Genomic DNA, 115343 nt, shown 5'->3' with positions numbered 1-115343 from the left:
TCCCCGTCCTCGTCGTACCGTGCGTCTCCGGACGACCGGACGCCCCGGACGCACCCCCGGCGGCGGCGTACTACGGCTCGATCTTCCCCGCGATCTGGAGCTTCCAGCTCGCACTGCGGTCCCGTCGGATGGGCTCGGTGCTCACGACGCCGTTCGTCGGCGGGCTGGAGGCGCGGTACGCCGAGATCCTCCGGCTCCCGTCGACCGTCACGCCGATCGCGCTGCTGCCGGTCGCCTACACGGTCGGCGACCGGTTCAAGTCCGCCGCCCGCAAGCCGGTCGAGACCGTCACGCACTGGAACGGCTGGGCGGTCTGAGCCCTTCGGCCGCCACCGCTCCGGCTGCTGATCCGGCCCTGGTTCAATGAGCCGATGCTGCACTCCTTCCACCTCGCGGAGCTCCCTGCGACGGTGACGGCGCGTGCGTTGCTGCGGCCCCCGGACGACGTCCCGGGGCTGCGGCACGCCGAGTGCCTGGCGATGATGCGGCTCGGGTCCCCGATCGTGTCGCCCCAACGGCTCCAGCTGCGGCGCCTCGCCGTGTTCGCGGCCTGGGACGACGCCGCCGCCCTCGACCGCTATCTCGGCACCGACGCGCTCGGGCGCCGACTCGCCGCCGGCTGGCATGTCCGGCTCCAGTACCTCCGGCGGTACGGCGAGGTGGCCGCCCTCGCCCCACTGCCCCGTCGCGCCGGCGACTGGGACCAGGACGAGCCGGTCGTCGCCGTGACCCTCGCCCGCCTCCGGCTGCCCGAGCTGCCCCGCTTCCTGCACTGGGGCCGGCCGGTCGAGCGACTCGTCGCCGGACACCCCGCCGCGGTGTTCTCCACCGCCGCGATGCGCCCGCCGCGCACCTTCTCGACGTTCTCGATCTGGACGAGCGTCCGGGAGATGACCTCGATGGTCCACGGCCGTCGCGACGACGTCGCCGAGGCCCCGTCGCACACCGTGGCCATGGCCGAGCAGCGGCGGCGGGAGTTCCACCACGAGTCGGCGTTCATGCGGTTCCGCCCGCTGTCCGAGCACGGCACCTGGCAGGGCCGCACCCTGCTGCCGTGAGGAGGCCCGAGCGCTCACCCCTCGGCGATCGCCCGGAAGGCGTCGATGGTCTCCTGCTCGTCCTGCTCGGTGCCGTAGTCGCTGAGCTTCACGACCACGGTGCCGGTCCGTGGGCTGACGTAGATGTACTGCCCGTAGATACCGATCGCGGACAGGTCGCTGCCGTCTCCGCCCGTCGGATGCCACCACTGGGCCGCGTAGCCCCAGTCGTCGACGGGGAGCGGCGCGGGGGTGGAGATGCGGGTGATCCACTCCTGCGGGACCACCTGCCGGTCACCGACCCGGCCGCCGTCGAGGACCAGCTGGCCGATGCGGGCGTAGTCGCGGGCGGTGGCGTTGATGCAGCAGAAGGCCTTCTCCCTGCCGTCCTCGCGGTCGAGGCTCCAGGTCGCGTCGGCCGCGGCGCCGATCGGCTGCCAGAGGTCGGTCTCCAGCAGGTCGGCCAGGTGCCTGCCCGTCACCTGCTCGAGGATCAGTCCCAGCAGCTCGGTGTCCACGCTGCGGTAGACGCCCTCGGTGCCCGGCCGGCTGTCGACCTCGCGGTGGTCGGCGACGAACTCCGGGAGGTCGCGGGTGATGTACATCCGCGCGGTGCCGGTGAAGGGCCAGTACGCGTTGTAGTCCTCGGGGACGTCGATGCCCGCCGTCATGTCGAGCAGGTCGCGCACCGTCACCTCGTCGTACGCCGTGCCGGCCTCGAGCTCCGGGAGCAGCTCGACCAGCCGGTCGTCCTCGGCGAGCTCACCGCGCCCGATCGCCTGCCCGACGAGCAGCGACACGAACGACTTGGCCACCGACCACGACGACAGCCGGGTGCCGGGGTCCACGTCGTCGGCGTACCACTCCTGCGTGACCTGGCCGTCGCGGACGACGACGAACGCCACCGTGTCCGTGGAGGTCAGGAACTCCCGGACCGGGACCGTCCTCCCCTTCCACGGCACCTCCCCGGCCGGCGGCGCGGCCGCTGGCGCCGTCCGGTCACCCGGCGCGGCCTCGACCGTGCGCGCGGGGAACAGGTCGCCCCATCGCGACGGCTCCGTGGTCTGGATCCGCAGCAGCGTGTGCGGCGGCACCACGCCCAGCAGGGCAGTGCCCGCATAGGCGCCGCCCACCACCACGACGACAGCCACCAGGAGGCCGATCAGGATTCGTCTGGCCATCAGGGTCTCCCCGCTCGTCGGATCCGTGCGGGCACATCATGGCAAGGGTGCCGCCGTGGTCGAGCCACCGTCGCGATCTGGAGATTCTTCGTCCTAGGCCGACGGTGCGCGGAGCGCCCGACCGAGCCGGATCAACCCGGCGGCGAAGGCGAGCGCGAGACCGCACCCCAGCCAGGCGAACTCCGCCGTCGTGCGTTCGGCCACGACGGCGAAGAGGAGCGGACCGACGGCCGCGCCGCCGAACAGCCCCACCTGCGTCTGCCCGGTCGCCTGCAGGGCCCGCTCCCGGAAGGACGTGGCGACGCCGTGGTGGAACAGGCCGTTCCACGACCAGGCGGAGAGTCCCATCAGCACGGCGAGCACCACGAACCCGGCCGGGGCCGCGCGCGCCACCAGCAGCGCCGCGACGCATGCGCCGCCCGCGAGCATCAGCACCTCGACGAGGCGCAGGGAGTCGATGCGCCGGCGGTCGACGACGATCCCCGCACCGATGCGCCCGACGACCGACGCCGCGCTGACCAGGGTGAGCAGGAGGCCGGCCGAGGCCAGGCTCGCCCCGGCCGAGACGGCGAGGCTCACCACAGAGGTCGCGGTGGAGACGAAGGCGGCGCTGCCGAGGCCGGCCGCGCCGGTCCACATCAGCAACCGTGGCCAGCTCCCGCGCGGCCAGCCGCGCGGATCGCTCCCCCGCTGCTCACGACGCGGGCGGACCGGCCGGCCGCCATGACCCGATCGGGCCGAGGCGGCGAGGCCGAGCGCGCAGGTCACGGCCAGGGCGCCGAAGCAGGCGCGCCAGCCGAGCAGCGCCGAGGCCGCCGGGAGCGAGAGACCCGCCAGCAGACCGGCGGCAGGGGTCGCGGCCTGCTTGAGGCCGAAGGCGAGCCCGTGCCGGTGCGGGGCGACCCGGGCCATCAGGATGCTGTTGGCCAGCGGCTGCGACATCGCCAGGCTCAGCCCGAAGAGTGTCGCCACCCCGAGCAGGCCGGCGCGACCCGGTACGCCGAGGGCGAGCGCCGTCCCGCCCAGTGCGGAGAGCCCCACCAGGGCGCGGATCCCCCAGGTCGTACCGACGCGGGCGAGCAGGCCGCCCATCGTCGGCGAGGCCACCGCGGCCGCCCCGTTCATCACCAGGATCGCGGTCGCGACCGCGATCAGGTCGAGGTGCCCCTCCGCCGTGATCAGCGGGCTGAGCGCACCGAGGAGGAACTGCGGCACCGCGCCCAGCACCGCGACCGCGAAGGCCACCAGCACCGGGGCCCAGGCCCGGTCGGCCGGGTCCGCGGCCGTCACGACCCGCCCCCCGGGCAGGGGAGGCGGCGTCGCCCGGGCTCAGCCCTTCGGGTCCAGGCAGTCGTGGGCGTCGGTCCAGACGGCCTCGGCCGCCTCGACATCCCGATCCCGGATCGCCTCCAGCAGGGCGCCGTGGTTGCTGCTGACGCCCTTGAGCACGGGGGCCAGGTCGGAGGGCGCGCGCTTCTTGACGTTGTCGCGCACCACCTCGCGCAGACCGCGGTAGAGGAAGGTGTAGAGGTCGTGCTTCGCCGCCGCGCAGATGGCCATGTGGAACTGGAAGTCGGCCTCGGCGACCTTCGCCGCGTCACCGGAGGCGGCCTGTTCGCGGCAGGCCTCGAAGGCGCTCTCGATCGCCTTGAGCTCCTTGGCGGTACGCCGGGTCGCGGCGAAGCGCGCGATCTGCGCCTCCAGCGTCCGGCGCAGGTCGTCGAGCTGGCCGTCCTCCGCGCGGCGCAGGTGGGAGGACCAGGACTCGGTCGAGTCGGGGTGCGCGATCAGGAAGGTGCCCCGGCCGGGCGTGACCTCGAGCAGCCCGGCGTACGCGAGCGACTTGACCGCCTCGCGGATGGTCGAGCGGCCGACCTGGAACTCCTCCATCAGCACCGGCATCGTCGGCAGCTGGCCACCGACGGGCACATGCCCCTCGCGCAGCCACTGGACGAGGTCGTCCGCGACCGCACCGACCAGGGATCGGTGATCGACCGAACGCGCGATCGATCTGTTCATCGTGCCTCCCACCACCAACGGCATAACAACAGATGAGCATACCTACACCGAAGTCAGCTCCGGCACGAGGTCCTCCGCGAAGTGGCAGGCGACGAGACGGCCGGACGCCGTCTCCCGCAGCGCGGGGGTCTCGTCGTGGCAGCGCTCCGGGCGCGCCCAGGGGCAGCGCTGGGCGAAGGCGCAGCCGGCACGGGTGTCGCGCGGGCTGGGTGGGTCGCCCCGGAGGATGATCCGCTCGCGGGTCCGCTCCTGGGTCGGGTCGGGGACCGGCACCGCGGACAGCAGCGCTGCCGTGTAGGGGTGGGCCGGCGTCGTGAACAGCTCGCTCGCCGCGCCGATCTCGACGATCCGGCCGAGGTACATCACCGCGATGCGGTGCGACACGTGCTTCACGACGGCCAGATCGTGGCCCACGAAGAGCATGGAGATCCCGGTGCGCTGCTGCAGGTCCCGCAGCAGCTTCATCACCTGGGCCTGGATGGACACGTCCAGCGCCGAGACCGGCTCGTCTGCGACGAGGAGCTGCGGCTCGACGGCGAGGGCGCGCGCGATCCCGACCCGCTGGAGCTGCCCGCCGGAGAACTGGTGCGGGTACTTGCCCTGGGCCGAGTCCGGTAGCCCTACCAGCTCCAGGAGTTCGGCGACCCGCCGGCGGGTGTCGGCGACGGTGCTGGTGATCCGGTGGAAGCGCAGCGGCTCGGCGACCGCCGCGCCGACGCTCATCCGCGGGTCGAGCGTGGAGAACGGGTCCTGGAAGATCATCTGAGCCAACCGGGGGATCCTCCGGTTCCGGCGGCCGTTCGCGGTACGCACGACCTCACCGCCGATGGCGACGTCGCCCGACGCCCCCGGCACCAGCCCCAGCACCGCGCGACCGGTCGTGGTCTTGCCACAGCCGCTCTCGCCGACCAGCCCCAGCGTCTCCCCGGCCGCGACGTCGAAGCCGACGCCGTCGACGGCGCGGAGCGCAGGAGTCCTGCGGCGGAAGGACCCGCCACCGCCGAACTCGACCCGGAGGTCCCGCACGCTCAACACGGTCATGAGAGGGCTCCTTCCAGAGGGACCGGTACCGGCCCGGGATGCACGCACCGCACGCCGTCGACCGGGCGCGGTGCGATGAGGCGCTCGACCTCGCCGACGCAGGCCGTGTCGCGCCGGGCGCACCGGGGCGCGAAGGCGCATCCGGCCCGCCAGTCCGGTGCGTACACCGGGGAGCCCGCGATCGGCTCCACGGCCTCCGCCCCGTCGATCCGCGGCACCGCCCGCAGCAGCGCCTGGGTGTAGGGGTGCCGGGGGTCGGCGAAGAGCCCGTGCGCGCTGTTCGACTCGACGATGCGGCCGCCGTACATGACCATCATCTCGTCGCAGACGCCCGCCGCGACGCCGAGATCGTGGGTGATCATCAGCAGCGTGGTGCCGTGGTCGGCCACCAGCCGCTGCAGCAGCTCGAGGATCTGCGCCTGCACGGTGACGTCCAGGGCGGTCGTCGGCTCGTCGGCGATCAGCAGGCTCGGCCGGTTGGCGATCGCCATCGCGATCATCACCCGCTGCCGCATGCCCCCGGAGATCTCGTGCGGGTACTCGCCGAGACGCCGGGCCGGGTCGGCCAGCCCGACCTCGTCGAGGAGGCCGGCCGCGCGGTCCCGTCGTTCGCGCCGACCGCCGATGCCCGGGTCGAACCTCAAGATCTCCTCGACCTGGCTGCCCAGGGTCATCGTCGGGTTCAGCGACGTCATGGGGTCCTGGAAGACGACGCCGATCCGAGTACGCCGCAGCTCGCGCAGGGCCCGGGCCCGCAGGCCGGTGATCTCCTGTCCGTCGAACGTGACGCTCCCGGTGACCCGGGCCGACCGCGGCAGCAGCCCGAGGATCGCCATCGCGGTCATGCTCTTGCCCGAGCCGGACTCCCCGACCAGGCCGTAGGTCCGGCCCGGCTCGATCGCCAGCTCGACCGCGTCGACGGCCCGTACGCCGCCCGCTGCTCCCCCTCGCCCGAACTCGATGGACAGGTCGTTGACGGTCACCAGACTCATGAGCGGTCCTTCAGACGAGGGTCGAGGCGCTCCTGGAGAGCCTCCCCGACGAGATAGAACCCGAGGACCGAGAGGGTGATCACCGCTCCCGGGAACATGGCCAGGTGCGGGGCGTGCGAGAGATAGCTCTGCGTCTCGGCGAGCATCTTGCCCCACTCGGGGATGGCCGGGTCGGGGGACGACAGTCCCAGGAAGGCCAGTCCGGCCGCGTCCACGATCGCCGTCGCGAGCGCGAGCGTCGCGGCCACGGTCAGCGGCCCCAGCGAGTTCGGCAGCACGTGCCGCCACACGATCCGCAGCTCCGAGAGACCCATCGCGCGGCAGGCCTCGACGTACGGCGAGCTGCGCTCGCTGAGGATCGAGCTGCGCAGGAGGCGGGCGAAGATGGGGATGTTCACGATCCCCAGCGCCAGGATCACCGAGCGCAGGCTGGGCCCGAGCATCGCGGCCACCGCGATGGCGAACAGCAGGCCCGGCACCGAGAGCATGACGTCGACGATCCTCATGGTGACGACGTCCACCCAGCCGCCGAGCGCGCCGGCGAGCCCGCCGAGGGTGACGCCGCCGACCAGCCCGACGGCCACGGCGGCGACCGCGATCACCAGGGAGGTGCGGGTGCCGTAGATCAGCCGCGACAGCAGGTCCCGCCCGAGCGGGTCCACCCCGAGCCAGTGCTCGGCGCTCGGCCCGGGCAGCGATCCGGCCCTGATGCCGTCGAGGTCGATCTCCGTCGGCGAGTACGGCGCGAGCAGCGGCGCCGCGATCGCGACCACCACCAGGGTCCCGACCAGGAGGACGCCGACGGCGGTGACCGGCGAGCCGACGCGGGCCAGCCGGCGCAGGCCCCGCCGCCGGACCCGGGATGGTGCCCCGGCGACGATCCGTCCGGGATCAACGAGTGCCATCTCTACTCCGCTCGCTTGAGTCGGGGGTCGATCACCAGGTACGTCAGATCGACCAGCATGTTGACCAGCACGAAGATCAGGGCCAGGAAGAGGATCCCGGCCTGCATGGCCGGGAAGTCCCGGTACTGGATGGACGTCAGCATCCAGCTGCCCATGCCTCCCCAGCTGAAGACCGTCTCGGTCAGCACCGCGCCGGACAGGAGGATCCCGCCCTGCAGGCCGACGATCGTGATGACGGGCAGCAGCCCGTTGCGCAGCAGGTGGTGCACGTTGAAGCGCAGCGGGCCCAGGCCCTTCGCGGTCGCCGTGCGGATGTAGCTCTCCGTCTGCACCTGGAGCAGTGAGGCCCGGGTGACCCTCGAGATGATCGCCAGCGGGACCGAGGCGAGGGCGAGGGCCGGCAGCAGCAGGTGCCGCAGCGCGTCGACGACCGCCGCGCCGTCCCGGGTCAGGATGCCGTCGAGCACGTAGAACCCGGTCGGATGCGCCGCCTGGCTGGTCGGCTCGAGCCGACCCGACGCCGGCAGCCAGCCCAGCTCGACCGCGAACACGTACTTCAGCAGCAGTGCCAGGAAGAAGACCGGGATGGAGATCCCCAGCAGGGAGCCCACGACCGAGAGCCGGTCGGGCCACCGGCCGTGGTACTTCGCGGCGAGGGTGCCGAGCGGCACCCCCACCACCACCGCGATCAGCAGGCCCGCGACGGTCAGCTCGACGGTGGCCGGGAACCGGGAGGCGATCTCGTCCATCACCGGCTGCCGGGTGCGGATCGACGAGCCGAGGTCCAGCTGGACGAGCTTGACCACGAACCTCCAGTACTGGGTCCAGATCGGCTCGTCCAGCGCATAGGCGGCGTTGACCTCGGCGATCGCCTCCGGCGACGCGTGCTCCCCGAGGAGCGCGTTGGCCGGACCGCCGGGCAGTGCCCGGACCCAGGCGAAGACCGCCAGGGACAGGGCGAACAGGATCGGGGCGGTCTGGGCCAGTCGCTGGCCCACCAGCCTCAGCATGGCGCTCCCCTCTCCCTCAGCAGATGTCGACGGCGGTGCACGATCGCGCTCCCGTCACTTCGTCCGGACGAGGCTGAACGGCTCGACGTAGACCGGGCTGGGCACGTAGCCCTCGAAGTCCGGGCTCATCGCGAGGAAGGTGCCGACGTGCGCGATCGGTACCGCCGGGACCATCTCCATCACCTGGCGGCTCGCCTCCTGGTAGAGCCGGTCGCGCTCGTCGAGGTCGACCTCACCCTCGGCGCGGGCCAGCAGGTCGAACAGCTCCTGGTCCTCGAAGCCGAACTCCTCGTTGAACTTGCCGAAGTACTGGTTGAGGAAGTTGGCGGGGTCGGCGAAGTCGCCGTTGCGACCGAGGAGGTACATGCCACCGGTGCCGCCCGAGAAGGCCGCGGCCACATAGTCCGGCGAGAACGGGAGCTGGTTGGGCTCGACCTTGAAGCCGACGGCCTCGAGGTCTCGACGGAACGCCTCGAAGGCGGCCTGGGGCACGGGGGTGTGCGCCCGCGAGGCATCGGAGAAGTAGGCGAAGGTGATGGTCAGGTCGGCGCCGCTTAGGCCAGACTCCGCGATCAGCTGCTCGGCCCGCTCAGGGTCGTAGGGGTACTGCGGGACGTCGTCGGCGTGCGCCGAGAGGCTGGGCGGGATGAACTGGTCGGCAAGCTCCGCTCCCGGCGGGTACTTCGCCCCGACCAGCTCCTCCCGGTTGAGCGCGTAGGCGACCGCCTGGCGGATCTTCTCGTTGTCGAACGGCGGGACCCGCTGGTCCATCGCCAGCCAGCCCACGTTGAAGCCGGGCCGCTCCAGCAGCTGGAAGCCCTGGGAGCGCAGCACGTCGACGTCCTCGGGGTCGACGAGGTCGTACATGTCGATGTCACCGGCCTCCAGCGCCTGCCGCCGCGCCGCGGCATTGGCGATCGGGACGAAGACCAGCCGTTCGATCGCGGGCGGGTCACCCCAGTAGTCCTCGTTGGCGACCAACTGGAGGCGGGAGTTGCGCTCCCACGAGTCGAACACGAACGGCCCGGTGCCGACGGGGTGCTCGGTGGCGAAGGTGCCGTTGAAGACCGGTGCCTCCTCGCTGCCGCCCACGTCGTCGGCGCCGTACTTCTCCAGCGCCGTCGGGCTCGCGATGCCGAAGCCGGACACGGCGAGCGCGGCGAGGAAGGACACGCTCGGCCGCGTGAGGTGGAAGGTCACCTCGTGGTCGCCGACGACCTCGCAGGACTCGTACAACGAGGGGCTCCTGCCGTCGGCGAAGCCGCCCATGACCGCGTTCCAGAAGAGTGCCAGGCCCTCGGACTGCTGGATCCCCTCGAAGTGGTACCAGCGGTCGAAGTTGAAGCACACGGCCTCGGCGTCGAAGGTCGTACCGTCGTGGAACTCGACGTCGTCGCGCAGCTCGAAGGTCCACTCGTCCGCCGCCTCGGACGCGGTCCACGACGTGGCGAGGTTCGCGACGACCTCGCCCGTGCCGGGCTTCATCGTCACCAGCGACTCGAAGATCTGGGTGGCGACCCGGTTCGACTCCTGGTCGAGAACCTGCGCCGGGTCGAGGGCCACCGGGTCGCTCACGGTGCCGACGACCAGGTTGGCGCCGTCGGCGCTGCCGTCGTCGTCGGTGGCGCAGCCCGCCGCGAGCAGGCCGGATATCAGGGCAATAGCGAGCAATGCGTTCGGCCTCACGGGCCACCTCCGGTTGTGTGTGGCTGATCTTGTGGTCTCCCGGCGCCGCGGCGTCACGGGAAGAAGTACCGAGAGGGCGCGGACGTCTCCGTCCGGCCGGCGAGTGGGGACGGGACGCTCGGACCCACGACCCGAGCGGCGATGTCGGCGCCGACCTCCACGGTCGCCCCCGACGGACCGCCGGCCCGGGCGAGCAGGTGGTCGTCGACCGCGTCCGAGATGCCCTGGGCAGCGTCCTTCTCCCCGAGGAAGTCGAGCAGGAGCGCGAGGCTGAGGATCGCTCCGACCGGGTCGGCGACGCCCCGGCCGGCGATGTCCGGCGCCGAGCCGTGGATCGGCTCGAACAGCGAGGGTGCGCACCGGGTGGGATCGAGGTTCGCCGACGCGCTGAGCCCGATGCCGCCCTGGATGCCGGCACCGAGGTCGGAGAAGATGTCGCCGAAGAGGTTGTCGGTGACGACCACGTCGTACCTACCCGGGTCGGTCACGAGGTAGAGACAGGCGGCGTCGACGTGGACGTACGCCGTCGCGATGTCGGGGTACTCGGCCGCGATCGCATCGAAGCGCCGCTGCCAGAGGCCACCGGCGTACTCCAGGACGTTCACCTTGTGGACGAGGGTCACGTGCCGCCGACGCTCTAGGGCGGCCTCGAAGGCGAAGCGCAGCACCCGGTCGACGGCATGCCTCGAGTTGATCGACTCCTGGGTGGCGATCTCCGCCGTGCCGCCGACGTGGACCGCGCCGCCCGCGTTGCAGTACAGCGACTCGGTGTTCTCCCGGACGACCAGCAGGTCGCACTCGGCCGGGGTGACCGACCGCAGCGGCGAGAGGACCCCGGGACGCAGCCGGACCGGGCGCAGGTTGGCGTACAGGTCGAACTCGCGGCGCAGCCGGAGCAGGAGCTCGCGCTCCAGCACGCCGGCGGGCAGGCGGGGGTCGCCGATGGCGCCAAGCAGGACGGCGTCGGTCTCGGCGAGTCGGTCCACCTCCTGCTGCTCCACGCCGCCGTGCTCCAGGTACGCCGTGGTGCCCAGCGGACTCCACGAGCGGCGGGTCCGGAAGTACCAGCGCGACTCCGCGGCGTCGAGCACCTGGACGGCGGCCGCGACGACCTCGGGGCCGATCCCGTCGCCGGGCAGGACGCCGACGTGGTGGGTCGCGCCGGTCTCGGCATCTCGACAGTCGGTCATGGCTCTCACTCCTGGGTGGCGTCGGGTGCGACTCGCCGGCACAGCTCGGCGAGCGGGAGGTCGGGCCACGCGCGCAGCGCGGCCAGCAGATCGGTGGTCTCGTCGGGGCCGAGCACCGGCGCGACGAGCGCGACGAACTTCGCCTCGAGCTGGTCGAGGGCGGGACCGGTCCGCGCTCCGGCCGCCGGCCCGGCCCCGGAGTGGTACGTCGCGAGGCCGGTGCCGTCGTGGACGCGCACCTCGGCCCGGGCGAGGTCGAACTCGGGGCGCGGCACGATGACGACGCGCTGCATCGATCCGTGGGCGTCCACGACCCGGGCGTCCTCGAACTGCGCCGGGCCGACCAGGCCGTCGGTCCAGGCGACCACGGCGCAGTACTGCGCTGAGAACTTGGCGTCGAGGCCGTTGACCGGCTCCGGCCGGTCGAGGTACGTCGCGGCCTCGACGGGCAGGTGCAGCTCCAGGCGCCGCGGCAGGGCGGTCGGGGCGGGTCCGGCGGCCCGCGCGGCGAGGACGACGTCGATCATCGGGTGGCCCAGGGCGCAGGAGGCGTGCAGCTTGTGGGTGTTCTCGAGCACGGCCGGCCCATCGGGACCGAGGTGGGTGGCGTCCGGATCGACGGCGTCCGGGTCGGCGCCGAACGCGGCCCAGATGCCGCTCGGTCCGCCGACGATGTCTCGGGCACTTCCGAAGCCCTCGCGGGCCAGCCGGGCGGCCCGGACCCCGCCCCCGGCGGAGTGGCCGGCGAAGTACGCCTTCGACATGGTGCCGCGCACCTCGGTCAGCCCGCCCGCCTGGCCGCCGGCGATCCCCCAGGCCGCGACCAGCTGCTCCTCGCCCAGCCCGTACAGCCGCGCGGCGGCGGTCGCCGCCCCGAAGTACCCGAGGAAGCCGGTCGGATGGACGTGCCGCTCGCTGATCATCCGCTGCCCGACCGGCCGGCCGATGCGGGCCATCGCCTCGTAGCCGGCGAGCAGGGCGAGCCCGACCTCGTCGGCGGGCGCGCCCACCTCCTCGCCGACCGCCAGGGCGGCGGCCAGGACCGGCGCGGACGCGTGGGACAGCGACGGGAGGTGCACATCGTCCAGCTCCAGCACGTGGCTGGCGAACCCGTTGTGGGTGGCTGCGAGCTCCACCGAGCCCCGGCGGCGGCCGCCCACGAGCGTGGACGTCCGCCGACCGGAGTCGGCGAGCTCGGCGCGGCGGAGCGCAGCCGGACCGGGCTGGCCGGCCCCGGCGACGGCACAGGCGACCCAGTCGATCACGCAGGCCCGCAGGCGTTCGGCGACCGGTCCGGACAGATCGGCGGCGCCGAGGCTCGCCACCCGCCGGGCCAGTCGCCCGGTGACCGTGTCGTGTGTCGTGCCGGTTGCGGTGGTCATGTCAGCCCGCGTGCCCCGTCGCCGCGTGCCAGCCGGCGGCGCGACCGGTCAGGGCGCCGCACATCAGTCCGCTGCCGGCCGGGTACTGGTAGAAGAAGAACCCGCCGGTCGTCTCCCCCGCGGCGTACAGACCGCGGATCGGGCGGTCCGACATGTCGAGCACCTGGGCATCGCGGTTGACCTTCACGCCACCGAAGGTGAACGTGATCCCGGTGACCACCTCGTAGGCCGTGAACGGCCCGTGCTCGATCGGGCTGGCCCAGTTGCTCTTCGGCGGCTGGATCCCCCGGGTCGCCCGGCCGTCGAGCGCGGTGGAGTCGAACTCGGGCGCGTCGTGGGCGACCGAGGCGTTGAACTCGGCCACCGTGGCGAGCAGCCCGGCGCGGTCGATGCCGAGCCGGTCGGCCAGCTCCTCGATGCTCTCGGTGACGACCGCGGCACCCGGCTCGTACCGCTGGTCGACGAGGTGCGCGGTCTTGGCGTCGAAGATCTGGAAGGCACGGCCGAACGGCTGGGCCGCGACGGCCTTGCCCATCGAGACGTACATCTTGGTGTTCCAGTCGGCACCCTCGTCGATGAAGCGCTCACCGTGGACGTTGACGGAGATGCCGTAGCTGAACGAGAGCTTGTTGGTCTCGTCGCTGCTCTCCAGGGTCCCCATCTCCGGGGAGTCGGGGTCGATCGGCGAGCAGTGCGCCCCGGCCCAGTGGCCGTAGGGCAGCGCACCGAGTCGAACCGCCGCGTCGAGCATCTCGCCGGTGTTGAACCGCACACCGCGGACCTTCACGACGTTCCAGTCCGGTCCGAGATAGCGCGACCTCATCTCCGGGTTGGCCTCGAAGCCGCCGGAGGCCAGCACGACCGCGCCCTCCTCGGTGTAGGTCTTCCCGTCGGGACCCTTGACGGTCACGCCGACGACGGCGCCCTCGTCGTCGGTCACCAGGCCGGTCGCGGCGCTCTCGTAGCGGATGTCGACGCCGAGGCGCCGGGCCTCCGCCGTCTCCATCCGGACCAGGCCGGGACCGCCGTCGTCGGCCTCGAGGACGATGCCGTCGGCGAATCCGGTCTCCCGCGCGTTCGGGATGTAGGTCAGCGTGCGCCACCGGACGTTGTGGCTCTGCAGCCACTCCATGACGCTGTAGCTCTCGGTGACGATCCAGTCGGTGAGGTCGGGGTCGGCCTTGCCCTGCGACTTGACCATGAGGTCGGAGTGGAACCGCTCGTTGTCGTAGGTGTTGATGCGCAGTGACTGCCACTCGTCCTCGGGCATGTCGGGCAGGAACTGCCGGACCTCGCCCTTGTCGTTGAAGCCGAAGCGGATGAGCCCTGCGGTGAACCGGCTGTTGCCGCCGTCCTCGGCCTCGGTCGCCTTCTCGAGCAGCACGGTGCGCGCTCCGCGCTCGGCCGCCGCGATCGCCGCGGCCAGGCCGGCGTTGCCGCCGCCGACGACCACCACCCGTCGTTCCTGATTCATGACTGTCCTTTCATTGGGCTGAACATCTGATGTTTATATCTATGCTGCTCGGCCCGCGTCAAGGGGTGGAGGACGATTCTGCGCCACCCTGACTCCTCAGACAAGTAGAGGAGTAGGATGAGTTCCGTGCCGCCCATCCGCCGTCACTCGCTGGCCGACCAGACCGCCGAGGCCCTGCTCGAGCGCATCCGTTCGGGCGAGTGGGCGTTGGGCGCCAAGCTCCCGGCCGAGACCACGCTGGGTCCGCAGCTCGGCGTCGGTCGGTCGACAGTGCGCGAGGCCATCCGTCAACTGGCGGGACTGGGCGTCCTGCAGACGCGGCAGGGTGCCGGCGTCTTCGTGATCTCGCTGGACGTCGACGAGGACTGGGACCTGGTGCTGCGCCGGGCCGACATCACCACGGTCCTGGAGGCCCGGATCTCCATCGAGGCCGAGGCCGCGGCCCTCGCCGCCGAGCGACGCACCCCCTCCGACATCCGGCGGATGCGCCGCGCCCTGCAGCACCGCGAGGAGTCGCGGTCGTCGATCGAGGAGCTCGTCGACGCCGACCTGGCGTTCCACCGCAGCATCCTCAGTGCCTCGCACAACGAGATCCTGCTCGGGCTGTTCGACGACTTCACGCCCCGCCAGCGCCAGGCCATGGTGGAGATGCTGCGCCTCCAGCACGAGTTCGGCGGCAACGAGGACCACGGCGCGCATGCGCAGGTGCTGGAGGCGATCGTCGCCCGCGAGCCCGAGCTCGCCCGCACCCTGAGTCGCGACCACCTGCAGTCGCTGAGGCTCAGCCTGTCCTGACCACCTCGGTGACGCCGACGATGCGGCCGAGCCGCCGTTCGAGCAGTCCGGCCGACGGATCGGCCGGCGTGCCCCCGAGCTCCATCCGGACCCGGGTCGACCCGTCCGGCCGGGCGTCGAGGACGAAGCGGCGCACGTCGTAGTGGGCGACGAGGGAGGCGATCCGCAGCAGCAGCGCCTCCTCGCCGCCCGCCGTCACCCGCAGCACCGTGGGGCGCGCGAGCCGACCGGGGCCGCCGGCGTCGGTCATCACGGCCACCGACCGCTACAGCAGCGCCCGAGCGGGATCGCTCAGGATGTCGGCGACGCAGCGCAGCACGCTCGCCCCCAGCTCGCCGTCGACCAGCCGGTGGTCGATCGAGATCGACAGGGTCATCACCTCGCGTACGCCGAGCTCGCCGTCGACCACCCAGGGCCGCTGCTCGATCGCGCCGAGCGCCAAGATGGCCGCCTCGGGCGGGTTGAGGATCGGTGTCGCCCCTTCGACCCCGAAAGACCCGACATTGGTCAGCGTGAGCGTGCCGCCCGCCATGTCCGCCGGCGCCAGCTTCCCGGCACGCGCCCGGGCGACCAGGTCGTCGATCGCGTCGGCCAGCTCGCGCAGCGAGAGCGACCCGGCGTCCTTGACGTGGGGCACCATGAGCCCGCGCGGGGTCGCCGCCGCGATGCCGAGGTTGAGAGTGCCGTGGAGCACGATCTCCTGCGCCGCGTCGTCCCACGAGGCGTTGATCTCCGGGTGGCGCGCGACGGCGATCGCGGTGGCGCGGGCGACGATCAGCAACGGGCTCACCCGCACGTCGCGCCAGCCGCGGTCCGCGCGCAGCTGGCGCACCAGCCGCATCGACGGGCTCACGTCGAGAGTGGTCCACATCGTCGCGTGCGGCGCGGTGAACGCCGAGCGCACCATCGCCTCGGCCGTCGCCCGGCGCACCCCCTTGACCGGGATCCGCCGGTCGGCGGACGCCGGTACGGCGCTCGCGGCCGGTGCGCGCTCGAAGGCCGGCTCCTCCGGCCGACACAGGTGCACGCGCCGGGCTACCGCCGCCCGCGGCCCGGTGCCCACGAGCACCGCCGGCGCGGCCGGCTCCGCCTCGGGCTCGGGCTCCGGCTCCGGCTCCGGCGCACGCTCCGGCTCCGGCGCACGCTCGGGCTCCGGCGCACGCTCCGGCTCCGGCTCGGGCTCCGGCGCACGCTCCGGCCCCGGCGGCGCCGCAGTCGCGGCGCTCCCGATCGCGATCAGCGGGGCGCCCACGGGCAGCTCCTGGCCCGGCTCGGCGTACAGCTCGAGCACGGTGCCGGCGTACGGCGAGGGCAGCTCGACGACCGACTTCGCGGTCTCCACGTCCACCAGGACGTCGTTGACCGCCACCTCGTCGCCCACCCGGACGTGCCAGGCGACGACCTCGGCCTCGGTGAGGCCCTCGCCGACGTCGGGGAGGTGGAACACCTGCGGCTCAGACATGCGCGGCCGTCCTTCCGAAGCTCAGGGACCGGTCGATCCCCAGGAGCACGCGGTCGACGTCGGGGAGGAAGGCGTCCTCGACGTGGGCGGGCGGGTAGGGGAGCTGGTAGGCGCCGACCCGCTGGACGGGGGCCTTCAGCTCGCGGAAGCAGCCCTCGGTGACGACGGCGGCGATCTCGGCGCCGATCCCGAGGAAGGTCGACGCCTCGTGCACGACGACCGCGCGGCCGGTCTCCGCCACGCAGCGCTGCAGGGTCTCGACATCGAGCGGGGAGATCGAGCGCAGGTCGACCACGCCCACGGAGACGCCGTCCTCCTCCGCCGCCTCGGCCGCGGCGAGCGCCACCTTCACGCTCGGCCCGTGGGCGATCAGGGTGCAGTCGCGTCCCTTGCGGAGCACCAGGGCGCGGTCCAGCGACGCCGGGCTCGCCTCGAGGTCGACCTCGCCCTTGTCCCAGTACGCGCGCTTCGGCTCGAAGAAGACGACCGGGTCGTCGCTCCGGATGGCGGCGCGCAGGAGTCGGTAGCCGTCCTGCGGGTTGGAGCACGAGACCACCCGCAGCCCGGCCGTGTGCGCGAAGTACGCCTCGTTGGACTCGCTGTGGTGCTCGACCGCGCCGATGCCGCCGCCGGCCGGGATCCGGATCACGACGGGCAGCCGGACCCGGCCGCGCGAGCGCGCCCGCATCTTGGCGAGCTGGCTGACGATCTGGTCGAAGGCGGGATAGACGAAGCCGTCGAACTGGATCTCGCACACGGGCCGGAAGCCGCGCAGGGCCAGGCCGATCGCGGTGCCGACGATGCCGGACTCGGCGAGCGGGGTGTCGATGACGCGATCGGGACCGAACTCCGCGGCGAGGCCGTCGGTGACCCGGAAGACCCCGCCGAGGGTGCCGATGTCCTCGCCGAGGACGACGACGCGGTCGTCCTCGGCGAGGGAGCGCCGCATCGCGAGGTTGAGTGCCTTGCCGAGCGGGAGGACCGCCATCACCGACCACGTCCCGTCAGCTCGAGATGGGCCTCGTACGACGCGCGCTCGCGCTCGACGGGGTGCGGGTCGGCGTACACCTCGGCGAAGAGGTCGCGGAGGTCTGGCCCGGCAAGGGCCTGGCACTCGGCGCGGGTGCGCGCGGCGAGCTCCCGTCCGTCGGCGTCGACGGTGTCGAACCACGCCGCCTCGACGCCGAGGTCCGTCAACGCGGTGCGCAGCCGGGCCAGGGGATCGCGGCGCCGCCACGCGTCGAGCTCCTCGTCGGTGCGGTAGCGCTTGGGGTCGTCGGACGTGCTGTGCCCGCCGATCCGGTAGGTCTCGGCCTCGACCAGGGCCGGTCCCTGGCCGCGGCGGACGCTCTCGACCGCCTCCGTGGTGACGGCGTGCACCGCCAGCGCGTCGTTGCCGTCGACCCACCACGACCGCAGGCCGAACCCGGCCGCACGGTCGTGCAGGCTGGTGCCGAACTGCTTGCTGGTCGGCGTCGAGATCGCCCACTGGTTGTTCTGGCAGACGAAGAGGACGGGCAGCGCCATCGTCGCGGCCCAGTTGAACGCCTCGTTGACGTCGCCCTGGCTGGCGGCGCCGTCGCCGAAGTAGACGACCGTGACGGAGTCGTCGCCGTCCAGGCGGCACCCGAGCGCGTACCCGACGGCGTGCAGGGTCTGGGTGCCCAGCACCAGCGAGTTGAAGTGCAGGTGGTGCTCGGCCGGGTCCCAGCCCGCGTGGGCGATCCCGCGCCACTGGGCGAGCAGCTCGGCCGGGGTCAGTCCGCGGACCAGCCCCACCGCGTGCTCGCGGTAGCTCGGGAAGATGTGGTCGCGGTCGGCGAGGGCGTGGACCGAGCCGACCTGCGCCGCCTCCTGGCCCTCGCACTGCAGCCACAGGCTGAGCTCGCCCTGGCGCTGCAGGGCGACCGCCTCCCGGTCCAGCGCCCGCGCCAGCACCATGTCGCGGTACAGGCGCCGGGCGAGGTCGACGTCGACGCCCCGGAGGTGCCCGGCCTCGGTGAGCCGGCCGTCGGGACCGACCAGCTGCAGCGGGACCCGGGCAGCCAGCGCCGACGGATCGGTCCGGGTCGCCGGCGGGGCCGGGGTCTGGTTCAGGGCGGGGTGGGACATGGCGTGCTCCTCCACGGGACGGGTCGCGGGCAGTGCGCGGGTGCGCGCCGACGGGTGGCGTCGGCGGGTGCGGACGGACGGGCGGACGGGGTGGGCGTCAGCGATTCAGGCGGGCGCGGGCCTGCTCGTCGGCCACTCGACCGGTCGGCAGCAGGGTGGCCGCGGCGGTGGTGAGGATCCCGCGGACGGTCAGGCCGACGTCGTGGATCCGGTGCTCGACCTCGGCGGCCGACCAGCCGAGCAGCTCGCCGCCGACCTGGATCAGGCCGCCGCTGTTGGCGGCGTAGTCCGGCACCCACACGATGCCGCGCGCGGCGAGGAGCTCGTCGACCTCGGCCGACGCCAGCTGGTTGTTGGCCGCGCCGCAGACGACACGCGCCCGGAGCCGGCCGACACTGCCGGCGTCGAGGGTCGCGCCCAGGGCGCACGGCGCGTAGACGTCGACGTCCGCGTCGATGACCGAGGGCAGCACCGCCACGGCGGCGCCCTGGTCGGCGCGCAGCCGCGCCAGGGCGGCGGGCGAGGCGTCGGCCACGGCGACCCGGGCCCCCGCGGCCAGGAGCAGGTCGACCAGGTGCCGGCCGACCTTCCCCACGCCCTCGACGCCGACCCGGCGACCGCGCAGGCCGTCGTCGCCCCACACCAGCTCGGCGGCGGCGCGCATGGCCTCGAAGACCCCGGTGGCGGTGGACCGGCCGCTGTCGCCCGACCCGCCTCCCGCCCGGGTGCGGCCGGTGACGTGGCGGGTCCGGGTCCCGACGATGTCGAGATCCGCGTCCGTCGTACCGATGTCGGCGGCGGTGACGTAGTGCCCGGCGAGCCGGTCGACGAAGCCGCCGTACGCCGCCAGCAGCTCGGGCGTCTTCAGCGTGTCGGGGTCGCCGATGATGACGGCCTTGCCGCCACCGAGCGGCATGCCGGCCAGGGCGGCCTTGAAGGTCATGCCCTGCGAGAGCCGCAGGACGTCCACGAGGGCTGCCGACTCGTGCGGGTAGGCCTTGAACCGGGTGCCGCCGAGGGCCGGTCCGAGGAGGGTGGAGTGGATCGCGATGATCGCACGCAGTCCGCTCCGGTCGTCGCGACAGAAGACGACCTGCTCGTGGCCGGCCGTGGCGAGATCGTCGCTGCGGTCGAAGACGGCGAGGGGTTCGACGGGGGTGGTCGTCGGCATGAGGAGCGCGCTCCTTGGTCTCACCTCGTCGCCGCCCGGCTTGTGGCCTACGGTCCCGAGGAGTGGGTGTTCGGGATACGACGATCGTGGATTTGGTTGTCACATCAGTCAAGCGGATGCCGCACAACTATGCTTTCTTGAAATCTCCACCTTGATCGACGTACCGGGAGCTGAGCACCGTGGCAACCATCGACCGACTCGACGCCGAGATCCTCGGACGCGTCGCGGCCACCGCGCGGCCCGGCGTCGCCGAGATCGCGGCCTCCCTCGGCGTCAGCCGGGTCACCGTCCAGCAGCGCCTCAAGCACCTCGAGGAGACCGGCATCCTGCTCGGCTACCAGCCGATCATCGACCTCGACGCGGTCGGCCTCGCCGTGCAAGCGCTGGTCACCCTGGAGATCGACCAGCGCCTCATGGCGCCGATCGTGGACGGCCTGGCCGCGCTGCCCGAGGTCCTCGAGGTGCGGATCCAGGCCGGCCGCGAGGACCTCCTCGTCCGCGTCGCCATCGAGTCCCTCGAGGCCCTGCAGACCCTGACCGCCGCGATCGTCGGCATCGAGGGCGTCCGCAAGACGACCTCCACCTTCACCGTCTCGACCCCCGTCCCTTACCGCGCCCAGCCGGCCCTCGCGAAGCTCACCGCCGACGCGGGCTGGGGGCGGTCGACGCCGTCGCCGGACGTGCACTGAGGGCGAGCATCACAGGACGTGGGTGTCGCCCGTCCCCCATGCGGGCACCTAGCCTGCGGCCCTCGCCAGGACCGACTCGGCGGACTCCCGAGCCTCGGCGACGACCTGGTCGACGTCGATGTGGACGAGGGTGCCCGCCCGCTTGAGCACACGGCCGTCCACGATGACGGTGTCGACGTTGGCCGGAGAAGCGAACCGGATGAGTGCTCCGACCGGGGCGCCCATGGGGGCGAGGTTCAGGTCGGTCGCACGTACGAGCACGATGTCCGCCCGCTTCCCTACGACGATCGACCCGGTGACGTCGGAGAGCCCCAGCGCGGCGGCGCCGTTGAGGGTGGCCATGGCGAAGACATCGTCGAAGGACAGGTCGGGACATGCCTCGGTCGCCGTGCCCGACCACGGGATCCCGAGATGGAACACCACGTTCATCACCTCGAAGAGGTTGGTCGGCCCGAGGGCTGTCGAGAGCGACACGTTGACCCCGGCGGCGCGGGCCTGCATCAACGCACTGTGGGCCGCGCCGGTCCGGCCCAGACGCAGTTCGGAGAGCACCGCGAACGCCAAGGACGCGTTCTCACCGGCCATCGCCGCCCAGTCCTGCGGTGTGGCTGACAGGAAGTGGGCGACGAGCATCGACGGCCCGAACAGTCCGCGTCGCGCGAGCTCGGCCGCACGAACGGTGGTGGAGGTCTGTCCGGCGTGGATGGAGACCGGCAGTCCTCGTGACCTCGCCTCGACCATCTCGGCGGCGAACACCTCCTCGTCGCTGCCGTCGGGTCCGCGCAGGTTGACGCCCAGGGTCATCAGCCCCTCGAAGGCGTCGTCGGCGTCGAGCCACGTCTCGCGGATCCGGTCGACGTCCCCGAAGCCGAACACCTCGTCGCGAGCCAGCCCGTCCCGGTGGCCGTAGGAGTACCGTGCGCGAAGTCCCGTGTGGAGGTGCGCCCTGAGCTCCGCCTCGGCGTGCTCCGGAGACCGCGTGTTGTGGGACCAGTTGTGCACGGTCGTGATCCCCGCGTCGATGCACTGGGTCAGGCCGAGCTTCACACTGCGGTAGAAGTCGTCCGGCGAGTAGTGCTCCGCGGTCCTGCCCTTCGCCGCGTAGAAGTCACTCGCGGAGTTCACGAAGTTGCGCCCGAGCGAGCTCCACAGGTGCAGATGGGAGTCCACCATCCCCGGCATGACGAGCATGTCGGTCGCATCGATCACCTCCGCCCCGGGAGAGGTGATCGCTCCTCCGACCTCGGCGATCGAGCCGTCGTCGACGAGGAGGTCTCCGCGGACGGGGCGGACAGCGCGCCCCTCGAAGGTCAGGATGGTCCCCCCTCGGATGACGAGGGGCCTCCTGGTCGCTGCACCGGGTCGGCGGGCCTCCATGTCTGAGTCCTCCTGATGGGCTCGCGTGGACAAGTCGGATCCTTGCCCGTCCGATGAGGCACGGCAAGGGAGCCAAGCCCCGACTCCCTGGGTGTGAGCATCAGGGTTCCTGATGCCCCGATCGGGCTGCTGGCGGTGGTGCTGGAGCTGGGTACCCGCAGGGCGGACGAAGGCCCGGAGAGGTCGGCAACAGAGGCCGTGTGCACCAGGCCTGTACCGATCAGGGAGGGACCACGCGGCTAGGAACGTGGACTTCCCCCGTGCCTAGCGCGCGAAGGCGACCGACCACAAGGGTGTTAGAAGCCCGGTTTCAGCGAGTGGCGTGCCTGCTCTAACGTCGGGGGAGTGAGCTTGGTCGAGACCTACTTCGAGCTGCCGCACACTGTTGGCGTCGAGTTCGTCATGCTGGGGACCGACTTCGTGGTCGACCTGGACGGGCTGCAGCTCACGATCCGGTTCCCGCGGTCTGAGAAGACCCGAAACTGGCCACTGCTGGTGCCACCGGCGCTCGTGAACGTTTTCGACGACGACGGGCTCTCCTCACTGTTGACAAAGGTCGAGTGGGGCATGGAGAACGGCCTTGAGCGTGATGGCCCTGAGTCCAGGACGGCGTGGGTCTCAGCTCTCGGGTTGGCGGTTGAAGCTCCGGATGGGTCTGAGCAGGAGGCGGCAAACCGGCTCCTAGAGACCATGGACGACTTCTGGCCAGTGGTCTGCGACTGGATCGAGGTCCTGAACCGTCAGGTGCATTCGGGACAAGGCAAGGCGCTGCTTCTCGGTCCGCATCACCCCGTGTGGGTCAAAGACGGTGACGCTGTGAAGCGGATCTACCGCCGCAGCGAGGTCCCCATCGAGGTTCCCCAGGCTCCCGGCGCCGACGCGCCCTTCGCGGTCGCCAAGGACACATTCCAGGCGATGCTCGGGCATGCGAAGTCCGGCCCGCCGCCGCTGGAGTGGTTGCTGATCCGGGACGCGCGCCTTGCGCACCACGCCGGCTCCCGGCGGCTGGCAGTCATCGACGCCGGCACCGCCGCAGAGCTCGCGATCGTAAAGATGGCCCGGGACGAAGTCGCTGGAATACCCGACAAGTTCGTCGACCTCCTCTTCAACAAGTATCAGGCCCTGAACGGGACCTCGCAGCTGCTGAAGAAGCTCGGGGGCGCCGCCCTGCCGGAGGACCTCGGCAATCGCCTCATGAAGCCGCGCAACGGTGCCGCTCACCGTGGGGCCATCCCCACGGCCGAGGAGTCTCGGGCCGCTTTGGAGGCGGCCATGGAGATCGTCGATTCCGCCTACCCCCTGACTGCGTACCAAGGCCCGACGTGTTGAGGCCACGCTGACTTCTTTCGCAGGAAGGATGGGCCGGTGCGAAACGCTGAGACTCATCCCGTGGAGTTGATGGACCGGATCTGGAAGGGTCCAAATCAGGACCGGTTGGCACCAGCTCAGATCCACCTTCGCCCCACGGTCAGATGGTTCCGACTCCGTCGGCGGTACCGCGTTACCGACCGAAGTGTCGGGCACCGGAGATAACGTCACACCGTGGGTGAGCAACTGGCGAGATCGGGTCTGAGTCACTCCGGCGACAACGGACAGAAGTCCCCAGGCAATGGCTATGTCGTGCTGCGCGAGGGAATCGACGTCAATGTGCCGTTCGCGGTCGGCGACCCGGTGACCACATACGAGATCGCTGGGCAGTGGCCCTACGCCGCTCTCCCGCCGCACAGCGGACGTCATGTCGAAGACGATCGATATCGGGAGGCGGTCGTTCAGTTCGCCAACTCCAAGGAGGACTGGCGAATCCAAGAGCAGCTCCTGTGCGACTGCCGCGACCGGCGCACGATTGCCCAGCTGTTGGTGCACATCCCAACGAGCAGGGTCTGGGTAACGCACAAGCCCGAGCGGGTTCCATTGGAGCACCGCGGTGTGCTCGAACTCCGGAGCAACGGCTACCCGCTCCATGGTGTGCGGGACGAAGCTCCGCATGTCCATGGGGTTGCGTCATGCTCGGGCTGTCGGAAGCGGTGGCTGGTGGTGTCCTTCGTCGATCACGCCGAGCTGATCCATGTCCTCCGAGCAACACACGGCGCCCGAATCGCTCCCTAGGGCCTACGCGCCTGTATCGTGAGTTTCATCGCCTAGCGGATTGCGCTGCACCCTCCCTCGAGCAATGGGCCGCCGTGGGAACAACCTCGTTCACGAGGAGTTCTCGCCATGCCTTGCAGTCACCCGCCCCAGATCGCGGCGGCCGTCGCGCCCCCACGCACGCCTGCCTTCCACCAACAGAAGGTGAGCCGTTGGGAGATGGCCAACCTCCTGATTGGTCTGTTGAGCGTCGTCATCGCTCTCGTTGCCTATCTCTTCCCTCGCTCCAACATGGAGCCCCCTCACCCGTCGTGTCCCTCAGGACCTCAACTCGCTCCGCACGTAAGCGAGGCGTGGGCCGACGACGGCAGGGCCGCATCCAGCTGACACGCCGAGCGAAAATTTGGGACGAACTCAACTACCGAGCGTCTCGGGCAGCAACGCAAAGTGGCCTCCAGCCGCCGGCCTCAGCGACGGGAAGTGTCGCCGGTCGAAGGTCGCGATCTCTCGGATGCCAAGCCGCTCGGCCACCGCGACGACGGAAGCGTCGGTGCCGCCCAGCGGAAACGACGAGTAGGTCCGGACCAACTGGGCCATCCGCTCGACGTCGGCCGGTGTCAACTCGACCAGCGTGAAGGTTCCGTCGGCGACCGCGTCGAGGAAGGCAGCCTCAACAGACGGTCCACCGTGCTCGTTGAGCCAGTAGCAGACCTCTGCCAGCACGGTCGGCGGCAACGCGATCTGCTCGCCGGTCATGTGAAGTGCTCGAAACAGGTCGTTGGCGACCTCGTAGTAGCGGTCCTTGACGTTGGACAGTGCCACGAAGGGCCCGGTGTCGCAGACGATCACCGGCGTTCGCTTCCGAAGCCGCGGGCGAGGACGGTGTTGACGTACTCCGGCGTTGAGCCGTTGTCCGGTCCGTCCTTGATCATGCCTGCGAACTTCGGAGGCCACGTGCCCTTGGGCTTCGACGAGCTGAGCCGGCGGGCGTCCGCGAGCAGCGCGTCAACCTGATCATCGGGCATGCCTTCGATCAGGTGGATGAGCTCGTCGCGGTTCGCGGTCACGACATCCACTGTAGGTGAGCGATAGGGCGAGGCACAGGAAGAACAGGCGACGTGGGTGTGCCGCAGGTCGCGGAACCGGAAGCATCCGATTCCCTCCGCCTCGAGGGCGCTCGTCAGCTTGCGCCAGTCGTGGGTCGCGAAGTCGGCGTTGTGCAGCGCGCGGCCCGCGTCGATACGAAGACGAAGTCGTCGGCCGTAAGCAGGTCGGCCCGGGTCCGGCCGAGGATCGGACTCCAGGTGCGGGACCAGCGTCGGGTGTACCCGAGTCGGGTGCCTTCCTCGATGCCGGTCAGGAGCCGAATGTGGTCGGCGGCGGTGCCGAGCGCGTCGAGCCACTTCGCGAAGCGCTCAGCCTCGGCCTTGGTGTGAAGGCCTCAAAGGTCTGCAGCGGCCTGCAGGTGGTCGGGCTGGTGGCGGTGGTGCTGGGAACTGGGTACCCGCAGGGCGGACGAAGGTCCGGAGAGGTCGGCAGCAGAGGCCGTGTGTACGTGGAGTGTATATGCCGAAAAACACGAGTGACCCCTTCCTGCTGTTCCAGCAGGTCAGGGGCCACATCGCTACACGTGCGCGAGGGGGGAGTTGAACCGGAGGAATTCAGCGCTCTGACCCGCGAAAACACACTGCTGAGCGTGAAAGCAGACCTCTGTTACCTCCGGTTGGCTCCCGATCTTCCCAGGGGTGTGCACCCCGGGGGCGCACCAGCCAGTGTTCAATTGAACGGGCGCAGGACCGTCAACGACACCGTACTTCAACGACGCCTGGGCGGCCCTCGTGAACGCTCGGGCAAGGCCTCGGGGACGCAGACTGGCTGTCATCAATCCGTGCAGCAGGCCCCTTGCCCGGGTGTCACGCCTACCGGACAAAGGTCACCTGTTGGTCGACCGGCTCCCTGTCCGTCTCGTTCGCAGCGATCGGGTGAGCCCGGTCCTCGTAGCCCAGCGAGATGCCGCACACGATCATCCGAGCGGCCGGAATGGCCAGGTGCTCCCGCACCGCCGGGTGGAAGTCCAGAAATGACGCCTGCGCACAGGTAGCAAGGCCACGGCTCTGAGCGCTCAGGAGGAGGGTCTGGATGTACGCACCGACATCGATGAGCGCACTTGCTCGGGGGTTGCGGGCCGTGGTCACGATCATCCCGACGGGAGCGGAGAAGAAGTCGTAGTTGCGGCGGTGGTAGCGCTCACGCTCCGTTGCGTCCTCCAGGCGCAGGCCAAGAGCGCGACCGTAGAGTCCCTCGCCGAACCTCTCCCTACGTTCTTTGAATGGCGACTCCCACGCTGCGGGATCCGGCTGGTAGTCGAACTCGCGCTTCGCCCGGCCAAGGGTGTCGTAGTAGCGCAGCACGTGCTCGGTGAGCGCTCGCCGCCTCGCGCCCGAGAGCACGTAGGTGTGCCAGGGCTGGACGTTGGAGTTGCTCGGCGCCCGGGCGGCGAGCTCCAGGATCTCGCGAACCAGCTGTGGGTGAACCGGATGGTCACGGTACGCCCGCACGCTGCGCCGGCCCCGGACGATCGCGTCGAACGTGTTCACCTCGTCGTCGTGGCACGACGAGCGCGCGTCACCCGGGTGCATCGAGATCATTCGACGGGGGGCACGATGTCGTAGGAGATGCGGCCCGCCGGAAGGTAGAACAGGGCGATGACTGCGCCGCCACGCACCTCCGGGTAGTGGTGGCTCCCCGGGTCCGGCGCCGTCCAGCCCCCGCCGCACCAGCCGCGCGGACCGGCGAGCTCGGCACCCTCGTCGAGCGCGACCACGAGGTTCAGCTCGCCGTACGGGTGCTGGTGGTACTGGCCACGGAACGGCTCGACGCTGTCCATGTAGACGGCCGTGATGCTGAAGTAGTTCAACTCGGCACTCGGCTCGGCGAGGCGACTGCGCCGGTAGTGCGGGCCGTCGATCTCGATGTTGGCCGCCCAGCCGTCCCGGACGCCCTCGGTCACCAGTCTCGCCACACAGTCGTAGAACTCCGAACCGGGGCCGTGGGTCTGGTTCAACCAGCGCTCGAGATCCTCCCCGGCGGTCCGGTTCTTCAACGCGTTCAGGAACGGGATGCTGGCATCGATCAGGTCCTGCGGTGTGCTCATGGTCGGTCTCCTCGTCTCGGCCGGTCGCCGCGCGACCCGGTTCGAATACAATACCGCATCGTAACGCAATAGGAAGAAGCGACTTGCGATACTGAGCCCATGACCTCCAGCGCACGCGCGACGACCGCTGCGGCCGCCGGTCCCGGCCGGCCTCGCGACGCCGACCTCGACACCGCGATCATCCAGGTGACTCGTGAGCGGCTGGCAGAGCAGGGATACTCGCAGATCAGCCTGAGCGAGATCGCGGCCGCGGCGGGCACGACCCGGCCCACGCTGTACCGCCGCTGGCCGACCAAGCTCGATCTGGTCATCGCCGCCCTGGAGTGGGGGTTCCAGGCGCAGACCGACTCCTACCCCACCGACGCCATCGCGGAGCTGGAACCGCGAGAGGCCTTCGTCGAAGCGGTACGGCGCCTCGACCCGGCGTACTTCAACGAGGACGCCATGCTGCTGATGGGCAACTTCATGGGTGAGGCCCGCCGTACGCCGGAGCTGCTCGCGATCGTGCGCGAGCGCGCCGTCAACCCACGCCTCGCCCAGCTCGAGGCCGTGCTCCAGGCACTACGGGACGCCGGCCGGATCCGACCGGATGTCGACGTGCGGGCGGTCGCCACCCTGTGCTTCGGCGCGTACTTCGCCACGTTCCTGCGCGAGGACACCGACCACCATGCCGTCGCGGAAAGCGTCTGCGACACCCTGTGGCCCTCACTCGCCCCCTGACGGCGCGGCCGAACGACAGCGGGGGATCCACCGGACCAGCGCGTCGAGCAGGTCCGCGAGCGCCTCGTCGTTCTCCGGGCTCGGAGAGAAGCGCCGTCCCGATGCCTGCTCCTCGATCCGAGCGCCGACCGACGGGACCACCACGGCCTCGCGCAGGGCGACAGCCCCGACCGACGACAGCACTGGGCGCAGGGCGGCCGCGGCCCGGGTCCCGCCGGAGATCCCCCCGTAGCTAACCAAGCCGACCGGCTTGTCCGACCACTCGTGGAAGAGATGGTCGACGGCGTTCTTCAAGGCCGCATTGAAGCTGTGGTTGTACTCCGGGAAGACGATGATGAACCCTTCGGCCCGCTCGATCAGTTGACCGAAGGCGCGTGTGTGCTCGTGCTCGTACTGGCGCAGCCGGGGGTGCATCGGCTCGTCGTAGAGCGGGAGGTCGACCTGGGCGAGGTCGACCCGCTCGACCGTGAGGTCATGTCGGCCTTCCGCTTGCTCTGCCACCCACGCGGCGACATGGTGTCCGACGCGTTGGCGCCGGGTGCTCCCCGTGATCACCTGGATCACGGGAGGATGCTCAGTCATCTCGACTCCTTGTCGTATCGTTACAATCTTGTATTGTAATATCATGCTTGTCGACCCGCCGCCGCGGGACTCCGTTCTGCGGCCCCCCTGGGCCAGGTCGGTCACCTTCGCGGTGTTCACCCCGCTGTTCGCCTTGATGGCGCTGCCCGTCGCGCGCGGGCCTTTCTCACTGTCGACGCTGGCCGCCCTCGTGCTGGTACCCCGACTGGTGGGCGGCATGGTCTTCGGGGCGCTCGGCGACCGGTACGGCGCCACCTGGGCCCTTCGGCACTGCCTCGGCTTCGGCGCCGGTACGTCGGCGACGACGGCGCTGCTCGCCGTGCTGCCCGGTTCGCTGGCGTCGAGCGTCGCGGTCCACGGCGCACTGCTGAGCGGTGCCGCGGTCGCGGCCGGAGGCGCCTGGCCGCTCAGTGCCGTCCTGTGCGCCGGGGGCGCGGAACCGAACCGCCGTGGCCGCGCCGGGCTGGCACCCCAGCTGGGTGTGCTCGCAGCCGTCGTCGCTGGCGCCGGAATCGCCGTCGGCTCTCGCCATGCCGGTGCCCTGCTCGGCGTGGACGCGTGGATCGCCGGTTCCCACGCCGTCGTGGCCGTGGGCCTGCTCCGGCTGTGCCGAGTCCTCCGCGCGCCCATGCGAGCCCCGCGACCGAGCTCCGCGGCGATCTCCCTGCGCAGCTGGCGCCGGATCCTGCTCGCCGCGGCCGCCCTCTCCACTACCTTCGCAGTGTTCACCATGGCGACCGCGCCCGTGGCCACCATGGGCGCCGAGAGCGCCGGCCCGCCCCTGCCGGTCGGTGCGGCCGGCATGGTCGTCGTCCTCGGCACCCTGGCCGGGGCCGGCAGCCTTGCTGCCGTCGTCTCGGACGCGTACTCCCGCCAGCACATCGTGCTGGCTGGCACCACCGCCGCCACCGGCGTGGCACTGACGGCCGTTCTCCTCGAGCCTGGGCCGATCCTGCTGACGTCGCTGCTCGCCGTACCCGCGGCCCTGCCGTTCGGCTGCGGCGCGGCGCTGCTGCCTGCGCTGTTCCCCGCCGACCACCGCACCATCTGCGTCGCGATGTCCTCGGCCTTGGGCGCGGTCGGCGGGGCCGCGACCTATGCCTGGGCGATCGTGGACGCCGACCCGGCCGTCGCGCCCGCGCCGGCCGCACCGGCCGTGCTGGCGGCTGTCGGCTGCCTGAGCGCGCTGTGCATCCGCGCCGTGATCCGCGACACCCGCCGCGACTGACCAGGCCCTTACCACCGCCGCGTTGCCGTCAGCCGGCCGCGAGGTGGACGGTCTGGACCCGCAGGTACCCGGCGAGTCCCTCCGGGCCGAGCTCTCGGCCCAGGCCGCTCGCCTTCCATCCCCCGAACGAGAACGCGGGGTCGGGGACGTAGCCGTTGACGCCGACTGCACCCGCGTGCAGCCGCCCGGCGACCCGAGCACCGAGCGCGAGGTCCTCGGTCCACACCGTGCCGCACAACCCGAACGGGGTTGCGTTCGCGAGGCTGACCGCCTCGGCGACGTCGTCGTACGGCGTGATGGTCAGGACCGGCCCGAAGATCTCGGTCTGCGCGAGCGTCGAGGTGGTGTCGACGTCGGCGACCACGGTCGGTTCCACAAACCAGCCCGGCCCGAAGCGCTCACCCGGACCGCCGCCGACCACGACCCGGCCACCCTCGGCGACACCAGTTGCGATCAGCGAGATGACCCGGTCCCGCTGGCGCTCCGACACGAGAGGGCCGACCTGGACCGTGGGATCCGAGGGGTCGCCGACGACGAGAGAGCCGACGAACGCGGCCACCGATCCGACCAGCTCCTCGTATCGTGAGCGAGGGACCAGGAGCCGGGTCGTCGCGTAGCAGGTCTGCCCGTTGTTGAGGAGCGCCGCGCCGAAGAGGTCACCCCAACGCTTGGTCAGGTCCACGTCCTCGAGCAGTACCGCGGCCGACTTGCCGCCTAGCTCGGTGCTCGCCGGTCGTAGCAGGCGCCCGCACTGCTCGGCGATCGATCTCCCGACCTCGGTTGAGCCGGTGAACGAGACCTTGTCGACCCCCGGGTGGGCGACCAGCGCCGCGCCGACCTCCGCGCCTCCCGGGAGGATGCCGACCACACCCGCCGGGAAGCCCGCCTCCTCGAGGGCGTCGGCGACGAGGAGGCTGTCGAGCGCGGTCTCGGGAGACGGCTTCAGCACGATGCCGCACCCGGCAGCCAGGGCGGGCGCGAGCTTGGTGAAGGCCAGGGTCTGGGGGAAGTTCCAGGGCACGATGCCGGCGACCACGCCGACCGGCTCCTCGCGGACCTGCGCGGTGCCTCCGTGCCGACCCGCGCGCAGCGGGGCGAAGTCTTTCTCGCGGATGAAGTCGGCGTAGTACCGCAGCGTCGCAGCGGGCATACCGGCCTCGAGCTGCGCCGCGAGCTGGATCGGCATGCCGTTCTGCGCGGAGACCACCTGGGCGATCCGCGGCCCGCGCGTCGCGAGGGCGTCGGCCAGCGCCTCCAGCCGGTCGGCGCGATCGGCTGCCGACCAGGACGACCAGCCGTCCGGTTCGTCGAGGGCGCGCCGAACGCCGCGCACGGCGGCGTCGACGTCCTCGGGCGTCGCGGCACTCGTCGAGCCGACGGTCTCGAGCGTCGCGGCGTTGCGCGTCACGATGGTGGCGTCCGTCGCCGGGCGCTGCCAGCCACCCGCGTAGTACAGGCCTCGCGGCTCCAAAGTTTCCATGGTCGACCTTCCTCACCTGTTGTATTACAGATATGATTCGTAACGTAAATGGCGGACGCCAGGCTGTCACCAGCCCCATCGAGCTCAGATCAGCTGCGGTTGCCGCTGGGCGACCTCGTCGAGCAGGGCGCCGAGCACCTCGCCACGCATCCGGTCCGGCGAGATCTCCTCCTTGGTCGCCCCGACGTGGAGCGCGGCCACGATCCGGCCGTCCCAGCGGGCCACCGGAACGGCGATCGAGTGCTTGCCGGCCTCGATGTCGTCGGCCACATAGCTGTAGCCGTCGCTGCGCACCTCGGCGAGCTCGGCCTCGGTCAGGCCACTCGCGCCGCCGAGGTAGGCGGCGGCCTGATCCTCGGGCAGGCTCGCGACCAGGACCCGGCCCAGGGACGAGACCCGCGCCGGGGTACGGAAGCCGATCCCGGTCCCAATCGCGATCAGGTGGTCGGGCACGAAGCGGGCGACGATCAGGGCGTCGTCCCGGTCGAGCACGGCGACAGAGCAGGGCGCGTTGAAGCGGGCGCCGATCCGGTCGCACGACGGCTGGAGCACGGAGCTCACCGGGTTAGAACCCAGGTAGCGGCCGGACAGGGCCATCACCTGGGATGTGAGTTCGTAGGAGCGGCCGTCGCTGCGGAGGTAGCCGAGGAACTCCAAGGTCAGGATCGCGCGCCGCACGGTCGCCCTCGAGACGCCGACCAGCTTGGCGGCCTCCGCCTGGGTCAGTCGGTCTCGGTCGGTGCCGAACGCCTCGAGGACGGCCAGGCCGCGCGCCAGGGCCTCGGAGAAGTCGGCGGGGTTGACCCCGTCGGGGAGCGTGCGGGCGCGCCGGGCCTGCTCGTCCTCAGGTGCTAGTCGACCCATCGGCTGGCCCTCTCCTTCCGAGAGTCTCGAGACAGCGTGCAGCGCATCAGTATGGCGGGGGCCGGCATCACGGCAGTCGAGGGCCTCGGTACACGGTCTGGGGCCGGGTCGCCGCGTCGAACGACGCCGAGCCGCCGGTGGCCCCCATCCCGCTGGACTTGGTGGGCTCGTAGACCATGATCCCACCCCGGCCCTGCCACTGATTGAGCCAGACGAGGGCGACGGGGAGCTCGGCCGCCGCCGCCAGGTGCGCCTCGTCGTTCGAGTAGACGGTGGCACCCAGGCCGTACGTGCTCGCGGCCGCCTGGCGCAAGCCGGCCTCGAACGAGCCGATCGACTCGATCGCGACGACCGGCCCGAAGGTCTCCTCCCGCATCAGCGACATCGAGGCGTTCACGCCGGTTACGACCGTGGCCGGCAGGCGGTTCCCTGGACCCTCCGGTACGACGCCGCCGCGCACCACCCGGGCGCCCCGGTCGGCCGCGTCCCGCAGCTGAGCGACCACCAGGTCGCGCTGACGGCCCGAGGCCAGCGGCCCCAGCGCCGGCATGGCGGCTCCTCCGTCGTCGAAGCCCCATGCCTCGACTGCCACACCCACCGCCTCGGTGAAGGCCGGGGCGATGTCCTGGTGGACGTATACACGCTCCATCGAGGTGCAGATCTGCCCGCTGTTCAGCAGAGAGCCGAGCGCGACCTGCGCGGCGACGCTCTCGACGTCGACGTCACGGTCGACGACGACCGCGTCCTTCCCGCCGAGCTCGAGCGTCGCACGCATCAGCTTCTGTGCGGCGGCGAGTGCCACCGCCCGGCCCGAGCCGACCGAGCCGGTGAAGCTCACCAGTCGGACAGCCTCGTGCGCACTGAGCAGAGCGCCAGTGCTCCCGTCGCCGTGGACGACGTTCATCACCCCGGGCGGGAGCGGCGAGATCGAGGAGAGGAACGCCACCGACATCGGGCACAGCTCCGACGGCTTGACCACCAGCGCGTTCCCGCTGAGCAGGATCGGCCCACACTGCTCCAGGACGGAGAGAACCGGCGAGTTCCACGGCGTGATCAGCGCCGCGACTCCGAGGGGCCGCCGCTCGAGGCGGCTGGCGCCGTCCTCGCCGGCAGCCTCGACCGAGAAGGCGTACTGCTTCGCCGTCGCACAGGCCGAGCGGAGGGCCGCGGCGCCCTGGAGGATCAGCATCCGCCCGAGCCCCAGCGGCTGGCCCATCTCGAGGCGCTGCAAGGTCGCCAGCTCCTCGACGTGCTCCTCGACCGCGGCCGCGAACTCGTCCATGCGTCGGATCCGGTCGGCCAGCCCGAGCGCGGCCCAGCCGACTTGGCTCACGCTCGCCGAGTCCACCGCAGCGCCAACGTCGCGCGCCGTGCCGATCGGCAGCGTGGCCAGGACCGAGCCGTCGTGCGGCGAGAGGACCGGGCGGCCGCCGCCCCCTACCGCCACGACGGGCCGACCGGCGACCCAATGGGCGATCGCGGTCTGCTTCATGGCCGTCACCCCAGCTTGTCGGCGAGATACTCGCCGACCATGACGGCTGCGAGGTGGGTGTTGGCTCGCGGCACGAACGGGAGGATCGAGGCGTCCGCGACCATGACGCCACGGAACCCGTGCAGCCGGCCCCTGCTGTCGACCACGGCCCTCGGGTCGTCGCCGCGACCGATGCGGCACGTGCTCGTCGGATGCTGGGCGTCGGCGGCAGTCGCCAGAAGGAACTCGTCCAGCCGGCGGTCGTCGTCGATCGCCGCGAACAGCTCGGCATTGAGCTCCGGCAGGTTGCCGGCCGAGATCGCCGCGACCGCGTCCGAGCGGCACAGGTCGGCGACCAGCCGGATGCCGTGGCGCAAGCGGGCCAGGTCCCTCTCGTCGTCGAGCATCCGCTGGCGCACGAACGGCTGGACCCGCGGGTCGGTGCCCACGATCGATACGGTGCCCTCGGCGTACACCCGGTTCACCCACAGCCCGACGGCGCCGGCGCCGAATCGGACGTCGGCCCGCTCCATGGCCAGCACGTTCTGGTTCCCCGACATGATCAGCATGTCGTTGAAGACCGAGCCTGGTCCCTCGCTCGTGTAGCGCACAGTGACGTTTGTGTGCCGCCCGTCCACGGACGTGACGGCCGACTCCTCGGTCAACGGGATCCGCACGAAGACCACGGGATGGTCCTGGAGCGCACGACCGACCGCGAGGTCCGCCCGGACTTGTACGCCGGCGCGCTCGAGGACGTCCGCCGGCCCGATGCCGCTGCGCTGCAGGATCGCGGGTGAGTGGATGGCGCCCGCCGACAAGACGGTGAGATCGGCCCGGAACTCGGTGGGGGCGCCGTCGACGACCGCGGTGACGCCCGCGACCCGATCGCCGTCGATGAGCAGTCGGTCGACCACGACGCCGCCGCGGATGTCGAGGTTCGGATCTGCTCGCATCGGCTCCAGGTACGCGTCGTTCGTGGTGACCCGCCGACCACCTCGGCTGTTGATCGGGTAGCGCGAGACGCCCGTCGCGCCCGGCGCGTTCACGTCGTCCTCCCACCCGAAGCCGGCACCGAGGGCGGCGTCGTGCAGGGCGCGGTCGACCGAGCCCCAGTCGGCCGGGTCAGTCCGGAAGACCGGGATCGGGCCGCCACTGCCGTGGTACGCCGTGGCGCCATAGTCCTGGTCGTCCTCGAGGCGCGTGAAGTACGGCAGCACGCTGTCCCGGTCCCAGCCGTCGGCCCCGAGCGCTGCGTAGTCGTCGAAGTCCTCCAGCGGTGGCCGAATCGCGATCTGGCCGTTGACCGACGAGCTGCCGCCGACACCTCGGCCCCTCCAGTACGGCTGGGCCTCCTGGTGCTCCGTGCGCGTGGCCATCAGGTCACGCCACACCAGGCTCTTGGTGGCCTCGGGGTCGAGAAGCGCGCGGAGCGGGTTCGGCGAGCGCCAGACCTCAGGCATATCACGCGAGCGGTAGTCGGGCCCGCCCTCGAGCAGGAGGACCCGGCGCCCGCCGGCCGCGGCGCGGGCGGCGAGCGCCGCACCTGCGGAGCCCGCGCCCACCACGATCAGGTCCCAGTCGTTCTCGGTCATGCGTTCGCTCCTCGGGGCGTTGGACGTGTCGCGGCTGGTCGCCGCCGTCGGGTGGTGGCGGCGGCTGTTGCCACTGCCAGGAATTCTGCGATGTCGGCGGGGTCCGTGTCGTAGGAGCAGACCAGACGGCATCGTCCGCTGTCCTCGTCGTACACGTGGAAGTCGGCGATGTCGGCCAAGGCGGCCCGGATACGGACGCTCAGGTCCACGAACACCAGGTTCGCCTCGACCGGGAAGGCGAGTCGCGCACCCGGCAGCTCCGCCAGCCCTTCGGCTAGCCGACGGGCGGCCTCGTTGGCTCGCTCGGCGTTGGCCCGCCACAGCCCGGCCTGCAGGTAGTGGTGAAACTGGGCGCCGATGTAGCGCTGCTTCGAGGCGAGCTGGCCCGCTTGCTTCCGGACGTGTCGCACCCGGAGGTCCGGAACGCGTGCTCGCGAGGCGACGACCACCGCCTCGCCGAACATCATTCCGTTCTTGGCCCCGCCCAGGGTCAGCACGTCGACGCCCGCCCCGATGCTGAGGTCGCGCAAGGAGGCCCCCTCGTGCACAGCGGCGTTGGCGAGCCGTGCGCCGTCCAGGTGGACGAGCAGATCCCTCGCGTGCGCCCAGTCCGCCAGCTCCCGGACCTGGTCGGCGTCGTACACGCGGCCGGTCTCGGTCGCGTTGGCGAGCGTCACCACGGTGGGCCTGACCTGGTGCTCGCCGCGGACGAACGGGCGCAACGCTGCCTCGAGGCTCCCGATGTCCAACATCCCGTCGTCAGTGGCGACGGAAACGAGCGAGGCGCCGGCGAACCGGGCCAGCGCTCCTGCCTCGTCGGTGAGGACGTGGCTGTCGGCGGCACAGACGACCGCCTCGTGCGCGCCGGTCAGCGACGCGGCGAGGGCGACAGTGTTGGCACCGGTACCCCCGAAGGTCGGATACACCCTCACGCGGGGGCCGAACTCGGCGCGGAAGGCCTTCGCCGCGCCGGCGGACCACCCGTCGGAGCCGTACGCCGGCGCGGGGCCGTCGTTGGCCGCCGCCAGGGCCGCCAACAGGTCGGGGTGGGTCGGCGACCAGTTGTCACTGGCCAGGGCGATCCGGCGGCTCACCACCCACCCCCGGGAGAGAGCCAGGCACGAGCCGCGGCGACGAGCGCAGCGACGCCCGTCGCGAGCGTCGGATGCGGGCAGGGGGCGAACTGCGGCGAGTGGTTTGTGGGCAGCTGGTCGATCCGGTCCGCGTCCCGGGCGCTGCGGTACTCCTCTGGCTCGACCCCGCCCAACGCCCAGAACACCGAGGGCGCGCCACAGGCGCGACCGAACTCCGGGAAGTCCTCGCTGCCCATGATCGGCTCGATCTCCCGCACGTGCGCGGCGCCGAGAACGGAGCGGTGCGCCGCGACCACCCGATCGGTGGCCTCTGGGTCGTTGATCGTCGGCTTGAACCCGAACAGCTCGCGGAACTCGGGCGGCCTGGGTGAGCCGGAGGCCGCGCACTCGGCCTCGACGATCCGGCGCAGGGAGCCGGTCACCCGCTCGGCGACGGCCTCGTCGAAGGTCCGCGCGCTGACGGTGAGGTCCGCGTGGTCCGGGACGATGTTGCCGGCGACGCCGGCATGGAGCTGCCCCACGGTCACCACGACCCGGTCCGCCGGCGAGACCTCCCGCGACACGATGGTCTGGATCCTGGTCACGATCGACGCGGCGAGCACGATCGGGTCGACGACCGCTTGCGGCTGCGAGCCGTGCCCGCCCCGGCCGTGCACCCGGATGTCGTAGGCGTCGGACGCGGCGAGGATCGGCCCGGACCGGTAACCGACCGTCCCCGCCTCGAACGGAAACACGTGCTGGCCGAGGATCACGTCCGGACGAGCGAACAGGTCGAACAGGCCGTCCTCGATCATCGCGCGGGCGCCGCCGGCGCCCTCCTCCGCCGGCTGGAAGAGCACAACCAGAGTCCCGCCCCAGGAATCCCGTTGCCACGCGAGCTCCTCGGCCGCACCGACAAGGCAGGCCATGTGCACGTCGTGGCCGCACGCGTGCATGAGCGGTGTGGCGACGCCGCCCTTGCCCGTGGCGACCTCCTGGCTCGCGTACGGAAGGCTGGTCTCCTCCTTAACGGGCAGGCCGTCCATGTCCGCGCGCAGGAGGACGACCGGCCCGGGACCGTTCGCGAGGACGCCGACCACGCCGGTGCCGCCCACGCCCGTGCTCACGGCGAAGCCGGCGGCTGTGACCCGATCCGCGAGGACGCCGGCCGTGCGGACCTCTTGGTAGGCGAGTTCCGGGTGGGCGTGCAGGTCTTCGTACAGACGCTCGATGTCGTCGAGGTGAGCCTGGTCCATGACCGTCCTGTCTGGTTCGTTTATCGCACATTCGTGCGTTCAATTAACGATAGGCCGATCAGCATCGCTAACGCAACCCCTTGCGGTCCACCTGTTGTGGTCTTAATCTCTCTTGTCAGCGCACGTACGTTCGTTAATCGAACAGGAGAATCAGATGGTCACACCAGTGATTAACCCGGTGGAGCGCCGAGGGGGCCAGGTCGCCCGCGGGCTTCTCACCATGGCCGGCATCGGCATGTGGGAGCGCTTCTCGTTCTATGGGACCCAGGTCGTCCTGCTGTACTACCTCTACTTCAGCGCCGACCAGGGCGGGCTCGGGCTCCAGCCGGCGGAGGCCGTCGCGATCGTCGGCACCTATGGCGCGCTGGTCTACTGCTTCACGATCGCCGGGGCGTGGCTGTCCGACCGGATCCTCGGGCCGGAGCGGACGGTTTTCGTCAGCGCGGTCGGGATCATGCTCGGCCACCTGGCACTCGCGGCGCTGCCTGGAACGGCCGGACTGATGGTCGGACTCGGCCTGCTGGTGATGGGCACCGGCGGCACCATCAGCAACATGCCCTCCTCGGTGGGGTTGCTCTACGACGCCGACGACCACCGTCGCGACGCGGGCTTCATGCTCTTCTACATGGGCCTCAACGTGGGCGCCCTCGGCGGTCCGCTCCTCACGGGCCTGCTGCGCAAGGAGCAGGGCTTCCACGTCGCGTTCGGCGCCGCAGCCGTCGGCATGGCCATCGGCCTCGTCGTGTACACGCTCGGGCGTCGCAACCTCAGCCCCGAGGGACGTCAGGTCCCGAACCCGGTGGCGGCCGGGAGCGCCGTACCACGGCTGCTGGCAGTGGCCGCCCTCGCCGCGCTCGTCGTACTCGCCGTCGCCTCCGACTGGCTCACCCCGTCCAACCTTCCCGACGTCACGGCAATCGCCGTCGCCCTCATCAGCTCCGCCGTGTTCGCCACGATGCTCCGCAGCCCGAAGACAACGGCGCCCGAGCGGCGGCAGGTGACGGGCCTCATCCCGCTCTACCTCGCGGGCGCGGTCTTCTTCGCGCTCTACCAGCAGCAGTTCACGGTCGTGCAGGTCTACGTCGCGTCGCGCGTCGACCTGGAGCTCGGCGGCATCACCCTGGCACCCGAGTTCTTCAACTCGGTCGTGCCCGCCTTCGTCATCGTGCTCGCCCCGCTCTTCGCGCGGTGGTGGAACAGGCAGGGCACCCGTCAGCCCTCGGCCCCGGCCAAATTCCTGGTCGCCCTGATCGGCATCAGCGCGGCGTTCTTCTGCTTCCTGCCCCTCGCCGGCCGCGAGGGCGCGACCATCTCACCCCTCGCCATCTTGGGCATCCTGTTCCTTTTCACCGTCGCAGAGCTCTTCATCGCCCCCGTCCAGCTCGCCGTCGCCACCCGGCTCGCCCCCGCCCACCACCAGACCCAGACCGTCGGCCTGATGTTCTTGTCGATCGCCCTCGGATCGTCGCTGGGCGGGATCGCCGGAAAGTCCTACTCCCCGACCGCCGAGACCGAGTACTTCCTGACCGTCGGTCTCGCCGCTCTGGCCTGCGCGGCCGTCTTCGCGGTCTCGATCCCGTGGATCAGGCGGACTATCGCGGACGACGACGGACGCTGAACCCCCAGCCGCTGCTGGGCATCCGTTGTCGTTCTCGCGAACGGAGGATGCCCAGCCCGGGCGCGAAGGGGAAGTTGAACCGGAGAATTCCTCCGCTCTGACGTCTGACGGTGGCGTCCCGCGTCGTGGTGGAGTTTCTCGACACCGTGCGGGTCAGTTGGTTTCTCATGATGCCGTCATGAGTTCGGGCTTGGCCACCTTTTGAGTGGTGTTGTTCGTGGCGGTGATGAGTTCCATCGAAACCTCGAACTGCTCACCCACGTGCTCGGCATCAGGCTGGGCGAAACCAATTCGTGGATCGTGCGGATCAGTGCCGCGACCATCCCAATTTGGCTCAGAGTTGCCCTTCGGCACCACGGCCAGCACGTTGCGCATGAAGTCGACCCGGCACCGCTGCCAGCTCGCCCCGACAAACACAGCTGCGATCGCTGCCTTCAACCCGGTGTGGGCATCGCTGATGACCAGCTGTACACCACCCAGCCCACGGCCCTTCAAACCCCGCAGGAACGCGGTCCAGAACGCCCCGTCTGCGCTGTCCCCGCCATCGAACCCGAGGACCTTAATGACGCCCGTCCGCGGTGATACCGGTCGCGATCACCCTCGCCCTGGGACACCACCCGGCGGTGCACCCGGGCCTTGCAGTAGGTCGCTTCCAAGAAGACGTAGGGGTAAGCGATCTCGGCCAGCGACCGATCCCGGAACGCGCCGACCTCCTCATCGAGGCCGGCGCAGATCCGGGAGACCTCCAAATGATCGGACTTGCTGATCCCGGTGCGCTGATCCCGGTGTCGGTTCCAACGCATTGACCAGATCGTCGACCTTCCCGGTCGAGACCCCGTGAAGGTAGGCCTCCATCACGACCGCGAACAACGCCTGGTCGACCCGCCGCCGGCGTTCGAGCAGAGGGGGGAAGATCCCGATCCCGACCGCAGCTCCGGGATCGGCAGCTCCCAGATCACCGGCGGTCGTGAACAAGGTCCGGGACCGTGACCCGTTGCGTTGCGCAGACCGCTCAGGGCTGCGTTCCGCGGGCCAAGCGCCGATCACCGCAGTGAGCTCGGCGTCGATCAACGCCTGGTAGATCGTCTAAGCGGCGGTGCGAACGCGGTCCTCGACCCCACCCGCCTGCATGGCTTCAAGTACCTCGAGTAGTGCACCATTGTCCAAGGCCATCGTGCTTCGTGGCCTATGTGAGTGTCTGTCGCAAGAACTCACTGACCGTCGCACGATGGCCGCCTACTTCACCGGCCGCACGACGAACCCCAACGCCGACGAACTACACCACTCGGCGGGACGTCACCCCCTGCGGTGGGTTATCGGTCAACACTGTGTTCTGCGTCGCTGCCTGGCCTTGCGGGCGCGCCTCGGCGCGCGGCGCGGCGCTGGGCATCCTCGTGCGCCTCACGGAGGAGGCGGATAGCCAGCCCGTGCGTGCTCGGGCCGGGGTTCACGATCGACACCCAACCCTGGCCGCGGTACACAGGGTGAGGGAGAACCACGTCGGCGGCCGCGTAGTCACGCGTCGTCACCCATGACCGAGGATCCTCACCGATCAACTCAAGGAACGCGTCGGTGCCGACATGGATGTTCAGTCGCCAGCGATCGGGCTCGTCGAGGTCCGACTGGGCATCATCGGGATAGTTCTTGGTCACGATGGTCGCGTAGGGCTGCTCACGCGTAGGCACCTGGCCGTCGGGTGCGTAATAAAAGAAGTGGTCACCCCACGCGATCGCTGGGAACGCGCTGCCCTCGCCCGGGGCAAGCTCGAGCACCCCGTCAAAAGCTCGGATTGTCTCTAGAAGTTGGTCCATACTCATGGTTAAAGCATGTAGTTGAAGTGCTAATGGAGGGTTGGGCGATGAGAGCGGGCGAAACGACGCCATCCATGACCACTGCTGCCGCCGCAACGGCGACGGGATACTCCGTTCAGCAGGTCCGTGACCTGGAAGCTCTTGGTGTGATCCCCGAGGCGGCCAGGTCCCCGAATGGGTATCGGCACTTTTCGGCACAACATGTGCGAAGCCTGCGCGCCTACCGCGACCTCGCTGCAGCAGTCGGCCCGGTCGAGGCTCGACGTGCCATGAGGGACATCCGGCTACAACCGCGCGCGGAAGCAGCGTCCCTCATCTGCGGATTTCATGCTCGGCTCAACGCGGAACGAGAGCAGGCGCTCTCAGCACGGTCTGCCCTGGAGACCATCAACGAAGAGGCAGCGACCGACGTCCCGCCTGTCGAAGACGACTCGATGAGCATCACCGAACTGTCGCAGGCTCTCGGAGTCAGATCCTCGACGCTCCGATTCTGGGAGAAGGCCGGCCTAGTGGCACCCAGCCGCGTCGCAACACGATCCGGCACTGCGCGGCGCTACACCGTCACCGCGATCCGAGAAGCGCGAATCACCGCCGCCCTGCGCAGCGGCGGCTACCGCATCCCAGACGTGCAAAAGGCGATTACGGCAATCCGCGACCTCGACGATGTGAGCGACTCACTCATCGCGCTCGACGCGCGACTACGCAGCATTGCCGAACGCACGCTCGCTTTGTTGCGAACCGGCGCGCTGCTCGCAGAGATCATCGAGTCATCGCCAGCATCTTGACCAGATGTTCCTGCGTGCGTTTCTCCGCGTCATCACCTCCTGCCCGCAACAACTAGAAGGAGAAAAACGATGGCAAAATACACCGGAAACGGCTACCGCAAGGGCGCGTCAAGAACCGATCCGAGTTCCAGCACCCCAACGGAACTTCCATCAACTGGGACACCAACACGGGTCGGATCCTCAATGTCAGCAAGCAGCCCCACAGGGCGTGCCGGACGAGAAGAAGCGAGATGCGTCCACCCCCGGCCCCCGATGGAATAGCGCAGGCCCCCAATGAGCGGCGACGAAGCGGTGGCGACGATTGGCGTCGTCATCATGAGCGCTTGCTGGACCACGGGCGGCCGGGGTGCTCTCCACCGGCGGATGATCCAGCACGAGCTCGACCTTGCCGATCGCGTGCACGACCCTCTTCTACGCGACACCATGAGGCGGAGTGCAGAGAAGCGCGCAGCGATCTATCTAGGGCGCACCATGCATGCCGACGCCTCCAACAAGACCTTCCTGCCAAACTATCGGCCGGCTGCTCGTCGGCATCGGGACCGTGACGTTGACGTCCCAGATCGACGGCATTCCTGAACTGGCACGAGCGACAGGCAACCTCATCTCGGTTGCATTGATCTTCGGTGGTTCGGCGCCATAGTCGACTCCATCCTGCGCCACGGACTGGCGTGGCCGGTGGGCTCTCCGCACTCCCCCGTCAACACCGCACTCCAGCTCTTCTAACCGTCTCGTTGTCCATTCGACTCCATCCGCTACCGACCCTTGACGACCCTCCGCTGCACACCGCCCACATCCCTTCGAACTACTCCTCATCAGGCGGCACGCATGCTACGAAGGTTCGTAGTTCGGTCCGTCCCCCCGGGACGGGCCGTGCGTCATTTCTGGGGTGCTTGACGAGTAGTGACGGGCGGTGGTCGGGGCCGTGCACGGTGGCGTGAAGTTCTACCGCGGCTGCGCCAAGGCCGCCCGGAACTACGTCGAGGCCGACCGCTCGCGGGCTGACGACTACTACCTCGCCGAGGGCTCCGGCATCGCCCAGCGGTACGTCGCAACCAACTCCCCCACCGTCGGGGTCGCTGTCGGTGCAGCTGGCGAGCTCGACGGTGACGGGTACGAGACGTGGGTCGCTGGCTACGACACCAGCGGTGTCGCGAAAGGCCGCCTGCGGACCGATAAGAAGGGGTTGCGGTTCGTCGAGGTCGTGGTCAACGGACCGAAGACCTGGTCTTTGGCAGCATCCCTGCACCCGGAGATCGCGGACGCGTACGACGCTGCCCAAGAGCGGGCGGCGGTCGAGATCATCGGCTGGCTGGCCGAGCACTCCACGACCCGGGTCGGACCACGCGGGCTGCAGATCCAGGTTCCAGTCGAGAGGCTCGAGGCGGCGGTGGTGCGGCACTACACGTCTCGCGCCGGCGACCCCCACCGGCACCTCCACCTGCAGGTCAACGCCCGCGTGTTCGCCCAAGGCGGGTGGCGGGGACTGCACTCGGTCGGTGTCGTGGACTCGATCGAGGCCATCAACGGCATCGGTCACGCCGCCGTCATGTGCGACCCCGAGTTCCGCACGGCGCTCGCCGCGTATGGGTACACGCTCGACGCTGAGTCGGGCGAGATCACCCAGCTGGCTCCGTTCGCCGGAGAATTCAGCCACCGTGCTGCGCAGATCGGCCGGCACGTCGACCGGTACGAGGCCCAGTGGCGCGCCGACCACCCCGGCCAAGAACCCAGCGCGGCTTTGCGTCGTGCATGGGACCGGCGGGCATGGGCCGAGGCACGACCGGACAAGGTGGTCCCGACCGACGGCGCCGAGCTGGTCGACCGGTGGCGTGAAGAGCTGCACGACCTCGGCTTCCAACCGCCCCGCGTCGCCGCGGGGTTGTCGACGGCTGCGGTCGGAGGGATCGACCGCGAGAGCGTCACCGATCTCGTGCAGTCCCGGCTCGGGGCGCGTCGCTCGGCCTGGAACAGCGCGGACATCCGTGGCGAGGTCGAACGGATCGTCGCCGCTGCTGGCGTCGTCGCCGAACCGGTCGTGCGGCGCGAGCTGGTCGAGGACCTGACCGCACGAACCATCAACACGTGCCTGCGGCTCGTGGACCGCGACGACGCCCCCGAACACATCCGGTCCCTGAGCTCCAAGCGTGTGGTCGCGGTCGAGAAGGACCTCGTCGACCGCATCGCGCGCCGCGCAGACAAGGACAGTGCTGACCCGTCGGCGGTGCGGCCGGTCCGTGTCGGTCCGGTCGTAGCGCGGCGACGTCTCGACCCCGGCCAGCGACAGGTAGTCACTGTTCTCGTCAGTCGCAGTCCGCTGGTGGTTGTCGAGGGCGCAGCAGGCGCAGGCAAGACCACCACCCTCGCAGTGGCCGCATCTGTGCTCGGGATGGATGAGCGGCGGATGGTGGTGGTGACGCCGACCCTGCGGGCGGCACGCGTCGCGGAAGCCGAGGTCGGGTCACCTGCATCGTCCGCCGCCTGGCTGGCCCATCAGTACGGCTACCGGTGGGACGGCGACGGCCGCTGGACTCGCGAACCCTTCGACATCCGCTCTGACCGGCACCTGCTCGACCCACGAGCACGACTCATGCCCGGCGACCTGCTGCTCGTCGACGAGGCCGGGATGCTCGACCAGGACACCGCCCACGCCCTGTTCACCATCGCCGACGAGACCGGCGCCCGGATCGCGCTCATGGGCGACCGTCACCAGCTCCCCGCCGTCGGCCGCGGCGGCGTGCTCGACCACGCCACCCGCTGGACACCCACCCACGCCCAAGTCGCCCTCGACACCGTCCACCGGTTCACCGACCCCGCCTACGCCGACCTGTCCCTGCTGATGCGCGAAGGCAACAGGCCCGTGCACGTCTTCGACCACCTCCTCGAACGCGGCGACATCGTCATCCACCCCACCGAGGTCGAACGCACCGCCGCCCTCATCGAGGCAGGAGCTGCCGGTGCCACCGTCATCACCGACACCCGCGACCAAGTCGCGGACCTCAACGCGGGCATCCGGGACCGCCACCACGCCGACCACCGGTCCGACCACAGTGCCAGCTCCAACGACCTGCCGGTCAGCCACACCCAGTCTGGCGAACCAGTCTGGGTCGGCGACCTGATCACCACCCGACGCAACGACCGCGACCTCGACGTCGCCAACCGCGACCGCTGGACCGTCACCGGAACCGACCGGCACGGCAACCTCGAGATCCGCGGTGACCGCGGCAGCCGAACACTCCCCCGCGAGTACACAAAGGCGCACGTGGAGCTCGCCTACGCCACCACCGTCCACGGCGCCCAGGGCGACACCGTCGACCACGCCCACTTCGCCCTCAACGAGACCACCGGCGCGGCCGCCACCTACGTCGCCATGACCCGCGGCCGACACTCCAACACCGCCCACCTCGTCGCCGACACGATCGACGACGCCCGCGAGCAATGGCTCACCACGTTCAACCGCGACCGCGCCGACCTCGGCCCCGCCCGGGCCCGTGAGCGCGCCTTGGACGACATCGACCGCTACGGCCCCACACCACGTCGTACGAGGCCCGAGCACCAGCTACCCCCGCCCGGTCGGCAGGTTCCCCCCAGCCCGACCATTGGATTCTGATGCCCCGTCGCAGCCGTCGCCGGCACCGTGTCCGGCACCGCGTCAAGACCATTCGGGAAACGACTGGGGGGAACCTGCTTACCTGCACAAACACCAGATGTACTCCAGGTTCCCCCCATTCGGAGACCCGAAAGCGGCGTACCTGCGCAGTCATCATCGGTCAGTCCGGTTGGCCCTGGTTCGACCCCGGCGGAACGCAGTTCGTCCCCGTTGATCGCTCGATGGGTCCAGCTGGACTTAGGTGACTGAGAGTGCCGAGAGGACCAGCCCATGAAACCCATCGAGATCCCCGCCGAGTGGAACGACAGCGCGCTCCTGACCTTCGAGGAGTTCTGCGCCCTGATCCGCACCCCGCAACGTACTGTCCGCGACTGGCGCCGACGCGGCGTCGGGCCGCGGTTCTGGCGGTTCAACGGCACCGGCCGGCTCTACACCACCGTGGCCGAAGTACGCCGGTGGATCGCGCCAGCCCTCACCGGGTCCGCACGGCATTTCACCGGGTCGGGAGATCAGCCATGAGTGAGGCGGCCCGTCCCACCGGCCTGCTCACGATCGACGAGGCAGCCGAGTACCTCCATGTGCCCGCGCGCTGGGTCGCCGACGCCGTGCGGGCACGGAAGGTCCGGTGCACCCGGATCGGCAAGCACGTCCGCTTCCGAATCGAGCATCTCGAGGAGTTGATCGCCGCTGGCGAGCAACCGGCGACTGCCGAGGTCGTCCCCATCGCCCGCGGGCGACGTCGATCGAAACTGTGACGAACGGCTCGGCCTTTCGTCTACGGCAGGGTCGCCGGCAGCAATGCGAAGTGGCCGCCGTCAGCCGGTGTTAGCGACGGGAAGTGACGCCGATCGAACGTGGCGATCTCCCGGACACCGAGCCGCTCTGCGACCGCGACCACGGATGCGTCGGTACCGCCCACCGGGAACGAAGAGTAGGTCCGTACCAAGTGTGCCGTCCGCTCGACGTCTGCCGTCGTCAGCTCCACCAAGGTGAAGGTGCCGTCAGCGACGGCATCGAGGAACGCGGCCTCCACCTCAGGGCCGCCGTGCTCGTTGAGCCAGTAACAGACCTCAGCCAGCACCGTCGGCGGCAGCGCGATCTCCTCACCCGTCATGTGAAGAGCGCGGAACAGGTCGTTCGCAACCTCGTAGTGGCGGTCCTTGACGTTGGACAGCGCCACGAACGGACCGGTGTCGCAGATGATCACGGGCGTTCACGTCCGAAGCCGCGGGCGAGGATGGAGTCGACGTACTCCGGCGTTGAGCCGTTGTCCGGTCCGTCCTTGATCATGCCTGCGAACTTCGGAGGCCACGTGCCCTTGGGCTTCGACGAGCTGAGCCGGCGGGCGTCCGCGAGCAGCACGTCAACCTGATCGTCGGGCATGCCCTCGATCAGGTGGATCAGCTCGTCACGGTTCGCGGTCACGACAACCACTGTAGGCGAGCAAGTCGGCGGGCGGCCGGCTCGACGCCGGGCCTCGGCGGTCGTATCCGCTCACCCATCGCCAGCCCTGCGCTTCGCGGCCTTCTTCTTCGCCTTCTTCCTCGGCTTGCCCGACGACTCGCCCGCCGGTCGGATCGTCTTGCCGGACAAGGCGGTGTCGATGATCCCCGAGATCAGCTCGTCGCCCGCGGGGAGCAGGTGTCCGTAGGTGTCGATCGTCGTGGTGATCGACTCGTGGCCCAAGCGGGCCTGGATGTGCGGCAGCGGTGCGCCGCCCGCGACCAGCCAGGCGACGTGAGTGTGCCGCAGGTCGTGGAACCGGAAGCGTCCAATGCCCTCGGCCTCGAGCGACGTCATCAGCTTTCGCCAGACATGAGTGGCGAAGTCGGCGTTGTGCAGCGGGTAGCCCGCGTTGGACACGAAGACGAAGTCGTCGGCCGCCTTGCCCTTGATCCGCTTCCTCAGCACCTTCACGAGCGCCGGCGAGATGGTGATGGTGCGCCGCGACTTCGCCGTCTTGGGTACGCCGAGGTGGTGATCCCGGATCCGGTGCTTCGTCTTCAGCTGCTTCGCCAGCCAGCCCGGGACGTCGGTCGCGTCGTCCTCGCCGTTGCGCTTCCAGGCCTTGTTGACCCGGATCGTGCGACGCTCGAGGTCGATGTCGGAGACCCACAGTGCGCCGATCTCCCCGAACCGGAGCCCGGTTCCGACGGCGACCTGGATCAGGTCGCCGTAGCCTCCCGCGAGGACGACGACGCGCTCGAGCTCCTTCTCGGTCAGGAAGCGCAGCTCGGGGCGCGACTGCTTCACCCGGGACACCCGAGGAGCAGTACCGATCGCGGGGTTCGCGACGAGGTGGCCGTGCTTGACGGCGTAGGCGAACACGCCGTGGATCAGCCCGTGGTAGTTCGCCTTTGTCTTCAGGGAGCGGTCCCAGTCGATCAGCCACTGCTTGAGGTCGGCCTCACTGACCTCGGTGACAGGCTTCGTGAAGATACGGGTCCCGCGGATCTGGGTCCTCTCCAGCACCCCGAGGTGGCCGAGGTACCGCTTGCGGGTACCGGGTGAAAGGTCGACGATCTGACGGACGTACTCCTCAGCGATGTCGACGAACCGCGGTGGCGTCGCCAGCGGGTTCTCCTCGCCGGGCGGTCGGACGAAGCCCTCGCCCTTGACCCAGCCCTCGGGCCACCACTGACCGGCGGCGTCGACCATCTTCTTGAAGCCCTCGGCGCGGGCCAGGTTCTCTGCGTCGGTGCCGGCGCTGAAGACCTCGATCTGGGTCGCGCCCTCGCGGGAGCCCCCGAGGCGCCACTTCACGCGGGCCGAGATCCCGCCGTCCGTACGGCGGCGCTTCTCGATGTAAGCCATGTCCAAACCTCTCCGAGTAGAGGCTGGTGCACCCTTCGTGCGCCCTTGGAGTTTCAGGCTAACTCCGAAAACGCACGAAGCCCCAGGTCATCCCTGGGGCTTCTCACGTGCGCGAGGGGGGAGTTGAACCCCCACGTCCTTTCGGACACACGGACCTGAACCGTGCGCGTCTGCCTATTCCGCCACTCGCGCGTGAAGCCCGCCAAGGTTATCCCAGGCCTCGGCGCTCGCCCAAAACGGGGGGTAGGCCGGAGGGTCGCCTCGCCGGGAGGCAGGCGAGCGGGGAGCGAAGGTCCCGGTCCGGGCAGGGCGCCACCGATACGATCGTGGGGATCGTCGGGCAGGGGTCCGGCGTGCGAGGCGTGCGGAAGGAGGGCAGCGACGTGGGCGGACTGCAGCGGTTCGAGCAACGCCTGGAGCAGGCGATCTCCGGCGTCTTCGCGCGCACCTTCCGCAGTGCCGTCCAGCCGGTGGAGGTCGCGGCGGCGCTGCAGCGCGAGCTCGACAACCAGGCGCAGGTCCTGTCGCGGCAGCGGCGGCTGGTGCCCAACAGCTTCGTCGTGGAACTCTCCGACGGCGACCTGGAGCGGCTGGCGCCGTACGACTCGGCGCTCGCGAGCGAGCTGACCACGCAGCTGACCGAGCATGCGGAGCTGCAGTCCTACGTCTTCCCGGGCCCGATCCGGATCGTGTTCGAGGCGGCCGACGACCTGGGCACCGGGCGGTTCCGGGTGCGCAGCCACGCCGAGGCGGAGGTCACCGGCCAGGGCCGGCGCAGCAGCCAGCGCACCCGCGCGGTGCTCGAGGTCAACGGCACCGAGCACCCGCTGCAGGCACCGGGACTGGTCGTGGGCCGGGGCAGCGAGGCCGACCTGCGGATCAACGACCCCGGGGTGAGCCGGCGGCACGCCGAGTTCCTGATCACCACCCAGCCCGGTACGACGGGCACCGGTCCCGTCCACGTCGAGGTGCACGACATGGGATCGACCAACGGCATCCGCGTCGACGGGCAGAAGGTCGCGCGGGCGACCCTGCGCGACGGCTCCCGGGTCCAGATCGGCCACACGTCCCTCGTGCTCCGACTGCTCCAGGAGACAAGTCAGGTGGCGGATGTCTGAGCTGACCCTGTTCCTCGTCCGGATCGCCTATCTCGCGATCCTGTGGATCTTCGTGCTCTCCGCGATCTCCGTGATCCGCTCCGACATGTTCGGTGCCCGGGTGCCCGCACCCGCCGCGCCCGGCAAGCAGCCCCGCGCCCCGAAGCCGGCGAGCCCGCGCCGCGGCCAGCCCACCCGGGTCGAGGTCGTCCAGGGCGTCAACACCGGCATCGTCGCCGACCTCTCCCAGGCCCCGGTCCTCATCGGGCGCGGCAACGACGCGGCCATCCGTCTCGACGACGACTACGTCTCCACCCGCCACGCCCGGATCGTTGAGTCCGGCGGCCAGTGGTACGTCGAGGACCTCGGCTCCACGAACGGCACCTACCTCGGCAGCCAGCGGCTCACCCAGCCGGTCCCCGTCGGCCTCGGTTCGCAGATCCGCATCGGGAAGACGATCGTGGAGCTGAGGAAGTAGATGACCGACGCCCCGAGCACCCCACCCCCGCCCCCCGAGCCGCAGCCCGACACCCCACCCGAGACCGTCGACGTACGGCTGCGGGCGGCACGGCCCCCGCTCCGCCTCGACGGGTACGCCGTCTCCGACGTCGGCCGGGTGCGCAAGGACAACCAGGACTCGGGCTACTCCGGCCCCTGGCTGCTCGCGGTGTGCGACGGCGTGGGCGGCGCGGCCCGCGGCGACATCGCCTCCGGTACGGCGATCGGGGAGCTGCGCCGGCTCGACGAGCCCCCGGGCCAGGTCGACGTGATCGACCGGGTCAACGACGGCCTGCACGAGGCGCACGTGTCGATCGGTGCCCAGGTCGACCAGGACCCGGCCCTCAACGGCACCAGCACGACCGCGACGGTCGCCCTCTTCGACGGCCGGCGGCTGGCGGTCGGCCACGTCGGCGACTCGCGCGCCTACCTCCTGCGCGACGGCGAGCTGTCGCAGCTGACCAACGACCACACCTTCGTGCAGAGCCTCATCGACGAGGGCCGGATCACCGAGGCCGAGGCGCGGGTCCACCCGCACCGCAACCTGATCCTCAAGGCGCTCGACGGGCTGCACGACGTCGAGCCCGACCTGTTCGCGCTGGAGCTGGTCCCGGGCGACCGCCTGTTCCTGTGCAGCGACGGCGCGTGCGGCGTCCTCGAGGACGACCGGATCACGGCGCTGCTGGTCGACGGGACGCCGGAGTACACCTCGATCGAGCTGGTCCGCGCGAGCCTCGACGCCGGCAGCTCCGACAACGTGACCTGCGTGGTCGCCGACGTCGTCGACGCCGACCCCGCTGCTCCCGCCGACCGCACGCCGGCCGAGCCGATGGTGGTCGGCGCGGCCGCGGACCTGAGCCGGCGCCGGGCGCGCACCCTGTTCCGCGCGCACCGCTCCGGCGACACCGGCGAGCTGGAGCCGATCACCGCCGAGATCCCCGCCGGCGTCGGCTACGCCATCCCCGAGGACCCGATCGTCGACCCCGAGGCGCTGCGCTACGCGCCCCAGCCCCCGCCGCGGTTCGCCTGGGCCCGGCGCCTGCTGGCAGCGGCGATCGTGCTCGGCATCGCCTGGATCGCGGTCGGCACCGGCTACTGGTGGAGCCAGCAGAAGTACTACGTCGGCGAGCAGGACGGCTACGTCGTGATCTACCGCGGCGTCGACGTACCCGGCCTGTCCCACGTCTACGAGATCTCCGACCTCGCGCTCGCCGACCTCCAGGAGTCCACCCAGGAGGAGGTCCGCGACGGCGCGATGATCTACAGCACCGTCGAGCGCGCCCGCGACGCGATCACCCGGATCGGCGCCAACGGCCGCCAGTCCGGCGACGACGCGACGCCCACCACGCCGACGGAGCCGACCACCGCGCCCACCTCCGAGCCCGCCTCGCCGTTCGCCCCGTCGACGGGCGCCACCCCGACCGTGACCGCCCCGAGCGGCGCCTGAGGGCGGACGACCAGCCATGGCCACCAACTCCGCGCTGATGGGATTCGTGCACCGCCGCCGGCGGGGCGCGGAGCTCTTCCTGCTCGTCCTCGCCCTGATCGTCGGCATCGGCGCCTACGCCGCCGTCGGGCTCGGCGTCGACGGCGAGGTGCCCACGAACCTGATCGGGTACGGCGGCTGGCTGACCCTGCTCGTCGTCGCCGCGCACATCGCGGTGCGCATCGTCGCGCCGTACGCCGATCCGGTGCTGCTGCCCGTCGTGGCAGCCCTCAACGGGCTGGGGCTGGCGATCATCCACCGCATCGACCTCGCCAAGGACACCGGCCTGGCCAGCCAGCAGCTGACCTGGATGACGCTCGGCGTCGTCCTCTTCGTCGGGACGCTGATCGTGCTGCCCGACCACCGGCTGCTCGCCCGGTTCACCTACACCTCGGGCCTGACCGCCATCGCGCTGCTGATCCTGCCGATGATCCCGGGGCTCGGCACCCAGATCAACGGCGCCCGGATCTGGATCGCGCTCGGCCCGTTCAGCTTCCAGCCCGGAGAGATCGCGAAGGTGCTGCTCGTCATCACCTTCGCCGGCTACCTCGTCGTCCACCGCGACGCGCTCGCCCTGGCCGGTCGGCGCGTGGTGTTCGTCGACCTGCCGCGCGGTCGCGACCTCGGTCCGATCCTGATGATGTGGGTCGTCAGCCTCGGCATCCTCGTGCTGCAGCGCGACCTCGGCTCCAGCCTGCTGTTCTTCGGCCTCTTCCTCGTCATGCTCTACGTCGCGACCGAGCGCCCGGGCTGGCTGGTCGTCGGCGCGCTGCTGTTCTTCGGCGGCGCGGCGGTCGCGTTCCGGATCTTCAGTCACGTGCAGAGCCGGGTCGACATCTGGCTCGACCCGTTCGCCGACGCCGACGGCAGCGGCTACCAGCTGGTGCAGGCGCTCTACGGCTTCGCCTGGGGCGGCCTGGTCGGCCGCGGCCTCGGCGAGGGCATGCCCCAGCGGGTGCCCTACGTCGAGTCCGACTTCATCCTGGCCGCCATCGGCGAGGAGCTCGGCCTGACCGCCGTGATGGCGGTGCTGCTGCTCTACGGCCTGGTCGTGGAGCGGGCGCTGCGCGCGGCGCTGATCTCCCGCGACGGCTTCGGCAAGCTGGTGGCCACCGGTCTCGCCGCGGTCTTCGCGCTCCAGGTCTTCGTCGTGATCGGCGGCGTCACCCGACTGATCCCGCTGACCGGTCTCACCACACCGTTCCTGTCGTACGGCGGCTCCTCCCTCGTCGCGAACTGGGTGATCATCGCCATCCTGCTGCGCATCTCCGACCAGGCCCGCCGGCCGCTGCCCGACCTGGCCGCCGACGAGGCGGAGGACCCCGACGACCAGGCCACCCAGGTCGTCAAGGTCATGCCGGAATGGCGGTGAGCTGAGCGATGAACAAGCCGATCCGCGCGGTCTCGATCTTCTGCATGTTCCTGTTCCTCGCCCTGATGGCGAATGTGACCTACGTGCAGTTCTGGAAGTCCGACGACTACAACACCGATCCCCGCAACGCCCGCGTCGCCGAGGCGTCCTACAGCCGCGAGCGCGGCCAGATCCTGGTCGGCGACCAGCCGGTCGCGGAGAGCAAGAAGTCCGACGACCGCTACAAGTACCTCCGCGTCTACCCGGAGTCGGGCGCCCGGATGTTCGCGCCGGTCACCGGCTACCTCCAGCTCGGCAGCCAGACCGGCATCGAGCGCAGCCAGAACGCCGTGCTCACCGGCGAGGACCCGCAGCTGTTCGTCACCCGGCTGGTCGACCTGCTCAAGGGCGAGACCGCGCAGGGCGGCAATGTCGTGCTCACCCTGGACGCCGCCGCGCAGAAGGCCGCCTTCGAGGGGCTGCGCGACACCCTGGGCCCGCGCGGCGAGGGCTCGGTCGTGGCGATCCAGCCGAAGACCGGCCGGGTGCTCGCGATGGCCTCCTACCCGTCGTACGACCCCAACGAGCTCGCCACCCACGACTCCGCGAAGGCGTCGGAGGCCTACCAGGCGCTCGACGCCGACGAGCGCGAGCCGTTGCTCAACCGGGCGCTGCGGACCCGGCTGTTCCCGGGCTCGACCTTCAAGCTGGTGACCGCGGCCGCGGCGATCGAGGACGGCAAGTACCACGCGGGCGACGACGTCCCCGCGGGCGCGTCGTACCAGCCGCCGGGCACCACCCACGACATCGGCAACGACGGCCGGAGCCGCTGCAGCCCCGAGAAGATCAGCTTCGCGACCGCGATGGAGTGGTCCTGCAACACCACCTTCGCGCGGCTCGCGGTCGAGGTCGGCCCGGAGAAGATGCGCGAGCAGGCGGAGGCGTTCGGCTTCAACAGCACCTCGCTGCTCGACCTGCAGGGCCAGGTCCAGTCGGTCTACCCGACCGGCGTCGACGTGCCCGACGGCGAGGGCGGCGGCACCCGCGAGCTGAGCCTCGCCGAGACGGCGCAGACCGGCATCGGCCAGAACGCCGTGCAGTCCACACCGCTGCAGATGGCGATGGTCACCGCCGCGATCGCCAACCAGGGCAAGCTGATGCGCCCCTACCTGGTCGAGAAGGTGCAGACCGCCGGGTTCAACGTGCTGCGCACCACCGAGCCGGAGACCCTCAACGAGAGCGCGGTGTCGGCCGCGACGGCCGGCGAGCTCACCCAGCTCCTCGAGGCCACGGTCGACAACGGGACGGCGTCGCCCGCCGCGATCCCCAACGTGCGCGTGGCCGGCAAGACCGGCACCGCGCAGCGCGGCGACTCCCTGTGCAGCGCCGGCGGGAAGCCGCCGTACGCCTGGTTCGTCTCGTTCGCGCCCGCGGAGGACGCCGAGGTGGCCGTGGCGGTCATGATCGAAGAGGCGCCCGACCGGGCGTGCAACGAGATCGCGGGCGGCCAGCTCGGTGGTCCGATCGCGAAGGCAGTGATGGAAGCGGTGTTGGAGAAGTGACCGAGCAGAGCAGGTACGCCGACCGGGCCGGTCGCTATCGCCTCGACTCCATGATCGCCACCGGCGGCATGGGGGTGGTGTGGCGCGGCACCGACACTCGGTTGAACCGGCCCGTCGCGGTGAAGGTCCTCAAGCCCGAGTACGCCGACGACCCGATGTTCCGCAGCCGCTTCGAGGGCGAGGCGCGCAGCGCAGCCGCCCTGCACCACCCCGGGATCGCCGGGGTCTACGACTACGGCGCGGGCCCCGAGGACACCGTCGGCGCCGACCTGCCGCCGTACCTCGTCATGGAGCTGGTCGACGGGCAGCCGCTGTCCACACTGCTCTCCAACGCCCGCGCCAGCGGACGCACCCTCGACACCGGCGTCGTGCAGGACCTGATGGCCCAGGCCGCCGACGCGCTCGGTGTCGCCCACCGGGCCGGCATCGTGCACCGCGACGTGAAGCCGGCCAACCTGCTGGTCACCTCCGACCGCACGGTCAAGATCACCGACTTCGGCATCGCCCGCGCCCTCGACTCGGTCGCGCTCACCCGCACCGGCTCGGTGATGGGCACGCCGCAGTACCTCAGCCCCGAGCAGGCCCGCGGCAACCCCTCCACGCCCGCCTCCGACGTCTACTCCCTGGGTGTCGTCGCCTTCGAGTGCCTGGCCGGGCGCCGCCCGTTCGAGGCCGAGACGCCGGTCGCCACCGCGCTGGCCCACCTCCAGCAGCCGGTGCCGCAGCTGCCGCCGAGCGTCCCCGGGCCGCTGGCCGCGGTGGTCCGGCGCGCGCTCGCCAAGGACCCCGCCGAGCGGTACGCCGACGGCGCGGCCTTCGCCGAGGCGCTGCGCTCGCCCGAGGTCGCCGCCGTGACCGGGCCCGACGAGCCGGACGACGGCCAGACCCGGGTGCTGACCGGGGTCGTGCCGCCGGTGCCGGTCCCCGTGCCGGCCACGTCCGGCACCGCGACGCCCGAGCCGATGCGCCGCCTGGACAGCCCGTCGGCGTACGCCGGTGACGATCCGTCGCGCCGGCGCGACGGGGGCGACGGGGGTGGCGAGGACGACGAGCGCACCTCGCCCTGGCCGATCGCGATCGCCGTCCTGGTGGTGGTCGCGATCGCCGTGGTCGCGGCGTTCCTGCTGCTCGGCGGCGGCGATGACGACCCGATCGACACGGAGGCCACCCGGTCGACGCCGACGACCGAGACGACCACGGAGGACACCGAGCCCACCGAGCCGACCAGCGAGCCGGCGGAGCCGACCACGGAGGCGCCGAAGACGGTCGAGGTGGACCAGGAGCAGTACACCTGCTTCAGCAACTACCGGCGCGCCGTCGACGACCTCAAAGCCGACGGCCTCAAGGTCACCTGGGAGCAGGACTCCCGGACCAACGACGGCAGCTGCGCCGAGGGCACCGTGTCCCGGTTCTCCCGCAACGGCACGCTGACCGTCGGCGACGCGATCGTCGTCTACTACTGGGGAGCCGAGCCGGCGGAGCCGACCACGCCGCCCACCCAGCCGACGACACCGACCGACCCGATCACCCTGCCCACCGCTCCCACCGACCTCACCGGGGGTGCCCAGTGACCACTCCTCCGCACGATCCCGGGGCGACCCGGCCCGTCGTCGGCGGGCGCTACGAGCTCGCCGAGCTCCTCGGCCGCGGCGGCATGGCCGAGGTCCGCAAGGGCACGGACACCCGGCTCGGCCGGGTCGTCGCCGTCAAGCGGCTGCGCAGCGACCTGGCCAGCGACGCGACCTTCCAGGCCCGCTTCCGCCGCGAGGCCCAGTCCTCCGCCTCGCTCAACCACCCGGCGATCGTCGCGGTCTACGACACCGGTGAGGAGCGCACCACCCACCTCGACGGCAGCACCGAGGTCGTCCCCTACATCGTCATGGAGTACGTCGCCGGGCGGACCCTGCGCGACATCCTGCGCGAGGGTCGCAAGATCCTGCCCGAGCGCGCGCTGGAGATCACCAGCGGCGTGCTGTCGGCGCTCGACTACAGCCACCGCGCGGGGATCATCCACCGCGACATCAAGCCCGGCAACGTCATGCTGACCCCGTCCGGCGACGTGAAGGTGATGGACTTCGGCATCGCCCGCGCGATGAGCGACGCCCAGTCGTCGATGACCCAGACCGCGGCCGTGGTCGGCACCGCCCAGTACCTCTCGCCCGAGCAGGCGCGCGGCGAGACCGTCGACTCCCGCTCCGACGTCTACTCCGCGGGCTGCCTGCTCTACGAGCTGCTGACCGGGCGTCCGCCGTTCGTCGGCGACTCGCCGGTGGCCGTCGCCTACCAGCACGTCCGCGAGCCCGCCGTCCCCCCGTCGCGGCACGAGGACGACCTCACCCCCGAGGTCGACGCCATCGTGATGAAGGCGCTCGCCAAGCGGGTCGAGGACCGCTACCAGTCGGCCGCGCAGATGCGTGCCGACATCGAGCGCTATCTCGCCGGCCGCCCGGTGCAGGCGGTGATCCCGCCGGTCACGAACGAGACGTCCGTCGTCACGCCGCGACCGCCCGCGCCGACCGACCACGGCGACCACGGCAGCACCGCCGTACGCCCGCCGCTGCCGCCGAGCCGGGACGACGACCGGCGCAGCCGGGTCGGGCTGTGGGTGGTGCTCGGCCTGCTCATCGCCGCGATCATCGCGACCGCGTACATCGTGTGGCCCCGGCTCTTCGACGACACCCCACCGCCCGTACGGGTGCCCAACGTGATCCGGATGAGCGAGGACGACGCCCGCAACGCGATCGGCGACGCCGGCCTCGAGGTCGGCACCGTCACCGTGCGCAATGACGACGAGATCCCCTCCGGGAGCGTCATCGACCAGGATCCCGACGGGGACGACTACGTGGCGCCGGAGTCGAAGGTCAACCTGGTGGTCTCGCTGGGCCCGGGCCAGTTCTCGCTGCCCTCGGTCGTCGAGCTCAAGCGCAAGGAGGCGATCGACACCCTCGTCGGGGCCGGGATCACCCGGCGCAATATCACCGAGCGGGAGTGCGACACCGACGACGACAAGGGCACGGTCGTCGAGCAGAACCCGCCCGGCAACACCATGGTCGACCGCGAGGCGACCGTCGAGCTGTGCGTGTCCGACGGTCCCGAGACCGTCCCCAGCGTCGTCGGCATGAAGCAGGCCGACGCCGAGCGGGCGATCAAGGACGCCGGGTTCGTACCGGTGGTCCGCAGCGCCTCGCCCGACGACGCGAGCCAGAAGAAGGGCCGGGTCACCGAGCAGATCCCGGGCGAGGGAACCCTCGCCGCCGGGTCCAATGTCGTCATCTTCATCTCGACCTACGAGCCGGCGCCGCCGCCCACCGACACCGACGGCGACGGCCTGCCCGACGACGACGAGACCGCCCGCGGCACCGACCCCAACAATCCCGACACCGACGGCGACGGGGTCAGCGACGGCCAGGAGGTCGCCAACGGCACCGACCCGCTCAACCCGCTCGGCCGCGAGGTGTGGCCGGGTGGTCCGGACTCGGGGTCCGACGGGCACGACGCCTGAGCGCCGGCCGGTCAGCGCGGCCGGTCAGCGCCGGCCGGTCAGCGCAGCGGCCGGGCGTACTGCAGATCGACCACGCCGTCGTACGCCGGTGCCTCGACGCGGCTCTCGAAGTCGAGCGACCAGCCCATCTCGATGAGCGGGTTGTCGGCGTCCTTGCGGTAGCCGGCGACGATCGGGTCGGAGGCGACCGCGGCGTACATCTCGCTCTGGTCGCCGACCGCCTCGATGACGTACGGCTGCGGGAAGGGCTCGCCCTGGAGCTGGACCACCGGGCCCTTGCACCGGATGCCGGTCGTCGAGATCACCCGCTGGCCGGCGATCGTCACCGCGGTCGCGCCGCCGCGCCACAGCGCGTTGACCAGCGCCTGGATGTCCTGCTGGTGGACGACGAACCGGTTGAGGTTGAGCCGCTGCTCGGGGTCGAGGCCCTTGTTGCGCTCGACCGCCTCGTCGAGCAGCTCCTCGGGAGCGTCGGCGAGCGTGATCTGGAGCCCGGGGCCGGTGCGCGGCGTCATCCCCGCCGGGTCGCGCAGCTTGGCGATCTCACGCCGCGCGTCGCGGACCCCCTTGTCGCTGACCGCGCCGGTCAGCCGGTCGACCTGGTCGGAGAGGTCCTGGTAGCGGTTCTCCACCTTCCGGTAGTCCGCGGCCTCGCCCTCGACCAGCCCGGACAGATCGGTGTAGCGGCCCGGACGGAGGTCGGAACCCTCGCTGTTGGTGGCCGAGACGGCGAGCAGCGCACCGCTCAGCAGGACGACGACAGGGGTGCCCACCCGCCATCCGAGGGAGCGCCGGGCCACCTCGGGTTTGCGACCTGTCGTACCTCCGGCATGGGCACCCGTCATACTGACAGTGTCCACCACCACGTCGAACGGGCCCAGCCGGGCACGCTCGGCACCTGAACCCGATCGAGGAGCCACCCGTGGCGAAGTCGTCCCGCCTGTCGAAGCGCAAGGAGCGCGAGGTCTTCGGCGACCCGGATCGTGGCCCCGTCCTGAGCGTCCGGTTCGCCATCGCGCTGGTCCTCGTCCTCGGCGGCATCGCCTGGATCCTGTACTACTACTTCGGCATCCGGCCGACCGACGGCTTCGGCAGCATCGGCTCCGACGGCAAGGTCCGCCAGCCCGGCGGCCCGTCCTTCCTCGCCGACCTCGAGGGCAAGAACTACCTGATCGGGTTCATCGCGTTCTTTCTCGGCCTGATGGTCTCGGCCCACCCGAAGACCCCGCTCGGCCGCGGTCGCGGCGTCGTGGTCGGGATGCTGGCCTGCTTCATCATCGGCCTGATCTGGATCTGCATCTTCTACATCTTCCTGACCGGCGACGACCCCAAGAACATCCCGATCATGAGCGACCTCGGACAGAAGAACCTGTTCGTCGGCATCGCGTTCATGGCCGTCGGCTTCGCCTTCGCCACCCGCTGGGAGTAGCCCGCCACCCTCCGCGAGTCGTCCCACCGCGCCGGCCGGATCCCCCTCGGGGATCCCCGGCGCGGTGCTTCGTTTTCCGCCCCTCTCGATTTCCCCAGGGATCTCCACAGCTGGGGAGAACTACACGAGTGTCATTCATCCACAGCGGTGGACAACCCTGGGGAAAAGCCCCCGCCGCCGCTTGTAACTAAGGGTTACGTGCGGTTCTGGGGTGCAACAACGCCCGGGTAGGTGTCCTAACGCCCGGGTAGATGCTCGGGCGATGCGCGAGGCCGCCGAGCAGCCACCCGGCGCGACTACCTTGGTGTTAGGACACCTACCCGGGCGCTATGGCACCGGATTTCGTGCTGTAACCCTTAGTTACAAGCGGCTCAGGCGAGGACGAGGGTGCGCAGGACCGTGGCGACCACCAGCACAGCACCGATGGCGCAGAGCCCGCCGACCTGAACCGCCGTACGCCGATCCTTGGGCGCGAAGACGAGGACCGCGGCGATGGCGGCGCCACCGACCAGACCCCCGAAGTGGCCCTGCCAGGAGACGTTCGAGAGGGAGAAGGTGAGGACGACGTTGATGCCGATCCACACCAGCAGGCTCTGCACGTTGCCGCCGACCTTGAGGCCGACCACGACGAGCGCGCCCATCAGCCCGAACACGGCACCGGAGGCGCCGACGGTGGTGGTCTGCTCACCGGAGAGCCAGTAGACGGCGACGGAGCCGGCGAGCCCGGAGAGCAGGTAGAGCGCGAGATAGCGGGCGCGGCCCAGCAGCGCCTCCAGCTGGGGCCCGAGCACCCACAGCGCGAGCATGTTGAACCCGAGATGCCAGGGCGCGACATGGGTGAACATCGAGGTCAGCAGCTGCCAGACGGCGCCGTCGCTGACCCCCATCGCCCAGTGCGCGGTGGTGCCGGTCTCGCAGGACGCCCGGTCCATGAACGGGTACCAGGAGCCGTTGCTCTCGCGGCACGACCCGCGGGCGGCGAGGGCGAAGAGGTCGTAGAGCCGACTGCCGTAGCGGCCGGACGCCATGATCGCGATCCAGACGACGACGTTGATGCCGATCAGCGCGATCGAGACCACGCCGGGGTTCGTGGAGATCTGGCCGCCGTACGCCGTCTTGGCCTGCCGCATCGACGCGCGGCCCTCGGCCACGCAGTCGGGGCACTGGAAGCCGACGGAGGCCTCCCGCATGCAGTCGGGACAGATCGGCCGCTCGCAGCGCTGGCAGCGGATCCAGGTCTCACGGTCGGAGTGCCGGTAGCAGGTCGGCACTCCGACCGGAGGGGTGCTCATGGACGCGAGAGGTCAGCCGACGATCTCGACGGACTCGATGACGACCGGCTCCACCGGGCGGTCCATCGGGCCGGTCTGGACGGCGGCGATGGCGTCGACGACGTCGCGGCCGGCCTGGTCGGCGACCTCGCCGAAGATGGTGTGCTTGAAGTTCAGCCAGGTGGTCGCGCCGACGGTGATGAAGAACTGCGAGCCGTTGGTGCCCGGGCCGGCGTTGGCCATGGCGAGCAGGTAGGGCTTGTCGAAGACCAGCTCGGGGTGCGGCTCGTCCTTGAAGGTGTAGCCCGGTCCGCCGGTGCCGGTGCCGAGCGGGCAGCCGCCCTGGATCATGAAGCCGGGGATGACCCGGTGGAAGGTGAGACCGTCGTAGAACTTGCCGGTCGCACCGTTGCCGGCGTCGTAGGCCTTCTCGCCCGTGGCGAGGCCGGTGAAGTTGGCGACCGTCTCCGGCGCGTGGTTCGGGAACAGGTTGAGCGTGATGTCGCCCTTGTTGGTCTTCAGGACGGCCTGCGGCTCTGCCATGGAAGTGCCTCTCCAGCTGGTGGGGATGTGGTGCGGAACGAACTCGATCCTACTGAGGCACCACAGGTACGACGGGTGTACCTGCCGGGGACGACGTGGTGGGATGGACCTGTCGGTCCGACCGGGCCGACGGATCGCCGTACGGCGGAGGAGGCTCGGGATGGGAAAGCTGAAGAAGCTGGTGGTCCTCGGGGCGCTGGGTGCGCTCGTGTCGGCGGTGGCGAAGCGGCTGCAGGCCGGCGGCGCCGACGAGGCGTCGCTGTGGCAGTCCGCGCCCAACCCGCCCACGCCGCCCCTGCCTCCGGAGTCGCCGGAGCCGCCCGCACCCCCCGCGCCCCCGGCGCCGGCGCCGGACGAGCTGCTCGTCGACAACGCACCCGAGCCGATCGACGAGCCCGCGGACCTGGCGGATCCGGCGCCGGACCAGGTCCCCCCGCCGCCGACGCCCGACTCCACGCCCGACCCGCTGACCGACCCGCTCCCGGAGGAGCCGCAGCACTAGCCGGCCCGGGCTCGTCCGCTCCGGGCGAGCACAGGGGGGCGGGGCCCCCGTCCACCTCGGCGGCGGCCGATCAAACTTGGCGGTCGAGTGCGGCACGGGCGAGGACCGCCCGCGCCGACCGTACGACCGCCAGGTCGACCAGCCGCCCGCCGGCATCCACTGCCACCCCTGTGCCAGCACCCTGCGCGTTCTCGAACGCCGCCACCACGGCGCGGGCGTCGATGAGCTCGGGCTCGGTCGGCGCCAAGGCCCGGTGCACGATCGACACCTGGCTGGGATGGATGAGGGTGCGCGCGGCGAAGCCCTGGCGCACCAGCAGGGCGGTCGAGGACGCGAGGGCTTCGAGGCCGGAGAGGTCGACCTGGACCGGACCGACCGGCGCGGCGATGCGCGCCAACGCGCTCGCGACGACGACGTCGCTGCGGATGGCCCACAGCTCGTGCCGCTCCGGGTCGGGTCGCATGCCCAGCTCGGCAGCGAGGTCGGCCTCGCCGATCCCGAGCCGGTGCACACGGGGCGCGGCGGCGAGCGAACGGACCTCGGCGACGCCTCGGGCCGTCTCCACCAACCCGATGACGGCAAGCGCCCGCACCCCGCGCTCGGCCTCGACCCTCGTGAGGAGCTGGTCGACGCGTGCCAGCAGCTCCGGCTCGGCGGAGGGCACGAAGACCCCGGCCGTGCCCTCCTGGACCGCCGCTCGAGCACCGTCCTCGAGGCGGGCCGGGTCGAGACGGACCCACCACTGCGGACCCGAGGTCCTGGGGTGCGCCGCCACCGCCTCGTGGGCCGCGTCCTTCCCCGCCGGGCCGACTCCGTCCTCGAGGTCGAGGACAACGGCATCAGCACCGCTGGACGCTGCCTTGGCGAAGCGATCGGGGCGGTCGCCAGGCACGTAGAGGTAGCTGCGGGCCGGCGCCAGCGGGGTGAGCATCAGGGTCAGCCCCGGACGACGGGACGCGCGAGATACTGGCCGGTCGGCTCGCCGAGGACGGCATCGTCGCCGAACACCTGCTGGCCGCGCAGGAAGGTGTCGGTGACCTTCGCGGTCATGTCGAAGCCCTCGAACGGGGTGTACTCCTGCGCCGACTCGGAGCTCTCGGCCCGCACCGTCCACGGGCGGTTGTCGTCGACCAGCGCGATGTCCGCGTCGTACCCGACAGCGAGGGCACCCTTGGTGCGCAGACCGAAGCGCTCGGCGGGGTTCTTCGAGATCAGCTCGGCGATGCGGCCGAGCGGGACACCCCGCTTGGTGCCCTCGGTGACCATGCCGGCCAGCAGATACTCCGCGCCGCCGAAGCCCGACTTGGCGACGAACACGTCGTCGCGATCGTCGCCGAACTTCATCTCGTCCTTGCAGCAGGCGTGGTCCGAGACGACCCAGTCGATCTTGCCGTCGATGAGGTACTCCCAGAGCGCCTCGACGTCCTCGCGCGGACGGATCGGCGGGTTGACCTTCGCGCCCAGCCCGCTGGCGGTGTGGATGTCGGCGAGCAGATGTCCGACGGTGACCTCGCGGCGGAAGTTGATGTGCGGGAACGCCTGAGCCATCCGCAGGGCAGCGTCGACGGCCTTCCGGGAGGTCAGGTGCAGCAGGTTGATCGTCGGCAGGCCGGTCTCGTGCGCGAGGTACGACGCGATGCTGATGGCGAGCCCCTCCGAGTGCGGCGGGCGGCTGGCGTGATAGGCCTCCAGCCCCGTCAGCTCGCCGGCGTCCTCGACCAGCTTGGTGTACGCCGCCATGATCTCGGCCGTCTCGCAGTGCAGGGACAGCGAGATCTCGTCGGCGATGTCGGGGAACTGCTCGCGCGCCTTCTGAACGCCGCGCATGACGAACTCGAAGTGCGCATAGTCGTAGCGCTCACCCTCGGGGATCATGAGGAAGGAGTTCTGGTCCGCCGACCGGCCGTGCAGTCCGTGGCTGCCGTAGAACATGAAGACCTTGAACGACGTCACGCCGTGCTCGCCGACGAGGTCGGGGATCTCCTCGATGTGCCGGCTCATCATCGGCGCGAGGTGGAAGGCGTAGTCGACGTACGCCTTGCCCTCCGTGGTCGAGAGGACCTCGGGGAAGAAGTCGGCGTACTCGCCGCCCTTGTTGAGGTAGTACTGCCCGGTCCGCATGTACGTGATGCCGGTCGTGACACCGCCCTGGGCGCAGGCACGGCTCTCGATCGCGGCGTCCGTGGCCAGGGGGTTGTAGATGCCCCAGTGCTGGTGGGCGTCGACCACGCCGGGGAAGGCCAGACGGCCGCCGCCGTCGACCACGCGGGTGTCGTCGCCCGGCGTGAGGTCCGGGCCGATCTCGACGATCCGGCCACCGGTGACGGCGATGTCGGCGACGAGGGGCTCGGCTCGGTCGGGGGTGACGGCGCGGACGTTCTTGATCAGCAGATCCATCGGGTGATCGCCTTCCTATCGTGGGTGTTCGGTGCCGTCGCGCTCAGGCGCGGGCTGCCGGGGTGGGGACGAACAGGCTCATGAGGTCGTTCACCGAGGACAGCGAGCGCAGCTCGCGCAGGCGCGCCTCGATCTCGGCGACCACCGGGGCGGCGAGCTCACCGGACGCGTTCTCGCGGAACTTCACCGCCAGTTCCTCGTCGCTGAGCGGGCGTTGCGGGCCGCCGCGGTTGGCGAGGATCGCCACCTCCTCGGTGCGTCCTCCCGTGAGCTCGGCGACCACCTTGGCCGGGAACTGGTGGGGGAAGATGTCGTCACAGTCGGGATCGGTCACGACGTCGACCTTCGCCATCAGCGTCCGACGCCGCGGGTCTGTCGCGAGCTCATCGGTGTAGTCGTCGAGCGCGACCCCGAGTCCACCCCCGCCGAGCAGGCCCGCCACGAGGGCGTACGGTCCGCTGAACTGGGCCTGGTAGCCCGTCTCGGGGGCGCGCTTGACCTCGATCGGCTGGCCGATCGTGCGCAGGGCCGCACCGGGAACGCCCAGCTGCAACCGGACGACGTCCGCGGGCCGCACGCCGCGCTCGCGCAGCTCGATGCCGGCATCCACCGCGGCGTGGGTGAAGTGGTTGGCCGGGTACGGCTTGAAGAAGATGCCCGGCACCGACCAGCTCGTGCCGAGATCGGCGCTGACGGCGTCGTAGTCGATCCGCGAGCCGTGCAGCCAAGACTCGAAGAAGCCGAAGCGGCCCTCGAGCACCGACGGCGGCCCGGTGAATCCGCGGCGCACCAGCTGCGCAGCGCTCACGCCCGACTCCGCCGCCCAGCCACAGTGCAGCCGCTTGACGGTGCCACCGGTGCGGTTGGCCTCGAGGATGCCGGAGGCGCGGGACGCCGCCAGTCCGAGGGCGTGCACGACGCCCTCCTCGTCCAGACCGAGCACCAGGGCCGACGCGACGGCAGCGCCCATCGCACCGCAGATCGACGTCGCGTGCTGGCCGTGCTCGAAGAAGACGGAGTTGCCGAGCTTCTCGTCGTATCCGGCCATGCCGAGGCGTACGGCGACCTCCAGTCCGACCGCCACTGCCCGGACGACCTCCTCGCCCGAGGCTCCTGCGTCCTCGGCAGCGGCCAGCGCGGCCGGGACCACGTTGGCGCTGGGATGGAGGACGGACGGCAGGTGGGTGTCGTCGTAGTCGAGCGAGTGGGCCAGGACGCCGTTGACGAAGGCGGCCGCCGGGGCGGGGAGCCGGCGGCCGACCCCGACGGCGGTGGCGCGCTCGGCGCCGCCGGCGTCGACGGCGTGGCTGATCGCGGCCTCGCTGGTGGGCAGCGATCGCGCGGCGACGCACAGGCCGAGCACGTCGACGACACGCTGCACGACGCTGCGGGCGACGTCCTCGGGCACGCCGTCGCGGGCGGCGGTCGCGGCGAAGCGGCCCACCCGCTGTGCGAGGGTCCGCTCGGCGGCGCTCTGCGTGCTCAGCTCACCCACGGGAGACCACCGCCAGCGGGCGCACGGGGGAGCCGGTGGCGCCGTACAGCGCCAGCGGGGAGAGCACGAAGAGGAACTCGTGGTGGCCGGCCGCGGCCAGAGCCTCGAGGTCCATCGCCTCGACGATGTAGACGCCGTTCTCGACCAGGAGGACGCGATGCGCGGGCAGCACGGCATGGCCGGCACCTGGCGCGAGCCGTTCGAAGGCGATGGTGTCGGCGCCGGCCGCGCGGACGTCGTGCTCGGCGATCCAGCGCGCCCCGTCCTCCCCGACGCCGGGGACACCCGACTCACCGCCGACGTACGGGGCGCCCTCGGCGAACAGCCGGCCCCAGCCGCTGCGGATGAGGACGACGTCCCCCTCCGCGGGGCGGGTGCCCTGCTTCTCCACGGTGGCCTCGAGGTCGGCCCGGGTGATCTCGTAGCCGGCCTCGCATCCCTGCGGGATGCCGAGGGCGGCGGGAACGTCGAGCAGGACGCCCCGGCAGACCATCGGGGCGATCGTGTGCGCGCCGAGCTCGGCGTAGCGGCCGCCCATGAGGGCGTCGTCCACCCGGAGGTCGCCGTAGAGCCTGCCCTCGTGGGACACGTGGGCGAGGGCGTCGATGTGGGTGCCGACGTGGGTGCCCATGCTGATCATGTCGTTGGCGGCCGACCCGCCGTCGCTGCGCACCATGTCACCGTGGCGGCGGGGCAGGGCGTGCCAGTACGCCGGGTGGTTCGGCGACTGCGGCATGCCGACCGAGTACTGCCGGCCGAGGTCGAAGACCTCGACCCCGTCGCTCAGGGCCGCCAGCAGCGGCGCGGGGGCGCGGGATGGACTCGCGGTCGTCACGTGGTGTTGTCCTTCGTCTTCTCGTGGAATGGGTCGCGGGGGGTGCGGCGGCGGGGTGTCGGTGGCGGTCAGCTGACGACGCTGCGTCGGCGCAGGTCGGCGACATGGTCGGCGCCCAGCCCCAGCTCGCCGACGAGGATGGCGTCGGTGTCGGCTCCGAGCGGACGGCCGGTGAACCGGATCGCTCCCGGTGTCCCCGACATTCGCCACATCACGTCATGCATGAGCACGTCGCCCAGGTCCTCGTCGGGCACCGTGTGGAGCATGCCGGTGCAACGCACGTGCTCGTCCTCGGCGAGGTCGCGAGCGTCGTACACGGGCGCGACGGCGGCGCCCGCGGCGGTGAACTCCGCGACCACCTCGTCCCGGGTGCGCTTCGCGATCCACTCGCCGACGTACCCGTCGAGCAGGTCGGCGTGCTGGGCGCGGGTGTGGCCGGAGGCGAACCACGGCTCGGAGATGAGCTCAGGATGGCCCACGAGCTCCAGGACGCGCTCGGCGATCCGCTGGGCGCTGGTGGAGATCGCGACCCAGGAGCCGTCGGCGGTCCGGTAGGTGTTGCGCGGCGCATTGTTGGTCGACCGATTGCCGTACCGCTGGCCGATCGTGCCGTTCTGCTGGAAGTACGTCGCCCCGGGGCCTACCGCAGTCATGATCGGAAGCAGCAGGTTGGCGTCGATGTCCTGACCGCGGCCGCCGTTGTGCTCGCGGGCCAGCAGCGCCATCGAGACCGCGGAGGAGCCGGCGATGCCGCAGATGCTGTCGGCCAGACCGAACGCGGGGAGGGTCGGCGGACCATCGGGCTGCCCGGTGAGGTGGGCGAAGCCGCTCATCGCCTCGGCGAGGGTGCCGAAGCCGGCACGTGAGGCGTAGGGCCCGGTCTGGCCGAAGCCGGTGATCCGCAGGACCACGAGACCGGGGTTCTCCTCACGCAGCACCTCCGGCGCGAGCCCCCAGCGCTCGAGCGTGCCCGGGCGGAAGTTCTCGACGATGACGTCGGCCGTCTTCGCCAGCGCCCGGAAAGCGGCAGCGCCGTCGGGATCGGACAGGCTGAGTCCCACCGTGCGCTTGTTGCGCGAGATCTCCTTCCACCACAGTGCGATCCCGTCCTTCGACTCACCGTGGCCGCGCATGCTGTCACCGGCCGTCGGGTGCTCGACCTTGATCACCTCTGCGCCGAAGTCGCCGAGGATCTGGCAGCACAGTGGGCCGGCCAGGATCGTCGACGCGTCGATCACGCGCATCCCGGTCAGGGGTCCGTGCTGCATCGGGTCTCTCCTTCTCCGGCGAGTTCACTCGCCGCTCGCAGTTGTTCCGCTGACGCGAACAGCGTTCCGCTAGTGGGATGACGAGCGTACGTCGGCGCGCTCGGCGCCGTCAACGACTCGCCCCGCGTGTGGCGAACACCTCGCCCAGCAACCGGGCGAAGCCGGCGGGGTCCTGCTCGGCGACGAAGTCGGTCGCCTCGGGCAGCACGTGCTCGTCGGCCCAGGTGATCCGGGCCCGGGCACGCTCGTGCATGAAGCCGATGCGATCTCGGCCACCGGCGATGAGCGTGGTGCGGATGCCGCCCTCCTCGATGCGGCGCAGTGCCGTATCGAGGTCGAAGCGCCACATCGCGCGGTACGCCGTGGCGAAGTCCGGGCCGGCGGCCAGGTAGTCGGCGACGAAGGACGTCACCAGGGCGGGCGGCGCCCAGGGATACTCCGCCCGCAGCCGCCGCCAGATCCAGCCCAGGTGGGACCCGTCGTCGTCGGGGACGTAGGGCGGCGCGAAGTCGCGCAGCCGCGACGCGGCCTCCTGCGGGGTGTACAGGGGCACGCCGTGCAGCACCAGGTGCTGGACCCGCTGCGGTCGCGACGCCGCCATCTGCGCGGCGAGGACCGCGCCGGTCGCGCGGCCGAGGAGACGTACGGCGCCCGGCGCGCACTCGTCGACGGCTCCCCACAGTGTCGCCGCCAGGTCCTCGACCGAGGTCTCGTCGGCCAGGCGGGGAGAGTCCCCGTAGCCGGGCGTGTCGGGCGCCAGCGCCGAGGTCCACGACGCCAGCTCGGCCAGCAGCGGCTCGAACCTCCGCGAGGACAGCGGCGACTGGTGCACCAGAACCAACGGTGGCTGCTGCGCGTTCTCGCAAGTCGCCGCCACGGCCCGCACGTGCACCGTACTGCCCCCCGCCCGCACCACGTGGTGCCCGACGAGGGGGCCGTCCGCACCGCTCATGACCCGAGCCGGTTGCGGAGCTCGTCGCCGGGCATACCCATCAGCCGCACGTCTGGTCCGCCCTCGGCGACGCCGGCCAGTCGCATGCCTGCCCAGAGCGTGGCGAGGTTGCTGGAGACGACCGGCACGCCGACATCCCGCTCGAGCGCGGTCAGGCGGTCGAGCGTGCGCCAGTTCGTGCAGCTGATCATGACCGCCTCGGCGGTCGAGAGGTCGACCCGGCGAACCAGCTCCTCGGCCGCGGACACCGGCAGGCGCCCCTTGTCCAGGTTGCTCAGCAGTCCGAGGTCGGCCCGGCCGACCACCTCGATGCCGTTCTGCTCGAGGTAGTCGACCGCGCCCCCGGCCACCGGCGCGATGTAGGGCGTGACCACCGCCAGACGGCGCACCCCGAGGGCGCGCAGCGCGGAGACCATCGCCGTCGACGTCGTGTACGACGGCACGCCGCTCGCCGCGCACAGCGCGGCGCAGGTGTCGGCATCCACGTCGCGTCCTTCGAGGAAGCTGCCGGACGTGCAGGCATAGCCCACCGCGGCCGGGCCGAGCGAACCCAGCTCGGCCGCGGCCGCCGGGAGCCGGTCACGCATCGCCACGATGCTCGCGACCTTCTCGGCCTCGGTGGCGACCTCCGCGACCGGGACGCGGGTGGCGTAGAACACCACACCGTCCGGTGCGTGGCTGGTGAGCTCGGGCTCGACGACAGAGTTCGTCGAGGGGACGATCAGACCGATGCGTGCCCTGCTCCCGTACATGCCTCAGCTCACCCGGCCTCGACCGTGAGCGGCACGCGGTAGCCGTCGACCATCTCCGCCATCAGCTGCTCGAGCCGGTAGGTATGGGTGATCTCCCGGTCCAGCACGGGGTCGTACAGACGGAACGACCACTCCTGGCCGTAGTCGAGCCTCCCGTCGAGCGCGACGATCGTGCCGGCGTACAGCACGAAGTCGGTCTCGGGCGGGTTGGCGCGCTCCCGCAGGACCTTCAGCAGGTCCTCCGGCGACAGGAAGGTCCCCGTCGGGGTCTGCTGGTAGAGCCGGCCGTCGACCCACGACTCGAGGATGCACTGGTCCCAGTGGTCGGCGATCTCCGAGAGCCGCCACAGCCGGGGCGCCAGGATGTTCGGGCAGGTCTGCTTGCTGTAGACGATGCTGACCCGCTCGAGATCGCGGTCGGTGTGGTCGGATCCGACGCCCACCAGGACCTCGTCCCCGGTCACGACCAGGACGATCTCCACCTCACCCGAGGTGCGGGTGCCGTGGACCTCGATGCTGCTCCCCGTCGTCAGGGCCTGCGGGGTGATCGGGTAGATCCGCGGGGCCGGGATGTCGAAGGCGATCTTGACGCCCGCGTCCGCGACCTCCTTCTGGTGGTGGACCGCGACCTGGGCGTCACGGGTCGCGGATCCCATGTTGTACATCCGGTCCACCGGGAACCGCCGTGGCGTCGCCGTCCCGTCGGTCGACAGGATCTCGGCGTCGAACGAGAAGGGCATCAGGCGTCAGCCTCGGCAGCCGTCGCGGGCTCGTCGGCGCTGCCCTGCTCGACCCAGCCCTTGCCCTGCAGCATCTCGGCGAAGGCGATGGTGGCTGCCTCCACGGTGGGCATGCCGCCGGGGAGCCCCGAGAGCAGGATCGCCTCGAGGACCTCCTGCTCGCTGGCGCCGTACTTCATCGCGTTCCGCGACGCCCACTCCACGCCCTCTCGGTCGCCCTTGACCGCGGTCGTGATGCCGACGAGCACCAGGAACCGGGTCTTCAGGTCGAGATGGCGCGGCTCAGGGCCGAAGATCAGGTTGCCGGCCAGCGCGTTGTAGGCGCGCAGGATCTCCGGGTCGACGGAGGCCATGACCTCGTGCACGGGAAGCGTGAAGCCGCGCCGGGCGCGCACCTCATCGAGCGCTTCCTTGCCGGACGTGTCGTACTTCCACTCGTAGGTCACCTTGGACATGGGTCTTCTCTCCTCAGATCTCGCGGGCAGCCAGCTCGGCTTCCCAGATGGCGTTGAACACTCGTCGCGGGGACACGCAGTCCCCGATCGCGCGCACCTCCGCACCGACCTGCTTCAGGCCGTGGAACAGGGCGTCCTCGGCCCTGCTGCCGGTCACCAGCACGACGGAGTCGACCGGCTCGCGGACCTCGATCTCACCGGTGTGGACGTCGCGCAGGCCGACCCGGTCCTCGTCGATGGAGTCGACCTCGCGGTGGGGAGTGAAGACCACACCCGCCCTCCGCAGCCGCTGGTGCACCCAGCCCACGTCGCGGGTCGCCGAGAGCTCGGGCGCGATCGAGCTGAGCGTCGTGACCAGCTCGACCTGGTGCCGGTTGGCCTGCAGGTGCTCGGCGACCACGACAGCCTGACGGCCGCCGATGTCATCGAAGACCATCACGTTCGGGCCCAGCTCGGCGTGGTTCTGCAGCGCCTCCTGCGCGGTGACCACGTTGAACTGGTCGACGCCCGGAAGGCCCTCGGGGTTCGCCCACCGCGCCGGGTGGTTCACGCTCCAGCCGGTCCGCAGCGGAGTGGACCCGGTCGCGACGACGACGGAGTCGAAGCCGCCCTTCGTCAGGGACTCGACCGTGGCCTCGACACCCAGTTCGATCTTGACGTTGGTGGTGCCGAGCTGGCTGATGAGCCAGCCGGCGATGCTGCCCCACTCGCTGTAGCTCTCCGAGCGGGCGATCCAGTTGACCTGGCCACCCAGCTCGGTGCCCTTCTCGAACAGCGTCACCTCGTGGCCCCGCTGGGCCAACGTCAGCGCGGCGCGCATGCCGCCCGGGCCACCACCGACGACGGCAACGGACTTCGGCCGGTCGGTGATCGCCAGGGTGCCGGTGCCCAGCTCCGCCTCCCGGCCGACGGCCGGATTGTGGATGCAGGCCAGTGGAGCACTCACGATCGAGGCCATGCAGTGGTTGGCGCCCACACACGGGCGGATGTCGGTCTCGCGCTGCTCACGGGCCTTGTTGGGCCACTCGGGGTCGGCGATCAGCGTTCGGGCCATGCCGACCATGTCGCTGGCGCCGCTGGCGATGGCGTACTCCGCCTTCTCCGGCGACGTCATCCGGCCGGCCACCACGACGGGCAGCTCGGGGACCATCTGCTTGATCTGTCGCGTGGCCTCGATCTGGTAGCCCTGCTCGCGCGGAGTCGTGGGGTAGATCAGCATCCGGTTCTGGTAGGTGCCCTGGGTGACCGAGATGTAGTCGATCAGACCGGTGTCGGCGATCGAGCGCGCGATCTTCGCCCAGTGCTCGGTCCGCAGGCCGCCCTCGACCTCGCCGTCGTCGCCATTGATCCGCACGCCGACGATCAGGTCGGCGCCGACCTCGCGACGAGTCCGCTCGATGATGTCGAGCACGATCCGCAGTCGGTTCTCGTCCGAGCCGCCATACTGATCGGTCCGGTGGTTCGTCGCCGGCGAGAGGAACTGCCCGAGCAGGTAGCCGTGGGCCAGGCCGTGCACCTCGACCCCGTCGAGGCCGCCCTCGGCGGCGTAGCGGGCGGCCAGGGTGTAGCCCTCGAGGATCTCGTTGATGTTCTCCTCGTCCATCGCGTGCGGCATCTCGCGGTAGACGGTGTCGGGGATGGCCGAGGGAGCCCATACGGGCAGCCGATTCACGACGCCGTTGGTCTCGCGGCCGCGGTGCCACGGTTGCGCGAGCAGCAGGGCGCCGTGCTCATGGACTGCGGCGCTGAGCAACTTGTAGTTGGGGATGACCGCCGGGTCGAAGGCATGGATCTTGCCCGCGTACGGCTGGGTGGTCGGGTGGGTCGCCATCGCCTCCATCGTGATGACGCCGACGCCCCCCTTGGCGCGCTCGGCGTAGTACGCGACGTGCCGGTCGGTGAAGTTGTGGTCCTTCACGAGCTGGGTGCTGTGGGCGGTCATCCACAAGCGGTTCTTGGCGACCTTCGGCCCGATCTGGATCGGCTCGAACAGATGGGCGTAGGGGTGGGCCATCAGGTGGTGCTCCTCAACTAGCAGTGACGGTGAGCGCCGGCGCGGTGGCCGGGAGTCGGTTGGTGCCTTCGGGGACGCGGACGCAGGCCGCGCCGTGCCCGGGACCGATCTCGTGCAGCGGGGGTACGGCGCTCCGGCAGTCGTCGCGCTGCAGCGGGCACCGCGGAGCCAGCGGACAACCCGACGGGATGTCGACCGGACTCGGCGTCTCGCCCTCCAGGACGTGGCGGGTACGTCGCTCGGCCGGGTCGACCGACAAGGCGGCGGACAGGAGCGCCTGGGAGTACGGGTGCTGGGGGTTGCCGAGGACCTCGGCGGCCGGGCCCCGCTCGATCACCGTGCCGAGATACATCACGGCCACTTCGTCGGACATCGCGGCCACGGTCGCGAGGTCGTGGGAGATGAAGAGGAACGTGATCTGATGCTCACGCTGCAGTCGCTTGAGCAACCGGAGCACGCCGGCGCGGACGCTGAGGTCGAGCGAGGACGTGGGCTCGTCGAGGACCAGGAACTCCGGCTCGGTCGCCAACGCGCGAGCGATGCCGATGCGCTGCAGTTGGCCGCCGCTGAGCTCGTGAGGGTAGCGGTCGAGGTGGAACTCCTCGAGGCGAACCATTCTCATCAGCTCGCCCGCCCGGCGCCGTCGGCCGGAGGCACCGAGGTCGGTGTGCAGCATCAGCGGCTCCTCGACGAGCGATCGGATGCGCATCCGCGGATTGAGCGACTCGTAGGGGTCCTGGAAGACCATCGCGGCCCGCGCCCGGTGACGGCGCAGCGCTTCGGGCCTCATCGCGAGGATGTCCTCCTCGCCGTGGCGGATCGTGCCAGCGGTGGGCTCCAACAGACGCAGCAGGCAGCGACCGACGGTGCTCTTGCCCGAGCCGCTCTCCCCGACCAGGCCGAGTGTCTTCCCACGGGGGATGACGACGTCGACGCCGTTGACCGCCTTGACGAGGGAACGCGACCCCCGAACGGAGAAGGTCTTGACGACGCCCCGCGCCTCGATGTGCTCGCTCATGGACCTACTCCTTCGACGACCTCCGCGCGGTCGAGGTCGTGACGCTGCTGCTGGCGAAGCTGCTCGGGGAAGTGGCACAGCGCGCGGTGCCCGCCACCCACGTCCACCAGCGGCACCGGCGTCGCGCACGCGTCCACGGCGAACGGGCAGCGCGGCCGGAAGTGACAGCCGGTGGGGAGGTCGACCAGGTTCGGCGGCTCGGAGCGATCGGCCTCGTCGGAGGTCTCCTCGTCGAGCGTTTCGCGGCTGGCGGCCACCAGAGCCCGGGTGTAGGGGTGGCGCGGGTTGCCGAAGATCTGGTCGACGGTGCCCTCCTCCACGATCCGCCCGGCGAACATCACCGCGACCCGGTCGCAGTAGTTCGCCACGACGCCGAGGTCGTGGGTGATCAGGAGGACCGCCGAGCCGGTGGCATCGACCCGGGCCCGCAGCAGGTCGAGGATCTGCGCCTGCACCGTCAGGTCGAGGCCGGTGGTGGGCTCGTCGGCGATGATCAGCTTGGGCTCGTTGATCATGGCGAGCGCGATCAGCACGCGCTGCGCCATGCCGCCGCTGAGTTGGTGGGCGAAGGCCTTGGCCCGGCGCGCGGGGTCGGAGATCCCGACGTCGCGAAGGGCCTGGATCGCGTTCTGCTTGGCCATCGCCCGGCCGGTCCCGCGGTGGCGGCGGTTGGTCATGGCGATCTGGCGGCCCACCGAGCGCAGCGGGTCGAGGGCGCCACGCGGGTTCTGCACGATGACGGCCAAGTCCTTGCCGCGGATACGCCGGCGACGACGCTCGGGCATGGTGAGCAGGTCCACGCCCTCGAACGCCGCAGCGCCGTCGACGACGCGGGCGCGCGGACCGAGGAGTCCCAGCACCGACCAGGCGGTCAGCGACTTGCCCGCGCCCGTCTCGCCGATGAGCCCGACGATCTCGTGCTCTCCGACCTCGATGCTCACGCCGTTGAGGGCGTGAGCCGTCCCGTTGGGGGTGTCGATGTGGACCCGGAGATCCTTGATGGAGAGAAGGGCCACGACTCTCAGTCCTTCCTCGGGTCGAGGTGATCCTGGATGGCATCCGCCAGGAGGTTGAAGCCGAGCACGAGCAGCATCAGGGCGAGGCCGGGGAAGACCGAGGGCCACCACTGCCCGGAGGTGACGTACGCCGAGCCGTGGCGGATCATCGCGCCCCACTCGGGCGTCGGCACCTGGATGCCGACGCCGACGAAGGCGAGCGAGGACACGATCATCACTGACCAGGCCAGCCGGACGGCCGTCTGGATGATCAGCGGCGGCAGCGTGTTGGGCATGATGTGGCGCCACATGATGCGCCAGGGCTTGTTGCCGGTGGCTCGAGCCGCCTCGACGTACATCGCGTCGCGCAGGCTGAGCACCTGACCGCGCGTCATCCGGATGAACACCGGGATGTCGAGCAGCGCGATCACGAAGATGACCGCCGCGATCGACTCCTGGGACGCGGCGACGACCGCCAGGGCGAGGATCAATGCGGGGAACGCCTGGAGGACGTCCATCACCCGCAGCAACACCATCTCGAACCAGCCGCCGCGGTAGCCGGCGATCAGGCCGAGCGCGACGCCCACGACGATCGAGATCACCACGGCCGTCACTGAGATGACCAGGTCGATCTGGATCGCGTGGATGGTGCGTGCGAAGACGTCCATGCCGTTGCCGTCGGTGCCGAACCAGTGCTCCGCACTGGGCGGGTGGAGAAGATCGCTGCCGAAGACCTGGAGCGGATCGGTGCGCACGAGTACGTCGGCGAGTGCGCCGACCACGACGAACGCGAGCACGATCGTGGTGCCCGTGAAGGCCGCCATGCTGGACGTCATGAACCGCCATAGTCCGCGCGCTGCCGCCTTCGGACGACCGGGCCGGTCGTGGTCGACGTGCGCGGGTGGTGTCCCGGCGTCCGGCATCGGGCGGGCCGAGGCTGCGGCCTTGTCGTTCAGCGGAGTGCTCATTGCAACTTCACCCTCGGGTCGATCGCGGCGACCAGCAGGTCCGCGATCAGGTAGATGGCAGCGGTGAGGAGGCCCATGACCAGGATGAAGCCCTGCACGACGGCGAAGTCGGCGTTGGTGATGGCCTCGAGCCCGAGCTGTCCGAGACCACCCCAGGAGAAGATGAGCTCGGAGATCGCGGCCCCGCCCAGGGCCAGGCTGAAGGTGATCCCGAAGAACCCGATCAGATCGGGCAGCGCGTTGCGGAACGCGAGCCAGACGACACCCCGCTCGGACATGCCGCAGGCTCGGGCGTAGCGCACAGCCGGGCTGCCGAGCGTCTCGACCATGGCGGCCCGTGCCTGCTTGGCGATGGTCGCTCCGGTGATCAGGGTGATGGTCAGCGCGGGCAGAGCGATGTGAGCCAGCGCCGACATGGCCGTGGCGTAGTAGCCGCTGACGAGGCTGTCGAAGACCAGCATGCCGGTGATGTGCGGCGGGAGCTCGAGCCCGCGTTCGACCCGGCCCAGCGGGGCGGGCGCCCAGCCGAGCACGGTGAAGAAGAAGGCGATCATCAACAGAGCCCCCCAGAAGATGGGGATCGACACGCCGGCCAGGGTGACGATGCGCAGCACCTGATCGACCAGGCCGCGTTGACGCACGGCAGAGGCGACACCGATGACGACGCCGAAGACGATGGCCCCCACGATTCCGAAGCCGATCAGCTCCAGAGTGATGGGCAGCTTCTCCCACAGCTCCTCGGTGACGGGCCGGTTCGACATCCACGACGTGCCCAGGTCGCCCTGTGCCGCGTCGGTCAGCCACGTCCAGTACTGCTCGGGGAGGGAGCGGTCCAGTCCCATCTCGGCCTCGATGTCCTGGATCTGCTCCAACGTCGCCGTCGGACCCGCCACCATGACCGCCGGGCTCGAGTCGCCGAGCCGGACGAGCAGGAAGGTCAGGATCGAGACGCCGAACAGCAGCGGGATCAGCAACAGGATCCGATAGAGCAGGTAGCGGCCAAGTCCCTTGCCCACGTCCTCTGCCACCTTTCAGGAGCTTTCGAGAAGTCGTCGTGCACCCGGTGGGTGCCGCGGACCGGCGTGTCGTCGGTCCGCGGCCCTTCCACCTGGGTTCGCCGGAGCGGCGTGGTCAGCGGCTGAGGTCGGCCCAGCGCTCGTGGTTGTCCGGGTGCCAGACCCAGCCCTCGATGTCCTCGCCCATGGCCTCGTGACCACCGATCTCGGCCGAGTAGATCCACGAGGCGTCCTCGAGGTGGATCTTCTGGGCCTGCTTGATCAGGTCGCAGCGCTGCTCCTCGTCGGTGATGACGTTGGCCTGCTGGATCAGCTTGGTCAGCTCGGGATTGTCGTAGGCATTGCGGTCGGCCGAGCCGTCAGGCGTCGAGGTCAGCAGCATGCTGTAGCCCGGGTCCAGGACGATCGACTGCTCGTAGAAGGTGAAGAACGGCAGATCGCGCTCGGTGATCGCGGCGCGCGCCGTCATGTCGGCGTCCGGGATGCGCTTGAGGTCGACCCGGATGCCGGCCTTCGCGAGCCCGTCCTTGAGCTGGATCCCGAGCGGCTCCTCCCACCAGTTGAGGCCGGAGTACTCGAGCGTGATGTCGATGCCATCGGGATGCCCAGCCTCCGCGAGCAGCGCCTTCGCCTTGTCGACGTCGGTCTCGTAGGCCCACAGGCTGTCGTCATAGCAGGGGATCGTGGAGACCAGCGGGCCACGGCTCTGCTGGGCACGGCCGGCGAAGACGTTGTTCAGGATCTGCTCGTGCGGTGTGGCGAGGTTGATCGCCTGGCGCACCCGCTTGTCCTTGAACGGCTCGTAGTTGGGGTTCATCAGGGCACGCGCCTGGAAGTTCCCCGCCACCGACTGCACCTTGACCCCGTCGCTCTCCTCCAGCTCGTTGAGCTGCTGGAAGGTGAGCTCCTCGATCCAGTCCACGGAGCCGGCCTGCAGCAACTGCACGCGCGTCGAGGCGTCCGGGACGGAGCGGTAGACGACGGTCGTGAAATGCGGCTCGTCGCCGTAGTAGTTCGGGTTGGCCTTGAAGACGGCCTCGCTGCCCGACTTGACCTCGTCGACGTAGTACGGCCCGAAGCCCGCGCTGTTGGTCTTGAGCCACTCGAGGGCCCACGGGTCCTCGTCCGTGGCGTTCTCCTTCATCTTCGTCGAGTCGTAGATCGACGGGGTGTAGAGGGTGAGGGCGCGCAGCAGGATCGGGCTCGGATCGGTGAGGTTGAACTTCACCTCGTACTTGCTGACGACCTCGAGACTCTCGACGTTGGAGACCTCACCGATGAAGGCGCCGGTGCGGCCCTGGTCCTTGGACTTGTCCCAGCTCCACTTGACGTCCTCCGCGGTGAGCTCGTTGCCCCAGTTGCTCTCGACGCCCTCGCGCAGCTTGAAGACGACGCTCAGCTCGTCCTCGGCGAACTCCCACGACTCCGCCAGGCGCGGCTCGATGACCGTGGCGTCGACCTCGCGGGCGCCGTCGCCGGCGTCCTTGACCCCGTAGCCCACGAGCGGTTCATACATCTGCGTGACCGTGTGCTGCGTCCCGGGGGTGATCACGTCGCCGTCGAACCCGCCCGGCACGTTGACCGCGGCCACGATCAGGGTGTCGTCACCGCCGTTGGACTCGTTGTCGCCCGGGTTCGATGCGGAGCATCCGGCAACCACGAGCGCCAGCGACAGCCCGGCCGCCACACGACCGACGCGACTCCTCAGTCCACGTCCCAATGTCTTCTCCTCTGTGTAGCCCGAGAGTTCGTTCCGCCGAACGAAACAGTGTTCCTCTTACGGGTTCACACTGAACCCCGTTTTCCCGGCCGCCGTCAAGACCCTCGGCGCGAGTTCTTACACAGCCGTAACGGGACCGGCCCTGAACCACGGGCCGATCACAGCGATCGGCAGTGCCCTCAACGGGTCGTGACACCGCCGTCGACGAACAGCGTCTGACCGGTCACCATCCCGGCGGCGGGCGAGGCCAGGAACGCGATCGCCTGGGCGACGTCGTCGACGCTGGCCATGCGTCCGAGCGGGATCGAGGCGAGCTTCTCGGCCATGTAGACGGGGTCCTCGCGGACGGCCGCGGTCATGGCGGTGGCCACGATCGTCGGGGCCACGGTGTTGAGGCGGATCCCGTCGGCCGCCCACTCCGAGGCGAGCACTCGAGTGAGGTGCACCAGGCCGGCCTTCGATGTCGAATAGGCCGCGTTCTGAGGTACGGCGACCGCGGCCGCCGTGGAGGTGAGGCTGACGACGGCCGCGGAGGGCGAGGCCCGCAACGCGTCGTACGCCGCCTGGATCATCCGGAACGTCCCGGAGAGGTTGACCTCCAGCACGCGCGCCCATTCCTCGCGCGAGGTCACCGCAGGTGCGGAGCGGGCGTTGATCCCCGCGCTGTTGATCAGAAGGTCGAGACGGCCGTGCCGGGCGAGTACCTCACTCACCACGCGGTCCGGGGCACCGTCCGCGACCAGGTCGAGCCGGTGCACCGAACTGGCGGCGCCGAACCCGGCCTCCGCCAGGGCGTCGGCATCGCGGTCGGCGAGGGCGACGCGCGCGCCGCGCTCGGCGAGCAGCCGGGCGGCGCGGTCACCGATGCCGCCACCGGCGCCGGTGACGAGGGCCACCAGCCCATCGAGCCGGATCGGGTCGTGGGGTGAGATGTCGGGCATCGCGGGCTCCTCGCGGTCGGGGCGTCATCGGACGGGGGAAGGGGCAGGGGGCGACGGCGTCGCGGCGGCCAAGGCGTGCAGGACGGCACGGTGGGCCTCGTAGGTGGCTTCGACCAGGGAGCGGGGGGCGAGGGCGTCGCCGACGACCAGCACGCGCGGGCCGAGCCCGGACTCCTCGAGCGCCACCCACACGTCGGTGCGTGCCTGCCTCGCGGGCAGGTCGATGACCAGGTCCACGTCGCGCAGCACCTCCACCGACCCGCTCCCGCCCACGGCGTCAACCAGGACGAGGCCGCCGGCGGTGACCGACACCGGCCGGCGCGCGAGGTGACTGGAGACGGGAAGCGCCTCCAACCGACCGAGGAGGCCGACCCGGCTGTAGAGCGTCACCCGGCCGAAGAGCTGCGGCGCCGGTGAGACGAGGTGGACGCGATGCCCGTCGCGTCCGAGGGCCTCGACCAGGCCGGCGGCGATCCAGGATCCCTCGTCGTCGACGACCGCGACGCGGCGCCGGCGACCGGACCACTCCCCGGCGCCGAGCGCCGTGGCGGCGGTCTCGCCGTCCAGGACGTCGACACCGTGCTTCGTGACGCCCGTCAACGGCCGGCCGCGCGAGGTCGCACCGGTCGCAAGCACGACGTGGTCGAAGTCGCGCGGGTCGGGGCCGTCCGCGGCCGCCGGGCCGGCTCCGGCGAGCTCCACCCCGAGCCGGATGTCGACGCCGCGACGCCGCGCTTCGTCGTACAGGTCGTCCACGAGGACGCCCAGCCGCTCGCGACCCGCGAGGGTCCGAGCGCTGCGGAGCTGACCTCCGACGTCGTCGCGTGCCTCGATGAGTACCGTGCGGGCACCGGCCCGGGCGGCGGTGACCGCGGCCTGGAGACCGGCGGGACCAGCACCGACGACGAGGACGGATCGTCGCTCGCCCCGGGCTCGCCCGCGCAGCTCGAGATCGATCCGCTCCTGGCCGGCAGCCGGATTCGCGACGCACGACAACGGAAGGTTGTGCTCGATGCGGCCGATACAGGCCTGGTTGCACGCCAGGCAGCGGCGCACCTCGTGGACCCGGCCCCCGGCGGTCTTGCGCACCAGATCGGGGTCGGCGATCTGAGCGCGGGCGAGCGCCACGAGGTCGGCGTCACCGGCCTCGAGGAGGTCGTCGGCGATCGCGAGGTCGTCGATCCGGCACACCGCGACCACGGGGATCTCGGGAAACGCCTGCTTGAACCGGCGCGGGAACTCCCGGTAGGGCGCGGGACCATGGCTCATGTCGGCGATCTGGGTGCTCAACGACGCCTGGCCCACGTACGCCGAATGGCTGACGTGGAGCAGGTCGATGCGGAAGTCCGCACGCAGCCGGTCGACGATCTCCACGACATCGTCGGGCTCCAACCCTCCGGGCAGGAACTCGTGGGCACTGATCCGGATGCCGAGCAGCATCGAGTCCGGCAGCTGCGAGCTGACGGCGGTCAGCACCTCGCGGGTCAGCCGCATCCGGCGCTCGAGGGCGCCGCCGTAGCCGTCATCGCGCTGATTGGTGGCCGGCGAGAGGAACTGCTGGAGCAGGTGCCCGTGTCCGAGGTGGATCTCGACTCCGTCGAGTCCGGCCTCGGCCATCCGACGAGCGGCGGTCCGAAAGGACTCGGTGACCACGGCGATGTCCTGGACCGTCATCACGTGAGGAACCGGACCGCCGTACGTCCACGGCACGGCCGAGGCCGACCAGGCCGCCGTGCGCTCGCTGTCGCCGGCGGCCTGTCGCCCGGCGTGCATCAGCTGGGCCAGAAGGGTGGCGCCCTCGCCGTGGACCGCATCGGCCAGCGCGGCGAAGGCCGGCACCACGTCGGGATGGTAGGAGCCGAGCGTGCTGTCCCGGCCGGCGCTGGTCGGGTGGACCCGGACGGCTTCCGTGACGACCATCGCGGCGCCTCCTCGCGCACGCCGGGAGAGATAGTCGCGGTGGCGCTGCGTCGGCAGGGAGTCGACCCCGAAGTTCGTCGTGTGTCCCGGGAAGACCACCCGATTGCGCAGGCGCGTGGTCCGTAGGTCGAAGGGCCGCATCGCCGGAGATTCGGTACGTGTCACGCAGGTGCCTCCCGGGAGCGCGTCCGGTGGATGATGAGCGGACGAGGGCTGACCTCCACGCGACGCTGTTTCGTTCAGAGGATCGACATTTCGCTCTCCGTAACATTAGGATTCGGTGGTCGCCACTGTCAAAGTTGTCGATCCGTCACCGAGCGAGGTCACGTCCTTCGTAGGCTGGCGGCCGCACGACGACCGCCGTGCCCCCGACACCCGCCCGCCCCCCGAGCAAGGACCTGCCGTGCCGCCCACCGCCGACCCGCCTCCGAAGGGAGCCGCCGCTCCCGCGCGCGGGAGCCGAACCCTCGAGGGGCTCGAGCGCGCACTCGACGTACTGATGCTCTTCGCCCGCCCGAGCACGACGAGCCTGGGGATCACCGAGATCTCCCGGGAGCTGGACCTGCCCAAGGCGGTGGTGCACCGCATCGTCACGACGCTGTGCGGCCGCGACTTCCTCGAGCTGGATCCGACCTCCCGGCGCTACAACCTCGGGCCCTCCTGGCTCGTGATGGGCAGCACGTACAGCCAACGGGTCGACGTCCGCGACCTCACCCGCGACACGCTGCGGGAGCTCAGCGCCACCACCGACGAGACGTCCACGCTGTCGATCCGCCACGGATACCACCGCGTCTACCTCGACCAGGTCACTCCGAAGCGGCTGGTGATCATGTCGGTGCAGGTCGGCGACCGCTTCCCGCTGCACGCGGGCAGTTCGGGCAAGGCGTTCCTGGCCTTCCTGCCGCGCGAGGAACAGGAGGACTACCTCGACAGCGTCGACCTCGTCCAGCTGACCGAGCAGACGAAGGTCGACCGCGACGAGTTGCTGCAGGAGCTTCGCGACGTCCGCGAGCGTGGCTATGCCTTCTCCTTCGGCGAACGACAGCAGGGCTCGGGCGCGGTGGCCGCTCCCCTGCTCGACTTCGAATCCAAGCCGGTGGCCGTCATCAGTGTGTGCGGCCCGGGCGACCGGATCCACCCCCGGGTGGAGGAGTTGGCGGAGATACTGCTCGAGCGTACCCAGGCGATCTCGGCTCGCCTGGGCTATGCGAACCGCTGACGGTTGCCACCGCCGAAGCTCCTCCCCACGCTGCTCCTGCTGACCACGGTCGGCGGGATCGTCAGCAGCCTCGGCGCCTCGCTGGTCCCCAGGATCGCCCGGGAGCTCGACGTCCCGCTCGCCTCGGCCCAGTGGACGCTGACCGCGACCATGATCGCCGCCGCCGTGAGCACTCCGCTGATCGGGCGGTACGCCGTCGCGCATCGCCGGCGCACGACGATCGTGCTGGGTCTCGGCGTGGTCATCGTCGGCACCGTGCTCAGCGCGCTCGCGATCGAGATCTCGGCGCTCGGGCTTCCTGTCCTGATCGCCGGCCGCGCCGCGCAGGGCATCGGCATGGCCATGGCTCCGCTGGCCATGGCGGTCGCCCGCGACGTGTTCCCGCCCGAGCGGGCGAGCTCCGTGATGGCTGTCTTGTCCGTCGGCATGGTCACCGGCGCCGGGGTGGGCTATCCGTTGGCCGCGCTGGTCGCGCAGATCGGCGGCCTCGCGGCGGCATTCTGGTTCGGGACGATCATCAGCCTCCTGACGCTGATGCTGTCAGCGCGATATGTGCCGAGCGCGCCGTTCGCAGCGCCGGCACCGGTGAATGCCACGGACGCACTCCTGCTCGGCGCCGGCACCGTTGCGCTCCTGCTGGGAGTGAGCCGGACGACGAGTTGGGGCTGGGACGATCCTCGAACACTCACGCTGCTCGCCACCGGCTCGGCGGCCGTCGCCCTCTGGGTTCGCGTCTCCCTCGCACGCACCAACCCGCTGGTGGACCTCCGCCTCGCGTTCACGACCGCCGCTGCCGGCCCCAACATCGCCGGCCTCCTCGCTGGCGCAGGGATGTACATGGGCCTGACCCTGCTCATGGTGCTGGTGCAGACGCGAACCCCGGAGGGCTGGGGCCTGGGCTCGTCGGTGCTGGTCGCGGGCCTGCTGCTGGTGCCGTACTCCGTGATGAGCGTGCTCGGCAGCCGCGTGTCCCTGCTGGTCGGCCGGTACGTCGATCCGGCCAAGGTGCTTCCGTTCGGCTGCGCGATCTACCTGATCTCCACGGTGTTCCTCGCGTTCCGGCACGATCGGATATGGCATGCCGTCGTCGCGATGGCAGTGGCCGGACTCGGCAGTGGCGGCACCTTCGCGACGCTGCCGGTCCTGCTGGTCCGGGTCGTGCCCGTCGCCGAGACCAGTAGCGCGCTCGCCTTCAACCAGGTGCTGCGCTACTTCGGCTTCGCCGTCGGCAGCGCGCTCGTGGTCACCGTCCTGACCTTGGCCAGCGGCGGTCCGACCCCGACCGAGCGCGGGTTCGTCGTGGCCTCGCTGCTCAATGCGGCCATGTGGGTGGTCGCGATCGTGGCCATCTGCGGCTTCGGTCGGCGTGCGCGACTCCCCCCGGGAGGTCCCGGCTCACCTCCACGATGAGTAGGGCGTCCCATGCCGCTGTCCGGCTGGAGGCCGATCAGGGAGCGGCGAGCTCCGGGTTGTCCTCGCGCAGCCGCTGGGCGACCCGGCGCTCGACCCAGAAGATCAGGCCGGGGATCAGGCCCGCCACGAGCATCAGCAGCAGCTGGGGGATCGTCCAGCGCGCCTTCTGCGTGAGGAGGAAGGCGACGACGACGTAGACGATGTAGATCCAGCCGTGGATCAGCCAGATCGGGGTGAGGTCGTCACCGAACCGCTGCAGCGTGGTGCCGTCCTCGAGCAGGTACTTCAGCACCGAGCCGACGGTGCCGACGAGCAGGAGCACGCCGACCACGAGCGCCAGCACCCGGTAGACGGTGAAGAGCTTGGTCACGGCTCCGAGGGTACGACGACGTCCTCGGCGTCCTCGGCGGCGGCCTCCTCGACCGGCCGCTCCGCGGTGGCGTCGCGCACGTAGCGGAACCACAGGAAGGCCGCGAACGCCGCGAAGACCCACCACTCGATCGCGTACAGCAGGTTGCGCAGACCGGTGAACCGGCTCGCCTCGGGCAGCTGGTCGAGGGTCGCCCCGTCGATGCCGGCGGCGGCGTCGGCGGCGAGCGGCTCCTCGGCGATGACATAGGCGCCGTACAGGTCCTGGTCGACGCGCTGCACCAGGTCGGCGATGCGCAGCTCGGGGAGGATGTCGTCGCGCGGGTCGTCGTCGACCTGGCCGCTGCCCTCGGGCGGCTGCAGCCAGCCGCGCACGTCGACCTCGCCGGCCGGCGGCGCGGGCAGGGTCGCGAGATCGGTGCCGTCGGGCACCCAGCCGCGCACGACGGGTACGGCGGGCGCGGACGCGTCGCCGACGGTGATCGGCGTGACCAGCCAGCCCCCGTCGGCTCCGGTCGCGCCGGCCCGGCCCGAGACGAGCACGGTGCCGCCGGGCAGGAAGGTGCCCCGGACGTCGACCGGTCGGCCGAGCCCCGCCGTCGGGAACGGGTCGTCGGGGCCGATGACGTCGGCGATCGGCAGCGGCTCGGCCCGGGAGAGGTCGACCTGTTCGGCGGCGCGGCGGGCCTGGAAGGCGTCGTACTGCCACACGCCCATGCCCACGGCGATCCCCACGCAGAGGAGGCCGAGCAGGTGAGCACCCCACAACCGCATGCTCCACCAGCCGATCACGTCGGTCAGCCTACGTGGCTGGTCTGACCACTCGCGGTTGGGGACCAATCCTGCCGAATTGTGCCGATCTGGGTGCAGTCTCTACCCATTCCCCAACTGGTCTGACCACTTGACCATCCGTCCAGACCGACCTATCGTCCCCTCATGGCCCTCCGTCCCGTCACCCGCCGGTCCGTGTCCGACCAGGTCTTCGACCAGCTCCTCGACGACGTCGTCGACGGCGAGCTGTCCGCCGGTGAGCCCCTGCCCAGCGAGCGCCGGCTGGCCGAGGTGCTCGGCATCTCCCGGCCCGCCGTGCGCGAGGCCCTGCAGCGGATCGCGCAGACCGGGCTGGTGGAGGTCCGCCAGGGCGGCGCCACCCTGGTCCGCGACTTCCGCCGCGCCGCCGGCCTCGACCTGCTGCCCCGGCTGCTCGTCCGCGGCGGGCAGCTCGACACCTCGATCGGCCGCAGCGTGATCGAGGCCCGGGCGGAGGTCGGTCCCGGGATCGCCGCCCATGCCGCCGAGCGCGGGGGGCCGGCGCTCGCCGCCGCCCTGGACACCGTCACCGACGCGATGGCCACCGCCACCGATGCGGTCGCCTGGCAGGTCCTCGCCCTCGACTACTGGGACCTGCTCGTCGACGGCGCCGACTCGATGGTGTTCCGGCTGATGTTCAACAGCCTGCGCGCCGCCTACGAACCCGCCCTGCCCGCGCTCGCCACGGTGCTCGCCGGCGAGGTCGGCCAGGTCGAGCCCTACCGGCTGCTCACCGCCGCGGTCCGGTCCGGCGACACGGCCACCGCCCGGGCCGCCGCCGCCCGCGTCCTCACCCCCACCGCGGACACCCTGCTCGGCGCCTTCGCCGCGATGGGGGCCGACGAGTGAGCCCCCGGGAGGCCCACGCCCGGCGCCGGCTGGCCGAGGACGAGGCGCGCATCGACGGCACGCTCGACGGGAGGTACGTCGGCGACCGGGCCGCGGGGCGTCGTACCCATCAATCCTTGGGCGACGTGTTCGCCGAGTTCTGGCGCCACCCGAGCCCCTACCTGCTGACGACCTGCCTGGCCGCCGCGATCACCGGCCGGCTCCTGTCGGGCCCGGGCAGCTGGTGGGAGCTGGCGATCCCGCTCGGCCTGGTCTCGATCCTGCCGGTCGTGGAGTGGGTCGTCCACGTGTTCATCCTGCACTGGAAGCCGCGCCGTCTCGGCCCGCTCACCCTCGACCCGCTGCTGGCCCGCAAGCACCGCGCCCACCACGCCGACCCGCGCGCGATCCCGCTCGTGTTCATCCCGTGGCAGGCCCAGCTGTGGCTCGCGCCCGCGTGGACCCTGCTGGCCTGGCTGGTCACGCCGTCCACCACGGCGATGTTCTCGTTGCTGACGGCGATCTACGCGATCAAGTCGGGCTACGAGTGGACGCACTACCTGCTGCACAGCGACTACCGGCCGCGGTCCGCGTGGTACCGCAAGGTCTGGCGCAACCACCGGCTGCACCACTACAAGAGCGAGCACTACTGGTTCACCGTCACCACCGCGGGTACGGCGGACCGGCTGTTCCGCACCGCGCCCGACCCGAGCACGGTGCCGACGTCCCCGACCGTGCAGCGCCTGCACGACCTCGCGCTGTGAATCTCCTGCCGCAGTAGGTAGCGCCGACCGCCCTGGGCCGAGCAGGATCGGGGCCGTGCGGATCCACCACCTGAACTGCGCGACCATGCGGCCGCCGCTCGCTCCCACCATGGTCGCCCACGTGCTGCTCCTCGAGCGCGCGGACGGTCTCGCGCTCGTCGACACCGGCTTCGGCACCGGCGACCTCGCCGACCGCAAGCGGCTCGGCCGCCCGTTCCTCACCACCGTGCGCCCCGATCTCGACCCGGGGGAGACCGCACTGGCGCGGGTGAAGGCGCGCGGCCACGACCCGGCCGACGTCACCGACATCCTGCTCACCCACCTCGACCTCGACCACGCCGGCGGCATCGGCGACTTCCCCAACGCCCGGGTGCACGTCCACGCCACCGAGCACGCCGCGGCTACGCGCCCCTCGATGCGCGAGAAGGCCCGCTACGTCCAGGGTCAGTGGGCGCACGACCCGCAGTGGTCGCTGCACCGCGAGGGCGGCGACGACTGGCTCGGGTTCGCCGCGGTCACCGCGCTGGCCGACGACGTCGTGATCATCCCGCTGCACGGCCACACCCGCGGCCACGCCGGGGTCGCCGTACGCCGCGACGACGGCGAGTGGCTGCTCCACGCGGGCGACGCCTTCTTCCACGGCGGCCAGCTGCAGGACCCGCCGACCTGCCCGGCCCCGCTGGCCGCGTTCCAGCGGCTGATGGCCGTCGACAACCGGCAGCGGGTGGACAACCTCGAGCGGCTCCAGGAGCTGGCCCGCGGCCGGGGTGACGAGGTCACCGTGATCTGCGCGCACGATCAGGCGCAGTACGACGCGCTCAGCTCGGGCAGACCGTGAACGGCAGCCGCCGCTCGTGGACCATCCGGGCCGCGGCCGGCGGATCGGCGAGCGTGTAGCCGAGGCGCCCGCTCGACGGGTCGGCGACGCCGCGGCTCATGACCAGCCCGAACTCCGGGTCGGTCGGCGGCATCACCTCGGCCAGCCGGACCCGGTCGAAGGCGTCGCTGCGCGCCTTGCCGAGCTGGGCCGTCACCAGCTCGGTGCCCAGCGCCACCGACCACGCGTCGAGCTCGTCGAGCCCGTGGAGCGCGGCGGCGGGCGCGGCGGCGAGTTGCTCCTCGATCCCCGCGCCGAAGACGGTGGCGAAGGGCGTGCACCCGCGCTCGACGTACGTCGACACGGCCTCGCTCCCCGTCAGCGCGACCAGCTCGGGGTCGGCGCCCCAGGAGTCCGCCGGCGCGGGGGGTGCCGTCGAGGTGACCAGTCGGCGGGCGTCATCGACGACCGCGCCCGCGAGCGGGCCGACGCCGGCCTCGACCGCGCGCTGCACGGCGGCCATCGCCAGGTCGTCGTGGAAGGCGAGGATCCAGCCCCCGTCAGCGCCGTCTCCCCCGTCGCCACCCTCGGCGCCGGACCAGCGGGCCTCCCAGGCGACGTCGTCCTGGCTGAAGCCGAACTGGTTGCGCAGCCGCTGGTCGACCGGGCGCAGCAGCCCCTCGGACAGCGCGGCGGTCTTGCGGATCCGCTGCCAGAACCGCTCGCGCTCGGGAGCGGGCGTGGCGTCGTCGAGGGTGGAGAACCCGAGGACCAGGCGCAGCTGGTCGAAGTCGGTGACCTCGAGCGTCGTCGCCGCGGCGGGCACGAGGGCCAGTACGGCGGCGGAGGGCTCCTGGGAGGCGTCGTACTCGGCGACGACGGTCTCGGGTTCCGGCACCTGCTGCTGGACCGGCTCGGGATCGCCGCTGCAGCCGGAGAGCCCGGCGAGGACGACGACGGCGGCCAGCACTGCACCGATCCGCCCCATGCCGCTCACCCGCCGAATCTTGCCATGTCGCCCGCACGGGCGTCCGCAGATGCGAGCGGGCGCCGACCGTTGGCCGACGCCCGCTCGTGGGTGGGATCACCCGATCTGATCGAACTCCCTGAACTTCCCGATCAACGCCCCGAGGACTGCGCCTCGACGAGCAGCCTGCGCAGGTCGGCCGGCATCCGGTCGTCGACCGTCAGCGGACCGGTGCCCCGAGCCGACGCGCTCGCCGCCGGCGGCGGGACCGGGTCGCACTTGAGGTCGCTGCGCTTCTTCTTGCTGCGCTTGGGGAGCACCCCGGTGTCGAGGTAGCTCGCGACCAGGTCGTCGGTGCAGGCGATGCCGGACAGCGACCCGGAGTGCGTCGTACCGCCCTTGCCCTCGATGAGGAACGAGGTCGGGAACGCCTTCCGCGTGGCCACCGCACCGGAGAACACCGTGGCGGCGTCGTTGGTCTCGGCGATCATCAGGATCGGCGTCTTCACCTTCTTGCCGCTGACGTCGAAGGCCTGCCGCGACTTGGCCGGCCAGTTGAGGCAGGGCGCGTTGTACCAGGTGTTGCCCCACGTCAGGAACGGGTGCTTCTTGTGCACGCGCCAGGCGTCGGCCTGGGTCTGCTTCCAGTTCGGCCACATCGCATCGGTGCACTGCACGGCGTTGTAGACGGCGAAACCGTTGTCGTCGCCGGGCTCGGCGTACATCGCGATCAGGTCCGCACCGTCACCCGTCTTGACGAACTTCGCGTACGCGAGGCCGATGGTGTTCCAGTCGTAGACGTAGTAGCCGGCGCTGAGCAGCACGTCACCGAGCTCGTCGGGTCCGAGCCTGCCACCCGCCGCGGGCTGCTTGTCGAGCTGCTTGAGCAGCTTGTAGTAGCCCTTGCGGATCGCCTTGCCGCTGGTGCCGAGGCCGTAGACGGCGTCGTTCTGGGCGAGCCACTTGAAGTACGTCCGGATGTTCTTGTCGAACTGGATGTTCTGGTCGACGTTGGACTCGTAGAACGCCCGGTCGGCGTTGAGCACGCCGTCCCACACGAAGCGCCCGACCTTCTTCGGGAACATCGTCGCGTAGACCTGACCGAGGTAGGTGCCGTAGGAGAAGCCGTAGTAGTTCAGCTTCGGCGCACCGACGGCCTTGCGCAGGCTCTCGAGGTCCTGGGCGACGTCCGTGGTGTGCATGTGCTTGAGGAGGCGCTTCGCATCGGACTTCGAGCACGCCTTGGCGTACTTCTTGGTCACCCGCTGCCACCACTTGAGGTCCTTCTTCTTCGTCGGCACGTAGTTGGGCCGGTCGTAGCCCGCACCCGGGTAGTTCGGGTTGCAGCTCAGCGACGGCTCACTGCTGCCGACACCGCGCGGGTCGAAGCCGTACCAGTCGTACTTCGCGCCCACACCGTTGGGGATCGCCGCACCGAGTCGGGCCATGCCGAGGCCGGAGCCACCGGGCCCGCCCGGGTTGCCCGCGATCATGCCCTTGTAGTCCGGGTTGGTGTGCAGCACCCGGCTGACGGCGATCTTGATCTTCTTGCCCTTGGGCTTGTCGTAGTCGAGGGGGACCTCGAGCATCGCGCACTGCGCACCCGCGTCGATCAGACGCTGGTTGGTGCAGGCGCCCCACACGGGCGCCGGCGGTGTGTACGACGCGGGCTTGGCCTGCGTGACCTGCGGAGCCTGCGGCGCGGCGCTGCTGCTCCCCCCTGGCACCAGCACAGCTGCTGCCGTTACTACCGACGCCACGATCGTCAGTGCTCTCTTCACTTCACAACCTTCCGAGTGAGGGTCTTCCGAGATGTGACCGGCACAGCCGGAACCACTCTCCGACCCTGCCTCTTCTCCGGCCTCACGTCCACCCCGGCGCGCAGGAGAATCTCCGGTGTCGTCCGGGCTCGGCCGCAAGAGTCCGTGCGACGCCGTACCCGATGACGGTGGATCAATCCGCCTGCAGGTCGCGGATCTTTCGTCCCATCGCTTCGATGACCTCGCGGTCCGACGTATCTTGGCGGGGCCAGGTGCGGTCGTCCCGGTCCTGGAGCCAGTGCAGGACCTCCCCCGGGTGCACGTGGTCACCGGTGACGAAGTGCGTGACGACGAAGGCCCGGACCCCCGTCCCGTCCGGCACCCTGCACCACCCGACCCCACCGGCGTCGGTCTCGACGATCAGCCACTTCGGGGCGTCCGCGTCGAAGTCCGTGACGCAGGCGCACAGCCAGACGGCACGATCCGCATAGAACGCGCCGTTGAGCGTCGGCACCTGCGGCTCGGACCTCGCGGCCGCCATGGTGAGGATCTGCTCCACCACCGCCACCGACGGGTCCTCGCGTGGCGGGGATGGTTGGCGTCGCTTGAACACCCAGGAACGGTACTGACCGCACACCGTCCACACCGACCCATTTCCTTGCCGCCCCAGCGGATTCCTCATCAAAGCCCGTTTCCGGTGAGCCGATCCTGAGATGATCCGGCCGTGGCCCCCGACCAGCGACTGCGCGAGCTCGCGATCAGGCATGCCGCCTTCGCCTGGCTCGACCGGCAGCGCGCCGCGGGCAAAGAGACCTTCACACAGCAGGACACCAGCGGCCTGAACCTGGCCGGCGAGACCATCCGGCTGATGCCCACTCAGCAGGGAATCTGGAAGCCGGGACAGTTCGTCGCGGCCCTGTCCTTCCGCACGGTCTTCCGGTCGCCAGGGAGCAGCCGCCCGTACGACGACACCACCGGAGCCGATGGGTTCCTTCGCTACAAGATGCGCGGCCACGACCCGAACCACTTCGAGAACCGCGCCCTGCGCGAAGCCATGCTCGAGCGGCTGCCGCTGATCTGGTGGCTGGGCGTGGAGGGCGGCGGTTACAGCGCCCTCTACCCGATCTACCTGATCGGAGAAGAGGCGGCGGACCTGCAGTTCGTCGTGGACATCGACGCCGTCCCGCAGACCGACATGACCTGGCTGCCAGGCGACCTCGAACTCGATCCGTCGTACCGCCAGCAGCTCACCAAACGGCGCCTCCACCAGCGCCCTTTCCGCGCCGCGGTCCTCCGCGCCTACCGCACCTCCTGCGCCGTCTGCTCCTTCCGCCACAGCGACCTCCTCGACGCGGCGCATATCCACGAGGACGGCGCCGGCGGACGCCCGGTCGTGACCAACGGCCTGACCCTCTGCAAGATGCACCACGCCGCCTACGACCGGCAGATCCTCGGCATCACCCCCGACTACGAGGTTCGGATCAACGCCGAGGTCCTCCACGAGGTCGACGGCCCGATGCTCCGCCACGGCATCCAGGAGTTCCACGAGAAGCCGCTCATGGTGCTGCCCACGCGTCGGACCGAACGTCCCGACCGAGAGCTGCTCGACGAGCGCTATCGGGCGTTCCTCAACGCCAGCTGAGGTCGTGAGCCGAGCCCGGGAGACCTGGCCGGGTCTGCTCGCCAATGGAAGCACGTGGGTATGTCGGACCTTTCCTGAATCCGGTGACGGTGGTCGCCGCTCGAATCCTTGGGGAAGGTGATGACCAGGTCTGGTTCAGAGTCACCAAGACCGACGATCCGAATGGCAGTTCGCCCCGGAGTGCTGGTCGCCTGACAGCTTCATCCGACCGCTGCGATTCGGCCTAGTATCGACACTCCGTAGCGCAAAGCGGACTGTTCGATTAGTGCCGAAAGACCCATAGTCACCTCCCTGCCGATCAGCCCGGACGGTCGTCGGACAATGACGGCCGCGAGACTTTGTCGATTCGTCGCCGCGATCGCGCGCTTAGTGGCACGCTCTCATAGGGAGCAGGGAGGCAACGGTGACTGATTGGATCGTGCGTCGGTGGGCCAGATACGGCCACGAGCGGCTTTACGCCGAGACATCCAACGGGACGGCGCTTGGATACTTCGACGTGAAAGCCGGCCGCTACCACACTGACGACCTGTCGAACCTGTCGCTGTTACAGGACGCGATCGCTGAACACCTCGCCGAGCGCCCGACGGCCCCACCCCGTCAGCCTGCACCGCCGATCATCAACGAGCAGCAGGCGGCACCGCCTGCACCGCCATCGCCCGCTCAGCAGGTGCCGACTCCCCCACCTCCACCGATCTGGCATGACATCAGCGCGAACCGCGCCGGAGCCGCAGCACGGGAGCGGGCGATGGCCGAGCGCGAAGCCCAAGGCACCTTCAAGCACCTGTTGTCCAGACTCGTGGGCGCACGTACCGAGGAGCGTTCCTGGCGAATCGGCGCAGACGGCGAGGAGGCCGTCGCTGCTCAACTTCTTGCGCTCGGTCCGGCGTGGCGAGTCCTGCACGCCGTCCGCGTGGGTGAGCGCGGCGCCGACATCGACCACGTCGTGATCGGCCCGCCTGGGGTTTTCACCGTCAACGCCAAGCACCATCCCCACGGCTCGATTTGGGTGGGCGGTGACACCTTCATGGTGAATGGGCAGCGCGTCCCGTACATCAGGAACAGTCGCCACGAGGCGCGGCGGGCCTCCCGGATGCTTACCGAACAGGCCGGCTTCCCGGTGATAGCGACCGGTCTCATTGCGGTGATGGGCGCCCAGAAGGGCTTCAAGATCCGGACTCAACCGGAGGACGGAAGCGTCGTCGTCGTGATGCGACGACGGATCAGCCACCATCTGCTGTCGCAGCCCTTCCGGCTGTCGAAACGCGAGATCGACGCGATCTATGACGTCGCAAGGCGTTCGACCACCTGGCAATAGTGAGAACACCTCTCGACATCGTCGGTTCAGATCGACTGCGTCCCCGAGACCTCGAGGATTGAGAAACACGACAGGAGACCCCGCAGCATTCATCGTGTGGACGCTAGGGAGTCGAACCCCTAACCCCTTGCTTGCAACTGCCCTCGAACGCCCTTCCGATGGCCGTTTTCGCGGTGAAACTGCATGTCAGAAGCGTCCAGGCGTGGCCCGATCTGGACATCGCTTCTCCTTAATCACCTCATTAGGGGTTCTGTACAGATAGTCAGGGCGTGGGAAGCCCGCAGGCGCCAACCTGGCCTTCAAGTGGGTGGGGAGGTCATCAGCGTCCAGCATCATGGCGAGCCCCGGATGCCGTCCGTGAAGTTGTGCAAGGTCCCCAGCGAGTGCCAATCCAAGGGACTCAGTCATGAAGCGCGCCAAGTGCGTCGGACTTCGGCGGGAGCGCCACAACCAGCGGAGCGGTTCACCGTGGCGGATCACAAGGTGATCGAGCAGCAAGCTAGTTTCTGCCATGACTGACGCCAACGACGGCGGCGCGTGCGGGCGCTCGACGATCAGCAGCGACATGATCGCTGACCGAGCAGAATTGGTGTCGAGAGTGCCAGCGACCTAGTCCGACCAAGTTCCCTTGCTGTCCCGCACGAGCACTCGAACGTCGATCGAAGCGAAGTGGACACCCTTCGTTCGCTGCGTGTGCTGGCACCGACTCACACCGTCGCCCGATCCGCGGCAGCACAACCGTCAGATTCGAAAGCTACTTCGCGCCGCGGTTCGATCTCGAAGTGACCGTTTGACGCACGGAAACAGCTGGCTTGGACGCCGAGATCACAACCTCGACCCGCATCCGCGACGCCAGAGCTGAGCCGGCGCTCGTCGGCAAGTATCGGCTGCGAGTCGGGATCTCTCGCTCGGTCATCTCGTCGACCGTGAGTCCTGCGTCTTCAAGCGCGTCAGCACAGATCTGCGCGTTGTCGATCTTGAAGCCACGCAGGGTGCTGTTGCCGACAACCATGACGACATCTCCGCCGGGACGAAGGACCTGCTTAACCTGGGTCGCTACTTCTCGCGCGTCTTTGACGTAACGGGTCGCCCAACCAACGATGCGCCCAGGAGCGACCTCTCCTCCCGACCCGGAGATGTAGTCCGCTGGATCGTGATCCTGCGCTGCCAGAATCTTCTCGGCGCCAATCGACGCCCCACGGATAGCGCGGATCTGAGCTGCTGAGTAGCCCAGCCAGACCAAGCTCATCCGGTGCCCGCGCAGGTAGTCGATGGCGTTCAGGTAAGGCGGCGACGTGATGACGCAGTCGACTGACTCATCCTCGATGTGGGTCAGCTCGCGTCCATCGCCCAGCTCGATCGAGGACGATCCTCGAACAGCTTCTGGAACAAGTCGAGCCGACATCACCCGGGCGCTCTTAAGGAACTCGGCCTCGACGTCGTAGTTCGACTCGGTAGCGACCTTGTGGGGACGACTGTGTGACGTGTCCCGCGCCAGCGAAGCACCGCGCTCCTTCGTCACAATGATCCGACTCAGCGCGACCCTGAGAGCGTCTGCCGATGGGAGCTGCGAATCCTTCAGAACCGAAGCTAGGCGAACAAGCGGCGTGCGCTGCTCAGCGCCAAACCAGAACTTGATGAAGTCCGACGTCTCTTCGTCGACCCAATCGAGGTCATCGAGTTCAGCCACGTCGGACGCTGCAGCTCGCGCTAACAGCTCATGTACGTCGTGGATGAACTGGCTGCGGGTCGGCGGCTTGCACCAGACCCGAGCCATGAGAACCGCCATTGGGTCCACGTCCGTGCCGAGCGCCGTGACGCCATGCTCAACGCCGGCGCGTAGGACCGTTCCCGACCCACACATTGGGTCAAGAAGCACAGATCCGACGGGGAGGTCGCCGATCCGCGACAAGGCAATCTCGGGCGCCATTCTCGCCGGGAACGGGTGGATCACCTTCATGTCTATCCCTTAATGTCGGCGTGCGTTGTTGCGTCGATGCCGTCCCCGAACATGTCCTTAAGGTGGCGCTCGACCTCCGCGACGATCTGACTCGCGCTTCCATGCAGGCGTACCTCATCGTTCGCGCTGTTCACCTCGATCCAGCGCGAACCGACAATGGTAGAGACCGCCTGGAGCGCAGCTGCCAGCGCCTCGGGTGGGTAGGACGTCAAAGTCGGCTCCAACACCCGCGCGACCTTGACGCTTGGCACCTGAAGCTCATCGGTCTTCTGTGACTCCAGAACTTCCAGGAGCTTCAGCAAGGGCACCCGACGTCCTCCTGTCGTCAACTCAGTCTCCAACTGCTGAAGCCAGGCGTCGACCTCGTCGACTGACCGGGGCTCCGCGAACAAGTTGCGAACGGTCGTCAGCGGAACGCCGTACTGGTAGTGCAGCTCGACCAGTCGTTGGAGCTGAGGAACCAGGAGAAGGCTCAGTCGGGCACCGGTCTCCTTCGCGGCAGCAAGCTTCTCGTTGACCTTGCTGTCGACGGTTGACTGCCCGTCGTACTTCTTCGCGATGAAGAACCCGAAGTCGGCGTCCTCCTTCTTGCGGAAGGTCTCGAGACTGCCGAAGTCGATCTTGTCCGCCGGGACGCTCGTGCTGTTGGTCTGCTTTGCGTCGTAGACGATCTTAAAGTCATCGGAACCAGTCCCTGCACCTCTGCCCAGACGTGCATAGAGGACGCCGTCCGTGCCACCCGCGTTGCCTCCGCGCCGCTCGTACTCAAAGCCGAGTACACGGAAGGCAGCACCAACAGCACGTTCCAACGCGGTCTCATGGGTCAGAGCGCTCTTCAGCAGGCGGAGCGCTTCGACAGCGGTCGACGGTTCGTCACCGGCGATGATCCGGAGGATCTTGTCGCGGTCAGCGAGAAGGTTGACCGAGAGCTGACGCGGCACGCCGTAGTCCTGCAGGATCGCGTCAATTAGGAACTCGGCACTACCGAACAGCGCAGCGGGCGCCTTTCCTCGGCTGCCAGAAAGCATCTTCTCGACAAAGGGGTGTTCACTGTTGATGACGAGGCGTCGGGTGGTCGGGTGGTAGCGAACCACGCGGTCGAAGATGCCAGTTTTTTCGAAGACGATATCTGATACCAAGTCATTCGAGACCTCTTCGGCGTAGGTCGCGAACCAGTCTTCGCGGTCCTCGTCGTCCTCGAACGACGGCTTTGCGAAGTAGTAGGACTCTTCGTCGGATTCCAACGCAATGCGAACGGTCTCAACGATCGGCTCGGTCAGAAACGCGCTTGGAGCATTCTCAAGCAGTTTGCTGATGTCGATGCCGTGCTGCTCAAGGTCAAGGAACTTCTCGTAAGCAGTCCGGCAGCGGTTGAAGACTCCGAGAAGGTACTTCCGGAAGGTATCGATCGCCTCGCTCTCGCGAACACCCTCCCGCGAAGACAGCAGGTGGTAGCGCAGTCCGTCTGCGTCGACCTCCAGGGCGAACCGTGACCAAGTAGCGTGGTTCAACGCGGGCAACCCAAAGAGACCATCCTCTAGATTTACAACCCGGTTTCGGACTCGAACGAAGAAGCCATTGCTCCGGTTGTACTGATCGGACTTGCCCTCAGTCAGCCGCTTCTCAAAGAGTTCGGCACCACCTGTGATCGCGCCCTCAATGCCAGAGATCTCGATGCCGCCGCCTGGAAGCTTGGTTAGTCCAAGCTGGGTTGCAACATCATCGCTCTCGCTGCCGATCTCCCACTGAAACAGGCGCTTGCGCTCTGCCTTGCTCGATTCGAGCTTGTCCCCATCCAGCCAGATCTGGAAGTCGCCGTGGAGCGGCAGCCCAGTCCGCAGAACCCATTCCAAACGACCTGCGGTCAGCTTCTCGTAAAGATCCTTGAAGTCCGACAGACGTGCCGCTGTCCACGTCGCTGCAGCATCCGGTCCGAAGAGCAACCTCCAGGCGTCCGGGTCGCGCGCCTCGATGTCAGCCATGAAGAGCTTCGCTTCTTCCTCGGTGAGCTCCCGAAGGGGCAGCACAATCGGAGAAGCATTGTCGTACTGGTGCACACCTTCGAGTGACCGGAAGTTCATAGACGTCATCAGGATCTTGTCGTCGACTTTGCTGATGTGAGTGAGACGCCAAGCAAGCACGTAGGCGGCAAGCTTGCCGATGCCAAACTGCCCGATCGGCGCCCGCTTGCCAGTCGCGCCGTTCGCCTTCTGCGAAGCCGCCACGCGCCACAGCTGCTCAAAACCGCCCGCGTCCAGTCCGGTGCCATTGTCGATCACCCACAGCGGGGGAAGATCGTTCGGGTCGCGATCGTCACCCGGAGACGAGCCGGATGCATCTTCGGCCCCCGGTACTTCAACATCCGTCCACGCTGCAGGGTCTGAGGGTGATGGCGCGGCAACTTCTTCGCCGGCGACGAGCTTCTTCTCAAGCGCCTCGTCATCCACGGCGTCCCCGTCTTGGAAAGCGGGTCGCACAGCTTGGTAATCGGGATCGGGTAGCAGCACGTGCGTTGCCGTGGCATCAGCGTCGTAGCTGTTGCTGACCAGCTCTTCAACCGCCTTCTGCGGACTCTGGTATAGACCCTCGGAGAACAGCTTGATGATCTCGTAGCTGATGTGAACGGGGATCTGAGATACCTCAGGAAGCTCCGACTCGCGTTCGGCAACGACATCCGGGAACGAGGTCACATGGCTATCGCCCGTGTCATTGGTGCCCGTCATGTCGCGCATGGTATTCATCCCGCCGGCAGCTTCGCGGCAGATTCGGACAAGTCGTAGCCCGGCTCACGCGAGCTTTTCAAACCGGGTGACCCGCAACAAGCTCTGGAGTCCTTGGGGTTCGCCAGCCTGCTCCACCGCCGCATCGACGTTGCCGAGAAGAAGGGGACGTGAGGCCAATGGCCACCGATCCGAACTGGCTGCCGTCAACCCTTGCTCAGTCGACTGCCGCGCTTGTCGCCATCGCAAGCGGACTCCTCGCCAGAAGACTCGTTGGCCTCGCGGGTCGAACGGGGTGGGTTGCTACATCGCCGCGACAACTTGGTCGCACGGCGCGCGGGTCTGGCGGATGGGGTGCAAGCATCACACGACTCCTTCCTGCAGCCATCATCGCTACGGAAGAGGTCCGGGTTACCGGGTCAGGCTCCCAGGCCGCTTGACAAGACGTAGAAGAGTCCACCGGCCCACTCAGCAAATCGAAAGGCACCGACCCAGCACCAGGCTGAACAACCAGCCTGGGCATCGCAGCGCCGCCGCCAACGATCCGGATGCGTCGTTGCCCTCACTTCCGTGGACGTCGGCCTGTCTGCTCGCCTTCGGGCGAACTTTTCGGCAGAGTGCCGTTCATGCCCACCGAAGGCGATGGGGAGATCGCCGCCTCATCGTCAGCGGACAGTAATCCAGTCAGCACGTCTGCAACCACCGGTCTTCACCCCACACCGATCGCGGTGGTGATCGACGCGAACCTCTGGCACAAGCACCTCAACGTCGACCGGCTCGCCGCTCACGCGGCGCGCCTGCAGAAATCGGGAATTGACGTGTGGGTGCCGGAGCAGGTCGCTCTGGAGTGGGCAGAACACGCCCACGAAGAGATTCAGCAGATCGCCGAGCGATGGAAGAAGCCGGAAGTCGCAGGCATTTGCGGCCCGCTACCTGGACCGAGCTCGATCCACGATGTGGTTGCGACGGTCATCGAGATCCTTCAGTCGATCCCCAACGTCAAGGTAATCGAGATGACTGGGGCGGCTGCCATCGCTGGCATCAAGGACCAGATCCTCAAGACCGGCTCAGGCAAACGCGAGAACGGTGTGAAGACCGGGGCTTCAGACTCCTCGTTCGTGCGGGACGCCCTTGCCGCCGCGGGCGACGATCCCAGCAAGGTCCTGTTCGTTAGCGGCAACACCCGCGACATCGAGGCCGCGGCGGCGGCTGCCGGACACACTCATGTCAACAGCACGAAGGAGTCTCGTCTCTAGAAGGTGCTGTTCGGTACCGACGCGGCTCCGGCAACTATCGCGACGATGGTCACCAGCCACCTGTTCTCGTTGGCAACCACTCAAGCTCACGGCGATGCTCACATGCTGCCGCCCGAGCCCTGGATCAACGTCGGCGAGGTCGAGATGTCCGCCGTAGAACACATCGACTTCGAGATCACCTCGGCCGATCTGTACCCTCATCCGACTCTTGTTGGAATCACCGAGCTCAACGTCGTCGACTCCGACACCGCCGGTGACCAGTACGACATCACCGCCGAGTTCAACCTGGTCCTTCTGGGTGATGTCGACGTCAGCGGCTACACGCTGGACAACGATGGCCACGTCCAGATGAGTAGCACTACAGCCACCCAGATGATCGTCGTTGTGCCCTTCATCGCTGACATCGAGGACCACCATGTCGGGCTCACCGTGAACGGATCCGCGGAGGCCTCCCCCGCAACCATCCGTACCCGCGACCCGCTCGACGGCATCGAACACGCCGCCTCGTGGCTTTCCGACCTGGTCGGTATCACCTTCCCCTACGACGCCGACCTGCATCAGGAGTTCACCCTGAGCGGCCTGAACGGCAACTCCAGTCAGGTCTACCTGAGCAGCGACTGGGAGGAGCCGACGCTGCATGTTGACCTGGGCGGCCAAGAGGTCGTCATCGCCAGCCGGTACGACGTGGGCTCACGCGTGTGGGACGGCAAGGAAGGATTCGATTTGTATCCGCCCTACTACCTTTCCAGTTCTGTCGATGGGCTCTCCGAGGAGGCCTTCACCTCGCTCAGCCAGATCTGGGAGTACCTCGTTTCACCGGCCGCTACTGACTCCTAACCCCAGCCGCCACCCATGCGGCCTAGCCCCGACTGTCGCCCGGTCGTGTAGCAGACCCGACGTTCCGACCGCGAACCCGAACGTGTCTTTGGGTGCTGCGAACCCGGTCGGGGTGGTTGGTGCTCGCGTGGGAAGGTAACCGCGCTGAGGGGCCGCTGGGTTCAGGTCATCGGTTCGCCGCTGACGGGGTGGTCGGGGTGGCCGCCGAAGAGGGTGTCGGCGAGCCCGAGAACGCGTTGGGTTTGGTCGGTTTGGCTGCCTCTCGCGATCTTCCAGAACCAGTGCAGGGTGTCGTCTTCGAGGCCGAGCATGTTGCAGAGGTCCTCGGTGAGAGTGAGGCCGTCGGAGGCGATGGTCGTGGGGTCTGCGTCGAGGCGAAGCTCGGCCTCGAGCGGCGGTGGGACTGGGATGCGGAGCTTGCGTGAGGTGCCGTCGTGTTCGTTGAGGTCGAAGGGTTTGGTGCGGGGCCAGAGTCCGCCGGCGATCTGGTAGCCCGTGTTGAGGTCGAGCTCGTCGTGGGTGACGCGGATCAGGCACAGAAGCGCGACGGCGAGAGTGTTGATGTCGCTTGTTCCGAGGGAGGGTTTGCGGGGCGTCCTGACCTCGCCTTCGGGGGCGGCGTAGATGGCGCCGCGTGTCCAGGTGAGGCCTATGGTGCCGTCGTCGTGGAGTTCGACGGTCAAGATCATGGATCGTCCGGGCAGGACTCCGCCGGCACTTCTTGTGTGCTCGAAGACGTAGCGTCGCAGCGAGCGTCGGGGGGAAGAGAGCTCGAACATGGCGGCGATCGCGAAGAACCGCTGCTCGTTGAAGGAGCGGCCGCGTGCGGTCAGGTGGGCGGCTATGTCGTGAGCGAGGATGCGGGCGGACTCGACGATGTCCTGTGCAGTACGCCTGGCGTCCGGTCCGGGAAGTGGGCCGCGGCGCGGCCGTGTGGGGCGGGCGATCGCGACGAAGGTGCCGGGGTCGTCGTCGATGGGTTGTAGGGTCCGCCGCTCGACCAGCTCGTCGAGCATCTCGCGTAGCTCTCGTTCGCGGGCACGGCGGCCGTCGATGCGGCGGCGGTAGGCGGCCTCAAGCTCCTTCTCGGTCATGTTGCGGGTCTTGGAGCCGGCGCGGACCGGTGCGATGAGCCAGCCCTGGTGATCACCGGCGCTTCTGGGCTGGACCAGGTGGGGAGCGTCATCGCTCTCGGGTACGTGGATAGCCAAGACCGTCGCACCGGCATGGGCGCCTTCAGTGTTGGTCAAGATCGTAAGGTCGACCGGGACGGGTGGGTAGATGTGGCTGTAGGCGACCTGACGGATCCGGTCTTGCTGGACCTCGTCGGTGAGGTCGCCGAGGTCCTTGATCTTGTGGGGGCCGGTCTTGAGTTCCTTGACGCCGCATATGAGGAGTCCGCCTCGGGTGTTGGCCATGGCGGCAATGTCCTTCGCCAGTTCGAGCTTGGCGAGTTCGAGTCCGTCGGACGTGAGTGGGCCGCTGGGCGGGTGAAGGTGGAGGACACTCTTCCAGTCGAGCTGATCGGTCTCGGCGATGCGCTGGTCGGCGGCCTTCTCGACTAGGTCAAAGGTGAGGTCGCGGCCGGTCTCTCCGAGGGCTGCGTGGAGCGGAGTCGTCACGGTGTTCACCCTAGGGTGGCGAAGTAGACAGGGTGGGTGGTTACGGGACCTAGCTGCGTAGGCGGTCGCCTCAGCGACCGCCCATGCCTTGCCCGTCGTTGGGCGGTCCAAGTGTGCTCAGGTCGGGTCTGTTCCACGGAACCGTTGCCAGGGAACCCCGCCCAGCACTCGCTTCGTGTGCCATCGCGATGTCCTCCATCAGGCTGTCCCCGACCTACATAACCTCATCGGGTTGGCGACCACAGTCGGCCATGATCGTGCGCAGGACTTCGATGTTCGGTTTGGTCGATCCCGCCGGGACGTGTTCGTGAACTGTTGCCTCCAAGCCGTACGCATACTCGGGCAGCGTCCGTACGTCCTCGATCGAGAGCCCCTTCGGCGTGTCATGTCGGGCGCACCGTAGAGGCGATCGATCACCCCGTCGAGGCCTGTTCGCCTGACCCGCCACTCTGTCCAGTACGCCAACGACTCGGTGTAGGCCGCGATCACCACGTCCTGCTCTTTCAGAGCAAGCAGGGCCTTCTCGGCACCGGGATAGAGCTTCGTGTGCTCGATCCGCGCAGACGCTGGGCACGCACTCCCTCGCTGTAGAACTCGTCAAGAGGTACGCCGCCGGCGGCCTCGACGAGGGACAGCACCTCACCGATCAGGAAGGAGTACTCCGTCGTACCCAGCGTCTGGTGGACGGCACGGATCTCGGCCTCTAGTTGCGCGGCCGGCACGTCACTCACCTCCACCAGACCGTCCAGCAGCGCTGAGAAGGACGCGTACCACGCGTCGAACCAGTCCCAGAGGTGTTGTCGAGATCCGTGATCAGGAGCCGCAGCAATGGCCTACCTTCTCGGAGGTCACATCCTGGTCACTGGCGGCACCTCGGTGGGAGGAAGGCGACCATCGTGGCCTTGCCCGCTAGGGTGCAGCTGCAGCTCGTGTCGCGCTGGCGCAGTCACGTTGATGAACGGCCGGCTGAGGACTATCCGCCGTCCGGTCGACCAGCTCGGCCACCTGCGCCTCCTTCAGCACCAGGCTTGTCAGCTCGTGTCGGCCGTGGCGCGCCACGAACACCCGGTCCGGACTGTTCATCGAGGGCCGTGACGGGACGGTCGACGATCTCGACGACGAGGCGCTGGCGCCCTCCATCGTCGCCACGCCACATCGGACGAGGGCTGCTCGTAAGGCGTCGATCTGGCAGGTCGGAAGTGCCTCCGGCTTGTCGGTGGCGGGCGGCGAGCGTGTCGGGTCAACGGGATCGTCACCGAAGCGAGGCGTCGACGGAAATGGTCACAAGCGTAGGCAGGCCGGGTCAGCGAACGCCCTTCCCCCTACAGTCCCCCTGGCGACGATCCCGAACCAAACCAGAGCACTCATGAAACGAAAGAAACCGCAGAATGACCTGCGGTTTCATGTGGTGGAGCCTAGGGGACTCGAACCCCTAACCCCCTGCTTGCAAAGCAGGTGCGCTACCAATTGCGCCAAGGCCCCGCGCTCGGGCCGGGCCCGAGCGGGTGATTCAGTTCTTGGGGAGGGTGTCGGTGGCCTCGGCCCAGAGGGCCTGCTCGGCCTTGCTCTCCTGGAGCTTCTTGCCGGCGATGACGAGGCCGACGACCCCGAAGACCGCGAGAAGAACCTTCTTCATGCTGCTCCTCCTTCGAAGAAGCCCCGGTCCGCGATGTACGCAGCCGGGGCTTTCCGTGGGCCTAAGAGGACTTGAACCTCTGACCCCCACATTATCAGTGTGGTGCTCTAACCGTCTGAGCTATAGGCCCGGGTGGCATGCCGCTCTGGGTGGAAGCCCCGCGGCAGCAAGCCGATCACAGAGACTACCGGAGCCGGTCTGGCCGGGACAAAACGAGGGCCCCTCGTGCCTCCCTCGCCCTCGGCCGCCGGGTGGACCCGACCTCGGACCGGGTCGACCGCGGCGTGGCAGCGTGGCACGACGAAGGAGCGACGCGCTCACGCCATCAAGCTCAGTTGTCCTCGGCGAGGGTGATCTCGACGCCGCCCAGGAGCGCGGCCGACATGTTGTAGAGGAAGGCGATCAGCGTGGCGGCCGCGGTGATCAGGACGACGTCGATGGCGGCGACGAGCATGGTGAAGCCGAGGACCCGGCTGGTGCCGACGTAGTCCTCGATCCGGAAGGACGCGACGTCCTCTCCGCCGATGCCCTCCTGGATCGTGGAGTTGATCGAGTCCCACACGCCGGCGGCGCCGAGGACCTGCCACACCATCGCCACCGACACCACGGTGACGACGGCGAAGGCGATGGACAGCAGGAACGACGTCTTCATGACCGACCAGGGGTCGATCCGGGTCAGGCGCAGGCGGGCGCGGCGGGGGGCGCGGCCCTTGGCGGGGGCCGCCGGCACCCCACCGGGTACGCCGCCCGGCCCGGTCGGCGGGACGGGCCCGGGCGCCGAGGGCGCGCCGGCGGGGCGGCCTGCGGCGGCCGCCGGCCGGACCACGGTGTCCTCGACGCGCTCAGTCATCAGCTCTCACTCTCCCCGTCGGGCTCGTTCGTGCCCGCGGACCCCTCGATTGTGGCATCCGGGGCCTGAACCTGCGATTCCGTCGAGCCCTCTCCCGCCTCGGCGGCGCCTTCCTCGAGCTCCTCCTCGTCGGCCTCCTTGGCCTCGACCGAGCGGGCCACGACGGCGACGGCGTCGCCCTTCTTGGGGCTGACGAACTTCACCCCCTGGGTGGCGCGGCCGGTGGGCCGGAAGTCGTCGTTGATGGGGCTGCGCACGACCTGGCCGGACTGGGTGATGGAGAGCACCTCGTCGCCGTCGACGACGATGAACGCGCCGACGAGGGAGCCGCGCTCCTCGTTCTCGAGCTTCATCGCCTTCACGCCGAGCCCGCCGCGGCCCTGGACCTTGTACTCCGAGATCCGGGTCCGCTTGGCGAAACCGCCGTCGGTGATGGTGAAGACGTACTGGACGTTCTCGTCGCTCTCCTCGACCGCCGCGTCGGCGGCGCGGATCACGCTCAGCGAGAGGACGGCGTCGCCGTCGCGGAACTTCATGCCGGTGACACCGGACGTCGCCCGGCCCATCGGGCGCAGCTGCTCGTCGTCGGCGACGAACCGGATCGACTGGCCCTTGCGGGAGACCAGCAGGATCGAGTCCTCGCCGTTGACCAGCTCGGCGCCGATCAGCTCGTCGTCGTCGTCGCGGAAGTTGATCGCGATGACGCCGGCCTGGCGCGGGCTGTTGTAGTCGCCGAGCCGGGTCTTCTTGACCAGGCCCTTCTTCGTCGCGAGGACGAGGTACGGCGCCTGCTCGTAGTCGCGGATCGCGAGCACCTGGGCGATCGACTCGTCGGGCTGGAAGGAGAGCAGCCCGGCGACGTGTCCGCCCTTCGCGTCGCGCGAGGCCTCCGGCAGGTTGTAGACCTTGGTCCGGTAGACCCGGCCGGCTGTGGTGAAGAACAGCAGCCAGTGGTGCGAGGTGGTCGCGATGAAGTGCTCGACCACGTCGTCGCCGCGCAGCGAGGCACCGCGCACGCCCTTGCCGCCGCGCTTCTGGGTGCGGTACTGGTCGGCGCGGGTGCGCTTGGCGTACCCGCCGCGGGTGATCGAGACGACCTGGTCCTCGTCGGGGATCAGGTCCTCCATGGACAGGTCGCCGTCGGCCGCGATGATCTGGGTACGCCGGTCGTCGCCGTACCGCTCGACGATCTCGCCGAGCTCGTCGATCACGATCTGCCGCTGGCGGGCGACATTGGCGAGGATGTCCTTGTAGTCGGCGATCTCGAGCTCGATGGCGGCGAGGTCGTCGATGATCTTCTGCCGCTGCAGGGCGGCGAGCCGGCGCAGCTGCATCTCGAGGATCGCGTCGGCCTGGAGCTCGTCGACGTCGAGCAGCTCCATCAGGCCCTCGCGGGCCTCCGCGACGTCGGGCGAGCGCCGGATGAGGGCGATCACCTCGTCGAGCATGTCGAGCGCCTTGACCAGGCCGCGCAGGATGTGGGCCCGCTCCTCGGCCTTGCGCAGGCGGTACTCGGTGCGTCGGCGGATCACGTCGACCTGGTGCTCGACCCAGTTGCTGATGAACTGGTCGATCGTCAGCGTCCGGGGTACGCCGTCGACCAGGGCGAGCATGTTGGCCGAGAAGTTGGTCTGCAGCTCGGTGTGCTTGAGCAGGTTGTTGAGGACGACCCGCGCGACCGCGTCGCGCTTGAGGACGACGACCAGTCGCTGGCCGGTGCGCGAGGAGGTGTCGTCGCGCACGTCGCTGATCCCCTGCACCTTGCCGGAGTCGGCGAGCTCGGCGATCTTGAGGGCCAGGTTGTCCGGGTTGACCATGTAGGGCAGCTCGGTGATGACCAGGCAGGTGCGCCCGCGGTTGTCCTCGTCGACCTCGATCACCGCGCGCTGGGTGATCGAGCCGCGGCCGGTGCGGTAGGCCTGCTCGATGCCCTGGCGGCCGACGATGAGCGCGGCGTTGGGGAAGTCGGGGCCCTTGATCCGCTCGATGAGCGCGTCCTGCAGCTCCTCGCGGGTGGCGTCGGGGTGCTCGAGCGCCCAGGTGGCGCCGTCGGCGACCTCGCGCAGGTTGTGCGGTGGGATGTTGGTCGCCATGCCGACCGCGATGCCGGCCGAGCCGTTGACGAGCAGGTTCGGGAACCGCGCCGGCAGGACCAGCGGCTCCTGCGAGCGGCCGTCGTAGTTGGGGCCGAAGTCGACGGTCTCCTCGTCGATGTCGCGCACCATCTCCATGGCCAGCGGCGCCATCCGGCACTCGGTGTACCGCATGGCCGCGGCCGGGTCGTTGCCCGGCGAGCCGAAGTTGCCCTGGCCGTTGATCAGCGGCGCGCGCATCACCCACGGCTGGGCGAGCCGGACCAGGGTGTCGTAGATCGCGGAGTCGCCGTGGGGGTGGTACTGACCCATCACGTCGCCGACCACGCGCGAGCACTTGGAGAAGCCCGCGGTCGGGCGGTACCCGCCGTCGTACATGGCGTAGAGGACCCGGCGGTGCACCGGCTTGAGGCCGTCGCGTACGTCGGGCAGCGCGCGGCCGACGATGACCGCCATCGCGTAGTCGATGTAGGAGCGCTTCATCGACTCCTGGAGGTCGATGGGCTCGACCCGGCCGCCGCCGTCCATGCCGTCGCCGAGGTTGCTCTGCGTCTCAGTCACGATTGCTCTCTCTGGTGTCGTCTATCGATGTCTAGGGATGGTGTTAGAGACCTAGATATCGAGGAAGCGAACGTCCTTGGCGTTGCGCTGGATGAAGGAGCGCCGCTGCTCGACGTCCTCGCCCATGAGGATCGAGAAGATCTCGTCGGCCTGCGCGGCGTCCTCCAGGGTGACCTGCAGCATCAGCCGCTGGTCGGGGTCCATGGTGGTCTCCCACAGCTCGTCGGCGTTCATCTCGCCCAGACCCTTGTAGCGCTGGACCGGGTTCTCCTTGGGCAGCTTCTTGCCCTGCTCGAGCCCGTCGCGCATCACCGCGTCGCGCTCGGCGTCGGAGTAGACGAACTCGTGCTCGTGCGGCTTGTTCCAGCGCAGCCGGTACAGCGGCGGCTGGGCCATGTAGACGTAGCCGTGCTCGATCAGCGGGCGCATGAAGCGGAACAGCAGCGTCAGCAGCAGCGTGTTGATGTGGTGGCCGTCGACGTCGGCGTCGGCCATCAGCACGATCTTGTGGTAGCGCAGCTTGTCGATGTCGAACTCTTCGTGCACGCCGGTGCCGGCGGCCGAGATGATCGCCTGCACCTCCTGGTTGGCCAGGACCTTGTCGATGCGCGCCTTCTCGACGTTGAGGATCTTGCCTCGGATCGGGAGGATCGCCTGGATCCGCGGGTCGCGGCCCTGCTTGGCCGAGCCGCCCGCGGAGTCGCCCTCGACGATGAAGACCTCGCACTCCTCCGGGTTGTTCGACTGGCAGTCGGCCAGCTTGCCGGGCAGGCCGCCTCCGCCGAGCAGGCCCTTGCGGTTGCGGGCCAGGTCGCGGGCCTTGCGGGCCGCGATCCGGGCGGTCGCAGCGGCCTGGGCCTTGCGGATGATCTCCTTGCCCTCGCCGGGGTTCTTCTCCAGCCAGTCGCCCAGGTGGTCGTTGACGACCGACTGGACGAAGCCCTTGGCCTCGGTGTTGCCGAGCTTGGCCTTGGTCTGCCCCTCGAACTGCGGCTCGGAGATCTTCAGGCTGATGATCGCGGTGAGACCCTCGCGGATGTCGTCACCGGTCAGCCGGTCCTCCTTCTTCTTGATCAGGCCCCACTCCTCGCCCCACCGGTTGACCAGCGAGGTGAGCGCCGCGCGGAAGCCCTCCTCGTGGGTGCCGCCCTCGGGCGTGTTGATCGTGTTGGCGAAGGTGTGGACCGACTCGTTGTACGACGACGCCTGCCACTGCATCGCGAGCTCGAGGCTCATCGGGTTGGCGGCGTCGTCGCCGGTCTCGGCCTCGAAGGCGATGATCGTGCTGATCGCGGTCTTGTTGCGGTTGAGGAAGTCGACGTAGTCGGCCAGCCCGCGCTCGTACTGGAAGACCTGCTCGAGCGCCTTGTGCCCGTCGACGTCGACGGCGTGCACCGCGCCGAATGATGCAGTGGCGGTCGCCACGCCGCTGGTCTCGTCGGCGGTGCCGTCCTCGACCGCGTCGGCGATCTCCTCGGCCTTGGGCCGCGCGTCGCGCAGCTCGATCCGCAGGCCCTTGTTGAGGAAGGCCATCTCCCGGAACCGGGTCGAGATGGTCTCCAGGTTGTAGTCGGTGGTCTCGAAGATCTCCGGCGAGGCGAACCAGGTGACGGTGGTGCCGGTCCGCTCCCCCTCCTCCAGCGGCCGCACCTGGCGCAGGTCGTAGGCGGGGATGCCGAGGGCGAAGTCCTGCTCCCACAGGTAGCCGCGGTTCTTGATCTCCAGGCGCAGGTGGGTGGACAGCGCGTTGACGACCGAGGAGCCGACGCCGTGCAGACCGCCGGAGACCTTGTAGCCGCCGCCGCCGAACTTGCCGCCGGCGTGCAGCACGGTGAGCGCGAGGGTCGCGGCGGGGAGCTCCTGCCCGGGAGCGGTGTCGGTCGGGATGCCGCGGCCGTTGTCGGCGACGCTGACCGAGCCGTCGCCGTTGAGGGTGACGTTGATCGTGTCGCAGTAGCCGGCCAGCGCCTCGTCCACGGCGTTGTCGACGATCTCCCAGATCAGGTGGTGGAGACCGCGCTCGCCGGTGGAGCCGATGTACATGCCGGGCCGCTTGCGGACCGCCTCGAGGCCTTCGAGGACCTGGATCGCCGAGGCGTCGTACTCGGGGAGCTCCTCGGCCGGGGTCCCGGTCGTCTCCTCGGGGACCTCGGGCACGACCTCGGGGGACTGGTCGTCAGTGGACACGCGGGACCTCATTCACTTGAAGGCATGGCGAAGGCCGAGTCAGGCGTCCCGAGACGCGTTCCCGGCCGATAACCCATTCTAGCCGCCTGAGGGCCCCAGGACACGTGTCGCCGCCCCGCCCGGGGGGGACACGGGGTGAAATGTGGCCCCAGACGGCTCAGAAACAGCGATCGGAGCGCCGCGCAGGGGTGGAGCTGTGTCCCCATACGTCACGAGGGGCCCCGAGCAGTCTGGTTCCGCCCCAGGGATCGGTCGCGGGCATCATCCGTAGGTGTCGCGGGGCCCGCGGCTGCCCGGCGCCTTGCGTCGGCCGTGCTTCCAGCTCGGGGCGTGCGGCCCGAGCACCTCGACGATCGTCACCGTCCCGTCGCCCAGCTCCTCGTTGAGGCGCTTGACCACCGAGGCGGCGAGCAGCTTGAGCTGGGTCGCCCAGGCGGTGGAGTCGGTGCGGACGACGAGGGTGCCGTCGGTCAACGACTCCGGCGTGCTGTGGGCGCCGATCTCGGGGCCGACGATCTCGGCCCAGCGGGCGAACACGCCACGCACCCGCAGGTCCAGGGCCCAGCCCCGGTCGCTGATCAGCCGGCCCAGCTCGGAGGTGAGCGCCTGGGGGTCGCGGCCGTCGGGATAGGCGCCGCTGAGCTGGGGCTCCCCCCGGCCGCCGCCCCGGCGCCGGAAGGCCCTGCGCTTGGCGGCGTCGGAGCCGACCCGCGGGAGCCGGCGCGCGGGCGTCGTACTCGCACCGGCGGTGCCCATCGTCAGCGAGCGCGCCAGGTCCAGCCCGTCGGGGCGGTGCTCCTCGGGCTCCTCCGGCTCCTCGGCCCCGTCGGGCCCGGTCTCCTCGGGCAGGTCAGCCACGGGTCACCTCCCCCGCGGCGACGTGGAAGGTGGCGCCCGACAGCTCGGCCGGCACGTCCTCGGCGACCGCCGCGGTCACCAGGACCTGCTCGGCCCCGGCGACCAGCGCCGCCAGCTGGACCCGCCGGTCGGCGTCGAGCTCGGCGAAGACGTCGTCGAGGATCAGGATCGGGTCGTCGCCGTCGGCCCGCAGCAGGTCGTACGACGCCAGCCGCAGCGCGAGCGCGAAGGACCACGACTCCCCATGACTGGCGTAGCCGCGCACCGGCAGACGCTCGTCGTCGCCCGGCCCCAGGGTGAGCAGGAGGTCGTCGCGATGCGGCCCCACCAGGGTGACGCCGCGGCCGATCTCGTCGGACTGCCGACGCGCGAGCTCGGCCCGGAAGGACTCCTCGGTCGGCTCCGGGACACTCGGGCGGTACTCGATCCGGGCGTCGTCCCGCGAGGCACCGCGGGCCACGGCCTCATAGGCCTTGCCGACGTACGGCGCGAGGTCGGCGGTGAGCGCGAGGCGGGCGGCATAGAGCTCGGTGCCGGTGGAGACCAGGTGGTCGTCCCACACCGCCAGGGTCGCGAGCGCGGCCTCCCGACTGGACCCGCGGGCGGCGTACAGGGTCTTGAGGAGGGTGTTGCGCTGCTTGAGGACCCGTTCCTGGTCGGCGATCAGCCCGGCGTGGCGCGGGGTGCGCAGCACGAGCAGGTCGTCGAGGAAGCGGCGCCGGCCGCCGGGGTCACCCTTCACGAGGGCGAGGTCCTCGGGGCTGAACACGACGGTGCGGACGATGCCGGCGAGCTCGCGCACCCGCGGCAGCGGCGAGCGGTTGATCCGCGCGCGGTTGGCCCGGCCCGGATTGAGCTCGACCTCGAGCACCGCGGTGCGGCCCTCGCGGACCACGGCGGCGCGGACGATCGCCTGCTCGGCGCCGGCGCGGATCAGCGGCGCGTCGGTGGCGACCCGGTGCGAGGAGAGCCGCGACAGGTAGTCGACCGCCTCGACCAGGTTGGTCTTGCCCTGCCCGTTGCGACCGACGAAGGCACTCACCCCCGGCTCGAGCTCGACGTCGACGTCGGCGTACGACCGGAAGTCGTGCAGGCTGAGCCGCGCGACGTGCACTCCGCCCACCTCCTTCGACGCGTCCTCGTGACGATTGTCCCCCGAAGCCGGTCTCGGGAGTGGTTTGCGGGCCGCGGGAAAACCCTAGGCTGAGTCGCATGACGCAACCACCCACCCCTCCGTACGGGGCACCCGATCCCTACCAGCCGCCGCCGGGCTACGCGGCTCCCGGCTACGGCGCTCCGGCCGGCGGCTCCTTCTACATCAGCCATCTCGGCCAGGAGCAGGGACCGATCGACATGGGGACGCTGGCGCAGATGGCGCTCAGCGGCCAGATCCGTTCGGACACGCCGGTCCGGACCGCGGAGAGCCCGCAGTACTTCGCGGCGAAGGACCTGCCGGGTCTGTTCTCCGACAAGGACTGGACCACGACCCTGATCCTGTCGATCCTGCTGGGCCAGCTCGGCGTCGACCGGTTCTACCTCGGCCAGGTGGGCCTCGGTCTGCTCAAGCTCTTCACCTGCGGCGGCCTCTACATCTGGTGGATCATCGACATCGTCTCGGTCGCGACCCGCAAGATGCGCGACGCCCAGGGCCGGCCGCTGCGCTGAGCCATGGCCGACCTGCACGCACCGCCGGCGCGGCGGCCGCGGACCACCGAGGTGGTCGCGGCCGTCGGCGTCGCCGCGCTGGGGGTCAGCCTGTTCCTCTCCCCCGAGCACATCGAGGACGGGCCGATCATCTGCCCGTTCCGCCGGCTGACCGGGCTGCCCTGTCCCGGCTGCGGCCTGACCCGGTCGTGGGTCTACCTCACCCACGGCTGGTGGCGCGACTCGTTCCTCGCGCACCCCTTCGGCCCGCTGTTCGCCGCGGTCATCATCGGCCTGGCCGTGGCCGCCGTCCGAGCGCGGGTACGCCGCAGCGGACCGCCGTCGCTCGACCGTCTGGTCCGCCACCCGGTCGCTGTCGCCGTCCTCGTCGCGTGGCTGGGCTTCGCGCTGGTCCGGGCTGTGCTCGCAGCCTGATCCCGTCGCCACGCAACAACCAGAATTGTCGTCGCGAGGGGCGATCCGCGACGAGATCGGTCGTTGCGCCGTCGCTCAGGCGTCCGGGTTGGCCTCGCCGCCCGGCGGCGGGTCGGTGTGGACCGCGTGCCCGCCGAACTGGTTGCGCATCGCGGCGATCGCCTTCATCGCCGGGCTGTCGTCCTGGCGCGAGGTGAACCGGGCGAACAGCGACGAGGCGATGACGTGCATCGGCACCGCGTTGTCGATCGCCGCCTGCACCGTCCAGCGGCCCTCACCCGAGTCGTCGGCGTACCCGCGCAGCTCGTCGAGGTGCTCGTCGGCCTCGATCGCCTCGGTCAGCAGGTCGAGCAGCCACGAACGGATCACGGTGCCGTGGCGCCAGGACTCGAAGATCGCGGGGACGTTCTCGACGATGTCGACCTTCTCGAGCAGCTCCCAGCCCTCGGCGTAGGCCTGCATCATCGCGTACTCGATGCCGTTGTGGACCATCTTGGCGAAGTGCCCCGCGCCCGGCGTCGGCCCGGCGTGGACCGCCCCGCCCTCCTCGGGCTTGAGCGCGTCGAAGGCGGGCTGGACCTTGGCGATGTCGTCGGGCGCGCCGCCGTACATCAGGGCGTAGCCGTTCTGCAGGCCCCAGACGCCGCCGGACACGCCGCAGTCGACGAAGCCGATGCCGCGCTCGGCGAGTGAGGCGGCGTTGATCGCGTCGTCGGTGTACTTGGAGTTGCCGCCGTCGACGACCAGGTCGCCCTCGCCGAGCAGCTCCTTGAGCTCGGCGACCGTCGAGCGGGTGGGGTCACCGGCCGGCACCATCACCCACACCACCTTCGGGGCGGGCAGGGCATCCACCATCGCCGCCAGGCTGGCGACGTCGGCGAGATCCGGGTTGCGGTCGTAGCCGACCACCGTGTGGCCGGCCTCCCGCAGCCGGGTGCGCATGTTGCCACCCATCTTTCCGAGTCCTACGAGTCCGATGTGCATGGCGCATCTCCCTGTCGGTCGCGGGTGGGTGGCGGTGGTGCTCAGCTCAGCAGTCGGCGCGGCATCAGCAGGTAGCGGAAGGATCCGGCCTCGGCGTCGTCCGCACCCTCGTCGGCCGTGCCGCTGATCACGACCGGCTTCGACGGCTGGGTGAAGGCGAGCTCGACGACGGCCTCGTCGATCGCGCCGAGCCCGTCGAGCAGGAAGTTCGGGTTGAATCCGGTGACCAGCTCGTCGCCCTCGATCTGGGCCGCCACCGACTCCGACGCCTGGGCGTCGTCGCCCGAGCCGGCGTCGAGGATGAGCGCGCCGTCGCGGAAGCTGAGCTGCACGGCGGTGTTGCGGTCGGCGACGAGCGAGACGCGCTTGACCGACTCGATCAGCTCCTGCCGATCGATCTTCGCGACGGTCAGCTTCTCCGACGGGAACAGGCTGCGGACCTTGGGGAACTCACCGTCGAGCAGGCGGGTCGTGGTCCGGCGTACGCCGCCGGGGCCGGTGCCCTCGAAGCCGATGATGCCGTCGCCCGAGCCCGAGGCGGACAGGGCGATGGTGACCTCGGGGCCCGCGGTCAGCGACTTCGCGGTGTCGCCGAGGACCTTGGCCGGGACCAGGGCCGCGACGGTGGCGTCGGGGGTGCCGGGGTTCCACGCGAGCTCGCGCTGCGAGAGTCGGAACCGGTCGGTCGCGAGCAGCGCGATCGTCGAGCCCTCGATCTCGAGGCGGACGCCGGTGAGCACGGGGAGCATGTCGTCGCGACCCGCGGCGGTGACGGCCTGGGCGACGGCGTGCGCGAAGGCCTCGCTCGACACCGTGCCGGTCGCGGCCGGCATCTCGGGCATCGTCGGGTAGTCCTCGACCGGCAGCGTCTGCAGGGAGAACCGCGAGGAGCCGCAGGTCAGCGAGACGCGGGCGCCGTCGAGCGCCAGGTCGACCGGCTTGTTGGGCAGGCTGCGGCAGATGTCGGCGAGCAGCCGGCCGCTGACCAGGGCCCGGCCCTCGTCGCTGACCTCGGCGGCGAGGGTCGCACGTGCGGAGGTCTCGTAGTCGAACGTCGACAGCACCAGGCCGTCGTCGCCGGCCTCGATGAGCAGTCCCGCGAGCACGGGCGCGCTGGGCCGGACGGGCAGGCTGCGCGCAGCCCAGGCGACGGCGTCGGCGAGGACGTCGCGGTCGACACGGAACTTCACGTCGTCGTACCTCTCACGTGGTGGGTGGGAGTTGCATCCTGCCACGTCGTCCCTGAGCGCGGCAGTGCGGCCGGTGAGCGAGGGAATGATCCACAGATCGGGGGTCCGGAGGAGTTCCGGCGATCGAGGTCCGCATGTCGTCAGGGAGTGGTCATAGCGGCGGTGGAAACTGTGGAGAACGGGTGTTTCCGCAGGTGAACCGCACGATGACCGGTGGATGACGGTTGTGGACGAGATCCGGAACCCCAAGCGTCGATGTGGATGACCGGGGCGATGTGGAGGGCCGAGTAGGTGCCTCCACGGAATCCTCCCCGTGTAGTTCTCACAATTCCACCGGACTTCTCCACAGGCGCGGCAGCGTCGATCTGCGACACGCTCGCGCCCATCAACTCTGGCGGGCCTGCATCTTGACCCGGTTGGTCAGCTCGCTCACCTGGTTGAAGACGGCGCGACGCTCGCCGAGGAGCTGGTTGATCTTCCGCTCGGCGTACATGACGGTCGTGTGGTCGCGGTTGCCGAACTGCGCGCCGATCTTGGGCAGCGAGAGCCCGGTGAGCTCGCGGCACAGGTACATCGCGATCTGCCGGGCCATCACCAGGTGACGTCCACGGCTGGGACCGGTGAGCTCGTCGATGGAGAGCCCGAAGTACGCCGCGGTCTGCGCGATGATCAGCGAGGCGGTGATCTCCGGCTCGCCGCCCTCGGGGATCAGGTCCTTGAGGACGATCTCGGCGAGCGTCATGTCGACGTCCTGCCGGTTGAGGTTGGCGAACGCGGTGACCCGGATCAGCGCGCCCTCGAGCTCGCGGATGTTGGTCTGGATCTTGCTCGCGATGAACTCGAGGACGTCGGACGGCGCGGTGAGCCGGTCCATCGCGGCCTTCTTGCGCAGGATCGCGATCCGGGTCTCGAGGTCCGGCGGCTGCACGTCGGTGATCAGGCCCCACTCGAACCGGTTGCGCAGCCGGTCCTCGAGCGCCTCGAGCCGCTTGGGCGGGCGGTCGGAGGTGAGCACGATCTGCTTGTTGGCGTTGTGCAGCGTGTTGAAGGTGTGGAAGAACTCCTCCTGCGTCTGCGTCTTGCCCTCGAGGAACTGGATGTCGTCGATGAGGAGGACGTCGATGTCGCGGTACTTCCGCTTGAACCTGTCCTGCCGGTCGTCCCGGATCGCGTTGATGAACTCGTTGGTGAACTCCTCGCTGGAGACATAGCGCACCTGGGACCCGGCGTAGATCGTGCGTACGTAGTGGCCGATCGCGTGCAGCAGGTGGGTCTTGCCGAGGCCGGACTCGCCGTAGACGAGGAGCGGGTTGTAGCTGCGGCCCGGCGCCTCGCTGACCGCGACCGCGGCCGCGTGGGGGAACCGGTTGGAGGAGCCGATGACGAAGGTCTCGAAGGTGTACTTCGGGTTCAGCCGGGACTCGCCGCTGCGGGTGGCGGACGGACCGGCGGACGCGGCGCCGAGTTCCGGTCCGCCGACCGGGGGCATCGACGAATCGACAAGGGGATTTGTCGACATGGCGACTTGTCGATCCGGGAGGGCGTCGGCCGGGGCGTCCTCCCGGGGCCGGTCCAGTGGGCGGTCCAGTGGGCGGTCGAAGGCGGGGGTCGGGTCGAAGCCGTCGTAGGTGCCGGCCTTCTCGTAGGCCGGGCCGTCGTCGTACGACGGGGACGTCGGCTCCTGCCCCAGCTCGTGGCGCAGCGAGGCGTCGACGGTGACCGCGAGCTGGACGTCGTGGCCGAACCGGTCGCTGAGCGCGTCCTCGAGCTCGCCGCGCAGCCGGCCCTCGAGGCGCTTGCGGGTGAAGTCGTCCGGCACGGCGACGATCGCGGTGGTGCCGTGCAGGGTCACCGGACGGCTGGCCTGGAGCCAGGCCCGCTGATGGGTCTGCAGATCGCCGACGACCAGGGCCCACTCCTGGACCAGACGGGCGGTGGCCGGGTCGACGGGAGGGGTGTCCGGGGCGGGACTGCCTGCGCTGCTCGGGGTGCTCGTCTCGTCCTGGGGCCGATCCGGGTTGCCGGTCACGCCACTCCCTCTCGCTGGTCGGGTCTCGCGAAGTCGCGACGGATCCGATCCGGCGCTGGCTCCACAGGTTTGTCCACAGGTTGTGAACTCTTGCATCATCGCGGTGACGATGCCGAACCGAGGCCTGTCCGAGCGTCCGTGGATCCACTGTTTGCGCAGGTCAGAGGATCGTTCCCGAGAAGGAACG

General features: G+C 70.0%; 102 protein-coding genes, 3 tRNA genes and 1 pseudogene (1 of these 106 running past the window's edge). 33 read left to right on the top strand and 73 right to left on the bottom strand.

All coding sequences use genetic code 11. From position 1 onward, the window contains the following. Both QJ852_00530 and QJ852_00525 read left to right on the top strand, forming a co-directional pair. Nucleotides 1–317: the 3' portion of a nitroreductase family protein gene (locus QJ852_00530; GenBank protein ID WGX96930.1), read on the top strand. The gene continues 310 nt to the left of window position 1, outside the view; only the last 317 of its 627 coding nucleotides appear in the window; its start codon lies off the left edge, out of view; it ends in the stop codon at nt 315–317. Between the two features lie 54 nt (nt 318–371). Beyond that, nucleotides 372–1058: a hypothetical protein gene (locus tag QJ852_00525; protein ID WGX96929.1), complete on the top strand. Its 687-nt coding sequence runs from the start codon at nt 372–374 to the stop codon at nt 1056–1058. A gap of 14 nt (nt 1059–1072) precedes the next feature. Here QJ852_00525 and QJ852_00520 read toward each other — a convergent pair whose 3' ends face one another. The 11 genes from QJ852_00520 to tcuA all read right to left on the bottom strand — a co-directional run bounded on the left by QJ852_00520 (nt 1073) and on the right by tcuA (nt 13917). Then, nucleotides 1073–2218 carry a serine hydrolase gene (locus QJ852_00520; GenBank protein WGX96928.1) on the bottom strand — a complete coding sequence of 382 codons (1146 nt, stop codon included), beginning with the start codon at nt 2216–2218 and terminating at the stop codon, nt 1073–1075. A 93-nt stretch (nt 2219–2311) separates the two neighbouring features. Next, nucleotides 2312–3508, bottom strand: coding sequence for an MFS transporter (locus QJ852_00515; GenBank protein WGX96927.1), 1197 nt, complete (start codon nt 3506–3508; stop codon nt 2312–2314). A gap of 39 nt (nt 3509–3547) precedes the next feature. Continuing rightward, nucleotides 3548–4237 carry an FCD domain-containing protein gene (locus QJ852_00510; GenBank protein WGX96926.1) on the bottom strand — a complete coding sequence of 230 codons (690 nt, stop codon included), beginning with the start codon at nt 4235–4237 and terminating at the stop codon, nt 3548–3550. A gap of 42 nt (nt 4238–4279) precedes the next feature. Further along, entirely contained in the window at nt 4280–5278 is a 999-nt protein-coding gene (locus QJ852_00505; GenBank protein ID WGX96925.1) for an ATP-binding cassette domain-containing protein, read from the bottom strand. Further along, nucleotides 5275–6270 carry an ABC transporter ATP-binding protein gene (locus QJ852_00500; protein ID WGX96924.1) on the bottom strand — a complete coding sequence of 332 codons (996 nt, stop codon included), beginning with the start codon at nt 6268–6270 and terminating at the stop codon, nt 5275–5277. Before QJ852_00500 ends, QJ852_00505 begins: the two co-directional genes overlap by 4 nt. Then, nucleotides 6267–7175 carry an ABC transporter permease gene (locus QJ852_00495; GenBank protein ID WGX96923.1) on the bottom strand — a complete coding sequence of 303 codons (909 nt, stop codon included), beginning with the start codon at nt 7173–7175 and terminating at the stop codon, nt 6267–6269. The genes QJ852_00500 and QJ852_00495 overlap by 4 nt, the downstream gene beginning before the upstream one ends. Before the next feature lie 2 nt (nt 7176–7177). After that, nucleotides 7178–8185, bottom strand: coding sequence for an ABC transporter permease (locus tag QJ852_00490; GenBank protein WGX96922.1), 1008 nt, complete (start codon nt 8183–8185; stop codon nt 7178–7180). Between the two features lie 54 nt (nt 8186–8239). Then, a complete protein-coding gene (locus QJ852_00485; GenBank protein WGX96921.1) occupies nt 8240–9871 on the bottom strand; it encodes an ABC transporter substrate-binding protein in 1632 nt (543 codons plus the stop codon). A gap of 53 nt (nt 9872–9924) precedes the next feature. Continuing rightward, nucleotides 9925–11061 (bottom strand): 3-isopropylmalate dehydrogenase, encoded by a 1137-nt coding sequence (locus tag QJ852_00480; GenBank protein ID WGX96920.1) that lies wholly within the window; start codon nt 11059–11061, stop codon nt 9925–9927. A 5-nt stretch (nt 11062–11066) separates the two neighbouring features. Next, nucleotides 11067–12443: an MmgE/PrpD family protein gene (locus QJ852_00475; GenBank protein WGX96919.1), complete on the bottom strand. Its 1377-nt coding sequence runs from the start codon at nt 12441–12443 to the stop codon at nt 11067–11069. A gap of 1 nt (nt 12444) precedes the next feature. Then, a complete protein-coding gene (gene tcuA, locus QJ852_00470) occupies nt 12445–13917 on the bottom strand; it encodes an FAD-dependent tricarballylate dehydrogenase TcuA (GenBank protein WGX96918.1) in 1473 nt (490 codons plus the stop codon). A 126-nt stretch (nt 13918–14043) separates the two neighbouring features. On the opposite strand from tcuA, the gene QJ852_00465 reads away from it, so the two are divergent. Then, a complete protein-coding gene (locus QJ852_00465) occupies nt 14044–14712 on the top strand; it encodes an FCD domain-containing protein (protein ID WGX96917.1) in 669 nt (222 codons plus the stop codon). Here the strand turns inward: QJ852_00465 and QJ852_00460 are convergent. From QJ852_00460 to QJ852_00440, 5 genes are all read right to left on the bottom strand, one after another. After that, complete coding sequence (locus QJ852_00460; protein WGX96916.1) at nt 14699–14962, bottom strand: hypothetical protein; 264 nt, start codon at nt 14960–14962, stop codon at nt 14699–14701. The two genes, QJ852_00465 and QJ852_00460, sit on opposite strands and share 14 nt — an antisense overlap. 15 nt (nt 14963–14977) lie before the next feature. Further along, on the bottom strand, nt 14978–16174 hold the full coding sequence (locus QJ852_00455) for a dihydrolipoamide acetyltransferase family protein (GenBank protein ID WGX96915.1): 1197 nt from the start codon (nt 16172–16174) through the stop codon (nt 14978–14980). After that, on the bottom strand, nt 16167–17162 hold the full coding sequence (locus tag QJ852_00450) for an alpha-ketoacid dehydrogenase subunit beta (protein ID WGX96914.1): 996 nt from the start codon (nt 17160–17162) through the stop codon (nt 16167–16169). Before QJ852_00450 ends, QJ852_00455 begins: the two co-directional genes overlap by 8 nt. Then, entirely contained in the window at nt 17162–18286 is a 1125-nt protein-coding gene (locus QJ852_00445) for a thiamine pyrophosphate-dependent enzyme (GenBank protein ID WGX96913.1), read from the bottom strand. Before QJ852_00445 ends, QJ852_00450 begins: the two co-directional genes overlap by 1 nt. A gap of 97 nt (nt 18287–18383) precedes the next feature. Continuing rightward, on the bottom strand, nt 18384–19457 hold the full coding sequence (locus tag QJ852_00440; protein ID WGX96912.1) for a Glu/Leu/Phe/Val dehydrogenase dimerization domain-containing protein: 1074 nt from the start codon (nt 19455–19457) through the stop codon (nt 18384–18386). A 179-nt stretch (nt 19458–19636) separates the two neighbouring features. On the opposite strand from QJ852_00440, the gene QJ852_00435 reads away from it, so the two are divergent. Beyond that, on the top strand, nt 19637–20146 hold the full coding sequence (locus tag QJ852_00435) for an Lrp/AsnC family transcriptional regulator (protein ID WGX96911.1): 510 nt from the start codon (nt 19637–19639) through the stop codon (nt 20144–20146). Nucleotides 20147–20194: 48 nt separating this feature from the next. Here the strand turns inward: QJ852_00435 and QJ852_00430 are convergent, their stop codons facing one another. Then, a complete protein-coding gene (locus QJ852_00430) occupies nt 20195–21523 on the bottom strand; it encodes an amidohydrolase family protein (protein ID WGX96910.1) in 1329 nt (442 codons plus the stop codon). A 345-nt stretch (nt 21524–21868) separates the two neighbouring features. Between QJ852_00430 and QJ852_00425 the strand changes: the two genes are divergently transcribed. Both QJ852_00425 and QJ852_00420 read left to right on the top strand, forming a co-directional pair. Next, entirely contained in the window at nt 21869–22852 is a 984-nt protein-coding gene (locus QJ852_00425) for a hypothetical protein (GenBank protein ID WGX96909.1), read from the top strand. Between the two features lie 213 nt (nt 22853–23065). Next, entirely contained in the window at nt 23066–23629 is a 564-nt protein-coding gene (locus tag QJ852_00420; GenBank protein WGX96908.1) for a hypothetical protein, read from the top strand. A gap of 393 nt (nt 23630–24022) precedes the next feature. Here the strand turns inward: QJ852_00420 and QJ852_00415 are convergent, their stop codons facing one another. From QJ852_00415 to QJ852_00400, 4 genes are all read right to left on the bottom strand, one after another. Then, nucleotides 24023–24457 carry a PIN domain-containing protein gene (locus tag QJ852_00415; protein WGX96907.1) on the bottom strand — a complete coding sequence of 145 codons (435 nt, stop codon included), beginning with the start codon at nt 24455–24457 and terminating at the stop codon, nt 24023–24025. Further along, entirely contained in the window at nt 24454–24675 is a 222-nt protein-coding gene (locus QJ852_00410; protein WGX96906.1) for a hypothetical protein, read from the bottom strand. Before QJ852_00410 ends, QJ852_00415 begins: the two co-directional genes overlap by 4 nt. Nucleotides 24676–25527: 852 nt before the next feature. Beyond that, nucleotides 25528–26247, bottom strand: a complete 720-nt coding sequence (locus QJ852_00405) for a nitroreductase (protein ID WGX96905.1) — start codon at nt 26245–26247, stop codon at nt 25528–25530. Between the two features lie 5 nt (nt 26248–26252). Then, nucleotides 26253–26762: a DUF4863 family protein gene (locus tag QJ852_00400; protein WGX96904.1), complete on the bottom strand. Its 510-nt coding sequence runs from the start codon at nt 26760–26762 to the stop codon at nt 26253–26255. A 99-nt stretch (nt 26763–26861) separates the two neighbouring features. On the opposite strand from QJ852_00400, the gene QJ852_00395 reads away from it, so the two are divergent. After that, a complete protein-coding gene (locus QJ852_00395) occupies nt 26862–27482 on the top strand; it encodes a TetR/AcrR family transcriptional regulator (protein ID WGX96903.1) in 621 nt (206 codons plus the stop codon). Here the strand turns inward: QJ852_00395 and QJ852_00390 are convergent. Then, complete coding sequence (locus tag QJ852_00390; GenBank protein WGX96902.1) at nt 27468–28046, bottom strand: NAD(P)H-dependent oxidoreductase; 579 nt, start codon at nt 28044–28046, stop codon at nt 27468–27470. The genes QJ852_00395 and QJ852_00390 overlap by 15 nt on opposite strands. 61 nt (nt 28047–28107) lie before the next feature. On the opposite strand from QJ852_00390, the gene QJ852_00385 reads away from it, so the two are divergent. Continuing rightward, entirely contained in the window at nt 28108–29292 is a 1185-nt protein-coding gene (locus QJ852_00385) for a hypothetical protein (GenBank protein WGX96901.1), read from the top strand. A gap of 28 nt (nt 29293–29320) precedes the next feature. Here the strand turns inward: QJ852_00385 and QJ852_00380 are convergent, their stop codons facing one another. The 6 genes from QJ852_00380 to QJ852_00355 form a co-directional block, all read right to left on the bottom strand. Continuing rightward, nucleotides 29321–30772, bottom strand: coding sequence for an aldehyde dehydrogenase (locus QJ852_00380; protein WGX96900.1), 1452 nt, complete (start codon nt 30770–30772; stop codon nt 29321–29323). Between the two features lie 84 nt (nt 30773–30856). Next, nucleotides 30857–31636, bottom strand: a complete 780-nt coding sequence (locus tag QJ852_00375; protein ID WGX96899.1) for a helix-turn-helix domain-containing protein — start codon at nt 31634–31636, stop codon at nt 30857–30859. 67 nt (nt 31637–31703) lie between these two features. Continuing rightward, nucleotides 31704–33128: an aldehyde dehydrogenase family protein gene (locus QJ852_00370; protein WGX96898.1), complete on the bottom strand. Its 1425-nt coding sequence runs from the start codon at nt 33126–33128 to the stop codon at nt 31704–31706. Between the two features lie 5 nt (nt 33129–33133). Beyond that, complete coding sequence (locus QJ852_00365) at nt 33134–34699, bottom strand: GMC family oxidoreductase (GenBank protein ID WGX96897.1); 1566 nt, start codon at nt 34697–34699, stop codon at nt 33134–33136. Then, the gene (locus QJ852_00360; GenBank protein WGX96896.1) at nt 34696–35793 is read right to left on the bottom strand and encodes a beta-eliminating lyase-related protein; all 1098 of its coding nucleotides are present in this window, start codon (nt 35791–35793) and stop codon (nt 34696–34698) included. Before QJ852_00360 ends, QJ852_00365 begins: the two co-directional genes overlap by 4 nt. After that, nucleotides 35790–37028 (bottom strand): amidohydrolase, encoded by a 1239-nt coding sequence (locus QJ852_00355; GenBank protein ID WGX96895.1) that lies wholly within the window; start codon nt 37026–37028, stop codon nt 35790–35792. The genes QJ852_00360 and QJ852_00355 overlap by 4 nt, the downstream gene beginning before the upstream one ends. A 154-nt stretch (nt 37029–37182) precedes the next feature. Between QJ852_00355 and QJ852_00350 the strand changes: the two genes are divergently transcribed. Then, nucleotides 37183–38646: an oligopeptide:H+ symporter gene (locus QJ852_00350; GenBank protein WGX96894.1), complete on the top strand. Its 1464-nt coding sequence runs from the start codon at nt 37183–37185 to the stop codon at nt 38644–38646. Between the two features lie 243 nt (nt 38647–38889). On the opposite strand, the pseudogene QJ852_00345 reads toward QJ852_00350, so the two are convergent. Together QJ852_00345 and QJ852_00340 are read right to left on the bottom strand one after the other, a co-directional pair. Then, a pseudogene (locus QJ852_00345) lies at nt 38890–39819 on the bottom strand (IS256 family transposase). Nucleotides 39820–39959: 140 nt separating this feature from the next. Beyond that, nucleotides 39960–40463, bottom strand: coding sequence for a DUF6194 family protein (locus QJ852_00340; GenBank protein ID WGX96893.1), 504 nt, complete (start codon nt 40461–40463; stop codon nt 39960–39962). Nucleotides 40464–40531: 68 nt separating this feature from the next. Between QJ852_00340 and QJ852_00335 the strand changes: the two genes are divergently transcribed. From QJ852_00335 to QJ852_00320, 4 genes are all read left to right on the top strand, one after another. Next, on the top strand, nt 40532–41242 hold the full coding sequence (locus QJ852_00335; GenBank protein WGX96892.1) for a MerR family transcriptional regulator: 711 nt from the start codon (nt 40532–40534) through the stop codon (nt 41240–41242). Nucleotides 41243–42152: 910 nt separating this feature from the next. Further along, nucleotides 42153–44849, top strand: coding sequence for a MobF family relaxase (mobF, locus tag QJ852_00330; protein WGX96891.1), 2697 nt, complete (start codon nt 42153–42155; stop codon nt 44847–44849). Nucleotides 44850–45119: 270 nt separating this feature from the next. Continuing rightward, nucleotides 45120–45368 (top strand): helix-turn-helix domain-containing protein, encoded by a 249-nt coding sequence (locus QJ852_00325; GenBank protein ID WGX96890.1) that lies wholly within the window; start codon nt 45120–45122, stop codon nt 45366–45368. Continuing rightward, nucleotides 45365–45604 (top strand): helix-turn-helix domain-containing protein, encoded by a 240-nt coding sequence (locus tag QJ852_00320; GenBank protein WGX96889.1) that lies wholly within the window; start codon nt 45365–45367, stop codon nt 45602–45604. Before QJ852_00325 ends, QJ852_00320 begins: the two co-directional genes overlap by 4 nt. Nucleotides 45605–45624: 20 nt before the next feature. On the opposite strand, the gene QJ852_00315 is transcribed toward QJ852_00320, so the two are convergent. From QJ852_00315 to QJ852_00300, 4 genes are all read right to left on the bottom strand, one after another. After that, nucleotides 45625–46056 carry a PIN domain-containing protein gene (locus QJ852_00315; protein ID WGX96888.1) on the bottom strand — a complete coding sequence of 144 codons (432 nt, stop codon included), beginning with the start codon at nt 46054–46056 and terminating at the stop codon, nt 45625–45627. After that, the gene (locus QJ852_00310) at nt 46053–46274 is read right to left on the bottom strand and encodes a hypothetical protein (GenBank protein ID WGX96887.1); all 222 of its coding nucleotides are present in this window, start codon (nt 46272–46274) and stop codon (nt 46053–46055) included. The genes QJ852_00315 and QJ852_00310 overlap by 4 nt, the downstream gene beginning before the upstream one ends. A 69-nt stretch (nt 46275–46343) precedes the next feature. Next, the gene (locus QJ852_00305; protein ID WGX96886.1) at nt 46344–47663 is read right to left on the bottom strand and encodes a site-specific integrase; all 1320 of its coding nucleotides are present in this window, start codon (nt 47661–47663) and stop codon (nt 46344–46346) included. 108 nt (nt 47664–47771) lie between these two features. Next, nucleotides 47772–47855 (bottom strand) — tRNA-Leu (locus tag QJ852_00300). Between the two features lie 161 nt (nt 47856–48016). Here QJ852_00300 and QJ852_00295 point away from each other — a divergent pair. The 7 genes from QJ852_00295 to pknB all read left to right on the top strand — a co-directional run bounded on the left by QJ852_00295 (nt 48017) and on the right by pknB (nt 57159). Then, nucleotides 48017–48781 carry a DUF3662 and FHA domain-containing protein gene (locus tag QJ852_00295; protein ID WGX96885.1) on the top strand — a complete coding sequence of 255 codons (765 nt, stop codon included), beginning with the start codon at nt 48017–48019 and terminating at the stop codon, nt 48779–48781. Next, the gene (locus QJ852_00290) at nt 48774–49238 is read left to right on the top strand and encodes an FHA domain-containing protein (protein WGX96884.1); all 465 of its coding nucleotides are present in this window, start codon (nt 48774–48776) and stop codon (nt 49236–49238) included. Before QJ852_00295 ends, QJ852_00290 begins: the two co-directional genes overlap by 8 nt. Next, nucleotides 49239–50705 (top strand): protein phosphatase 2C domain-containing protein, encoded by a 1467-nt coding sequence (locus QJ852_00285; protein WGX96883.1) that lies wholly within the window; start codon nt 49239–49241, stop codon nt 50703–50705. It begins immediately after the preceding gene. 16 nt (nt 50706–50721) lie between these two features. Continuing rightward, entirely contained in the window at nt 50722–52116 is a 1395-nt protein-coding gene (locus tag QJ852_00280) for an FtsW/RodA/SpoVE family cell cycle protein (protein WGX96882.1), read from the top strand. 8 nt (nt 52117–52124) lie between these two features. After that, a complete protein-coding gene (locus QJ852_00275) occupies nt 52125–53657 on the top strand; it encodes a penicillin-binding protein 2 (protein WGX96881.1) in 1533 nt (510 codons plus the stop codon). Further along, entirely contained in the window at nt 53654–55228 is a 1575-nt protein-coding gene (locus QJ852_00270) for a serine/threonine-protein kinase (protein ID WGX96880.1), read from the top strand. The genes QJ852_00275 and QJ852_00270 overlap by 4 nt, the downstream gene beginning before the upstream one ends. Nucleotides 55229–55311: 83 nt before the next feature. After that, nucleotides 55312–57159, top strand: coding sequence for a Stk1 family PASTA domain-containing Ser/Thr kinase (gene pknB / locus QJ852_00265; GenBank protein ID WGX99514.1), 1848 nt, complete (start codon nt 55312–55314; stop codon nt 57157–57159). 38 nt (nt 57160–57197) lie between these two features. Here pknB and QJ852_00260 read toward each other — a convergent pair whose 3' ends face one another. Continuing rightward, nucleotides 57198–57932 (bottom strand): DUF881 domain-containing protein, encoded by a 735-nt coding sequence (locus QJ852_00260; protein WGX96879.1) that lies wholly within the window; start codon nt 57930–57932, stop codon nt 57198–57200. 149 nt (nt 57933–58081) lie between these two features. On the opposite strand from QJ852_00260, the gene QJ852_00255 reads away from it, so the two are divergent. Then, on the top strand, nt 58082–58588 hold the full coding sequence (locus tag QJ852_00255; GenBank protein WGX96878.1) for a cell division protein CrgA: 507 nt from the start codon (nt 58082–58084) through the stop codon (nt 58586–58588). 371 nt (nt 58589–58959) lie between these two features. Here the strand turns inward: QJ852_00255 and QJ852_00250 are convergent, their stop codons facing one another. Further along, nucleotides 58960–59880 carry a rhomboid family intramembrane serine protease gene (locus QJ852_00250; protein ID WGX96877.1) on the bottom strand — a complete coding sequence of 307 codons (921 nt, stop codon included), beginning with the start codon at nt 59878–59880 and terminating at the stop codon, nt 58960–58962. Between the two features lie 12 nt (nt 59881–59892). Next, nucleotides 59893–60402, bottom strand: a complete 510-nt coding sequence (locus QJ852_00245) for a peptidylprolyl isomerase (GenBank protein WGX96876.1) — start codon at nt 60400–60402, stop codon at nt 59893–59895. 160 nt (nt 60403–60562) lie between these two features. On the opposite strand from QJ852_00245, the gene QJ852_00240 reads away from it, so the two are divergent. Then, entirely contained in the window at nt 60563–60904 is a 342-nt protein-coding gene (locus tag QJ852_00240) for a hypothetical protein (protein WGX96875.1), read from the top strand. A gap of 70 nt (nt 60905–60974) precedes the next feature. Here QJ852_00240 and QJ852_00235 read toward each other — a convergent pair whose 3' ends face one another. From QJ852_00235 to QJ852_00155, 17 genes are all read right to left on the bottom strand, one after another. After that, nucleotides 60975–61835, bottom strand: coding sequence for a CoA ester lyase (locus tag QJ852_00235; protein ID WGX96874.1), 861 nt, complete (start codon nt 61833–61835; stop codon nt 60975–60977). 5 nt (nt 61836–61840) lie between these two features. Continuing rightward, complete coding sequence (locus tag QJ852_00230) at nt 61841–63301, bottom strand: dihydroorotase family protein (GenBank protein WGX96873.1); 1461 nt, start codon at nt 63299–63301, stop codon at nt 61841–61843. 43 nt (nt 63302–63344) lie between these two features. Beyond that, nucleotides 63345–64796 (bottom strand): MmgE/PrpD family protein, encoded by a 1452-nt coding sequence (locus QJ852_00225; GenBank protein WGX96872.1) that lies wholly within the window; start codon nt 64794–64796, stop codon nt 63345–63347. After that, nucleotides 64789–65631: a cyclase family protein gene (locus QJ852_00220; protein ID WGX96871.1), complete on the bottom strand. Its 843-nt coding sequence runs from the start codon at nt 65629–65631 to the stop codon at nt 64789–64791. The genes QJ852_00225 and QJ852_00220 overlap by 8 nt, the downstream gene beginning before the upstream one ends. A gap of 68 nt (nt 65632–65699) precedes the next feature. Next, nucleotides 65700–66899 carry a CoA transferase gene (locus tag QJ852_00215; protein ID WGX96870.1) on the bottom strand — a complete coding sequence of 400 codons (1200 nt, stop codon included), beginning with the start codon at nt 66897–66899 and terminating at the stop codon, nt 65700–65702. A 109-nt stretch (nt 66900–67008) separates the two neighbouring features. After that, nucleotides 67009–67851 carry an alpha/beta fold hydrolase gene (locus QJ852_00210; GenBank protein ID WGX96869.1) on the bottom strand — a complete coding sequence of 281 codons (843 nt, stop codon included), beginning with the start codon at nt 67849–67851 and terminating at the stop codon, nt 67009–67011. Further along, a complete protein-coding gene (locus tag QJ852_00205; protein WGX96868.1) occupies nt 67848–68603 on the bottom strand; it encodes a hypothetical protein in 756 nt (251 codons plus the stop codon). The genes QJ852_00210 and QJ852_00205 overlap by 4 nt, the downstream gene beginning before the upstream one ends. An 8-nt stretch (nt 68604–68611) precedes the next feature. Continuing rightward, entirely contained in the window at nt 68612–69343 is a 732-nt protein-coding gene (locus QJ852_00200; protein WGX96867.1) for a DUF2848 family protein, read from the bottom strand. After that, nucleotides 69343–69798 carry a carboxymuconolactone decarboxylase family protein gene (locus QJ852_00195; GenBank protein WGX96866.1) on the bottom strand — a complete coding sequence of 152 codons (456 nt, stop codon included), beginning with the start codon at nt 69796–69798 and terminating at the stop codon, nt 69343–69345. The genes QJ852_00200 and QJ852_00195 overlap by 1 nt, the downstream gene beginning before the upstream one ends. 13 nt (nt 69799–69811) lie before the next feature. After that, entirely contained in the window at nt 69812–71812 is a 2001-nt protein-coding gene (locus QJ852_00190; protein ID WGX96865.1) for an FAD-dependent oxidoreductase, read from the bottom strand. A 13-nt stretch (nt 71813–71825) separates the two neighbouring features. Then, a complete protein-coding gene (locus QJ852_00185) occupies nt 71826–72830 on the bottom strand; it encodes an ABC transporter ATP-binding protein (protein ID WGX96864.1) in 1005 nt (334 codons plus the stop codon). Next, nucleotides 72827–73846 (bottom strand): ABC transporter ATP-binding protein, encoded by a 1020-nt coding sequence (locus QJ852_00180; protein ID WGX96863.1) that lies wholly within the window; start codon nt 73844–73846, stop codon nt 72827–72829. The genes QJ852_00185 and QJ852_00180 overlap by 4 nt, the downstream gene beginning before the upstream one ends. Before the next feature lie 5 nt (nt 73847–73851). Then, nucleotides 73852–74793: an ABC transporter permease gene (locus tag QJ852_00175; GenBank protein ID WGX96862.1), complete on the bottom strand. Its 942-nt coding sequence runs from the start codon at nt 74791–74793 to the stop codon at nt 73852–73854. After that, complete coding sequence (locus QJ852_00170) at nt 74790–75809, bottom strand: ABC transporter permease (protein WGX96861.1); 1020 nt, start codon at nt 75807–75809, stop codon at nt 74790–74792. Before QJ852_00170 ends, QJ852_00175 begins: the two co-directional genes overlap by 4 nt. 115 nt (nt 75810–75924) lie before the next feature. Further along, nucleotides 75925–77496: an ABC transporter substrate-binding protein gene (locus tag QJ852_00165; GenBank protein ID WGX96860.1), complete on the bottom strand. Its 1572-nt coding sequence runs from the start codon at nt 77494–77496 to the stop codon at nt 75925–75927. 212 nt (nt 77497–77708) lie between these two features. After that, on the bottom strand, nt 77709–78470 hold the full coding sequence (locus QJ852_00160; protein ID WGX96859.1) for an SDR family oxidoreductase: 762 nt from the start codon (nt 78468–78470) through the stop codon (nt 77709–77711). A gap of 24 nt (nt 78471–78494) precedes the next feature. Further along, entirely contained in the window at nt 78495–80531 is a 2037-nt protein-coding gene (locus QJ852_00155; protein WGX96858.1) for an FAD-dependent oxidoreductase, read from the bottom strand. A 262-nt stretch (nt 80532–80793) separates the two neighbouring features. Here QJ852_00155 and QJ852_00150 point away from each other — a divergent pair, with 262 nt between their 5' ends. Together QJ852_00150 and QJ852_00145 are read left to right on the top strand one after the other, a co-directional pair. After that, on the top strand, nt 80794–81609 hold the full coding sequence (locus QJ852_00150) for an IclR family transcriptional regulator (protein WGX96857.1): 816 nt from the start codon (nt 80794–80796) through the stop codon (nt 81607–81609). Between the two features lie 3 nt (nt 81610–81612). Next, nucleotides 81613–83019 carry an MFS transporter gene (locus QJ852_00145; GenBank protein ID WGX96856.1) on the top strand — a complete coding sequence of 469 codons (1407 nt, stop codon included), beginning with the start codon at nt 81613–81615 and terminating at the stop codon, nt 83017–83019. A 37-nt stretch (nt 83020–83056) separates the two neighbouring features. Here the strand turns inward: QJ852_00145 and QJ852_00140 are convergent, their stop codons facing one another. After that, on the bottom strand, nt 83057–83392 hold the full coding sequence (locus QJ852_00140) for a DUF3817 domain-containing protein (protein WGX96855.1): 336 nt from the start codon (nt 83390–83392) through the stop codon (nt 83057–83059). Beyond that, complete coding sequence (locus QJ852_00135) at nt 83389–84183, bottom strand: SURF1 family protein (GenBank protein WGX96854.1); 795 nt, start codon at nt 84181–84183, stop codon at nt 83389–83391. The genes QJ852_00140 and QJ852_00135 overlap by 4 nt, the downstream gene beginning before the upstream one ends. A gap of 144 nt (nt 84184–84327) precedes the next feature. Here QJ852_00135 and QJ852_00130 point away from each other — a divergent pair, with 144 nt between their 5' ends. Genes QJ852_00130 through QJ852_00120 form a run of 3 tightly spaced genes read left to right on the top strand, consistent with a single transcriptional unit; the run spans nt 84328 to nt 86631 of the window. Beyond that, the gene (locus tag QJ852_00130; GenBank protein ID WGX96853.1) at nt 84328–85050 is read left to right on the top strand and encodes a GntR family transcriptional regulator; all 723 of its coding nucleotides are present in this window, start codon (nt 84328–84330) and stop codon (nt 85048–85050) included. Continuing rightward, the gene (locus tag QJ852_00125) at nt 85047–85793 is read left to right on the top strand and encodes a sterol desaturase family protein (protein WGX96852.1); all 747 of its coding nucleotides are present in this window, start codon (nt 85047–85049) and stop codon (nt 85791–85793) included. Before QJ852_00130 ends, QJ852_00125 begins: the two co-directional genes overlap by 4 nt. A gap of 55 nt (nt 85794–85848) precedes the next feature. Beyond that, nucleotides 85849–86631 carry an MBL fold metallo-hydrolase gene (locus QJ852_00120; GenBank protein ID WGX96851.1) on the top strand — a complete coding sequence of 261 codons (783 nt, stop codon included), beginning with the start codon at nt 85849–85851 and terminating at the stop codon, nt 86629–86631. On the opposite strand, the gene QJ852_00115 is transcribed toward QJ852_00120, so the two are convergent. From QJ852_00115 to QJ852_00105, 3 genes are all read right to left on the bottom strand, one after another. Then, complete coding sequence (locus QJ852_00115) at nt 86612–87607, bottom strand: hypothetical protein (GenBank protein WGX96850.1); 996 nt, start codon at nt 87605–87607, stop codon at nt 86612–86614. The genes QJ852_00120 and QJ852_00115 overlap by 20 nt on opposite strands. A 122-nt stretch (nt 87608–87729) precedes the next feature. Beyond that, nucleotides 87730–89304 (bottom strand): alpha/beta hydrolase, encoded by a 1575-nt coding sequence (locus QJ852_00110; protein ID WGX96849.1) that lies wholly within the window; start codon nt 89302–89304, stop codon nt 87730–87732. A 226-nt stretch (nt 89305–89530) separates the two neighbouring features. Next, nucleotides 89531–89950, bottom strand: coding sequence for a hypothetical protein (locus tag QJ852_00105; GenBank protein ID WGX96848.1), 420 nt, complete (start codon nt 89948–89950; stop codon nt 89531–89533). 111 nt (nt 89951–90061) lie between these two features. Between QJ852_00105 and QJ852_00100 the strand changes: the two genes are divergently transcribed. After that, the gene (locus QJ852_00100; GenBank protein ID WGX96847.1) at nt 90062–90979 is read left to right on the top strand and encodes a hypothetical protein; all 918 of its coding nucleotides are present in this window, start codon (nt 90062–90064) and stop codon (nt 90977–90979) included. Nucleotides 90980–91382: 403 nt separating this feature from the next. Next, nucleotides 91383–92294 (top strand): nuclease-related domain-containing protein, encoded by a 912-nt coding sequence (locus tag QJ852_00095; protein WGX96846.1) that lies wholly within the window; start codon nt 91383–91385, stop codon nt 92292–92294. Between the two features lie 754 nt (nt 92295–93048). Here the strand turns inward: QJ852_00095 and QJ852_00090 are convergent. Both QJ852_00090 and QJ852_00085 read right to left on the bottom strand, forming a co-directional pair. After that, on the bottom strand, nt 93049–94254 hold the full coding sequence (locus QJ852_00090) for a hypothetical protein (protein ID WGX96845.1): 1206 nt from the start codon (nt 94252–94254) through the stop codon (nt 93049–93051). 2 nt (nt 94255–94256) lie between these two features. After that, complete coding sequence (locus QJ852_00085; protein WGX96844.1) at nt 94257–96977, bottom strand: ATP-binding protein; 2721 nt, start codon at nt 96975–96977, stop codon at nt 94257–94259. A 623-nt stretch (nt 96978–97600) separates the two neighbouring features. Here QJ852_00085 and QJ852_00080 point away from each other — a divergent pair. Both QJ852_00080 and QJ852_00075 read left to right on the top strand, forming a co-directional pair. Next, a complete protein-coding gene (locus QJ852_00080; GenBank protein WGX96843.1) occupies nt 97601–98230 on the top strand; it encodes a hypothetical protein in 630 nt (209 codons plus the stop codon). Nucleotides 98231–98233: 3 nt separating this feature from the next. Further along, nucleotides 98234–99067 carry a hypothetical protein gene (locus QJ852_00075; GenBank protein WGX96842.1) on the top strand — a complete coding sequence of 278 codons (834 nt, stop codon included), beginning with the start codon at nt 98234–98236 and terminating at the stop codon, nt 99065–99067. A 161-nt stretch (nt 99068–99228) separates the two neighbouring features. Here the strand turns inward: QJ852_00075 and QJ852_00070 are convergent, their stop codons facing one another. From QJ852_00070 to recF, 9 genes are all read right to left on the bottom strand, one after another. Then, a complete protein-coding gene (locus QJ852_00070; protein ID WGX96841.1) occupies nt 99229–100689 on the bottom strand; it encodes an ATP-binding protein in 1461 nt (486 codons plus the stop codon). A 1406-nt stretch (nt 100690–102095) separates the two neighbouring features. Continuing rightward, nucleotides 102096–102171, bottom strand: a tRNA-Ala gene (locus QJ852_00065). Between the two features lie 28 nt (nt 102172–102199). Beyond that, nucleotides 102200–102325 carry a DLW-39 family protein gene (locus QJ852_00060; GenBank protein WGX96840.1) on the bottom strand — a complete coding sequence of 42 codons (126 nt, stop codon included), beginning with the start codon at nt 102323–102325 and terminating at the stop codon, nt 102200–102202. 56 nt (nt 102326–102381) lie between these two features. Further along, nucleotides 102382–102455 (bottom strand) — tRNA-Ile (locus tag QJ852_00055). Nucleotides 102456–102656: 201 nt separating this feature from the next. Continuing rightward, nucleotides 102657–103175: a DUF3566 domain-containing protein gene (locus QJ852_00050; protein ID WGX96839.1), complete on the bottom strand. Its 519-nt coding sequence runs from the start codon at nt 103173–103175 to the stop codon at nt 102657–102659. Beyond that, nucleotides 103175–105796: a DNA gyrase subunit A gene (gene gyrA / locus QJ852_00045; GenBank protein WGX99513.1), complete on the bottom strand. Its 2622-nt coding sequence runs from the start codon at nt 105794–105796 to the stop codon at nt 103175–103177. The genes QJ852_00050 and gyrA overlap by 1 nt, the downstream gene beginning before the upstream one ends. 84 nt (nt 105797–105880) lie before the next feature. Beyond that, nucleotides 105881–108028 carry a DNA topoisomerase (ATP-hydrolyzing) subunit B gene (gene gyrB / locus QJ852_00040; protein ID WGX96838.1) on the bottom strand — a complete coding sequence of 716 codons (2148 nt, stop codon included), beginning with the start codon at nt 108026–108028 and terminating at the stop codon, nt 105881–105883. A 249-nt stretch (nt 108029–108277) separates the two neighbouring features. Further along, entirely contained in the window at nt 108278–108874 is a 597-nt protein-coding gene (locus tag QJ852_00035) for a DciA family protein (GenBank protein ID WGX96837.1), read from the bottom strand. After that, nucleotides 108867–109988: a DNA replication/repair protein RecF gene (gene recF, locus QJ852_00030; protein ID WGX96836.1), complete on the bottom strand. Its 1122-nt coding sequence runs from the start codon at nt 109986–109988 to the stop codon at nt 108867–108869. Before recF ends, QJ852_00035 begins: the two co-directional genes overlap by 8 nt. A 98-nt stretch (nt 109989–110086) precedes the next feature. On the opposite strand from recF, the gene QJ852_00025 reads away from it, so the two are divergent. Then, a complete protein-coding gene (locus QJ852_00025) occupies nt 110087–110539 on the top strand; it encodes an NINE protein (GenBank protein WGX96835.1) in 453 nt (150 codons plus the stop codon). 3 nt (nt 110540–110542) lie between these two features. Beyond that, nucleotides 110543–110953, top strand: a complete 411-nt coding sequence (locus tag QJ852_00020) for a DUF2752 domain-containing protein (GenBank protein WGX96834.1) — start codon at nt 110543–110545, stop codon at nt 110951–110953. 75 nt (nt 110954–111028) lie between these two features. Here QJ852_00020 and gnd read toward each other — a convergent pair whose 3' ends face one another. The 3 genes from gnd to dnaA all read right to left on the bottom strand — a co-directional run bounded on the left by gnd (nt 111029) and on the right by dnaA (nt 115054). After that, nucleotides 111029–111937, bottom strand: a complete 909-nt coding sequence (gene gnd, locus QJ852_00015; protein ID WGX96833.1) for a decarboxylating 6-phosphogluconate dehydrogenase — start codon at nt 111935–111937, stop codon at nt 111029–111031. 41 nt (nt 111938–111978) lie between these two features. After that, nucleotides 111979–113127: a DNA polymerase III subunit beta gene (gene dnaN / locus QJ852_00010; protein WGX96832.1), complete on the bottom strand. Its 1149-nt coding sequence runs from the start codon at nt 113125–113127 to the stop codon at nt 111979–111981. 385 nt (nt 113128–113512) lie between these two features. Then, nucleotides 113513–115054 (bottom strand): chromosomal replication initiator protein DnaA, encoded by a 1542-nt coding sequence (gene dnaA / locus QJ852_00005; protein WGX99512.1) that lies wholly within the window; start codon nt 115052–115054, stop codon nt 113513–113515. Between the last annotated feature and the right edge of the window lie 289 nt (nt 115055–115343).

Source organism: Nocardioides sp. L-11A, assembly GCA_029961745.1.
Classification (GTDB): domain Bacteria; phylum Actinomycetota; class Actinomycetes; order Propionibacteriales; family Nocardioidaceae; genus Nocardioides.
The sequence above is the reverse complement of the archived record's forward strand: the minus strand, read 5'-3'. Positions and strand labels throughout refer to the sequence as shown.

Bases quoted from the DNA above. Each gene is read 5' to 3' on its own strand.
- QJ852_00525 (WGX96929.1), top strand. From the start codon at position 372: ATGCTGCACTCCTTCCACCTCGCGGAGCTCCCTGCGACGGTGACGGCG.
- QJ852_00520 (WGX96928.1), bottom strand. From the start codon at position 2,218: ATGGCCAGACGAATCCTGATCGGCCTCCTGGTGGCTGTCGTCGTGGTG.
- QJ852_00510 (WGX96926.1), bottom strand. From the start codon at position 4,237: ATGAACAGATCGATCGCGCGTTCGGTCGATCACCGATCCCTGGTCGGT.
- QJ852_00505 (WGX96925.1), bottom strand. From the start codon at position 5,278: ATGACCGTGTTGAGCGTGCGGGACCTCCGGGTCGAGTTCGGCGGTGGC.
- QJ852_00500 (WGX96924.1), bottom strand. From the start codon at position 6,270: ATGAGTCTGGTGACCGTCAACGACCTGTCCATCGAGTTCGGGCGAGGG.
- QJ852_00495 (WGX96923.1), bottom strand. From the start codon at position 7,175: ATGGCACTCGTTGATCCCGGACGGATCGTCGCCGGGGCACCATCCCGG.
- QJ852_00490 (WGX96922.1), bottom strand. From the start codon at position 8,185: ATGCTGAGGCTGGTGGGCCAGCGACTGGCCCAGACCGCCCCGATCCTG.
- QJ852_00480 (WGX96920.1), bottom strand. From the start codon at position 11,061: ATGACCGACTGTCGAGATGCCGAGACCGGCGCGACCCACCACGTCGGC.
- QJ852_00475 (WGX96919.1), bottom strand. From the start codon at position 12,443: ATGACCACCGCAACCGGCACGACACACGACACGGTCACCGGGCGACTG.
- tcuA (WGX96918.1), bottom strand. From the start codon at position 13,917: ATGAATCAGGAACGACGGGTGGTGGTCGTCGGCGGCGGCAACGCCGGC.
- QJ852_00460 (WGX96916.1), bottom strand. From the start codon at position 14,962: ATGACCGACGCCGGCGGCCCCGGTCGGCTCGCGCGCCCCACGGTGCTG.
- QJ852_00455 (WGX96915.1), bottom strand. From the start codon at position 16,174: ATGTCTGAGCCGCAGGTGTTCCACCTCCCCGACGTCGGCGAGGGCCTC.
- QJ852_00450 (WGX96914.1), bottom strand. From the start codon at position 17,162: ATGGCGGTCCTCCCGCTCGGCAAGGCACTCAACCTCGCGATGCGGCGC.
- QJ852_00445 (WGX96913.1), bottom strand. From the start codon at position 18,286: ATGTCCCACCCCGCCCTGAACCAGACCCCGGCCCCGCCGGCGACCCGG.
- QJ852_00440 (WGX96912.1), bottom strand. From the start codon at position 19,457: ATGCCGACGACCACCCCCGTCGAACCCCTCGCCGTCTTCGACCGCAGC.
- QJ852_00430 (WGX96910.1), bottom strand. From the start codon at position 21,523: ATGGAGGCCCGCCGACCCGGTGCAGCGACCAGGAGGCCCCTCGTCATC.
- QJ852_00405 (WGX96905.1), bottom strand. From the start codon at position 26,247: ATGCACCCGGGTGACGCGCGCTCGTCGTGCCACGACGACGAGGTGAAC.
- QJ852_00400 (WGX96904.1), bottom strand. From the start codon at position 26,762: ATGAGCACACCGCAGGACCTGATCGATGCCAGCATCCCGTTCCTGAAC.
- QJ852_00395 (WGX96903.1), top strand. From the start codon at position 26,862: ATGACCTCCAGCGCACGCGCGACGACCGCTGCGGCCGCCGGTCCCGGC.
- QJ852_00385 (WGX96901.1), top strand. From the start codon at position 28,108: ATGCTTGTCGACCCGCCGCCGCGGGACTCCGTTCTGCGGCCCCCCTGG.
- QJ852_00380 (WGX96900.1), bottom strand. From the start codon at position 30,772: ATGGAAACTTTGGAGCCGCGAGGCCTGTACTACGCGGGTGGCTGGCAG.
- QJ852_00375 (WGX96899.1), bottom strand. From the start codon at position 31,636: ATGGGTCGACTAGCACCTGAGGACGAGCAGGCCCGGCGCGCCCGCACG.
- QJ852_00370 (WGX96898.1), bottom strand. From the start codon at position 33,128: ATGAAGCAGACCGCGATCGCCCATTGGGTCGCCGGTCGGCCCGTCGTG.
- QJ852_00365 (WGX96897.1), bottom strand. From the start codon at position 34,699: ATGACCGAGAACGACTGGGACCTGATCGTGGTGGGCGCGGGCTCCGCA.
- QJ852_00355 (WGX96895.1), bottom strand. From the start codon at position 37,028: ATGGACCAGGCTCACCTCGACGACATCGAGCGTCTGTACGAAGACCTG.
- QJ852_00350 (WGX96894.1), top strand. From the start codon at position 37,183: ATGGTCACACCAGTGATTAACCCGGTGGAGCGCCGAGGGGGCCAGGTC.
- QJ852_00340 (WGX96893.1), bottom strand. From the start codon at position 40,463: ATGAGTATGGACCAACTTCTAGAGACAATCCGAGCTTTTGACGGGGTG.
- QJ852_00335 (WGX96892.1), top strand. From the start codon at position 40,532: ATGACCACTGCTGCCGCCGCAACGGCGACGGGATACTCCGTTCAGCAG.
- QJ852_00325 (WGX96890.1), top strand. From the start codon at position 45,120: ATGAAACCCATCGAGATCCCCGCCGAGTGGAACGACAGCGCGCTCCTG.
- QJ852_00320 (WGX96889.1), top strand. From the start codon at position 45,365: ATGAGTGAGGCGGCCCGTCCCACCGGCCTGCTCACGATCGACGAGGCA.
- QJ852_00305 (WGX96886.1), bottom strand. From the start codon at position 47,663: ATGGCTTACATCGAGAAGCGCCGCCGTACGGACGGCGGGATCTCGGCC.
- QJ852_00290 (WGX96884.1), top strand. From the start codon at position 48,774: ATGTCTGAGCTGACCCTGTTCCTCGTCCGGATCGCCTATCTCGCGATC.
- QJ852_00285 (WGX96883.1), top strand. From the start codon at position 49,239: ATGACCGACGCCCCGAGCACCCCACCCCCGCCCCCCGAGCCGCAGCCC.
- QJ852_00280 (WGX96882.1), top strand. From the start codon at position 50,722: ATGGCCACCAACTCCGCGCTGATGGGATTCGTGCACCGCCGCCGGCGG.
- QJ852_00275 (WGX96881.1), top strand. From the start codon at position 52,125: ATGAACAAGCCGATCCGCGCGGTCTCGATCTTCTGCATGTTCCTGTTC.
- pknB (WGX99514.1), top strand. From the start codon at position 55,312: ATGGCCGAGGTCCGCAAGGGCACGGACACCCGGCTCGGCCGGGTCGTC.
- QJ852_00250 (WGX96877.1), bottom strand. From the start codon at position 59,880: ATGAGCACCCCTCCGGTCGGAGTGCCGACCTGCTACCGGCACTCCGAC.
- QJ852_00245 (WGX96876.1), bottom strand. From the start codon at position 60,402: ATGGCAGAGCCGCAGGCCGTCCTGAAGACCAACAAGGGCGACATCACG.
- QJ852_00240 (WGX96875.1), top strand. From the start codon at position 60,563: ATGGGAAAGCTGAAGAAGCTGGTGGTCCTCGGGGCGCTGGGTGCGCTC.
- QJ852_00235 (WGX96874.1), bottom strand. From the start codon at position 61,835: ATGCTCACCCCGCTGGCGCCGGCCCGCAGCTACCTCTACGTGCCTGGC.
- QJ852_00230 (WGX96873.1), bottom strand. From the start codon at position 63,301: ATGGATCTGCTGATCAAGAACGTCCGCGCCGTCACCCCCGACCGAGCC.
- QJ852_00215 (WGX96870.1), bottom strand. From the start codon at position 66,899: ATGCAGCACGGACCCCTGACCGGGATGCGCGTGATCGACGCGTCGACG.
- QJ852_00210 (WGX96869.1), bottom strand. From the start codon at position 67,851: ATGAGCGGTGCGGACGGCCCCCTCGTCGGGCACCACGTGGTGCGGGCG.
- QJ852_00205 (WGX96868.1), bottom strand. From the start codon at position 68,603: ATGTACGGGAGCAGGGCACGCATCGGTCTGATCGTCCCCTCGACGAAC.
- QJ852_00200 (WGX96867.1), bottom strand. From the start codon at position 69,343: ATGCCCTTCTCGTTCGACGCCGAGATCCTGTCGACCGACGGGACGGCG.
- QJ852_00195 (WGX96866.1), bottom strand. From the start codon at position 69,798: ATGTCCAAGGTGACCTACGAGTGGAAGTACGACACGTCCGGCAAGGAA.
- QJ852_00190 (WGX96865.1), bottom strand. From the start codon at position 71,812: ATGGCCCACCCCTACGCCCATCTGTTCGAGCCGATCCAGATCGGGCCG.
- QJ852_00185 (WGX96864.1), bottom strand. From the start codon at position 72,830: ATGAGCGAGCACATCGAGGCGCGGGGCGTCGTCAAGACCTTCTCCGTT.
- QJ852_00175 (WGX96862.1), bottom strand. From the start codon at position 74,793: ATGAGCACTCCGCTGAACGACAAGGCCGCAGCCTCGGCCCGCCCGATG.
- QJ852_00160 (WGX96859.1), bottom strand. From the start codon at position 78,470: ATGCCCGACATCTCACCCCACGACCCGATCCGGCTCGATGGGCTGGTG.
- QJ852_00155 (WGX96858.1), bottom strand. From the start codon at position 80,531: ATGCGGCCCTTCGACCTACGGACCACGCGCCTGCGCAATCGGGTGGTC.
- QJ852_00130 (WGX96853.1), top strand. From the start codon at position 84,328: ATGGCCCTCCGTCCCGTCACCCGCCGGTCCGTGTCCGACCAGGTCTTC.
- QJ852_00090 (WGX96845.1), bottom strand. From the start codon at position 94,254: ATGAAGGTGATCCACCCGTTCCCGGCGAGAATGGCGCCCGAGATTGCC.
- QJ852_00085 (WGX96844.1), bottom strand. From the start codon at position 96,977: ATGACGGGCACCAATGACACGGGCGATAGCCATGTGACCTCGTTCCCG.
- QJ852_00080 (WGX96843.1), top strand. From the start codon at position 97,601: ATGCCCACCGAAGGCGATGGGGAGATCGCCGCCTCATCGTCAGCGGAC.
- QJ852_00060 (WGX96840.1), bottom strand. From the start codon at position 102,325: ATGAAGAAGGTTCTTCTCGCGGTCTTCGGGGTCGTCGGCCTCGTCATC.
- QJ852_00050 (WGX96839.1), bottom strand. From the start codon at position 103,175: ATGACTGAGCGCGTCGAGGACACCGTGGTCCGGCCGGCGGCCGCCGCA.
- gyrA (WGX99513.1), bottom strand. From the start codon at position 105,796: ATGGACGGCGGCGGCCGGGTCGAGCCCATCGACCTCCAGGAGTCGATG.
- gyrB (WGX96838.1), bottom strand. From the start codon at position 108,028: ATGAGGTCCCGCGTGTCCACTGACGACCAGTCCCCCGAGGTCGTGCCC.
- QJ852_00025 (WGX96835.1), top strand. From the start codon at position 110,087: ATGACGCAACCACCCACCCCTCCGTACGGGGCACCCGATCCCTACCAG.
- QJ852_00020 (WGX96834.1), top strand. From the start codon at position 110,543: ATGGCCGACCTGCACGCACCGCCGGCGCGGCGGCCGCGGACCACCGAG.
- gnd (WGX96833.1), bottom strand. From the start codon at position 111,937: ATGCACATCGGACTCGTAGGACTCGGAAAGATGGGTGGCAACATGCGC.